Genomic DNA, 115343 nt, shown 5'->3' on the forward strand with positions numbered 1-115343 from the left:
GTCGTCGTCACCTGGCGCCAAGAACTGCCTGCGCTGCAACGCATACCGGGTCGCGATGTCGAGGGCGACGCGTGCCGCCGCGCCGGCGCTGCCGCCGACGGTCACGCGGCCGCGGATCAGCGTGCCCAGCATCGTGAAGAAGCGGCGGTTGACGTTCTCGATCGGTGAGGAGTAGGTGCCGTCCTCGGCGACGTCGGCGTACTTGTTGAGCAGGTTCTCGCGCGGGATGCGGACCTGGTCGAACTGGATGCGGCCGTTGTCCACACCGGGCAGGCCGCCCTTGTAATGACAGTCCGACGTGATCACACCCGGAAGGTCGTTGCCCTCCTCGTCACGGATCGGCACGATGAAGCAGTGCACGCCGTGGCCTTCGTCGTCGGCGGTGATGAGCTGTGCGAAAACCGCTGCAACGCGCGCGCTTTCGGCGGCACCGCCGATGTAATCCTTGCGCGAGGTGGGTGTCGGCGAGTGGATGACGAACTCTTGGGTGGCCGGGTCGTAGGTCGCGGTGGTCTCCAGCGACTGCACGTCGCTGCCGTGGCCCGTCTCGGTCATGGCGAAGCAGCCGAGCAGGTCGAGGTCGATGATCTTCTGGACGTAGGCCTCGTGGTGGCGCTCGGTGCCCAGGTTCTCGACAGCACCACCGAACAGCCCCCATTGCACGCCGGCCTTCACCATCAGCGACAGATCCGACATCGCCAGCATCTCGATCTGGGTGACCGCGGCGCCGACGTCTCCGTTGCCCCCGTGCTCCTTCTTGAACCCGTCCTCCGCCGCGCCGCGGTCGGCCATGATCCTCATCTGCTCGCCCACCTTCGTGCGTGCGATGACGGTGTTCGGCGTGTAGTGCGGCCGGAAGACCTCACTGGAGAGCTCTTTGCGCATCTTGTTCTTCACATCGCGCCACCGGCCGTCGAGTGCGTTGCGCAGATGGTCCGCGGTACTGGTCATGACTCGACGGTAACCCTCCGAAAGGATTCGCAAACTGTGATGTCACAAACCGCAAGCGTGACGTCACCAACCAAGGCGACCCTGGCTAGCCCGCGCCGTTCCCTTGGCGTTGAATCGCGGTATGCCCGAATCGGAGAACGCCCCGCTGTCGCCGACAGGTCTGCCGCACACCGTTCACCACCGGCACGCCGACGTGACCGGGGGCTGGCTGCGGGCCGCCACCTTCGGTGCGATGGACGGTCTGGTCAGCAACACCGCGCTGATCGCGGGCGTCGCGGCCGCCGCGGACGCGCGCACCGTGGTGCTCAGCGGCGTGGCCGGGCTGCTCGCAGGCGCCTTCTCGATGGCGCTCGGCGAGTACACCTCGGTGACCACCGCCAACGAGCAGATCGACTCCGAGGTGGGCGTCGAGCGGCGCGCGTTTCGCAAGCATCCCAACGCCGAGAAGGCTGAGCTGGTGCAAGTGCTGATGGAGATGGGGATGACGCAGGAGACCGCCGCCAGGGCCACCGAGGAGGTGCATCGCGACGAGAACCGCGCCATCAACTTCCATCTGGTGCAGGAGCTGGGCATCGACCCGCGCGAGAAGCCATCTGCGTGGGTCGCGGCGGGATCGTCGTTCGTGTTGTTCGCGATCGGCGCCATCATCCCGCTGATCCCGTACCTGCTCGGATTCGCCTCCCTGTGGGCGGGCCTGCTGTGCGGCGGGGCGGGGTTGCTCGTCGCAGGCGGGGTGGCCGCGCAGTTCACCCGTCGACCGGTCTGGCTGGCCTCGTCGCGCCAGTTGGCGTTCGGGGCCGTCGCGATCGCGGCCACCTATGTGGTAGGCACGCTGGTCGACAAGGTGCTGTAGTGCGGCGTTGCCTCGGCCTGCTGCTGTGCGCGGCGATGCTGTCGGCGTGCGGCGCCGCGGCCACCGCCCCCGCGCCGCTGACCTACCTGGGTCAGCTGCAGCTGCCCGGCAAGCAGTTCGACGGCACCGTCGTGGGCGGCTTGTCGGACATCGACTACGACCCCGCTACCCAGTTGTATTTCATCGCCAGCGACGACCGCTCGGAGCAGAACCCGGCACGCTTCTACACCGCACGGATCTCGTTGAGCGACAACGGCGTCGACAATGTCGAGTTCGTCTCGACGCATCCGTGGCTGAACCGGGACGGTCAGCCCTTCGCTGCTTCGGACACCGGTGCGCGACCGCCGAGCCTGCCGCCGGACCCGGAGGGTATCGCGTTCGACCCCCGCCGTCAACTGCTGTACTGGTCCTACGAGGGCACGCGGGTGCTCGACGCACCCAACGAGCCCGCGCTCAGTGATCCGCGAGTGCTGATCGCCACCCCGGACGGGCGATACGTCGGAGAGTTCGCGCTGCCGCCGGTGCTGCGCACGTCGACCGGCCAGACGGGGCCGCGCAACAACCTCGGCTTGGAGGGCCTGACGTTGGCGCCCGGCGGGCAGGTGCTCTGGGCGGCGATGGAGGGCCCCGGGTTCAACGACGGCGCCGTTCCCACCGAAGCCGCGGGCGCGCTCACCCGCGTCATGCGATTCAATGTCGAAACACGCCGCGCAACAGCGCAATACGCCTATCCGCTGGACCCGGTACCCACCGGCCCCGACGGTGACAACGGGTTGACCGCGTTGCTTGCCCTAAGCGACACCGACTTCCTGGCGGTCGAGCGTTCGTATGGCAGCCATGTGTCGGTGCGCGTCTACCGCGTCACCCTCGGCGACGCCGAGGACGTGTCGGATCGATCGTCGTTGACGTCGCCGCCGGTGCGGCCGATGAGCAAGACACTGCTGGCCGACCTGACGTCTGCTGTCGACCCGTTGGACAACGTCGAGGCGATCACGTTCGGCCCGGAACTGCCCGACGGCCGCCGATCGGTTCTGATGGTCAGCGACGACAACTTCTCCGACGACCAGATCACGCAGTTCCTGGCCTTCGCCCTTTAGGTGTCGCTGCCGACGGCGATCGCGGTCGGTCGGTCAGTGCGGGACGGCGTCGGGGGCGACCGCGTCGGCCAGCAGCCTGCGCAGCACGACCACGGCGTCGCCGAGGGTCTGCCGGTCGACTTCGGAGAGCCGCTCCAGATAGGGGTCGATCGCCGCGCCGCGATCCACCCTGACCTGCCGCAGGGTCGCGACGCCGGCCGGGGTGATCCGGATGAGTACCGCCCGCCCGTCAGCCGGGTCGACGGTGCGTGACACCAGTCCGGCCTCCTCGAGGCGGCGCACCTGTGTGGTCATCGTCGGCTGGGAACAGTGATCGAGCGCGGCCAGATCGGAGATCCGCGCGGCGCCCTGATCCTCGATGGTGGACAGCAGGCGCGCCTGCGCGAACCCGAACGGCAGGCGCGCACGCTGGGTGGCCAGTCGATTGATCCGTGCGACCACGGACAGCAGATCCGCTCCCAGGGTCTCGGTCATGCGGCCAGATTACATAGAACAGCTATGCGAATCAACCGGCCCGCCGATGCCTGCTCACAGCGCGGTGCAGGCTCGCGGATGCGCGGCTGGCAGAATCGTGCAATGACCGTGACCGGAGGCCAGACTCGACCATCCGGTCCCTTGCGTCCCGTCGAACTGGCGCAGGCCTCGGTCATGGCGGCGCTGTGCGCGGCCACCGCCATCATCGCGGTCGTGGTGCCGTTCGCGGCCGGGCTGTCGCTGCTGGGCACCGTGCCGATGGGCCTGCTGGCCTACCGCTACCGGTTGCGGGTGCTGCTCACCGCGACCATCGCGGGCGGCATCATCGCGTTCCTGATCGCCGGCATGGGCGGCTTCATGACCGTCGTCAACTGCGCCTACATCGGGGGGCTCACCGGAATCGTCAAGCGCCGGGGCCGGGGCACGGTGACGGTGCTGTTCGTCGCCATCGTCGCCGGAGCGGTGTTCGGCGCGGTCATCGTCGCGGCGTTGACCGTTCTGGTCCGGCTGCGAAACCTCATCTTCGCGGCGGTCACCGCCAACGTCGAGGGCACCGCGGCGATCATCGCCCGCTTCCCGGAGATGCAGGGCGTGGCCGACCGACTCAAGCGTGACTTCGCCACCGCACTGGACTACTGGCCGCTGCTGTTCTTCGGCGCCGGGGTGCTGTCCATCACGTTCGTCAGCCTGGTCGGCTGGTGGGCGCTCTCGCGGGTGATGGAACGACTGCTCGGCATCCCCGACGTCCACAAGCTCGAGTCGTCGACCGACGACGGCCCGATCGCCCCGGTGCCCGCCCGCCTGCGCGACGTCCGCTTCCGCTATCCGAAGGCCGACCACGACGCCCTCGGGCCGCTGTCGATGCACGTCGAGCCCGGCGAACACCTGGCGGTGACCGGAGCGAACGGATCGGGCAAGACGACGCTGATGCTGATGCTGGCCGGACGCGAACCGACCTCGGGCACCATCGAGCGCCCGGGGGCGATCGGGCTGGGCCGGCTCGGCGGAACCGCGGTGATCATGCAGCACCCCGAAAGCCAGGTCCTGGGCACCCGCGTGGCCGACGACGTGGTGTGGGGCCTGCCCCCCGGTACGGCCACCGACGTGCAGCGGCTGCTCGGCGAGGTCGGTCTCGACGGCTTGGGCGAGCGCGACACCGGCGGGTTGTCCGGGGGAGAGCTGCAGCGCCTCGCGGTGGCGGCCGCGCTCGCACGCGAGCCTTCACTGCTGATCGCCGACGAAGTCACCAGCATGGTCGACCAGCAGGGGCGCGACGGTCTGATGTCGGTGCTTTCCGAGCTGACGGGGCACCACCGGATGGCCCTGGTGCACATCACCCACTACAACGACGAGGCCGACGCCGCCGACCGGACCGTCGACCTCACCGACAGCAGCGGCGGCGACGACAACACCGACATGGTGGACACCGCGGCCGCTCCCAGCGCGACGGTGCCGGCGAGCCACCCCTCCGACACCCCGGTGCTCGAGTTGCACGGTGTCGGCCACGAGTACGGCAGCGGAACGCCGTGGGCCGCCACAGCGCTTCGCGACATCGACTTCACCGTCCACGAAGGCGACGGTGTTCTGATCCACGGCCTCAACGGCTCGGGCAAGTCGACGCTGGCCTGGATCATGGCCGGACTCACCGCGCCGACCTCGGGCAGCTGTCTGCTCGACGGCTCGCCCGCCTCAGAACAGGTTGGCGCGGTGGCTATTTCGTTTCAGGCGGCCCGGCTGCAACTGATGCGCAGCCGCGTCGACCTCGAAGTCGCCTCCGCCGCCGGCTTTTCGACCCGCGACCGCTCCCGCGTCGTCGATGCGCTGTCGAGCGTCGGTCTGGATCCCGCGCTGGCCAAACGGCGCATCGACCAGCTCAGCGGTGGGCAGATGCGCCGGGTGGTGCTGGCCGGATTGTTGGAGCGCTCACCACGCGCGCTGATCCTCGACGAACCGCTCGCCGGCCTGGACGCGGCCAGCGCACGCGGCCTGCTCCGGCTGCTGGTCGATCTGCGCCGCAACGCGGGGCTGACCGTGGTCGTCATCTCACACGACTTCTCCGGCCTCGAGGAGTTGTGCCCGCGCACACTGCATCTGGAGGCCGGCACGCTGGTTCCGGCGCCGACGGCGACGGGAGGGCGCTCATGACGTCACTGTCGACCGGCCGGCGGCAGCGTCGACCCGTGGTGCTGCTCCGGCCGGTGCCCGGTCCCAGCGTCATCCACGATCTGTGGGCCGGAACGAAACTCACCGTCGTCGCACTCATCGGCGTCCTGCTCACCTTCTACCCGGGCTGGGTGCCGATCGGTGCGGTCGCGGCGCTGGTGCTGCTGGCCGCGCGGCTGGCCAACGTTCCGCGCAGTGCGCTGCCATCGATTCCCGGTTGGCTGTGGTTCCTGGTGTTCCTCGGCGGGCTGACCGCCACCTTCGCCGGCGGCGACCCCGTCATCGGTGTCGGCTCGGTCGAGGTCGGTGTGGGCGGGTTGCTCAACTTCCTGCGGATCACCGCCCTGTCGATCGTCCTGCTGGGCCTCGGCGCCATGGTGTCGTTCACCACCAACGTCGCCGACGTCGCGCCCGCGGTGGCCACCTTGGGGCGGCCGCTGCGCCTGCTGCGAGTGCCGGTGCAGGACTGGGCGGTCGCGCTGGCGTTGGCCCTGCGGGCTTTTCCGATGCTCATCGACGAGTTCCGGGTGCTCTACGCGGCACGCAGATTGCGGCCCAAGGAGGCGCCCGTGCGCCGGCGGGCCCGGTTGCGCCGGTGGTGGCTGGAAGCCATCGACCTGCTGGCCGCAGCGATCACCGTCGCGCTCAGGCGCGCCGACGAGATGGGCGACGCCATCACCGCACGCGGCGGGGCCGGTCAGATCTCTGCGGCGCCGTCGCGGCCGAAAGCCGTCGACTGGTGGGCCTTCCTGATCGTGGCCGTGGTGTGCGGTGCGGCCCTGGCGCTGGAGCTGACGGTCGCCAGCACCAGCGCCGCTATCCGCTGATCCCCGACGGTCAGGACGCTTGCGCCTCACCGGTTCGCATGCCGTTCATGTACGCGGTCAGCTGCGCGCGGGAGCGTAGGGCGAGTTTACGATAGATGCGAGTCAGGTTGACCTCGACCGTCTTCGGGCTCAGGAACAGCCGCCCGGCGACCTCCCGGTTCGTCAACCCGACTGCGGTCAGCTCGGCCACGCGCTCTTCGGTGGGGGTGAGCACTGCGTTCGAGCGCCCGACGCCCGTACGGTCGAGTTCGGCGCGGACCCGCTGGGCCCACGACTCGACGCCGAGCGCCTCGAAGGCGGCCAGGGCGTCGGTCAACGCGGCCGCGGCCGTGGCCTTCTGGCGCTGACGCCGCAGCAGGAGCCCGAGCAGAAGTTGTGCGCGGGCCCGCTCGAACGGCATGACGGAGTCGCCGTGCAGCCTCAGCGCTTCGCGCGCCGCCGCCAGCGCAGCGTCCACCTGGCCGCTGTGGGCGAGGATCATCGCCCGGCACCGCTGGCAGATCGCCGGCAGCCATGTCCGCGTGCCGCCGGGGCGGTCCAGCGTGTCGACGAACCGCTGCGCCTCGTCCGGGCGGCCGAGGCCGAGCAGGCCTTCGACGGTGTCGGTGATCAAGCAGGCGACAACGGAATCCGCCATATCGCCGTCGCTGCGGCCGCACGCCTCGAGCACCACGCCGACCAACTCGGCACCCGGGGTGGCGGTGCGGCGGGGGGAGGTGTCGGGCACCGTGGCCATGTGCATTGCGGGCTCCTGTCGGCTCGTCTCACACGTACGGGCCGACCATAAGTTCGGCTCCGGCCCCGGCATGTGCGTAGTCGACTACTCCTCTTGCCCGGACGCGCCGGGACCCCGGCACTGGTCACGGCGCCTCGCCGTTAGGTTGGTGGCGTGACAGCAACCCGCCGAGTGGATGCCGACTTCCTCGGGCTGCCGCGACACGCCTTGGCCGACGCGGCGCTGTCGGCGGCGGTGGCCGCCGGCGCCGGATATGCCGACCTCCGCATCCACGCGATTACGACCGAATTTTTGCAACTGCGCGACGGCGAGTTGGAAAGCGCGGTCCTCGACCGGGAGATCGGCATGGCGGTGCGGGTGATCGTCGACGGCACGTGGGGATTCGCCTCGCATGCCGAGCTGAGCCCCGAGGTGGCCGCCGACACCGCCCGGCGCGCGGTCGCGGTGGCCACGACGCTGGCCCCGCTGAACGCCGAGCGCATCGAGTTGGCGGCCGAACCGGTGTACGCGGACGTGAGCTGGGTGTCGGACTACCGCATCGATCCGTTCGCCGTCGGGTTCGCCGAGAAGCTGGACGTCCTGGCGGAATACTCCGGTCGGTTGCTGGCTGCCGACGGCGTCGACCACGTCTCCGCGTTGCTCAACGCCGTCAAGGAGCAGACGTTCTACGCCGACACGTTCGGCTCGTCGATCACCCAGCAGCGGGTGCGGGTGCTGCCGTCGCTGGAAGCGGTCACGGTCGACGCCGCCGCCGGGACGTTCGACACGATGCGCACGCTGGCGCCGCCGACCGCCAGGGGCTGGGAAGCCGTCGCCTCGGACGAGGCGTGGGACTGGACCGGCGAGCTGGCTGCGCTGCCGTCGCTGCTTGCCGAGAAACTGAAGTCGCCGAGTGTCGCCGCGGGTCTGACCGATCTGGTGATCGACCCGTCCAACCTCTGGCTGACGATCCACGAATCGGTCGGCCACGCAACCGAATACGACCGTGCGATCGGCTACGAGGCGGCCTATGCGGGCACGTCGTTCGCGACGCCGGACAAGCTGGGCTCGATGCGCTACGGCTCGCCGGTGATGAACGTGACGGCGGACCGCACGGTCGACTACGGTCTGGCCACCGTCGGCTTCGACGACGAGGGGGTGCGGGCGCAGCAGTGGGATCTGGTGCGCGACGGCATCTTCGTGGGCTACCAGTTGGATCGGGTGTTCGCGCCGCGGCTCGGTGTGAGCCGGTCCAACGGCTGCGCCTACGCCGACTCGCCGCACCATGTGCCGATCCAGCGGATGCCCAACGTGTCGCTGGAACCCGCCGCTGAGGACATCAGCACCGAGGACCTCGTCGGCCGCGTGGCCGACGGCATCTACATCGTCGGGGACAAGAGCTGGTCGATTGACATGCAGCGCTACAACTTCCAGTTCACTGGCCAAAGGTTCTTCCGGATCCGGGACGGCCGCCTCGACGGTCAGGTGCGCGACGTGGCGTATCAGGCGACGACGACGGACTTCTGGGGGTCGCTGGACGCGGTCGGCGGGCCGTCCACCTGGCGCCTTGGCGGGGCGTTCAACTGCGGCAAGGCGCAACCGGGTCAAGTCGCACCGGTCAGCCACGGATGCCCGTCGGCGTTGTTCCGCGGGGTGAACGTGCTCAACACTCGGGCCGAGGGTGGACGGTAGGCCGTGATCGGTGCCCAGCAGGTCGTCGACATCGCGCTGGCCGAGGCCGTCAGGCTGGGCCGGGCCGACGAGACGATCGTCCTGGTGACGGACCGGTCCGACGCCGCGCTGCGGTGGGCGGGCAACTCGATGACCACCAACGGCGAGTCGTCGAGTCGGCAGACCACGGTGATCTCGATCATCCGCAACGGCGACGAAGCATACGTCGGTTCGGTGCGGTCCAGCGAGGTCGACCCGACGACGATCGCGGGTCTGGTCTCGTCGTCGCAGGAGGCGGCGCGCTCGGCGCCCGAGGCGCGGGACAGTGCCCCGCTCATTGCGGCCGGTGACCCGTCCGCGGACTGGGATGCGCCGCCGCCCGGCACCGGCGTGCAGGTGTTCAGGCCGGTCGCCGACGCTCTGGCCCGCCGGTTCCGCGGTGGTGACCAGTTGTACGGGTATGCCCGCCACATCCTGGAGACGACGTTCGTGGCCACCTCGGACGGGTTGCGGCGGCGCTTCACCCAGCCGACGGGCTCGGTGGAGATCAACGCCAAGCGTGACGGCGCCAGCGCGTGGGCCGGGTTCAGCACCGCCGACTTCGCCGATGTGCCAACCGATTCCATGCTCGAGCAGTTGTCGACGCGGCTGGGGTGGGCGAAGCGCTCCGTCGAGTTGCCTGCTGGACGGTATGAGACGCTGCTGCCGCCGTCCACCGTGGCGGACCTCCTGATCTACCTGACGTGGTCGATGGCCGGCCGCGGTGCGCAGGAGGGGAGAACGGCGCTGTCGGCGCCGGGTGGCGGCACGCGGGTGGGAGAGAAGCTCACCGAGTTGCCGCTGACGCTGTATTCCGATCCGTTCGCCGACGGGCTGGCCTGCACGCCGTTCGTGGCGACCTCGACGTCGTCGGAGCGGGTGTCGATGTTCGACAATGGCATGGACATCGAGCGGATGGACTGGATACGCGACGGCACGATCAACGCGCTGGCGTACCCCAGGGCGGCGGCCGCCGAGTTCGGTGAGCCGGCCGCGGTGCCTGCCGACAACCTGTTGATGACCGGCGGGTCGGCCGGCCTTGCGGAGATGATCGCCCGCACCGAGCGCGGCCTGCTGTTGAGCACGCTGTGGTACATCCGCACGGTCGACCCCGCGGTGCTGCTGCTGACGGGGCTGACCCGCGACGGGGTCTACCTGGTCGAAGACGGCGAGGTCACCGCTGCCGTCAACAACTTCCGTTTCAACGAGAGCCCGCTGGACCTGCTGCGCCGGGCGACCGAAGTGGGGGTCAGCGAGCGGACGTTGCCCCGCGAGTGGGGTGACTGGGCGACGCGGGCCGTGATGCCGACGCTGCGGATTCCCGACTTCCATATGTCTTCGGTCAGTCAGGCGCAATAATCCATGGATGGGCGATGACGGACTTGTCGATCGGATCGCGGCCCTGGTATCGATGTCTTCGGGCGATGCGCGCCTCGACACGGTCATCCGGCTGACGTGCGGCAGGGCGCTGTCGCTGCCGGCCCTGCCGGTGGAGGTCGACCTGATCGACGGGTCGTCGGAGACCGAGATGGTGGTGGCGGCGTTCACGGAGCAATTCGCCGTCGATGTGACGGGCATCAAGGCCAACCAGCGGTCTCGGTTCCTCAAGTCATTGGGCGACAGCGCGTTTCGGACCGCAGCGGCGATCTTCGTCGCCGACTTCGTCCCGCGGGTGTGGGCGGGCTGTGAAGCGCTGGGACTGCGAAGGCGAAGCAACGGCGCTGTCGCCTCGTGGGACCACGACAGTGATCCGGTCGACGCCCTGCTCAACGGTTTCGTGCCAGCGGTGGCGCGACTGCGTGAGCTCGATCCGGTGACGACGGAGATCGTGCGGCTGCGCGGTGCCACACAGCACAACTGCCGGCTGTGCAAGTCGCTGCGCGAGGGGAACGCGCTCGATGCCGGCGGGTCCGAGGACTTGTACTCGCAGATCGAGCGCTATGAGTCGGCTGATGGTCTGGGTGTGGCGCACAAGGCGGCGCTGCGGTACGTCGACGCGTTGATATGGACGCCGTCACGCATCGGCTCGGACGTCGCTGCGGGCGTGCGGAAGAACTTCACCGAGAAGCAGGCTTGGGAGTTGACGCTCGACGTGATGCGTAACGCGTGCAACAAGATCGCGGTGTCGCTGGGCGCGGATGCGCCCCGGGTCGCCGACGGCACCGAACGGTATTTGATCGACGCTGACGGGCAGACGGTTTACGCGGACACGGCGTAGGGCGCTCGCGTGCCGCCGACGGTGGCGGCTGGCTCGGGGGCTGCTCAGCGGTCAGGTCGACGCCGGCGGGATGCTCTGCTCGAATCGAAATACGTTGGCGGGGTCGTACTTTCTCTTGATGGAGCGCAGTCGGTCGACGTTGGCTCCCCAATAGGTGCTGGCCCAGTCGTCCGTGCCGGCGTTCGGCACGTTGACGTAGGCGCCGTTCACATAGGGCCGCATCGCCCGGCTGAACTCGGCAGTCCAAGCCAGGGCCCCGGCGGTCATCGGATCGACGGGTGCGGCGACCCCACCCCGGCTACCCCAGCCGGCGCCGATTTCGGCGTAGAAGAGCGCGTCGCGGTGCGCGAAGGCAGAGCCACCGGTGGGCTCGGTTTCCTTGACCGCCCCGCCGAAGGCGTTCGTGAAGTAATTGGACTCCCGTGAGGGGGCCTTGGCCATGTAGGAGCCGATCAGGCTGATCGCCTCATCCGGAAATGGCTCGGTAGTGAACTGCGAGAAGAACTTCCAGTTCGCGGGTTCGTCCTGCGGAGGCGTCTGGAATGATGCGAACGTGTCGGCCCAGGGCGCGCTCGTTGCCACGATCTCGGGCTTGCCGACCGACAGTATCGGCTCCAGCAGTCCCTTGGCTTCTGCTTGCGAGCCGTGCGAAAGCGCCCCGGACAGCAGGATCCTGTCAGGGTGGATCTCGAGCTGGCTGGTGAGGCGGTTGTCGGTGTTCGGCGCCGAGTGCTGCCACGCGTCGAACACCGATCCCAGGTCGTCGAGGTCCGGCCACGTCGCGGTCACGTAAGAGACCCGCGTCAGTGGATGAACCTTGTAGGTCAGTGACGTGACTATCCCGAAGTTGCCGTTGCCGGCCCCGCGCAGCGCCCACAGCAGATCCGCGTTGTTCGTTTCGTCGGCCGTGATCACCTGCGCCCCGTCGGCGCCCGCCGCCACGACGACCTCGGCCGCCATCAAGTTGTCGCAAGCCATCCCGATGCTGCGGGTGAGCAGGCCCAGTCCACCGCCGAGGGTGGCGCCGACCAGTCCGACGGTGCCCTCGGTGCCGGTCGGCGCCGCGAGCCCCTCCTTCCCCAGCGTGGTCACCGCTTCCATCTGGGTGAGTCCGGCGCCGACGGTTGCGGTGCAGGCCGCGGCATCGACCCGGGCCGCCTTCAGCCCACTGACGTCGATCACGATGCCGTTGTCCACATTCGACCAGCCTTCGAGGCAGTGACGGCCGCTGCGGACGCGAAGCGCGACGTCGTTTCGCCGTGCCCACGTCAGTGCGTTGATCACGTCCTGCGTCTCTCGTGCATAGACGATCGCGAGCGGATGGTGAGTGAAGAGTTCGTCCCAGCCGGTGCTCGCTGCCCGGTAGTCCGCATCGCCGGGACACACGACGCGGCCGGTCAGGCCCGCCGGACTCGTCATTGTCGGGACGTCACGCCGGCTGAGTTCCATCAGGCAGGCTAGCAGCGAGCCTGTCGGGGACGTCCTCGTTTCGCCGCGCGGACCAGCAGCTCTTACGGCGTCACCGCATTGACGGGGCGGTCGAAACCGTCGTGGGGTAAGACGAGGTCAGGCAGACTGACTGGATGACGACCGACCTTGTCAAGCTGATCACCACAACAGGAGCATGGACGAACGCACCGCGAAGAATCGCAGCATCGCCATGAGCTTCGCGACCGTGCTGAGTACCACTCTTGTGCCGTTCGCATCAGTGGTGTCAACGGCGACTGTAGCCATCTGGACCAAGCGCCTGGACAACAAGTCCAAGCGGGAAGAAAGAATGCACGCACTGACCCTCGACTACGAGAAGCGGGCGGGCGACGACAAGAAGGCCGCGTTGAAGAACCTCATTTCGGCGACCCTTCATCTCAAGCGGGGAGCGGAACCGCGCGCGGGGACTGAGGTCACGGTGGAGACCATCAGCCAGCGGCGTATCGATGCGCTGAGCGAGTTGTACGAATTCCGCGGACGGCTTGGACTCGACGACGGAATCGCCGAGCTGATGATCTACGCGTCAGGGCCGGTTCGCGAGCTCACCGAATTGGTGCTCGACCACTGGGACCACCAATTCCGCGAGCACGGTTACTCGTTGAGTCAGCTCGACGCCTGCAAGAGGCAACTGGTCAAGACTGCCTCCGACGCCCCGCCAGACGATCTGGCAATCCTCAGCGGTGAGGAGAAGTGGTGTGCCCTGAAGCAGGAAGAAAACCAGTGGCTCAGAAGGCTCGGCGATGAGTCGGACCTCGACGTCGACGCGCTGGTGGATCTGTGCAACCGGGTATTGAAAGCTGCCCACAAGGACTTGCGTGGCGGCTTCGGCCTAGCGACGGAATAGTGAATCGGCGGCTCGGCGCAACGAGCTGCTGATTGGCTTGACGCCTGTCAAGTATTGTCGGGTTCATGCTGTTGCAGGAGCTGTTGCCTGAGGTACCGAAGTCGGCCGAGGACGCGCTGGAACTCTTCGACGCCTCCGACGCCGTCGACCCGGACTTCATGATCGGCACCTGGCACGGCGCCGACCTCCCGACGAGCCACCCGATGGATGGACTACTGCAGGCCAGCGGTTGGTGGGGAAAGCAATTCGTCGACGCCGAGACCGTCCACCCGCTGTTGTTCCCCGCCCGCGACGGGGCGTCGCTGTGGGCGCTCAACCCGGTGCTCGCGTTCGGCGGGCTCGGACTCGCAACCAAGGTGCCCCTGCTGAAGAACCGGTCATTCGTCGAGCCGATCGCAGCGCTTCGGCCGGTGTTGCAGGCCCGTTCGGCCAAGGCGCGACTGCGCACCACTCGGTTCCGGGGCGTGGACAGCGCCACGATGATCTACGACCAGGTCCCGATCATGGATGTGTTCCGTCGGTTGTCCGACGAGGCGGTGATCGGGGCGATGGACTTGCGGGGTGTTCGGCAGCCGTACTTCTTCGTGCTGCGACGCGACGACTCGCTGCCGCTGGCATAACACTCGCCGATCGTCGCGCTGCTCGCGGTCGGCGGTGAGTTCCTCAAGAATGCACTCGAGCGCCGTCCGTGCCGCGAATCGCGTATGGGACCATTGTTGCCGCGCAGACGCGCCCGGGGGCGGTAGCTCAGTTGGTTAGAGCCGCGGACTCATAATCCGTAGGTCGCGGGTTCAAGTCCCGCCCGCCCCACATCGAAGGTGTATTAGGTCGGCTGATGCCTGCCATTTCTGTTTCGGTTGATGCCTGACAGTGTTTCGGCTGATTCTTGACACTCCCGGATGAGGGAGTTGAGCGTGGCCGAGCAGCGGGCGCCGGGACGAATCAGAATGCTGGCTCGTCGCACCACGCCGCTTCTCACGAGGGCGGTGCAAAGAACTCCAGCGGGAGGCCGTCGGGATCGCGGAAGCTCAGACCCGAGCCGTAGTGCGCGTCACGGATCCCGCCGTGTGCAATTCCCAACTCTTCGAGACGGGTGACCCACCTCTCGAGCTCCGCGCGATTCACACAGCCGAAGCTGACATGGTCCAGTCCTACACGGAACTCGCTGAACTGTTCTGCGTCGGCCCGCTGGTCATGCTGATGAATGCCGAACAGCGTGCCACCGTCGAGTAGCCATACCAGGTGCCGAAATCCAGCGTCAGTGTGCTCGTCGAGAACTGGTTCGCGTTGAAAAAGCGCCTCGTACCAAGGGCCGCTCGTTTCGATATCGCGGACGGTGAGTGCAACGTGGTTGAGTGTCGGCACTGCGCTCATGGGCGCTTCCCTTCGTTCTCTCTTGCGAGCGACGTTACGCGCATCGCAGTGGTTCGGGAGGGAATCCTTTGCCGCTGGACCGGCCGGCCAACACCGTGTTCTGCAGCGCGGCGGTGACCGGTACTCGGCTGCTCACGACCGGCGCGGGCGCTCGGGGGTTCCAGATCGTGGCGTGCGCAGCGATGTGTCAACGCGCGAATACATTGTCGCAACGTGATACCCGGTCGACAGCACGCGTGTGTGTGGTGGTCACAACCATGCCGAATCCGAACTGACAGTCTGTCGGCCCGGGTTCGATCATCGCCCGTCCCAATCGTTTTCGTCTATCGAAGGGGTGTTTCATGGCTGTCCGCGACCTGGTTCGGCGCGCGGGCAGCCTCTTCCGGAAACTGATGAAGCAAGCTGCCCAGGGGAGTGGATGATGTCCCGCTCTGCCGGTATCGCAAGAGAGGCCTCAGCGGGATTGGCTCCCTATCAGAGGAGCCCTGCGCGCGTCAGTTGTTGCTCGACGGTGGCGGGGGTTGGTAGGGGTCGTACCACCACCATTGGGCGCGTTCGCCTAGGGGTCCGGGGTATGGGGCACCATCGGTGGGGGTTGTGTGGGTGGGCGTGCCAGGGATCCGGGGTGCAGGGGCTCGCCGTCGTCGTCGAACACGGTGATCGCTGGTGCGGGTCCGAGGATGGTGATCAGGCCGCGGTGGTGCATGCGGTGGTGGTAGGGACAGACCAGCACCAGGTTGTCGAGTTCGGTCGCTCCGCCGTCTTCCCAGTGTTTGATGTGGTGGGCGTGCAGTCCGCGGGTGGCTCCGCAGCCGGGCACCGCGCAGGTGCGATGGCGGAACTCCAGTGCGCGGCGCAGCCGGCGGCTGATCTGGCGGGTGGTGCGCCCACAGCCCAGGGTGTGCCCGTCTTTTTGGAACCAGGTTTGGTAGGTGGCATCACAGGTCAGGTATCGGCGTTCGGCGTCGGTGAGCAGCGGACCCAGGTGCAGCGCCGCGGCGCGTTTGTCGACATCGAGGTGCACGATCACCGTGGTGTGCGCGTGGTGGGGGCGTCGGGCGGCTTCGGCGTCCCAGCCGGCCTCCACCAGCCGCATGAACCCGTCCCCGACGGTGGGAAACGGCGGCACCTGACCGCCGCCAGCACTGTGCTCGCCAGCACTGTGCTTGTCGTCGTTGTGGTCGCGTTTCCACTCACCGATGAGCGCCTCGTGGTGCGATTGCAGGGCGGCGTCGAACGTGGCCGCATCCGGGTGCGACAACCGGATCCGGTAACACGCCCCGTGGGCATCGGAGGTTTTGGTGATGGAGCGTTCGGGTCCGCGCCGCGGTGCGGGTTCAGGCTCGGGGCGCGGTTCGAGGCTGATGGCTTTGCGCAGCTGGCTGACGGTGGCCACGCCGGCCAACTCGACGTAGTGGGCATCAGAGCCCGCACCGGCTTTCTGGGCGATGACCCCGACCTGATCCAGTGACAACCGGCCCTCGGCAAGGGCTTGGGTGCAGCGGGGGAACTCCTCACAGCGGGCCGCGATCGCGGCCATGGTCTTGGCGTTGGCCTCGGTGCAGCCGGTCTTCCAGGCCACCAACCCCGCCAACGAGCGCACCCCGGTCATACCCCACAACCCGTCGCGGTCGATCTCGGCCACGATCTGCACCAGGCGCCCATCGATGGCGTTGCGCTGCCCACACAACTCGGCCACCTCCTCGAACAACACCGCCAACCGCTCCTTCGGCAACACCGAAGCAGCATCGGAAGTATCGGAGGCGACGGTCGAGGACATAACCCCATCATCGCAGCCGGGTACGACATTTCACTGTGGGCGCGGATCCGCAGCCACTCCAAGATGGACGCGCCTGCAGACAGTTTGGCAACAGCGAGAACACCAGTAGCCGGTCGCGAGGACGCCTTCCGAACCAGTCTGTGACTGTGCCCGAAGGCCTGCAGCGGTTTGCGATCAGAAGCCGCGCATTATCAGCGGCACGCGCCAACGATCCGGCCCGGGCGGCAACGGCTGGGGACTGGGCCGATTCGCACCCCACGATCCGGCCCCGGCGACAGGGGCTGCGGATTAAAACATGACGGCGGCGCCCAAGCCCGCCAGTGCCGCGCCGGCAGTCATCGCGACCACTAGGCCGACGCGGCGCACCGCGGGTGCGAGCTGAATGACATTGACGGACAAGATGTTCGCCCATCGTGTTCGCCGCTCCAGTTGAGCGGCGTTCACTGACGGGCTTTCGTCACCTCGGTGGTGGTATCAATGCCGGATCCGGATTCGGTGCAACGGTCTCCGTCGGAATCAGGCCGGAGTCGCCGAGCCCCGGCTGGGGCGGCGGCGCGCTGGGGGCCGGCGCCCTCGGGGCGGCGGTGAGCTGCGGTGCCGGCGCCGACGAATCGTCGGGGACGGCCGGTGGGGGCAGCCGGTACTGGCCGGGCAGGGGTGCCGGTGCGGGCAGAGGTGCCTGCGGCGATAGTGGCAACTGCGGGATGACGATGTTCGGCAGCGGTGGCCCTGGCGCCGCGGTGGCGGGCTGAGGAGCGATGGCATTGGGCTGCTGTGCCGGAATCGGTTGCGGGGGAGTGCCTGCGCTCGGAACGCGCTGTGCGGCAGACGGTGGCGGCGCAATAGCGGGGGAGCGCGCCGGCGCGGGTGCTCGCGACGCCGGTGCGTCCGGCGGAGCCATCCCCGGTGGAGCCACTGCCGGGGGAGGTCCAACCGGCGCGGGCACGCTCTGTGGAGCAACCGGTTGGGTTCCGCTGCTCGGGTCGACCGCGACTGTCGGCAGGTACGTCCACGAAATCGTCAGTGCCAGAACAGCTAGCGGGACGCCGGCAAATAGGCCTATCAGCAGTACGAATCTTTTCCTGGCGCGCTTCTCGTCCGCGTCCGTAGTGGCCTGATGTCCGTCGGCAACCGGCGGGCCGACCGGCGCGTCGTCTCTGCGCCAGTGGATCTGGGGACGTACCGGTTGAGTGGGCGCCACAGCGTTCATCATTCCGGTGCCCGCGCACGTCAGCTGTACCTCGCGGAGCGTGCGATCGCGCAGCCACGCGGGGGCCGGGATGAAGATCGGCGCGGCACCGAGCAGCGCGACGGGGTTGACCATCCGCCGACGTTCAGAATCGCAGGACGGGCACCCTTCGAGATGACGCGCGATGCGTTTGCGCATCAGCATGGTGAACTGCCCGTCCCAGCCCTTCAGGATGGCCGCCAACTCCGGGCAGGGTTCGGGCGCCGACTGGGTGCGCCGAGCGACAAGCAGTGCGCCGAGGCACTTTTCGATCGTCTCGCGTAGCCGGTAAACCATCGTGTTGGCGTTGGTTTGGGTGACCCCGAGCGCGTCGGCCAGCTCGGTGCCGTCCAGGCCGTGCCGATACGCCAGTTCGAGCACCGCGCGATCGCGGTCGGATAATCCGCCGGCGGCCTCGGAGATCAGGTTGGCCAGTTCGGTGCGCCCGGCCATCGTGTCGGGCCCGGCGTCGCCGGACGCGATGTCCGGCAGTTCATCCGACAGCTGTTCTCTGCGCCGGTCGCGGATCCGTCGCAGCGCCTGATGACGCGCGATCCCGTAGAGCCACGCGCGCAATCGGTCGGGTTCGCGAAGATCACCGAGACACGTGGCGGCGGTGCAAAAAGCGTCCTGCACACAGTCGGCGGCGGCGTCTCGATCGGCCAGCATTCCGGCGCAGAAGTCGTGCAGCCGGTTGGCGTAGCGGTCGTACATGACGGCGAAAGCTTGCCGGTCACCGGCGACTGCGGCGCGCACGAGGTCGGCGTCGGTGCTGCGGTGGCCGACGATGTTCCATTTCGGTACTGCTGCGGTCATGACACATCACCCCGATGTCGGACCGGTATTCCATCACGGTAGACCTGCGAGCCTGCGTCCGTGGCGGCAATGAATCGTTTCGAGAGGATGTCGCTGAAGATTCGACGAACCCAGGGCACAGGTCGTCCTGTGCCCTGGGTCGCAACCCGCACTAGCAGTTCTGCAGCGACTGGGGATCGACGCACGGATTCAGCGAGCTCGGCAGTTGAAGGGTCGAGGATCCGGCGTCCTGCTTCGATGTGCCGAAGTCACTGAGATCAGGCTGCGAGCCGCCTGCACCGCCGCCGGGCGTGCTGGGGTCCGCTGGAGGCGTCCCGCCGCCGGGCGTGCTGGGGTCCGCTGGAGGCGTCCCGCCACCGGGCGTGCTGGGGTCCGTTGGAGGCGTCCCGCCGCCGGGGGTGCCTCCGCTGGGCTCGGTCTTCTTGTCCTCATCCGGGCCGGCGGGCGGCTGGTCCGGCACGGGAATCGGAATCGGAATGCCCTCGATCCGGATCTGCGGTGCGGGCGCGGGAGCCGGAGCGGGTGCCGGGGGCGCAGGCACGGGTGCCGGCTGCGCCGCGGGACGAGGAGCCGGCACCGCCACCGGGACCGGGTTCCGATTGGCCGGCGGCACGATCACCGTCTGCGACGGCGCGCGGCCCGGCACGACAACCGTTGCCGGGGCGCTCACCGCGGGCGAAGCGGCGGCCGGTGCCGGAGCCGCGGCCGGTGTGCTGGTCTCGGGAACCATGTACACCGACGGGCTCGGCTGGGACGTCGAGTTGCTCAGGACGAACGTCCCGAGCAGGGCTCCGCCGACGACCGCGGCCAGCAGGCCGGCGACCATCGCGCCTTTGTGCATGGAACCGGAATTGGTCTGCGCAGCGGCGGGTGCCGGGGCGTCGTACCAGTTCGGCCGGGGGGCCGGCTGAGCGTAAGGCCGTCCGTACTGACGGTCTGCTTCCGACCATGCGTAGGTGGCGGACTCGGGGGTGTAGGTGGTGGTCATGGCGTGCTCCTTGGGTGTGGTCGCCGCCCGTTGTGGGCTGCTCTATGGGTTGGGGCCACCACCCGACCGAAGTCGCACACTTTTCCGGAAGTTTTTTTGAAAGTTTTTCGACCCAGCGCCTGCGGGCGGGTCAGGCCTGCTGCGGCTCCGGGCAGAAGTACAGCCGGGCGCCTGCCACGATGAAGTTCGACAGCATCTCGTCGTTGGTGGTGCGATCCATGGATTCGGCCACCTCTGTCACATCGACACCACGTTCGAGTTGAGCGCACGCGTCGCGAGCGAGGATGGCGAGCTCAGGACAGTCGTCGGTCACGCCGGCGGATGCCATGCTGCGGCAGAAGTCGTCCTCCGGTGCGGCGGCGGCGTCCGGCGCACCGGCGACAGAAAGAACCAATGCCGCGATGAGCCCGATGAGTCTCAAGAGGTGGGTCATCACGCGTCCTTCCTAGCGCTCAACTACCCGCTGCGCGGTCGCGGCACGCTGCACGCTACGCGGATCGAGACGCGAGCGTTACCGAGGCGGGCCACGTCGGCGATGTGGCGGCCCCGGCAATCAGTCGAATCAAGACGCCAAACGGAAATGGCTGCGGACGAGGTCCGCGCTCAGCGGGTAGTCGAATACTGCTGCTCTCATCAGCACAGCGAGCTCCTCTATCGCGGATCGCGACTCGACCCCGCGATGGTCGAGCAGGCGGGCCAACCACTCGGCGGTCTCCGACAGCGGCCGTGAATCACCGGTGAGCAATGCTGCCGATATGGCGTGCAGCGTCTGCGGCAGCGTGTCGCGGGCAAGAGCCCGCAACGCCGAGCTTGTGGGGCCGGTTTCCAGGTTCGCCGTGACCGACCACTCCCGCCGCAGCCGATCGACGATGCGCTGCTGGTCCATCTGCAGGGCAGCCTGTTCGTTGGCCGGCGCCTCAGGCAACGGTTCCGCCGGGGAGACGACGACCGGCAAACCGGCGACGGCGTCGACGGCCGACAGTGCGTCACCGGCCCAGGCCGTCGCGCCGAGCGCCTCTGCGCGCATGGCGTCGGGACCGAAGGCGGCGCCCCCGACGACCACCGGGACTCCGGCGGAGGTACAGGCCTCGATGAAACGCCGCGTGGTCGGCAATGCGCCGAGCACCGAGCAACTGACGGCGACGGCCTGCGGGCCGATGTCCTGGATGTAGCGGCTGATGCGAAGTGGCGAGATCGCGGGCACCAACAAGGTGGTCTGCCAGCCTCCGGCCCGCAGCGCGCAGCTGACGATTGCCGCGGGCAGCCAATGCCATTCGCGCTCGGCGCAGGTCACGATGACGTGGCCGCGGGGCACTTCGTGAGTGCCCAGCCTACGGGAGATCACTTCGGTCGCCGCCATGGCCATCGCCGTGGCCGCGTGCTCCTGCGCGACCGTCCACTCGCCGCGCTGCCAACGGTCGCCGATGCTGCGTTGGGCGGGAACGACCACTTCGGTCAGTACGCACAGCGGGTCGGTTCCCTCCGCTACCAGGCGATCGACCAGTGCCACGACGGCGGCTCTGTCGCCCTTCGACATGGCGTCGTCATAGCGCCGCAACGCGTCCTGTAGCTCTCCTACGGCATGCATGTTGCGGCCAGAAGAGCCATGTCGTCGTGGGGGCGGCCGTCAAGATGATCCATGACGTCGTATTCCACCGCCTCGCAGATCACCTCCGCCGGGGCGCCTGCGTATGCGGGGAGCAAGGCCTGCAGCCTCTCCAGGCCGTACTGGCCCGAGGCTCCCCACGCCTCATCGATCCCGTCGGTGAACATCAGCATGGTTTCGCCCTCTTCGAGGCGGCACGTCGTTGTCCCGTAATACATCTCGGTCACAACACCCGCCGCGGTGCCGAACACGTCCAACTGCTCGACCCGCCCGTCGTGCCGCAGGACCAGCGGTGGGTGATGCCCCGCCGTAGCCACCTCCACGATCGCGTAGGCGCCATCTCGTCGAGTGAGGAATCTCGCACACAGCACCGTCACGAACTGACTCGATGGCGACTCGTACAACAGCTCGCCGAGTACGGCATTCATTGCGCCGAGCACGGAGGCCGGGTGGTGATCGAAGTAGGCGGCAGTCCGCATGATCTGGCGTGCCTGTCCGGTCAGGGCTGCTGCCTCGATGCCCTTGCCGCATACGTCTCCCAGCGCGATCAGCCAGTCGCAGTCGCTGCCGGTGATCTCGTAGAAGTCGCCGCCGATGTCCAGGTGTTCGGCGGCCGGCCGATACCGTGCGGCCAAGCGTAGCCCGGGGATCTCGGGCAGCACCGGAGGCCGCAGGCTGTGCTGGAGCACTGCCGCGATGCGGGACCGTTCCTCGTGGAGCCTGGCGGAGTCCAGCGCCAAAGCGGCGCTGTCCGCGATACTTTCGGCGAAAGCGACGTCTTCGGCGCAGAAGCCGTCATTTGACCGCCTCAACATGATGAGTGCACCAAGAGTGGTGCCGCGCGCGGTGATACCGACACCGAGCGCCTCGGCAGGCTCCGTCTCGTTCGCAGACCCGAGGAAGGGTTCGATCGGCACGAGCCCGCGGATTTCGGTGACTTCGACGTGTTCGGTCTTGCCGCTCCACAGGATCCGCCCAAGCGGCATGCCTTCGACCTCGGCGCGACAGAAGACGACTCCGCTGGAAGCCCCGTCACCCACCATCATCAGTTCACCGGTCGTGATGTCGGGGATCACGATGACGGCCCAGTCGGCCAGTCGGGGCTTGATCAGGTCGATCAAACGCAGGGCGGTGCGCGTCATGCTCAGCGGATCACCGACCTCGAGTGCGACCTCCGCCGCGAGTCCGCTGCGAGTCCGCTGCAGCTTTCGGTCATCGATCTCGCCCTGAGCGTTCACAATCGTCCTTCTCCGCCCCCTGAAGAAGCGCGCTTCTTCCCTTCCGGCAACGGCCGTCGAGAGCCGTGGACGACTCGTGCAGGTTCTTCGTCCGAGGCTAACGACTCGGCGGTCCATTCGGCGTCGATCGCCAACACTGGGCCTGCTGGTTCGCAGCGGCCGGGGCCGTGCGGAGTGAGGTGGCGCAGCGGCGGATACCCGGCGGCGCTGACATAACATGGCGACGCGGTCCCGGCCACCTGGTGCGCGGACGCATCACGGCGAGGAGGCCGCAGTGGCTTGGGATTTCAGCACCGATCCGGAGTTCCAGCACAAGCTCGACTGGGTCAAGCAGTTCTGCGAGGAGAAGGTCGAACCGCTCGACCACGTCTTCCCCTATGCGGTGCGCTCACCCGACCCCGCGGTGAAGGCCTACGTGCGCGAACTCCAACAGGAGGTCAAGGACCAGGGGCTGTGGGCGATATTCCTCGACAAGGACCTCGGCGGCCCCGGGTTCGGACAGCTCAAGCTCGGTCTGCTCAACGAGATCATCGGCCGCTACCCGGGCGCGCCACACATGTTCGGCGCATCGGCACCCGACACCGGCAACATGGAGATGCTCGCCGCCTACGGCACCGAGGAACAGAAGAAGCGGTGGTTGGAGCCGTTGCTCAACCAGGACATGTTCTCGGCCTATTCGATGACCGAACCGCAGGGCGGAAGCGACCCGAACCTGTTCAACACCCACGCCGTCCGTGACGGCGACGAATGGGTGATCACCGGGGAGAAGTGGTTCACCTCGGCCGGCCGCGTTGCCGACATCCTCTTCGTCATGTGCACCAACGGCATGTTCGTGGTTCCGCGCAAGACGCCGGGTGTGGAGATCATGCCCGAGCCGCGCAACCACAACCACATCGTCTACCGCGACGTGCGCGTGCCGCTCGACCATCTCCTCGGCCCGGAGGACGGCGCGAAAACTCTGGCGCAGCGCCGACTCGGCGGCGGGCGCATCCACCATGCGATGCGCACCATCGCGCAGTGCAACCTGGCGTTCGACATGATGTGCGAGCGTGCGCTCAGCCGCCAGTCACACGGCAAGGTCATCGCAGAGCACCAGATGGTGCAGGAGAAGATCTCCGAGTCCTACGCGATGATCAGGATGCTGCGCCTGTTCGTGCTCGAGACGGCATGGAAGATCGACAACACCTCGACCCAGGAGGCCCGCACCGAGATCGCGGCGGTCAAGTTCACGATGGCCAAGGTGCTGCGCGAGGTGTCGTTCAACGCGCTGCACATCCTCGGCTCGCTGGGAACCACCGACCTGACGCCCATCCAGGCGATGTACGCGGCCGCTCCCACGATGGGCATCGCCGACGGCGTCGACGAGGTGCACAAGGCGACCGTCGCTCGACGGGTGCTGCGCGACTACCGGCCGCATGATGGGGATTTCCCGACCGAGTTTCTCCCGCACAAGCGCGAGGAAGCACGCGTGAAGATGCAGCCCCTGCTGGACTCCCGCCCAGAGCTGGCCGCTGCGGCCGCGGCCTACGAGAAGCACTTCTCACGTCGCCGCGCCGAGCGACCCGCCTAAGGTGATCAACATGCGGATTGCCATCGCCGTACTCGGTGTGATCGTCGCGTTGTTCGGACTGCTGTTCTTCCTGCAGGGCATCGGGGTGATGCCTGGAGAAAGCCCGATGAACAACACCACGACCTGGACGATTCTCGGCCCGATAATCGCGCTGATCGGCCTGGCATTGTCCGTCGGAGCGGTGCGCAGGCGCGGCTCCTGAGAACCCGAGCCGAGGTTCGGTATGCCGACCGATTGTCCTGGCAGCCGACCTGTAACACCTAGGTCAGCTCAGCGATGAAACTTCTGAGAACGAAGCGTCGGGGGTTCATATCGCCGGGTCGGGGGAGTGGCGGATCGACGCCACGCATGGAGAAGGGAGTCGCTGCACTATGGGTGCACCGCCAAATTCATCGCCAAATTCATTCGGCAAGCGAGGCGTCGCCGTGCTGGCGTCGGGAGTGGTCATCTCCCTGACCGCGTTGACGACGGGGCTATCGCCGGCCGTCGCGCAACCAGGTTCCGACGACGTTGTGACGACGACGGTGGTGCCGGAGCCGGAGTACACCGCGCCCGAACCCGAGGCGACGGCCGAGGAGACCGCCACGGTTCCCGAGGGCGAAGCGCCGGCGCAGTCCGCGGCGCCGTCGCAGCCCGCGCCGCAAACGCCGCAGACCCTGACCCAGGCGCCGGTCGTCACGGAGCCGGCGCCGGAACCGGCCGCCGAGCCCGAACCGCAGACGCAAGCGCCCAAGACCAGCACGGCGGTGCAGACCGCCGAGCCGTCGAGCCCCGCCACCGAGCCGTCGACGACGGCTCAGCGCTCGCCGGCGGCGACCACCGAGCCGGGCACCGCGACCTCGGCCCCGGCGACAAAGGCCTCCGAGCCGACCGCCGACGCTCCGGCCAGTTCGGCAGCGCTGACGCCCGCATCGGGCACCAGCGGCGCCCCCACCCCGGGCGGCACCGAGACCGCGACCGAGTCGCGGGAGTCGGAGACCGCCGAAGCGACGGCGGAGGCGACCGCCGAGCAGGGCCAGTCGGAGACACCAACCGTGTCGATCGAGCAGGCGGCCACGGAGATCGAGACGCTGGTCCCCGAGACGCTCGAGGCGCCGGCCGAGGACATCCAGCTGGCCAGGAACGCCAAGCCGATCATCGAGCAGGAGCCGGCGCCCGCGCCCGAGCAGGACCTCAGCGCGTTCAAGAGTTCGATCGAGACCTCGTTGAAGATTCCCGGCCTCGACATCGGCTACGGCGCCAACTCAGAGGTGGGCCTGGGCGGCAGCGATATCGAACTGGTCAGCAATGTGCGGCAGTGGCGGCCGGACTGGATCGAGTACGACGAGTTCTACCGGCCGGTGATCATGAACCCGTTCCGGGCGCCGGTCCGCCTCGTCTACATGTACGAGATGGCGCCCCGCATCGTGTTCATCCCGCCGCTGGCCCGCATCGTGCTCCAGGCGGCCCAGTTCGCGGCCTACAGCTTCACCGCGGCCGTGCTGAACCCGATCAACGCGGCGATCGACACGGTGCAGGCCCTGACCGAAATCGCCGTGGGCAGCTTCTTCGGTGGCGGCTACTTCCCGGGTGCCGGGCTGCCGCTGCCGGCGCCGCCGCCGGTGCTGCGCTACGACAACGTGCCGGTGTTGGTGAACTATCCGCAGGCCCGGTACGAGCCGTTCCGGGTGCGTCAGATCGTCGACGTCGGCGAGGACCGCGTCTACGGCGGACGCAAGGTCCTGCTGGACGGAGCGACCCCGGTGTGGGGCGAGTGGACCCAGACCGCCGCCGGCGAACGGCAGTTCGAGGTGCACAAGACCCAGCAGTTCCCCGGCCTCAGCGAGCCGGTCGAGGGTCCGCTGCCCGGTGACTACCGGCTGCGTCTGGCCGCCGACGAGGACTCCACCGGAGGCCTCACAGGACGGGACATCTTCCTGATGGTCGCGGCCGGGGTGATCGGCACGTTGGGCTTCGGCGCCATCGGCCTGGCCTTCTTCCTCGGGCGGCGCCGGCCCGAACACTGATTCGCCGCAACGGAAGTCGCCCCGCTGGAATTGCTCCGGCGGGGCGATTTCCGTGCTGGGGCAGCTGATTTTGGTCGCGGTCGTCAATTGAGTGGGGCATGATGGAAAGGTGCCTCAGGTTCGCGTTGGACCCCTGCTCCGTCATGTCGGCGAGAACGATGCGACCGTCTGGGTCGAGACCGACGGGCCCTGCCGCGTGGAGGTTCTCGGCGACAGCGCCAACACCTTCGAGGTCGAGGGTCACCACTTCGCGATCGTCTGCGTGACCGACCTGGACCCGGACTCCGAACATCCCTACGAGGTGCACCTCGACGGCGCCAAAGCCTGGCCGCCGGATGACTACGAGTTCCCGCAGCCCCGCATCCGACTGATGCCGCGCGACGGGTCCCTGCGGCTGCTGTTCGGGTCGTGCCGCGCCTCGGCTCCGCACCGCCCGCCCTACACCTTCCAGACCTGGTGGCATCCGAAGGGCAAGGGCATCGACGTGCTGCGCACCTACGGCATGCGGATGCTGCGGCAGCCGTCGGCGCTGTGGCCCGACGCGCTGCTGATGCTGGGCGACCAGCTCTACGCCGACCAGGTCAACGATTCGATCAAGGAACTCGTCGCCGACCGCGAGGTGCACGCCAACGGGCCGGTCGAGGTGCTCGAGGACTTCGAGGAGTACTGCATCGGCTACTGGGACGCCTGGAGCGAGCCGGTGGTGCGGTGGATGCTCTCGACGTTGCCCACGTCGATGATGTTCGACGACCACGAGATCAACGACAAGTGGAACACCTCGCAGGCCTGGCTGGAGGAGAAGCGCAAGACCGACTGGTACGAGACCAGGATCATCGGCGGGCTGATGGCCTACTGGATCTACCAGCATCTGGGCAACATGTCGCCGCAGGAGCTCGCCGAGGACGAAACGTTCCAGGAGACCATCGCCCGCCGGGACGGCACCGAGCCGATCCGGCTGCTGGCCAAGAACGCCGAAAGCGACGACGGCATGTCCCGATTCAGCATGAGCCGCGACCTCGGTCCGGCCCGGCTCATCATCGCCGACGCGCGCACCGGCCGTCAGCTGCGTCCCGGCCAACGGCGCATCATGACCGACGAGGAATGGGACTGGATCGCGGCCAAGGCCGACGGTCAGTACGACCACTTGCTGTTCGCCAGCTCGCTGCCGATCCTGTTGCCCTACGGGATGCACCACATCGAGGCGTGGACCGAGGCCGTCAGCGACGGCGCCTGGGGCCGACGGCTGACCGGGCTCGGCGAGAAGGTGCGCATCACCGCCAATTTGGACCACTGGGCGTGCTTCCAGGACAGCTTCCGCCGGTTCGAGGATCTGGTGGTCGACGTCGCCACGGGCCGGCGTGGTGACCCCCCGAAGTCGATGGTGCTGTTCGGCGGCGACGTCCATCACTGCTGGGTGTCGGAGATCGAGCTGCCGCAGGACGCCCCCAGCACTCGAACCAAACTCTGGCAGGTGGTGTGCTCGGGGCTGCGCAAGGAACCGTCGGCGGGGGAGCGAATCGTGCTGCGCCTGGGGCACACTCGGCTGGCCGAGCGGTTCGGCAAGTTGTTGGTGCGGACCACGGATGTGGGCCTGACCCGGCTGCGCTGGCGGCCGGTCACCATGCCGCACTTCCGCAACCAGGTCGGCACTTTGCAGATCGCGGGCGGTGAGATCGGCGTGCAAGTCGAGAAGGTGACCGGTGGGTGGCGCAAGCCGCACTTCACCACGGTCATCGAGCACAAACTGCTCTGAGCTAGCCGGCGCCCTTTCCGTTGTCCACCCGGTACACCGCGCCGTGGATCGCGGCGGCGTCGTCGCTGGCGAGGAACGCGACGGCCTTGGCGACGTCGACTGTCTCCATGAACCCGCGCGGTGAGGCGATGCGCATGATCAGGTCCCAGTCGGCGCCCTCGGGTGCGGCGAACTCCGTGGTCTGCGCGGTCGGCATCCCGCCCGGACAGACGGCGTTCACCCGGAGCTTCTCCTTGGTGTACTCCACCGCCAACGCACGGGTCAGCCCGACGAGGCCGTGCTTGGCCGCGCAGTATCCCGCCGAGTACACCTCACCCTCCACGCCGGCGATCGAGGCCACGTTGACGATGTTGCCGGCCGTCTCGAGCAGATGCGGCAGGGCGGCGCGGCAGAGGTAGAACGGCCCGTTGAGGTTCACCGCGAGGTCCCGGTCCCACTCCTCGTCGGTCATCGTCGTGGTGTGCCGCATCTGGTGGTAGCCGGCGACGTTGACCAACACGTCGAGCCGGCCGAACGCCTCGACGCACTCGGCGACCGCCTGACGGCACGCCCGCGGCGACGTCACGTCCACGGAGGTGTACCGCCCGCCGGGCACCTCATCGAAGACCGCGGCCATCCGTTCGGCGTCGCGGGCGATGCCGAACACCGTCGCGCCGCGCTCGGCGAACAATTGCACCACGGCGGCGCCGAGGCCGGCTGAGGCGCCCGTCACCAACGCGACCTTGCCCTCGAGTCGTGTCATGGCATCGACTTTTTCATGCCCGGACCTTCTCATGCCCGGACCTTCTCATGCCCGCAGGCTCATGCCCGCAGGCAGGGATACCGCACCTGTCCCTTGGGAACCCTCCGAGAATGGCATCCAAGAATCGCTGGTCTCGAGTGCGGGAAGGGTTCCGCACCCAGCTCTGGCCCGTGCCGCTGATCGGCGTGCTGCTCGCCATCACCCTCGGCGTGGTCATGCCGTCCATCGACGTGGCTCTGGCCGACGTGCTGCCCGCGGCGCTCACCAGTTACCTGTTCGGTGGCGGTCCCAGTCAAGCCAGCGAGATGTTGTCGACGATCGCGGGGTCACTGATCACCGTGACCTCGCTGACCTTCTCCCTGACGGTGGTGACGCTTCAGCTGGCGAGCGCCCAGTACTCACCGCGCCTGCTGCGGACGTTCGCCCGTGACCGGTTCGTCCAGCTGACGCTGGCGCTTTTCCTGTCCACGTTCGCCTACGCGCTGGTCGTGCTCCGGACGGTGCGGTTGAGCGGAAACGGTTCCGAGTCCTTCGTTCCGCGCGTCTCGGTCACGTTGGCGTATCTGCTCGCGCTGGCCAGTGTCATCGGGCTGGTCCTGTTTCTGGCGCACCTGGTGCGCGAGATCCGGGTCGAGACCATGATGACCACGGTGCGTGCCGACGCCTCGGTGGCCACCGCGCAGGTTTTCAAGGAGATGGACGACGCCGATGCGTCCCGACAGATTCCGTCGATCCCGGCGCATGCGGCACTGATCCACGCCCGCGCCGACGGATTCCTGGCAGGCCTCGACCAGCAGGGGCTGCTGTCGGCTGCCGAAGAGCAGGATGCCGTGGTGGTCATCGACCGGATGGCCGGCGACTGGGTCGTCAAGGACACCCCGGTCGCCTACGCCTGGTCCACCGACCCCGGCGTCCGCTTCGACGAGGACGAGCTCGGCAAGCTGGCCGACCAGGTGACCGCAGCCATTCACACCGCCGACGAGCGCACCCCCGTCCAGGACGTCGCATACGGCCTGCGCCAGCTGACCGACGTCGCGGTCAAGGCGTTGTCGCCGGGCATCAACGATCCGACCACCGCCGTGCACGCGCTCGGGCACATCTCGACCCTGCTGTGTCAGTTCGCCCAACGCCAACTCGGCGCTACGGTCCTGTGCTCCGACGACGACGTCGTGCGCCTGGTCATCCGCCGTCCCGACCTGCCGCAGCTGTTGGACGTCGCGATCGCCCAGCCACGGCTGTACGGCGCAGAAGACCCCCTCGTGCTCGAGCGGCTGTTCGCAGTGCTGCGCGACCTGGCGTGGCGGGCCGACCGGCCGGAGCACCAGGAGGCGATCCGCGATCAGCTGGAACGCCTGCGGCGCACCGTCACCGAGCAGAACTTCGAGCCGGCCAAGCGTGAGCGCCTCGCCAACGCCGGCCTTGCCGTCGAAGGTGCGCTGGCGAAGTCGTGGCTGCCGTCGATGTAGTCGCTCAGCCGGCCACCCGCGGACGTTCCGGGGGAACCGCCGCCAGGAGTGCGCGGGTGTAGTCGCTCTCCGGTGCGGCGAACAACTCGGCAGCCGGCCGGTATTCGACGGCCGCGCCTTCGCGCATCACCAGCACGTCGTGGCTGACCTGCTGCACGATCGCGAGGTCGTGTGCGATGAACAGGTAGGTCAGGCCGAGGTCACGCTGTAGCGACGCCAGCAGGTCGAGCACCCGGGACTGCACCGAGACATCCAGCGCCGCAGTCGCTTCGTCGAGGATCAGTAGATCCGGTTCACCCGCCAGCGCACGCGCGATGTTGACTCGCTGGCGTTCGCCACCGGAGAGTTCGTGCGGGTAGCGCGGAGCGAACGACGTTGGTAGACCGACCAATTCGAGCAACTCGGCGACCCTGACCGCACGGGCACGTCGCCCCGGCGCCAGGCGGTGCACCCGCAGTGGTTCCGCGATCGCGGCGCCGACCCGCGACCGCGGGTTCAGCGACGCGAACGGGTCCTGGAAGATCAGGCTGATCCGCCGGCGCAACGCCTTCTGCGCCGAACCGCGCACCGCGAGGATGTCCGTCGCGTCGAGGGTCGCGCTGCCTGCGTTCGGCCGCAGCAGTCCGGTGAGGGCTGCGGCCACCGTGGACTTGCCCGAACCGGATTCACCGACCAGGCCCAGCGTGGTGCCGCGGCGGATCCGGAATGACAGGTCGCGCACCGCGTGCACCGTTGACGGGCCGGTCGGGGTGTCGACGTCGAAGCGGACGTCGAGATCGCCGACTGCCAGCAGCACCGGCGCATCGGTCACCGGCGGCGGACCCGAACGGCCGATCAGCGGCCTGGCGGCCAGCAGTTCGCGGGTGTATGCGTGTGCGGGACGGTCGAAGACGTCGCCGATCGGGGCCTGCTCCACCGCCTCACCGTCGCGCAGCACCGCCACGTCGTCGGCCACCTGGCCGATGACTCCGAGGTCGTGGCTGATCCACACAACCGCGGTGCCGAAGTCGCGCTGCAGGTCGGCCACCAACTCGAGGATCTGCGCCTGCGTCGTGACATCGAGAGCGGTCGTCGGCTCGTCGGCGATGAGCAGCTGCGGATCGCACGCCATCGCGATCGCGATCATCACCCGTTGCTTCTGCCCGCCGGACAGCTGATGCGGGTAGGCATGCAGCCGGGCGGCCGCGTCCGGCAGACCGACCGCCTCGAGCAGTTCGACGGCGCGTGTGCGGGCCTGCTGACGCGTCATACGCCGGTGTGCCTCCAGCGATTCGGCGATCTGCCGCTCGAGTGTCAACAGGGGATTGAGTGAGGTGCCGGGGTCCTGGAAGACGAAACCGACCTGGCCGCCGTGCACACTGCGCAACACCCGGCTCGACGCGCCGACGAGCTGGGTCCGGCCCGAGGTGCTGGTCAGCGTGCTGCTTCCGGCGACTCTCGCCCCCGGCGCGTCGAGCAGGCCGGTCGCGGCCAGCACGGTCATCGACTTCCCGGAACCGGATTCGCCGACGATGCCGAGGGTCCGCCCACGCTCGACGTCGAACGAGACTCCACGCACGATCTCGCGTCTGCCGATTCGCACGCGCAGATCGCGCACCCGCAACACCGGATCGCTCACCGCTGCACCCCCTTCGCGCGGGCCTCGATCATGGTGCGCTGCTTGGGATCGAGCACATCGCGCAGTCCGTCGCCGAACAGGTTGAAGGCGAGCACCGTGACGAAGATGGCCGCCCCGGGGAACACCGCCATCCACCACGCCAGCGTCACGAAGCCCTGCGAGTCGAAGATCATCCGGCCCAGCGAGGGCTGCGGCGGCTGAATGCCGAGGCCGAGGAAGGACAGCGCCGCCTCCGACAGGATCGCGAAGGCCAGCGACAGCGACGTCTGCACGATCAACGGCCCGGCGATGTTGGGCAATATGTGCCTGCCGAGGATGTAGCGGTGGCCGGTGCCCATGCTGCGCGACACCGACACGAACGGTTCCACCCGCACGCTCATGGTGCTGGCGCGGGCGACGCGGGCGAAGATCGGCGTGTAGACGATCCCGATCGCCAGGATCGTGGTGCTTACCCCGGGACCGAGGATGGCCACCACCGCGAGCGCCAACAGAAGCACCGGGAACGCGAACATCACGTCCACCACGCGCATGAAGACGGTGTCCAGCCAGCCACCGCGATAGCCCGACACCACACCGACGGTCACGCCCACCACCACGGCGAACGCCACGCTGACCACCGCGACCCGCATCGACGCCTGGATCGCGACCAGCACCCGCGAGAAGACGTCGCGGCCCAGTTCGTCGGTGCCGAACCAGTGTTCACCGCTCGGCGGTTGCAGGGCGTTCGGCACGTCGACGTCGTTGACGCCGTACGGCGCAATCCAATTCGCCGTGAGCGCGACGAACCCGATCAACAGCAGCAGCGTTGCGCTCACCACCGTGACCGGGTTGCCCAGCAGCAGACGCACCGACGAGACTCGGGTGGCGTCCCCTGCAATGGGTGCGGGTGAGGTCATGACAGCCGGATCCTCGGGTCGACGACGGCGTAGAGCGCGTCGACGAGGAGGTTGACGAGCAGGAACAACGCCGCCACCAACAGGACCGTGCCCTGGATGAGCGGGTAGTCGCGGGCCGCGACGGCGTTGTAGACCAACCGCCCGAGGCCGGGCCAGGCGAACACCACCTCGACGACGATCACACCGCTCAGGATCGTCGCGAGCTGAATACCGGTGATGGTCAGCACCGGGATCAAGGCGTTACGCACGGTGTGACGCAGCGTGACGACCCGCGGCGCAAGGCCTTTCGAGCGGGCGGTGCGCACGTACCCCATCGCGGCGACCTCGAGCACCGCCGAGCGCACGTAGCGGGTCAGGATCGCACCGGCCACCAGACCGACTGTCAGGGCGGGCAGCACCAGGTGGCGAAGCCAGCCGGCCGGATCATCCAGCAGCGGCCGGTAACCCGAGGTGGGCAGCCAACCCAGCGTCGAGGCGAACAGCGCGATGAGCAGGATGCCCATCCAGAAGTCCGGGATGGACACCCCGAACTGGCTGCCCACCCGGATGAGCGCGTCGCTGACCTTGCCTTCGCGCAGCGCCGAGTAGATGCCCGCAGGCACGGCGATGAGCAGCGCGACGGCGATGCCCACGAACGCCAGCGACACGGTCGCGGGCAGCCGCTCGAGCAGGATCACCGTGACCGGGTCGCCGTTGCGGAAGCTCACGCCGAGATCACCGGTCACCGCGTTGCCCAGATACCCGAAGAACTGCTCGACGATCGGCTTGTCGAGCCCGCTCGCCGAGCGCAGCGCCGCATAGGCCTCCGGGGAGTAACGCGTGCCAAGCGCGATGCGCACGGGGTCGCCGGGCACGAGGTGCACCAGGGCGAACACGAGGACCAGCACGCCGAGCAACACCACAGCGGAGTACGCGAGTCTGCGCGCCAGAAAGCGGGCGATGGGGTGAGTCGCCAACCGGGTCACGCCGTTTCGTCCCCGTCCAGGCCGGCGTCCCGGAACCGGACCGCCCCGTCACGGCGTGCCTGGTATCCGGTCAGGTTGGGCACCCAGGCCTGGATGACCGACGGGTTGTAGAGGTAGATGTAGCTCACCCGGTCGGCGATGATGGTCGCGGCCTCGCGGTAATCCTGTTCGCGCGCACGACGATTCGTTTCCACCCGGCCGGCGTCGAGCAGTCGGTCAACGTCTGGGTTCGAGAACTTCTGCGCGTTGCTGGTGCCGTCCGTGTGGTGCTGGGCATAGTAGAAGTCGTCCGGGTCGATGTTGCCGAGCCAACCCATCATCAGCATGTCGAAGTTGCCGGAGTTCTGTTCGTCGAGCCAGGTCGCGAAGTCGACGGTACGGATGCGGACAGTGATGCCCAGCGGGGCGAGGTTGTCGGCGATCACCTGCGCGGCGGTCACCGTCTCGGGATACTCGTTGGTGACCAGCATGTCCATCTCGACATCGCCGACACCGGCTTCGTCGAGCAGGCGCTGCGCCGTCGCGATGTCGTAGCGGTAGCGGTCGTAGGGGGTGTACCAGGGGTTGCCCTCGGGGATCGCGAGTTGATTCGCGCTCGCGGTGCCGTAGCTGGTGACGGTGACGATCGCGTCGCGGTCGATGCCATAGGCGACCGCCTGGCGCACGCGCACGTCGTCCCAGGGGGCACGGGCGCCATTGAGCGCGAGATACCAGTAGTCGTTGCTCGGGGTGACCGCGAGGTGCACCGAGTCGTCGTCGCGCAGCTGCGCCACCCGCTGCGGCGGAATGGAATCGGTCCAGTCGATCTCACCGGCCTGCAGTGCCGACAGCGCGGTGGACGGCTCGGAGATGAAGCGGAAGGTCACACCGGGCACCTGCGGGGGCCCGTCCCAGTACGACGGGTTGGCCCGCAAGACGATCGAGTCGCCGCTTTTCTGCGACTGGAAGGCGAACGGCCCGGTGCCGACCGGGTGGGTCGCGATCCGGCCGCTTTCGACGTTGCCGCGCTGCACGATCGCCATGCCCTTGAATCCACCGATGTTGGTCAGCAGGTTCGGGGTCGGCTGCTTGACACGGATCACCACGGTCAGCCGATCAGCGGCGAAGACGTCGCTGACGGCGCTGAACTTGTCGACGTTGGCGAGTTGCTCGTCGATGATCCGCCGGTAGGAGAACACCACGTCGTCGGCGGACAGCGGGCTGCCGTCGTGAAAGGTGACTCCGGGACGCAGGCGGAACGTCCACGTCAGCTGGTCGTCGCTGACGTCCCACGTCTCCGCCAGCGCGGGACGCATCTGAAGGTCGGCGTCGGGTTCGACGAGGGTGTCGAAGACGTTCTCGAGCACCTCGAACGAGAAGTAGGCGGTCGTCTTGTGCGGGTCGAGCTGATCGGGCTCGCCGGCGATGGCGGCGATGAGATTGCCCGACGAGTCACCGAGATCGACGCGCTCGCCGACCGAGCAGCCCGTCACCGCGATGATGACGACCGCGACCACCGCCGCCAGTCGTTTCATAGCCACCGTTCCCAGCCTATCGAGCGTCGATCCCCGCGGGCGGCGGTCGGCCAAACCGGAGCGCGGCAAACCGGTGACGGGCCGGTGTGCACACTGGGATACTCAGCACACCGCCGACGCCGGAAAGGGACGACGTTGAGGACGACGATCACACGGACGACGATCACACGGACACTGTCCGCCGCCGCTCTGGTCGTCGGCGTGGTGCTCGGCGCCGCGGGCACCGCGCAGGGTCAGGGCGACGTGAAGTCCCCGGACACGCCCGAGGGCATCTACTCGGTCCGGATCGGCGATCAGGCCGAGACCACCTGGGAGATCTACCCCATCTGCGTCCCCACCGTCGGGGACCTGCGCGAACCGCTCATCCTTCCGGTCGCCTGCCGGCTGCGTGTCACGCCCGCAGGCCGCGGCGGTTCGGAGGCTGTGCAGGTCGGCGGTCGCTGGACCTTCCAGTCGAACACCTTCGACTCCGTGCGCAAGTGTCCGGACGGCACCGAGGCGAAGCAGAAGGAGGTCTACTCCTTCGACGGCGCCACGCTGGCCGGCGAACTGCAGGTGATCCAAGGTGCCATCTGCGGCGAGCAGCCCCGGATGACGAACATCCCGCTGACCCTGACGTTCAAGTCGCCGCTGGCGATTCCGGTCACCCCCTATCCGCTGATCTGCGAGCCCGGCGGGCTGCGGCGCTGCTTCTAGCCGTCCGAGGGCGCCGGTCCGCAGGTTCGGTCGACTCGCTGCGGTGGGTATGGTCGGCAACGATGGTCGACAAGCCTGCGACAACCTCCGACGAGCCACGGGTTCGACGCTGGGAACGACACACCGAGTGGCCGCTGGCCGCCGTGGCGGTTGTCTTCCTGATCGTCTATTCGGTGGAGGTGCTGCTCCGGCCGCCCCAGCACATCGCCCAGGTGCTGAGCGCCGTCAACGCGGCGTTGTACCTGGCCTTCGTCGTGGACTACGTCGCGCGGCTGGTGCTGGCCGAGAGACGGACCCGGTGGTTCCTCCGGCACTTGTTCGACCTCGCCATCGTCGCGCTGCCGTTCCTGCGCCCGTTGCGACTGTTGCGGCTGGTCATCCTGTTCAAGACGCTGCATCGAGCGGTCGGGGACGCGATCCGAGGCCGCGTGATCATGTACACCGTCTGCGCTTCGGTGCTGTTGATATACGTCGCCTCGCTGGCGGTGCTGGAGGCCGAGCGCTCGGACCCGAGGTCCGACATCACCAGCTTCGGACGGGCGCTGTGGTGGGCGATCACCACGGTGACCACCGTGGGCTACGGCGACCTGTCACCGGTCACGGTCACCGGACGGCTGGTGGCCGTACTCCTGATGATCGGCGGAATCAGCCTGGTCGGTGTGGTCACCGCGACGCTGGCGTCGTGGATCGTGCAGCGGGTCGCCGAGGAGGACGACGCCAACCGCGCCGCGACCGCGGCGCAGATCGAGGAGTTGCGCGCGGAGATCCGCCGGCTCGGCGGACATCTGCGCGAAGCGGGGTCCGTCGACGGGCAGAGCGAGCCTATGGTGAACTCGCGATCGACCGGCGAGTGAGGGGGATGCCGCGTGGCCATGGGTTCTGAGAAGCGGGTGGTCGTCTGGGGCACCGGTTTCGTCGGCAAGATGGTGATCCCCGAGATCGTCAGGCATCCGTTGTTCGAGTTGGTCGGCGTCGGGGTGAGCAGCCAGGACAAGGTCGGCCGGGACGTCGGCGAGATCTGCGGTCTGGACGCCGAAGTCGGCGTGACCGCCACCGACGACGTCGACGCCCTCATCGCGCTGAAGCCCGACGCGCTGGTGCACTACGGTCCGACCGCCAACCACGCCGAGGACAACATCGCGGTGATCACGCGGTTCCTGCGGGCGGGCATCGACGTCTGCTCGACGGCGATGACGCCGTGGATCTGGCCCACCATGCACCTGAACCCGCCGGACTGGATCGAACCGATCACGACGGCGTGCGAACTCGGGGAGTCCTCGTGTCTGACCACCGGCATCGACCCGGGCTTCGCCAACGACCTGTTCCCGATGACGCTGATGGGCCTGTGCTCGGAGGTCCGCAAAGTCCGCGCTTCCGAACTGCTGGACTACACCAACTACTCCGGTGACTACGACCGGGAGATGGGCATCGGCAAGCCGCCCGAATACCGGCCGTTGCTGGAGAACCAGGACATTCTCGTCTTCGCGTGGGGCGCGACGGTTCCGATGATCGCCCACGCCGCGGGCATCATGCTCGACGAGATCACCACCACCTGGGAGAAGTGGGTGACGCCCACCGAGCGCACGACCGCCAAGGGCGTCATCGCGCCCGGCAACGTCGCCGCGGTGCGGTTCACCATCAACGGCGTGTACCGGGGCGAGACCCGGATCCAGCTCGAGCACGTCAACAGGATCGGCAACGACGCCGCCCCCGAGTGGCAGTCGGGCAGCCAGAACGACGTCTACCGGGTGGAGATCGAGGGCACACCGAGCATCACTCAGGAGACGGCGTTCCGGTTCACCGACGGGTCGGGACGCGACGCTGCCGCCGCGGGTTGCCTGGCGACCGGCCTGCGGGCACTCAACGCGGTCCCGGCCGTCAACGATCTCTCGCCGGGATGGGTCACCGCGCTGGATCTACCTCTGATTCCGGGCGCTGGCACAATTCGCTGAGTAACGCGAGCGCCACCCGGTGAGATGCACTACGGGAAGGGCTCCCTTCGAGACGGGACGAGATGGCTGACGGGGTCGGGCTGTCGGTTGGTGCCACCAACCTGGCGGCCGTCGTGGTGGGTAGGACCGCGCTGATGCGGTCGCCGGTGCTGACGCGCTTCGCGCACCGGCCGCCCGAGGTCGGCGTGCCGAGCCAGAACCCCAACCTCAACGAGCGCGGGCTGATCCTGACCGACTTCGTCGACCGCGTCGGCGACCCCGTCGGCATCGTCGCCGCCGACGGGTCCACCCACCGCGCCGATGCGGTGCTCGCCGACGCGTTGCTGGCGATGCTCGTCGCGGTCGGCGGGGGGCGGCCACCAGCCGGGCCGGTGGCGGTCACCCACCCCGCGCACTGGCGCCCGGCCGCGATTGAGGCGTTGCGCGGCGCGCTGGCCGACAAGCCGGAGTTCGGGAGTGGCAAGGCCGTACCGGTCGTGTCGGACGCCACGGCGGCGTTGACCGCCCTGCAGGACGAACCCGGCCTGCCCACCCGCGGGATCGTCGCCCTGTGCGACTTCGGTGGCACCGGATCGGCCATCACCCTGGTCGATGCCGGCAACGGGTTCGCTGCCATCGCTCCGACCGTCCGGCACACCGATCTGTCCGGCGACCTGGTCGATCAGGCGCTGTTGACCCACGTCATCGAGGACCTGTCCGCGGCAGGCACGATCGATCTGTCCGGCACGTCGGCGATCGGGTCGCTGTCCCGGCTGCGTGCGCAGTGCCGCGGCGCCAAGGAACGGCTGTCCACCGCCGGGTTCACCACCCTGGTGGCCGACCTGCCCGGGCGCCGCAGCGACGTGCGGCTGACCCGGACCGAACTCGACGATGTCATCCGGCAACCGCTGGCCGACTTCGCCGATACGGTAGCGGACACGTTGCACCGCAACGGTATTCGCGGCGCCGACCTGAGCGCGGTCGCGTCGGTCGGTGGTGGGGCGCTGATCCCCATCATCACCACCACGCTGTCCGAGCGGTTCCGGGTGCCGGTGATCACCAACGGTCAACCGGATCTGGCCGCCGCGATCGGTGGCGGGCTGGCCGCCGTGCGCGGCACGGTCGAAGAGGGCATGACGGCGCTGTCGGCGGCGCCCGGTGTCGCGGCGGCCGCCGCTGCGGCTACCGCGATGGCGCCCGAGGTCCCCCCTCCCGACGAGGTGGCCCAGTCCGGCAGTTTCAACGCCCTGGCCTGGTCGGACGCCGACGACGTGCCCGACGTCGCGCCGACCGATCCGTACGACTACTCCGCGCCGGGGGCCGGCGGCGCGGCCGATGTCCGGCCGCAGATGCATTTCGGCGACGACTCGTGGCACGAAGTGCCGCCGCGCGCTGTCCCGTGGTATCGCAATCCGGCGGTGGCGATGGGCGCCGGGGTGCTCACGGTGCTGGTGGCGCTGATCGCCGCGGTGGTGTGGGTGATGAGCGACGACAGCCTTCCGGCGCCCGCGTCGACAACAGCGCCGCCGATCACCGCGACGCCACGGCCCGCGACCCCCGCGCAGTCACCGGACGTTCCGCCGCCCGCCACGCAGGCACCGCCGCCGCGCACCGTCTATCAGGCGCCCCCACCCGCGACGCAGACGAGGACCGCGCCCCCGTCGTCTCCCGAACCGCCACCTCCACCGCCCCCGTCGTCCGAGCCGCCCCCGCCGCCCCCGCCGCCCCCGACGTCGGAGCCGCCCCCGCCGCCTCCGACCTCCGAGCCGCCGCCCACCACGCAGCCGCCGCCGTGGAGTCCGACGGCGCCGTATCCGACGATCCCGGGGCTGCCGTGGGTGCCTGCGCCGCAGCTACCTGGTCAACCACCGGGTCCGTGAGGTCGACGCGGCCTACGCTGACGCCATGGCGCAGACCGACGGCTTGCTGTTCAACCCGAATACCTACGATCCGCAGCAGTTCGACGCGGTGACCCGCCGGTTGCTGCGGGCCACCATCGACTGGTTCGAGGGTCGGGGTAAGAAGCGTCTCCTCGACGACGACCTGACCGCGCAGTGGCCCGCCGACTTCCTCGAGTTCGTCAAGCGGGAGAAGCTGTTCGCCGCGTTCCTCACGCCATCGGAATTCGCCGGTGTGGAACCGGAAGACGGGCCGGCCAAGCGCTGGGACGCGGCGCGCAACGCCGCACTCTCCGAGATCCTCGGGTTCTACGGCCTGACGTACTGGTACATCGAGCAGGTCACTATCCTTGGCCTCGGCCCGATCTGGCAGAGCGACAACGAAGCGGCCAAGCGCAGGGCGGCCCGCGACCTCGAGGCCGGGCACGTGATGGCCTTCGGACTTTCTGAACGTGAGCACGGCGCCGACGTCTACAGCACCGACATGGTGCTCACCCCCGCGAGCGAGCAGGACCGCGCCGACGGCATCCTGTACCGCGCATCGGGGGAGAAGTACTACATCGGCAACGGAAACGTGGCCAGCATGGTGTCGACGTTCGGGCGCCGGGGCGACGTCGACGGCAGTTCAGAAAAAGAGAAGGCATACGTCTTCTTCGTCGCCGACAGCCAGCACCCCAACTACCAGTTGATCGACAACCTGGTGCACATGCAGATCTACGTCAGCACGTTTCGGCTGCAGGACTACCCGGTGCGTGAGCAGGACATCCTGCACACCGGCGAACAGGCCTTCGCCGCCGCGCTCAACACCGTCAACGTCGGCAAGTTCAACCTGTGCACCTGCACCATCGGCATGACGGAACATGCGTTCTACGAGGCCATAACGCATGCGCACAACCGCATTCTCTACGGTCGACCGGTCACCGACTTCGGCCATGTCCGTGCGAATTTCGTCGAAGCCTATGCCCGGCTCGTGGCGATGAAACTGTTCAGCCAGCGTGCCGTCGACTACTTCCGCAGCGCCGGTCTCGACGACCGCCGCTACCTGTTGTTCAACCCGATGACGAAGGCCAAGGTCACCATGGAGGGCGAAACGGTGGTGCGACTGCTGCATGACGTCATCGCCGCCAAGGGGTACGAGAAGGACACCATGTTCCGCGAGGTCGCCCAACTCATCGGCACCTTGCCGCGGCTGGAGGGCACGGTGCACGTGAACGTCGGCCTGATGCTGAAGTTCATGCCCAACTACATGTTCAACCCCAAGGCTTACCCGCCGGTGCCGACCCGCGACGACGCGGCCGACGACACGTTCTTCTGGCACCAGGGTCCCACCCGCGGCGCGGCCAAGGTGCAGTTCGCCGACTGGTCACCGGTCTACGAGACCTACGCCCACATCCCCAACGTCGCGCGCTTCTACGAGCAGGCGCAGGCGTTCCGCACCCTGCTCAGCGCCGCGGCGCCGGACGCGGCCCAGCAGAAGGATCTCGACTTCATGCTGGTGGTCGGCCACCTCTTCTCCTTGATCGTCTACGGTCAGCTGATCCTCGAGCAGGCCGAGCTGACGCTGCTGGGCTCCGAAGGCGGGCAGGACATCGTCGACGAGATATTCGACTTCCAGATCCGCGACTTCAACGCCTATGCCGTGGCGCTGCACGGCATGCCGAGTTCCACGATCGCCCAGCAGGAGTGGGCCCTCGAGGCGGTGTGCAAGCCGGTCTGCGATGTCGACCGGTTCGACCGGGTGTGGCAGCGGGTGCAGGCCTACGACGGCGCTTACGAGATGCGGCCCTGACGCCGCCTCCCGGTCACCGTCGAGGGCGACGTCAAGAACGCGCCTTGGGCCGCTTGACCAGCACGACGTGCGCCATCGGGATGTGCATCTGCTCCGGCGCCGCGGCCAGCCGGGCGGCCAGTCCGGCCTCGAGACGGTCGAAGAGTTCCGTCGTGCGGTGCCCGGTCTCGTCGCCGTCGAGCCCGGCGGCCAGCGCGGGGAACACCGACGCCCGGCAGAAGGTCGCCCACTGCCGGCCGAAAGCCGTTGCATCCCCGTCCTTCTGATAGCTGTTCCAGTAACGGTCCTCGGCGTCGAACACCTCGAGATGCTCGATCTCCAGCTGTTCGAACCGGCCCTTGGGTGCGAAGGGTGCGAGAAAGTCCGCCTTGCGCCGGCCCACCGTGGGGATGGACATCCGGTGCAACTCCTCGGCGGTCACCAGGCTTTGGGCCGCCAGTTCGTCGAGGGTCTCCGTCAACGCGCCCAGCAGCGGACGGAAGCCGGCCTCGCCGTCGTCGTCGACCGCCATCGTCATCACCACCATGCGGCCGTCCTTGCACAGTTCACGGCCGCGGTAGGCGACGAACTCGTGCCAGTCGTGAGCGGCCTGCCTGGCGTAGGCGGCGCGGGCGTTCTCGTCGGCGCTGTAGGCGACCTGCACATGGTCGGGCACCGGCTGGGGAACCTGGCTGAGCCAGTGGATGGCCCATGAGCTCCAGCCCAGGTGGACGCTGTTGGACGGCACGATCTGGTTGTAGAACGAGCGGCCAACCGCCGAGGCGAAGGCAGCCTGGTCTTTCTGCAGATAGCTGTCCGGGTCTTCGGTGAGGGTGTTGAACATCGCGGTGAAGTCGTTGTCGGGCACATCGGTGTGCACCACCAGCACCGAGTGGTCTGCACGAGTTCGCTTGCGCAGCACGGCGATAGCGGCACACACCGGCATCAGCGAATTGTGGCCGGTCGCCGCTCCGTAGTCGGCGATCACGATCGGCTGTGGTGGTGAGGGCAGCGGTACGACGGCCGCGGCCTGCTCGAACAGGGCGATCGCGGGTTGCAGACCGGCGGCCTGCAACCGCGTGCTGGCGGTGTACGACCCACTGTCCATCGGTTCGGGCCGCACGACGATGCTGGACTCTGGCATCGCGACCTCCGTGACGTGCGGGCAAACCAATCGGTCGTCTTCGACGGTAGTCCTCGCGCCGGCCGTGCGCTGCCGCAGGCGGGCCCCGGGGGACCGCGCATCCGCGGCAATGACGCGCCGACGGCTGTCCAGTCGTGACAAAATCCGGCGCATGAGCGGAAGGGTCGCCTCGCGCGTCGCCGTCGTCGCAGCCGTCCTGACTCTGGTCGTCGCGCTCGTCGGGTTCGTCGTCACACTGGTGCTCAACGCCTTCGTTCTCGACGAGTACGACGCCTACGGCGAGGTGCCCATCCCCGGAAGTGCCGACCTCGAACTGCCGGCGGGCGAGGTGACCGTCAGTTTCCACACCATGATCACAGGGCGGTCGAGCAGCGGGTTCCCGATCCCGTCGCTCAGCGTCAACATCGAGCCGCCCGCCGGGGCGGCCGATCCGGTGGTCACCGAAAGCCTCAGCGGCACAACGACTGTCAACAGCGATCTGCACGTGCGGGTATGGGTGGTCGAGATCGCGGAGGCGGGGTCGTATCGCGTCTCGACGGACGGGGAGGTGGGCGGCTACATCCAGCCGTCCCTGGCGTTCGGCCGCGACGGCTCCCGCGGCTGGCTGCCATGGTTGTTCGGCGGGTTGGCCGCGGTGGGCATTGTGGCGCTGGTGGGCGCGCTGATCTGGTCGGCGCGCGCCGGTAGGAAGGCCAGACCGCTGGCACCGCACGAGCTGCTGGCCGTCGACGGGCCGACCCTGCAGTCGGCGTCCACGGTCTCGGCCGGCGCCGTCCCGGACGACCAGGCGATCCGGCTCGAGCAGCTCAGGCGGTTGGCGGCGCTGCGGGATTCGGGTGCGCTCACCGCCGACGAATTCGAGGCCGAGAAGCGCCGCATCCTCAGGACGTAGGGCTCCGGGCAAGGATGGCTAGTGGCCGCGGGCGACCCAGTCGTCGTAGTTGACGATCTCGTCGCCGATTGTGGTCGAGTCGCCGTGGCCGGTGTAGACCACCGTGTCGCCGGGCAGCCTGCCGAGTCGGCCCGAGATCGACTCGAGGATGGTGGGGAAGTCCGAGTAGGACCGACCCGTCGCGCCGGGCCCACCCTGGAACAGCGTGTCGCCGCTGAACACCGCGTTGAGCTCGGGGGCATGCCAGCACACCGAGCCCGGCGAATGGCCCGGCGTGTGCAGCGCCCGCAATTCGGTCCCCGCCACGCGCAGCGTTTCTCCGTCGGAGACGGTGCGGAACTCCTTCTCGGGGTGCGTCATCCGCCAGAGCACGTCGTCGGCGGGATGCAACAGCACCGGTGCGTCGAGCGCGTCACCGAGCTCGGGTGCGACGGTGACGTGGTCGTTGTGGCCGTGCGTGCACACGACCGCGACGACGTGGCGTCCGCCGACCGCGTTGACGATCGGGCCCGCGTCGTGAGCGGCGTCGAACACCACCACTTCGGAGTCGTCGCCGACGATCCAGATGTTGTTGTCGACTTCCCAACTGCCGCCGTCGAGTTCGAATGTCCCGTGGGTGACGACGCGCTGAATGGGTCCACTCACAACAGCACCACCGATCGCAACACGTCACCGCCGTGCATCTTGTGGAACGCCTCCTCGACACCGTCGATGCCGATGCGCTCGGTCACGAACCGCTCCAGTGGCAGGCGGCCCTGCAGATACAGGTCGATGAGGGTGGGGAAGTCGCGTTCGGGCAGGCAGTCGCCGTACCACGACGACTTCAGCGACCCGCCCCTTGAAAAGAAGTCGATCAGCGGCATCTCCAGCGTCATATCCGGTGTCGGCACGCCCACCAGCACAACGGTGCCCGCCAGGTCGCGGGCGTAGAACGCCTGTTTCCAGGTCTCCGGGCGCCCGACGGCGTCGATGACCACGTCGACTCCGAAACCGTCGGTGAGGTCCTGAATCGTCTCCACCAATTCTTCCTCGGTGAGTCCGCCGCTGTTGACGGTGTGGGTGGCGCCGAAGTCGCAGGCCCAGTCGAGCTTGCGGTCGTCGGTGTCCACGGCGATGATGCGCCTGGCTCCGACCAGTCGTGCCCCGGCGATCGCGGCGTCGCCGACCCCGCCGCAGCCGATCACGGCGACCGTGTCGTCGCGCCCCACCACACCGGTGTTGACCGCGGCGCCCAAGCCTGCCATCACCCCGCAGCCCAGTAATCCGGCCACCGCCGCGTCGGCCGCCGAATCGACCAAGGTGGCTTGGCCCTCGTGCACCAGCGTCTTATCGGCGAATGCGCCGATGCCCAGCGCGGGCGTCAACTCCGTACCGTCGGTCAGAGTCATCTTCTGCGCCGCGTTGTGGGTGTCGAAGCACAGATGCGGGCGCCCCCGCTTGCACGCGCGGCACTGACCGCACACCGCGCGCCAGTTCAGGATCACGAAGTCGCCCGGTTCGACGCTGGTCACACCGGCACCGACGGACTCGACGGTGCCCGCGGCCTCGTGTCCGAGCAGGAACGGGAAGTCGTCGTTGATGCCCCCTTCCCGGTAGGTCAGATCGGTATGGCAGACGCCGCAGGCGGTCACGTCGACCACTACCTCGCCGGGACCGGGATCGGGGACGACGACGTCCACGACTTCGACGGGTTCGCCCTTCTTGCGTGAGATCACACCGCGCACCGTTTGGCTCATGCGTCCAACCTAATGGGTGAGCACTGAGTTGGAATAGTGTCCATACCGATGTCCGGAAGCCGTCGGGCCGACTTTCCGGCAAGCCTGGCCAACGCTGCGGTGAACCCGGCGACCCAGAGGTACCGTTGTTCCCAGTGACATGATCACTACACGGATCGACCCCCATACCGAGCTGCTGCTGGCGGCCCGCAACGCGCATGTGCGCCGCGACTGGCACGCCTCCTACGAGGCGTTCGCGCGCGCGGGCGAGGACACCGCGCTGAACCTCGACGACCTCGACGCCATGGCGGTGGCGGCCTGGCGCCTCGGGCACGGCAAGGAATCGCTGCGCGTCGCCGAGCGGGTGTTCACCCAGCTCGCACGCACCGACCCGCCGTCGGCGGCGATGAAGGCCGTCGACGTCGCGCTGGCTTGGCTGACCCGCGGCGACATGAACATCGGACAGGCCTGGATGAACCGTGCCCGCCGGCTGCTCGACGGCGCGCCGGAAGGCACGGCGCACGGCTATCTGGCCTATCTCGACGCAGCCGTGGCGGTGATGAACAGGGACACCGGTGAGCTCAACCAGCGGGTCGGCGACCTGCGCGAGATGTGCGGGCGGCTCGACTCGCCCGCGCTGACCGCGCTCTGCCACGTCGCGCAAGGACTCGAAGCACTGTTGGCGGGCCGGCTGACCGAGGCCTACGGCTTGATCGACGAGGCGATGCTGCCGGTGCTCGCCGACCAGGTGCCCCTCGAGTGGGCCGGGGACATCTATTGCACGGTGCTGCACCACTGCCACCGGCTGGCCGACCTGCCCCGCATGCGGGCGTGGACCCAGTCGATGGAGCGTTGGTGCGCCCAGTTCGCGGGCTCGGTGACCTATGGCGGCGTCTGCGACGTGCACCGGTTGCAGGTGCAGGCCGCCACCGATGACCTGCGGCTGCTCGAGGAGCGACTCGACACCGCCAGCCGGACACTGGAAGGCGTCAACACCTGGGCCGCGGGAGAGGGCTACTACCAACTCGGCGAGGTGCGCAGGCGGCGCGGTGACGTCGAGGGCGCGTTCGCCGCCTACACCAGGGCGCGGACTCTGGGCATCGAACCACAGCCCGGCGAGGCGCTGTTGCGCTGTCGCACCGGGGACAGCGACACCGCGTGGACCGACCTGCGGGTCGCGCTGGCCGGGCTCGACCGGCTTGACCGGATGTGGTTGCTCCGCGGCGCGGTCGAGGTGGCCCTGGCGCGAGGCGACGTCGACGAGGCCGAAGCCCACTGCCGCGAACTCGAATCCGGGGCAGAAGCGTTCGCCACCCCGGGATTTCGCGCCTGGGCGGCGCACGCCCGCGGTGCGGTGCTTGTGCACCGGGGCCGGCACGAGGAAGCGGTCGGCTGCCTGGAGACGGCGTTACGCGAGTACCGCACCCAGCAATCGCGGTACGACACCGCGCAGGTCTACGAATGGCTGGCCCAGGCGCACCGGGGCCTCGGTGACCAGCAGACCGCCGCGGCCGACGTCGCCACCGCCGAGAACATCTACGGTCAACTCGGCGTCGAACCCGTCGAACCGTGTGGCGCGACCGCTGCCGGCGGTCTCACCAAGCGGGAGATCGACGTGCTGCGGCGGATCGCGGGCGGTGCCACCAACAAACAGGTCGCCGAGCAGATGTGCCTCAGCGAGAAGACGGTCGGGCGCCACCTGGCCAACGTCTACGCCAAGCTCGGCGTGTCCTCGCGGACCGCCGCGCTGGCCTGGGCCCACGACAACAACCTGTTGCAGTAGCCCGTGTACATCGTTCGCACCACAACGGCACATATGAAAATGCATGATTTGCCCGATGTTTCGCCACACCCGGCGGCATACCGTTTCGTTCATGACGACACTGAGTGAGAACCCCGTGACCACAACAGAGACCACCGAAGACTTCGCCGGACGCATCGTCGGCGCCATCGACAGCGCCAGCGTGGCGATCCTGCTGTCGATCGGGCATCAGACCAAGTTGTTCGACACCATGGCGGCGTTGCCGCCGGCCAGCAGCGCGCAGATCGCCGACGCCGCCGGGCTCAACGAGCGCTACGTACGCGAGTGGCTCGGCGGGCTGGCCGCAGGCGGCATCGTCGACTACGACCCTGCGGCTCAGACGTATTCGTTGCCGCAGCACCGAGCCGCGGTTCTCACCCACGCCGCCGGTCCGGACAACCTCGCCCGCGTCGCTCAGTTCATTCCGCTGCTGGCCGAGGTCGAGCAGAAGGTCATCGAGTGCTTCCACCGCGGCGGGGGGCTCTCCTACAGCGAATATCCGCGCTTCCATACGCTGATGGCCCAGGAGAGCGGCGAGGTCTTCGACGCGGCGTTGATCGACGTGATCCTCCCGATGGCCGAGGATCTGCCCGACCGCCTGCGTGCCGGCGTCGACGTCGCCGACATCGGTTGCGGCAGCGGCCATGCCATCAACCTGATGGCGGCCGCCTTCCCGGCCAGCCGGTTCACCGGCATCGACTTCTCCGACGAGGGGCTGGCCACCGGGCGCGACGAGGCGGCGCGCCTCGGCCTCACCAACGCGACCTTCGTGGCCAAGGACGTCGCCCAGCTCGATGCGACCGAAACCTACGACGTGATCACCGCTTTCGATGCGATTCACGACCAGGCCCAGCCGGCCCGCGTGTTGGAGAACATCCAACGGGCGCTTCGGCCGGGCGGGGTGTTCCTGATGGTCGATATCAAGGCGTCCAGCAATGTCGAGGACAACGTCGGCGTTCCGTTCGCGTCCTACCTGTACACGGTGTCGACGATGCACTGCATGAGCGTGTCGCTGGCGTTCGACGGCGACGGGCTGGGCACCTGCTGGGGCAAGCAGCTCGCCACGTCGATGCTGGCCGACGCCGGGTTCGCCGATGTGCAGGTCCGCGAGATCGACACCGACCCGATCAACTTCTACTACGTCGCGCGCAAGTCCGGGGCGTGAGAGCGATGACCGGACTCGACACCGCCGAAGCGGGCCGCGGCGCACGTCTGCCCCAGCTGACGGGTGACGGACTGTTCGTCACCGACGGGGGCCTGGAGACCGAACTGGTATTCCACGACGGCGTCGACCTCCCGTGCTTTGCGGCGTTCCCGCTGCTCGACGACCCCGAGGGCAGAGTGCGCCTGCGCGAGTACTACGAGCCGTATCTCGACATCGCCCGCCGGCTGTCCGCAGGCTTCGTGGTGGAAACGCCGACCTGGCGCGCCAACCCGGACTGGGCCGCACAGCTCGGCTACTCGGCGACGCGACTCGACATGCTCAACCGCGAAGCGGTGGCCCTGGCCGAGGACGTCCGTAGCGCCGCGACCGCCGACGGCATCACCACGGTGGTCAGTGGATGTGTCGGGCCGCGTGGCGACGGGTACGACCCCGGCGAGGCGATGACCCCCGACGAGGCGCAGGAGTACCACTCGGCACAGATCGCTACGTTCGCCACCACGACAGCCGACCAGGTCACCGCCATCACGATGACCAACGCGGCAGAGGCGATCGGCATCGTGCGTGCCGCCGCGGCGGCGGGTATCCCGTCGGCCATCTCGTTCACGGTCGAGACCGACGGCCGGCTCCCGACCGGTCAGCCACTGCACGAGGCGATCGACGAGGTCGATTCGGAGACGGGCGCGCGCGCGGCGTATTTCATGGTCAACTGCGCACACCCGGCGCACTTCTCGGCCGCACTCGAACGCGATGGAGCGTGGCGGCGACGAGTAGTGGGCCTGCGCGCCAACGCGTCCACCAAGAGCCACGCCGAACTCGACGAGTCGACCGAACTCGACGAAGGGGATCCCGACGATCTCGCCAGGCGCCATGCCGATCTTCGAGCCGTGTTGCCCGCGGTCACCGTGCTCGGCGGGTGTTGCGGCACGGATGCGCGCCACGTGGCCGCGATCTGCTCGGCCTGGCGGGGGGACTAAGCTCCGGCGCGATGAGCGCGCTCGATGTCCTCGATGTCATAGCCGACTGGCCGGTCCCGACCGCCGCCGCTGCGGTGGTCGGGCCGTCCGGCGTGGTGGCCGAACACGGCGACGTCGCCCACCGGTTCCGGTTGGCCTCGGTGACCAAACTGCTGGTGGCCCGTGCCGCGCAGATCGCCGTCGAGGAGGGCGCCGTCGGCCTCGACACCGAGGCCGGCCCGCCGGGAGCCACGGTGCGTCACCTGCTCGCACACGCGGCCGGTTACTCGATGCACTCGTCGGAGACGATGGCCGAGCCGGGCAAGCGGCGGGTGTACTCCAACTACGGCTTCGGAGTGTTCGCCGAAACGCTCGAGAAGGCGTCGGGCATCGAATTCGGCCGGTACCTGTGCGAGGCGGTGTTCGAACCGCTCGGCATGACGGACAGTTCCCTGGACGGCGGCGCCGAGGCGGCCGGGTACGGCGCGACGTCGACGGTCGCCGATCTGGCGCGGTTCGCCGGTGACCTGTTGCGCCCGACGACGGTGTCGCCGCAGATGCACTCCGAGGCGACGCAGGTGCAGTTTCCCGGGCTCGACGGCGTACTCCCCGGCTTCGGTTCGCAGCGGCCCAACGACTGGGGCCTGGGTTTCGAGATTCGTGACGACAAGTCTCCGCACTGGACGGGAGCGGGGAACTCTGCACGGACTTTCGGGCATTTCGGCCAGTCAGGGACATTCTTGTGGGTCGATCCGCAGGCCGATCTGGCCCTGGTTGTGCTGACCGACCGCGATTTCGGGGAGTGGGCGTACAAGTCGTGGCCTGCGCTGTCTGACGAAGTCCTGAGAGAATTCGGCGCAGACTAGCGCAACACGTGCCTCACAGGGCACAATAGACACGCACGACACAGCTGTAATTTCGGCATCTGCCAGGCCGCTTGGGGAAGACGTCCCTCGTGGAGCCGAAGGAGCAGCAGATGCGTGCGTTGAACCAGTTCGCCGAAGCGACGACGGGCGTGGTCTACATCCATGCCTCACCCGCTGCGGTGTGCCCACATGTCGAGTGGGCGTTGTCGTCGACCCTGTCGGCGCGCGCGAACTTGAAGTGGACCCCTCAACCGGCCATGCCCGGGCAGCTGCGCGCCGTCACCAACTGGGTCGGTCCGGTGGGTACCGGCGGCCAGCTGGCCAGCGCGCTGCGGTCCTGGTCGGTGCTGCGCTTCGAGGTCACCGAGGACCCGAGCCCGGGCGTGGACGGCCACCGCTGGTGCCACACCCCGCAGCTCGGTCTGTGGAGCGGCCCGATGAGCGCAAACGGCGACGTGATGGTCGGCGAGATGCGGCTGCGCTCGCTGATGGCCGAGGGCGCCGACATGCTCGCCGCCGAACTCGACACGGTGCTGGGCACCGCATGGGACGAGGCGCTCGAGCCCTACCGTGACGGCGGCGACGCCGCGGAGGTCAGCTGGCTGAGCCGGGGAGTGGGTTAGTCGACTTTCATGCCGGGCGCAGGATCTTCAGTGCGCCGGGGACTGCCGACACCTCGACCGGCAACGGGCACACATACTCCCCGTCGGCGTACGCCGGAATCTCGGGCGAAGCTTGGCACTCGACGGTGATCGTGCGGGCCCGCTCGGTGTGCACCTCGTCGAGGTTCACATGGGTCCCCTTGAACACGGTGGGAAACAACCGGATCAGCTTCGTGCGCGACGCGGACCGCACCATCGTCACGTCCAGCAGGCCGTCGGTGGGGTCGGCGTCGGGACAGATCAGCATGCCGCCGCCGTAGCTGCGGGTATTGCCGATCTCGGCCATGGTCAGCTCGGTCACCAGTTCGCGGCCGTCGAACGTCAGCCGGAACGGCAGCAGCCGCAACTGTGACAACTCGGCGAGCATCGCCATGTTGTAGCGCATCCGGCCGCGCGGCCACGTCATCCTGTTGGTGCGGTCCGTGACGAGCGAGCCGAACCCGCTCGCCATCACGGTGCCGAACCACTTGTCGGTGCCGTCGGCGCCGGTGATGCGACCCAGGTCGACGGACTGCACGGCGCCGTCGACGACGACGTCGGCGGCGGCCACCGGGTCACGGGGCGGAATGCCGAATTCGCGTGCGTGGTCGTTGCCGGTGCCGGCCGGGACGATGCCCAGCGGTATCTCGGTCTGGGCGAGCACCTGCAGCGCGAGCGAGACGATGCCGTCGCCGCCGACGACCACCAGAGCGTCCATGCCCTGTTCGAGGGCTCCTTCGACGAGTCGCCGCGCGTGCGCGGCGTCGGTGCCCGCGATGGCCACGACGTCCACGCCACGCTTCTGCAACCGCGCGACGGCGCGTTCGGCGGCGTGCGGTGCGCTGCCGTGTCCCGACGCCGGGTTGGTCAGGACGGTGACCCGCTCGATTTTCATCGTGCTCCTCGCGTCCGCGCGCGCTTCATGCTCCTCGCGTCCGCGTCACGGAATCAGTTTGCCCGGGTTGAGGATTCCCGCCGGATCGAGGGCGGCCTTCACCGCACGCAGCATCGCGACGCCGACGTCGCCGACCTCGTCGCGCATCCACGGCCGGTGGTCGGCGCCGACGGCATGGTGATGGGTGATGGTGCCGCCGGCGCTCATCATCGCCTCCGACGCCGCGGATTTCGCCTTCTGCCACTGTTCGATCGGATTGCCGCGCTGCGCGGCGACGACGGTGAAGTACAGCGACGCCCCGGTCGGATAGACGTGCGAGATGTGGCACAGCACCAGCGCGGGCGTGCCCGACTCGCCCAGCGACTTCGTCAGCGCCTCGGTCACCGCCACTTTCAAAGCGGGCACATTCGACCAGTTCGTCGCGGTCTCCAGCGTCTCGCACAGGGCACCCGCCGACAGCAGCGAGTCCCGCAGGTAGGGCGCCCCGAACCGGCCGTGTTCCCACGCGCGGGCCGGAGCCTCGCCCAACGACGTGCCGCCCGCGGCTTGCAGCATCGCGCGTGTTTCGGCGTGCCTGCTGGCGACGTGCGCGTCGGTGCCCTCGAAGACCGTGATCCCCAGGCAGCCGCCGGTGATCTGCTGCTCGCCGATGTTGCCGGTCGTCGCGAGGTTGACGCCGGTCTCGGCCTCGTCGGACAGCCGGATCACGGTCGGCCCGGTGCCGGTCTGCACGACGGCACGCAACGCGTCGGCGCCCGTGGCGAAATCCGGGAAAGACCAGGCTTCGTAGCGGGTGGCCGTGGGAACCGGATGGACCCTGACCCGGACGCGGGTGATGATGCCGAACACGCCTTCCGAACCGATCAACACCTGGCGCAGGTCCGGGCCCGCCGCAGACTCCGGTGCCCGGCCGACGTCCACCACACCGACGGGCGTGACCGCACGCAGGCCCCGCACCATGTCGTTGAAGCGGCCGTAGCCCGCCGAGTCCTGCCCCGACGAGCGGGTCGCGGCGAAGCCGCCGATCGTGGCGAACTGGAAACTCTGCGGGAAGTGGCCCAGCGAGAAGCCGCGCTCGCCCAGTAGGCGTTCGGCGTCCGGGCCGGTCAGCCCGGCGCCGAGGTCGGCCTCGCCGGACACCTCGTCCAGCCCGTGCAGCCGGTCCAGTCGGCGCAGATCCAGCGACACGACGGCGGTGAAGTCGCCGCGGACCGGGTCCAGGCCACCGACGACGCTGGTGCCCCCGCCGAACGGAACCACGGCGATGCGGTGCTCAGAGCAATACCGCAGGATGTCGGCGATCTCCCCTTCGCTGCCCGGCAACAGCACCGCGTCGGGGGCGTCCTGCTCGTCGGTGTCCCGGCGGCGCAACAGGTCCAGCGTGGACTTCCCACCGGCGCGCAGCAGCCGGCCGCGGTCGTCGGTGTGGCAGTAGTCCGACCCGACGATGCCGGTCAGTGCCTCCCGATCGGTGTCGGGCAGCGCCGACGGACGCAACGGCACCTGATCGATCTGCAGCTCCGGGGTCGCGGCGTCGTCGACCTCGAGCGCCTGTTTCAGCAGCGCTCGAATGCCCTCGGAGAGCGGCTTGGCCGCCTCAGGATCGCCCCAGGCGTTCCACTTCATCGGAGGCAGGAGTGCTGTTGGTTGGGCGTCCGGACGCGTCATGCGTTACAGTATTACATATGTCGTCAATCCGTAACGCTGAGCCGAGCGTGGAAGACCGCGTCCTCGACGCTGCGGCGGCTTGCGTGCTGGCCGTCGGGGTCAAGCGGGTGACCCTGACCGATATCGCCCGGCGTGCCCGGATGAGCCGCCCGACCATCTACCGCCGCTGGTCGGACACCAACGGTGTGCTCGCGGCCCTGATGACCGCGCGCATCGCCGGCGTGCTCGACACGGTGCCGAACTACGGACCCGGCCGGCAGGCGCTGGTGGCCCGGGTGGTCGCGGTGGCTGAGCATCTGCGTAACGACGCCGTCGTCATGTCGGTGCTGCACGATGCTCCCGAGTTCGCGATGGTCTACATCGCCGAACGCCTCGGCACCAGCCAACTGATCCTCATCGACGCGCTCGCCGACGCGATCAAGCTCGCCCAGGACGACGGCAGTGTGCGCGCAGGCGATCCCCGCGAACTGAGCGTCATGTGTCTGCTCATCACGCAGTCGACGATCCAGTCGGCGCAGATGGTGCAGAAGCTGCTCGACCGCGAAGCCCTCAGCGTCGAGTTGGCACGCTCGTTGAACGGATATCTGCAACCGTGAACGGACAAACGGCGTTGAACGCGGCGCGGCGGGGAAGCGAACTCGCCAAGCTGGCCGACGGCAAGCGCCTGGACGTCATCGTGATCGGCGGCGGCATCACCGGGGCCGGCATCGCGCTGGATGCCGCTACGCGCGGGCTGAGCGTTGCGCTGGTGGAGAAGCACGACCTCGCGTTCGGCACCAGCCGATGGAGTTCGAAACTGGTCCACGGTGGCCTGCGCTACCTCGCTACAGGCAACCTGGGCATCGCCAGGCGCAGCGCCGTCGAACGCGGAATCCTGATGACCCGCAATGCCCCTCACCTGGTCACGGCGATGCCGCAGCTGGTTCCGTTGCTGCCGTCGATGAATGAAGCGTCGCGGGCGCTGGTGCGCGTCGGGTTTGCGGCGGGCGACGGACTGCGCAGGTTGGCCGGCACGTCGGCGACCACCCTGCCGCGGTCGCGGCGGATCGGCGCGGCCCGGGCGATCGAGCTCGCACCCACCGTGCGGCGCGACGGCCTCGACGGCGCCCTGCTGGCCTACGACGGCCAGTTGATCGACGACGCCCGCCTGGTCGTCGCCGTTGCACGCACCGCGGCGCAGCACGGCGCCCGGATCCTGACCCGCGTCGAGGCGTCGAAGGCGACCGCGACGTCGGTGACGCTGACCGACCGGATGTCGGGCGACTCGTTCGAGCTCACCGCTCGGGCGGTGGTGAACGCCACCGGTGTGTGGGCCGGCGAAGTGGATCCGTCGCTGAAGGTGCGGCCCAGCCGCGGCACGCATCTGGTGTTCGACGCGTCGGTCTTCGGTAATCCCGTTGCGGCGCTGACCGTTCCGGTTCCCGGCGAGATCAACCGCTTCGTGTTCGCGATGCCCGAACAGCTGGGCCGGGTCTACCTGGGCTTGACGGACGAGGATGCCCCCGGGCCGGTCCCCGACGTGCCCGAGCCCACGGCGGAGGAGACGAAGTTCCTCCTCGACACGGTGAACACCGCACTCGACGTCGCGCTGGGGCCGTCCGATGTGCTCGGCGCCTACGCGGGCTTGCGGCCGCTGATCGACACAGGTACAGGCCGAACCGCAGACGTGTCGCGCGAACACGCGGTGACGGAGTCACCGTCGGGTGTCATCAGCGTGGTCGGCGGCAAGCTGACCGAGTACCGCTACATGGCCGAGGACGTCCTCGACCGGGCGATCGCGTTGCGAGGACTGAATGCCGCCGACTGTCGCACGCGCAACATGCCGCTGGTCGGGGCGCCGTCGAATCCCGTTGCAACGCTACGCTCTCCGGTCGAGGTGCCTGGGTCGCTGGTGGCCCGCTTCGGTGCCGAGGCGCCCAGCGTGATCGCCGCCGCCAGTTGTGACCGGCCGACCGAGAAGGTGGCCGAAGGCATCGACGTCATCCGGGCGGAGTTCGAGTACGCGGTGACACACGAGGGCGCGCTAACGGTCGACGACATCGTCGACCGCCGCACCCGTATCGGCCTCGTCGAGGCCGACCGCGAACGCGTGCTGGCGGTCGCCGAAGAATTCGTCGCGATTGCCCGCTGATCGCCGAATAGACGCAGGGGCTATTGCGGCTGCTCGCGAAGAATACAGCGGAGTTTCATCGCCGGGGTGGCCGCCCGACTGTGCGTCGCTCGACATCCGCTGAAGCGGTTGCCTGTGCGGTGGACCAGTCAGGTCAATGCGGCGATACCGTCAGCCACCTCCGCGGCGGTAGCGGGACGCGCGTCGTCGGGGCCGATGCACCGTTGCACCAAGGCGGCTTCGGCCTTTCGGAGTTTGACTGAGACCCGCGCCTTTCCGGACACGACGGCCCGGATGGCCAGCATCGGTTGGTCGAGCGGCAGTTCTCCGTAGAGCCCTTCGCCGGACAGCGCGCGGTTGATCGTCGCGCCCAGCGAGAAGATGTCCGAGGCCCGGGACTGCGCTTCGCCCTGGAGCAGGTCGGGATCCGTGAACTCGACTGAAGCAGTGGGAGCGAAGCTGGTGACGTTGCCCTGTGCCTCTTCGAATACGCGGGCAAGCCCGAGATCTGAGAGCCTACCCCCGTCGGCGGCGACCATGACATTCGCGGGTTTCACGTCACCGTGCACAAGGCCGTGCTCGTGGAGCTCGTGCACCGCTCGCGCCGCATCTTCGAGCGCCCGCAGCGTTTCGGTTCGGGACAGCTCACGGGCAGGTAATGCCAGAGAGCCGAGGGGAAAATACTCCATCGCGTAGAAGAAGTTCTCCTCAAGGACCACATCGTAGATTTCTACGAGCCTGGGCGAACGCACCGCAGCGAAGGCCCGCAGTTCACGAACGCCGCGACGGTACGCGTCCGCGTCGACGGCCGCGTGAAAGACCTTCAACGCCACTCGGTCGGCCGCCAAGCCGAGCCGATCAGGCGGTTCAGCGAGGTAGAACCGCCCGTGGTTACCCTGACCGATCATCCCGAGGATCCGGTAGTCAGCAATCGCCGCCGGGATGGAAGTTGCATCGACGGGCATCTTTGCGTCCTTGGGTCGGGCAAGTGCTCGCATGCGGCGGGCATATGCGGCGGATGAGTGTCGCGGCACTGCGATTATGGTGCACTATTCGCCGTGGCACACACGTTCGCATACGTCATGCTCGACATCGCGGTGATCATCGTGGTCGCGCGAGTGTTCGGACGAGTCGCGCGAAGGCTGCGCCAACCTGCGGTGGTCGGCGAGATAGTCGCCGGTATCGCACTGGGGCCGAGCCTGCTCGGCTGGCTGCCCGGGAACCTCGACACAATTCTTTTCCCGCCTGAGGTGTTGCCCTACCTCAAGATTCTCGCTCAGCTCGGCCTGGTCCTGTTCATGTTCATCGTCGGGCTCGACCTCGACCTCTCGCTGATCCGCGGACGGCATAAACGGGCGGGCGCGATCTCGCTGCTTTCGATCATGGTGCCCTTCGGCCTCGGCGTCGCATTGACCATGGTGCTTCACCCGCTGCATGACCAGGTCGACGGCGAGAGCGTTCCGTTGGTCGGTCTGATGCTGTTCATGGGTGTGGCGATGTCGATCACCGCCTTCCCCGTGTTGGCCCGGATCTTGACCGAGCGCAGGATGAACCGGACCGCAGTGGGGGTGGTGTCACTGGCCGCAGCGGCAATCGACGACATCGCGGCGTGGACCTTGCTAGCCGTGGTGTACGCGGTCGTGACAGGCGGCAGCCTGCTCTCGGTGCTTCGGATTGTCGCGATGTCGGCCGTTTTCGTCGCGGCTATGTTCCTCCTAGTCAAACCGGCATTGGCCCGATTGCTTGACTGGTACGGGCGCGCCGGGCGAGTCACGCCGGACATGTTGGCCGTCATCCTGGTCGGCATTCTCTTGTCGTCGTTGATCACCGAAAGAATCGGCATCCACGAAATCTTCGGCGCCTTCCTGTTCGGCACAATCATGCCTCGAGCCGGCGCGCAGCACTTCACCCGTGACATCCTCGAACGGATCGAACAGATCAGCGTCCTGTTGCTGTTGCCGATCTTCTTCGTCGTCGCCGGGTTCGGCGTGAACGTTCGCGCCTTCGCAGATGCCAGCCTACTGTGGCAGCTCGCGTTGATACTGCTGTCCGCCATCGGCGGTAAATTCCTCGGCGCGTTCCTCGGTGCCCGGTCCCAGCGGATGACGGTTCAACACAGCAGCGCGATCGGGGTGTTGATGAACACCCGGGGATTGACCGAGTTGGTCATTCTTCTGATCGGAGTCCAACTGGCGGTTCTCGACACCGCGATGTTCACGATGATGGTCATCATGGCCTTGGTCACCACAGCGATGACCGAGCCGTTACTTCGCTTCGTCTATCCCGAAAAGGCTGTCCAGCGCGATATTGAGGCGGCCGCGAAGGCCGCTCTGGGACCTGACCAGAGGAGCCGGGTGCTCGTCGTCGTGGACTCGACGCCCAATGCGTTCACCGAGCGGATGGTGCAGTTGGCCGACGCGGTGCTTCCCGAGCGTACGCACGGTGAGATTCTGTTGACTCGCTTCCTGACCGCGGATGAGGACTCCCACCCCTTTGAATTGGGAGCCGGCCCGATGGCCGACTTGGCCGGCATGGCCGAGGCGGTGGAGGCGCTGAATCGGTTCGCCGCAGGAACTACGGCGACCACTGCCCGGCTTCAGGTGTGGTGCCGGTTCAGCTCGGTACCGGAACAGGATGTGCTTCGACAGGTGGCCACATCGGCAGCGGATTATCTGATCATCAGCGAAACATGGATGCGCCGATATCCGGAGGCATTCGAGGCGCTCGATGCCGTCACCGTGCTGGTAGTACCGGCCGAGCTTCCTGCGGCGTGGATGGCGGCTGGGGGGGACGCGGCGTTGGCGCTCTCCACCGACGTGGTGTATCTCCGAGATGACGGCGAGGCCGACGGTGCCCGCGCCGCGTTGGTCGCCGCGCGGGCCGCTCGGCAACTCGGCCGTCGTCTGACGGCTGTGGTGCCTGGCGATAGGGCACGCCGGCGATTGCAATTAGCGTTCGAGCCCTTGCGCGACATGGACATCCGCATCGTGCCAAGCGGCGAGCCGGAGCGGCTCTGGGACGGTGAGGTGACCGCGGCCGCCCGCGTGCTGGACCGGACCGGCGGGTCACAGCTCAATCTGCGGGACGCGGTCGCGGACCTCGGATAGGTCGCCTGCGTGCACCGGTTCGTTCAAATGTGGGCGGCCGGGGACTCGAAAGTGATTCGACGTCCGCCTATCTGCACCTCGGCCCCAGGCTTCAGCAGGTGGGGGCGTTGCGGCGCAATGCGCCGCCACAAGTCCTCGTTCGCCTGCTTGACTCGAGTGCCGTTGGTGGAATTAAGGTCGACGACCGAGACGTCCCAGTCGATCAGGCGAATCGCGATATGAGCGCGCGACAACTCCCCGGCGGGATCGACCAGTTGAATCGGCGTCGCGCTCGAACCGGCCGGTGACGATATGTTGGGATCGCGACCGATGACCAGGTCGCTGTTCAGCACGATGGTCGTCCCGTCGTCGAGAACCAGGAAGCCCAATGGCGGGCGTTCGCCGAAGATGATCTCCTTGGTCTGGTTCATCCGCAGCCCGCATAGGCGGCAGAAGCTTACCCGGGGATCATTAAAATGCCTTCGTGCGCATATGATTCCGCCGACACCCCGCTCACGGGTGCGCGGCGGGGGCTGTCGTTTAGCTTCGGCGCGCCGCCGGACCGGCAACGGGGCGCGCCGTGGTGGTGGCTGGTCGTCGGGTTTGAAGGTTTCGAAGACCTTGGGTGGCACCAAGTCGACCGGATGCCGGCTGTCCGGAACTGCCGGTGGGATGGGTTCGGCAGGCGAGGCGACCGGAAAGCGGACCTCCTCCGGCCATACCACCGCTCCCGAACCCTGCGCCACCCCCTCGACCAGTGAACCGATCCCTCGCTCGGTCGGCACCGTTGCAGTCGACCCGTCCTGCTCCACGACGTAGAGCGCCACACGGCGGGTCACCGGTCGCACGACACGCCGCGGCGGTGCCGGGGGTGTCGCTCCATGCAAGATTTCCGGCGCGTCGGCGTCATAGACGGTCACTGCCACCGCGCCCCTCAAGATCACCGCGTACCCGTCTGATGCCGGCGCCAAAATCCCGAACTCGACGTCGGCACCCTGCGCTGACGCCCACGAAGCCACGGATCCGGCCAACGCATCACCGAGCTTGTCGCCCGGGGCGGTATCGGCGGCGACGACGAGCGCATATAGCGCAGACCAGACGTTGAGCGCGTCCGAGTCAACGTTCACCGGCTTCGAGTCGCGATGCGCGACAACGCACGTCGCGCCCCGTGCACAAGCAACGAGGTGACCGCCGGCAAGAACCTCCACTTGGCTCCCGGTCACAAAAACCGCCCCCCCTTGAACCGCCAGCGGTGGAACACCGCCCGCATTGGGCCGTTGACAACTAACCAGAACACCAACCACGTCACGATGAACTGGATGAGGAAGGCGGCCACCGACGGTCGCATTGACTCGGGCACCACGGTGGTGGTGTAGCGCAGGAGCAGCCAGATCAGCAGTCCCTCGTTGATCGCGGTGAGCAGCCCGAAGAGGGTCGGCCAGTCCTTCTCCCAGCGAAACTGCTGCAAGAAATGGTAGAGCAGCTCCCAAAGCACCCCGACAAGCACAACCGCCAGCAGGACCGAAAACGTCACCCCGTAGCTCTCCGGTAGTGACAGCCGTCCCGTCGGCAGTACCGGCGTGAGGACGAGAGCGACGACGGCTCCGATGATGCCGAGACCCAGCACACGGGTCTGGATGCGGCCGTTCAGCGTTGGGAGCATGACCTTCTCAGATCCTGCTGTTGCGTGCCCATGACACCCACTGACTCATCGATCGTAGCGGGCCCATCCGAGGACAGAAGCCGTTGGCGGCAAGATCGTCGGCGATCTCCTGCGCCGCGATCTGAAGTCCGAGGAAGGTGTCAACGCCGGGAAAGTAGCCACCCAGAGTCGCGGTCCCCGAAGCGTACATCCGACCCTCGCCGCTGCGGGTGCCGATGAGCTCGAACGTCGTGTCGACGTCGAGGCGGCCCTTCGGATTGCGGCCGGCGCCAGAATGGTCGAGGAGGTCGGCCAGGACCCGGTGCTCACGGATATCCGCCTCAAGACCCGTACAGTCGATGACGAAGTTCACCGTCACGTCGAATGGATGTGTTGGTGATCGAAATGGAAGCGGCTGACGATGGTCGGGGACGATCGTCGCGGTCAGGCCTTGGTGATCGTGCGTCGGCCGCAGGTTGCGGGCGCTGCCCGCCATCACCTGATACCAGCCCTGACTGCGGCCCCGGTGTAACTGATTCTGCCAACTCTTGCGTACCGGGGTGTTGGTGCCGCCCATCTCGTCGTAGGCTCGCGCACGCGCCTCGCCTTCGAGTTTGCGCATCTTCGCCTTGAGTTGACCGCCCCACACCGACTTCGGATAGTTGAAGCCCTGGTGTGCCCACCCGTGGGCACCCTTGCGGCGCATGAAGATGCCGGATCCGTGCGACGACGCCACATACGTGCGGAAGAGGTGCAGGATCGTGGTCTGCAGCCCATAGCGGTCACGGTCGTCGATCAGCCGCTGCAAGACCCGTGATGCGACGATGCCACTACCGCGAATCATCACTGTGCCCGGACGGCGCTGAAGTGACTGGTAGACGTGCTCGTGCGGTTCATAGGCGATGACGACCTTCGACGGATCCTGGTATCTGACCCTGAATTCTTGAAGTTCGGGCAGCATCTGCAGTCCCGGGTAGCCGATGGCGATGTGGACATACATACTGCGGAACGCGACGCGCTTGGTCGGCGACGATCCCGGCGGCGGTGTCAGGATTGTGAAATAGCCGCCACCGTTGCGCCGCCGGGTCATCCTCACGTCGCCGAGGTGGACCGACTGCGCATATCCGACCCGGTTGTACTCCCGTTCGAGTGACTCGAATACCTGGCCGGCGGTGGGCGTGTAGTAGTTGGCGAAGATGGGCTCGACGAGCACACCCCACAGTGGTGTGAGGAAGCCTGATAAGGACTTGGCGGAGAAGGCTTCGCGAACCGCATAAGAGGGGAAACCCCAGATATTGTCGGGCGTCGACGAGGAATCGGAGCGTATTCGCTCGTTGCGTGGTATCTGGGACACCCTGGTGAGGTACTCATAGCTGGCCCACGGAATGGCTTCCGGACCGAGTACGGCGATCGCCGAGGCGGGCACACCGTATATGCGCAACGTGTCGAAAGTGACGAACGACCCGATGCCGCCGCCCACGGTCACGAACGGTACGTCGACGATCGGGATTCCGGCTGCTGCGACCATATCGTCGGCCCAAACGTCGGTATTGATCAGTTGCGGAGTGAGATCACCGGGCATGCACGCTCTCCAGGGTGAGTCTGCAGGGTCGGGCGAACCTTGATGACTGTGCCATCTTCGTCGAAGACGGGGTGCGTGCGGTCACCTCCGCATTTAACGGCGGTTAGCCACCCATCGCACGGTGTTTCGCGGAAAGCGGCCGACAGGTGCCACTCGGCGCAGGGAACTCACAGCGGGATGTTCTTGTGCCTGCCGCGGCGGGCGGGCGCCTCGGCCAGCGCCTGGGTCAGCTTGCTGCGGGTGTGTGACGGGTCGATCTTCTCGTCGACCACGCCGATGTCGATCGCCGAATCCACGCCGCCGGCGAGCTTCTCGTGCTCGGCGGCCAGCTCCTCGTGCAATGCCTCGCGCTCGTCCGCGGGCGCAGCCGCGAGCTTCTTCTTGTGCAGGATGCCGACCGCGGCCTTGGCGCCCATGACGGCGACCTCGGCGTCGGGCCATGCGTACACCTTCGTCGCACCCAGCGACCGCGAGTTCATCGCGATGTAGGCGCCGCCGTAGATCTTGCGGGTGACGAGCGTGACCCGTGGCACTGAGCACTCGCCGAAGGCGTGCAGCAGCTTGGCGCCACGCCGCACGACGCCGCCCCACTCCTGGTCCACCCCGGGCAGGTAGCCGGGCACGTCGACGATGTTGACGATCGGAATGCCGAACGCGTCGCACAGCCGCACGAAACGTGCTGCCTTCTCGGCACTTTCGGAATTCAGGCAGCCGCCCAGCCGCAGCGGGTTGTTGGCGATCACGCCGACGGTGCGGCCGGCCAGCCGGCCCAGGCCGATCACGATCGACGGCGCCCACTTGCCCTGGAACTCTTCGAAGGGCTCCGCGCCGTCCGCGCGCGAATCCAGAAGAGCCTCGACGATCGGGTGCACGTCGTAGGCGCGCCGCGCCGACTCGGGCAGCAGCGCATGCAGGTCGGTGTCACCGGCCTCGGCCTTGGCCCGGTCGAAATGGCCCTGCTGGCAGAACAACCCGACCAGCCGGCGGCCGCGTTCGTAGGCGTCGAGCTCGTCGTCGGCCACGATGTGGCACACGCCCGACTTCTTGTGGTGGGTGTCGGGGCCGCCGAGGGACGCCATGTCGACGTCCTCACCGGTGACGCTGCGGACCACGTCGGGGCCGGTGACGAACACCCGGCTCTCCGGCGCCATCACGATGACGTCGGTCAGTGCGGGTCCGTAGGCGGCGCCGCCCGCGGCGAAGCCGACGACGACGGAGATCTGCGGGATGTAGCCCGAGGCGCGGATCATGGCCTCGAACACCAGGCCGACGGCGTGCAGAGCCTTGACGCCCTCGGCGAGCCGGGCGCCGCCGGAGTGCCAGATGCCGACGATCGGGCTCTGCTCCTCGATCGCCTGGTCGTAGGCGTTGACGATGTGGGCACACCCCTCGACGCCCATCGCGCCACCCATGACGGTGCCGTCGGTGCAGAACGCGACGGTGCGCACGCCGTTGACGGTGCCCGCCGCGGCGAGCACGCCGGAACGGTCGCGCTCATGCAGCAGTTCGACGCTGTCGTCGTCGAAGAAGGTGCTCAGGCGCAGCAGCGGATCGCGCGGGTCCAGTGATTCGCTGACGGTCTCGGGCGCGGTAATCGTCATGAAGATCTCCTAAAGATCAGTACTTGCCGAAGGCGAGTGCGACGTTGTGCCCGCCGAATCCGAACGAGTTGTTGATCGCGTATTGGTAGTTGCCCTGCCGCGGCTCGCCGGCGACCACGTCCAGATCGATCTCCGGATCCAGGTTGCGCAGGTTCAGCGTCGGCGGGATGACTCCGTCCCGCAAGGCCAGCACGGTCAGGATGGACTCGACCGCGCCGACTGCGCCGACCGAGTGGCCGAGCGCGGCCTTGGGTGCGTACACGGCCGGATAGTGGCCGCCCATCGCGTTGTTGATCGCCTTGCCCTCGGCCACGTCGCCGACGCTGGTGCCGGTGGCGTGCGCGTTGACGTGGTCGATATCGGTGGGCTGCAGCCCGGCGAGCTGGATGGCCCGAGACATCGCGTGCCCGGCCTGCTCACCGTTGGGATCGGGCGCCACGATGTGGTAGCCGTCCGAGGTGATGCTGGCGCCCATGATGCGCGCCAGGATGTTGGCGCCACGGGCCTTCGCGTGTTCCTCCGTCTCGATGACCATCAGGGCGCCGGCCTCACCGAACACGAAGCCGTTGCGGTCCTTGTCGAACGGGCGGCACGCACCGGCGGGGTTGTCGTTGGTGGTGGACAACACGATTCGCATCTGGGCGAAGCCGGCGATCGGGACCGCCTCGATCTTGGTCTCGACGCCGCCGCAGATGGCGACGTCGGCTTCGCCGAGCACGATGTTGCGCCACGCGTGTGCGATGCCCTCAGAACCCGATGCGCAGGCCGACACCGGGGTGACGACTCCGGCACGGGCCTTGCGCTCGAGCCCCACGGCGGCGGCGGCCGCGTTGGGCATGTACATCTGCACGGCCAGGGGTGAAACGGCCTTGAGGCCCTTGGCACGCATGCCGTCGTAGCTGAACACCAGCTCCTCGGTGGAGCCCATGCCGGTGCCGATCGACACCATCAGGCGCTTGGGGTCCACCTCGGGCGAGCCCGCGTTTTCCCACACCCGCCTCGACAGCACCGTCGACATCTTCTGCAGGTACGACAGCCGGCGCAGTTCGACCCGCGTCAGCTCGTGGTCGAACCCCTCGAGGAGATGGCCGCCGATCCGCACCGGTAGGTCATACTCCTCGACGAACGGGTCCTCGAGCTTGCGGATCCCGCTCTGGCCGTCGAGCAGCTTCTTCCAGGTCTCGTCGGCGCTGGTCGCCGCGGCAGTCGTCATCGCGATGCCGGTGACGACCACGTTGGGAAAACCGTTCCCCGTCGAAAGGGGAACCAACCCTGCCATTACTGCTCGAAACCCTTTCCCGCTCAGTAGCGCCCGAAGGCTAGGGCGACATTGTGTCCACCGAACCCGAACGAGTTGTTGATGGCGTACTGGTAGTCGCCGTATCGAGGCTCGCCCGCAACAACATCGAGATCGATCTCCGGATCGGGGGTCTCGAAGTTGAGGGTCGGCGGGATCACGCCGTCGCGCAGCGCGAGCACGGTGAGCGCCGATTCCAGCGCACCCACCGCACCGATGGAGTGGCCGAGCGCCGACTTGGGCGCGTACACCGCAGCGTGCTCGACACCTGCCACCCGGATCGCGTTGGCCTCGGCGACGTCACCGATCGAGGTGGCCGTCGCGTGCGCATTGACGTGGTGAATGTCGCTGGGCGACAACCCCGCCGTCTCCATCGCACGCTTCATCGCCTGGCCGGCACGCAGGCCGTCGCTCGCCGGCGCGACCATGTGGAACGCGTCCGACGTGATGCCTGCGCCCATGAGGCGGGCCAGCGGCTTGGCGCCGCGGGCCTTGGCGTGCTCCTCGGTTTCGATGACCATGAGCGCGCCGGCCTCGCCAAAGACGAACCCGTCGCGGTTCTTGTCGAACGGCCGCGACGCGCCCGCCGGATCGTCGTTGTTGGTCGACATCGCGCGCATCATCGAGAACGCCGCGATCGGCAGCGCCTCGATACCGCCCTCGACACCGCCGACGACGGCGATGTCGGCGTCACCCATCACGATCTGACGCCAGCCGTGCGCGATGGCCTCCGAACCCGACGAACAGGCAGACACCGGGGTGATGACCCCGGCCCTGGCGCCCAGTTGCAGGCCGATTACCGCGGCCGCACCGTTCGGCATGATCATCTGCACCGCGAGCGGCGACACCTTGCGGGGGCCGCCCTCGTTCATCGCGTCGTAGGTCTCGACGATTTTCTCGCCGCCACCCAGACCGGTGCCGACGACCACGGCGAAGCGATCCGGGTCGACCTCGGGGGTACCCGCGGTCTCCCAGAGCTGGCCACCGAGATGCTTGGCCATGCGCTGGACATACGACATGCGTCGCATGTCCAGTCGCGTCATGTGGTCGTCGATCGAGTCGACGAGGTGGCCACCGATGCGGACCGGCAGGTCCCACTTGGTGACGAACTCGTCCTCGAGGACGCGGATGCCGCTCTCGCCGGCCAGCAGCCCCTTCCACGTGCTCTCGATGTCCGCCGCGACCGACGTGGTCGCCGTGACGGCGGTCACGACGACGTTGGGGAAACCGCCGTTAGCAGTGGAAGGTTTACTCATGCCCGATCGGCTTCGATCTGCGCGCGGATGGCCGCGGCCGCTTCGGGGTTCTCTTCCTCGAGCTTCTGGATGTAGGAGACGACGTCACCGACGGTGCGCAGGCCGGCGAGGTCCTCGTCCGGGATCTTCACTCCGTACTTGTCCTCGGTCTGCACGGCGATCTCCACCATCGAAAGCGAGTCGATGTCCAGGTCGTCGACGAACGACTTCTCCGGGGTGACCTCTGACGGCTCGATACCGGTGACCTCTTCGATGATCTCGGCGAGACCGGCGATGATTTCATCCTGACTGGCGGGCACAGTGGCTCCTTCTAATTGGTTGTTACTTCGGTGATTTGACGCTTTATGCGGTTGTACTGGCTAAAGCTCTGCGAGCCCGTCCAGATCAGCGGGGGACTTGACGGCGTGCGTCGGCACCCCCCGAAGTTCACGTTTTGCGATGCCCGTCAACGCCCCCGCGGGCGGGAACTCGACGATCGCCGTCGCCTCTGCTTCTTGGAAGCGCTGGCGCATGCTCTCGGTGCACAGGTCCCAGCGCACCGGCCTGGTCATCTGCGCGACCAGCTTGCTCATCGCGTCGGCCGCCGACGCCACCGGCTGACCGTCGGCGTTCGACAGTAGCGTCGTGGTCGGCTCATTGGTCGTTACACCGGCGGCGGCGGCGGCATAGCCGTCCAGTGCCGAGGCCATGTAGTGCGTGTGGAAGGCGCCGGCGGTGGCCAGCTTGCGCACCCGCGCCTTCTCCGGCGGATCCTCGACCAGCTTGTCCAGCGCTGCCACCGCACCAGCGGCGACGATCTGACCGGCGGCGTTGCGGTTGGCCGGCACCAGGTCGAGCGCCTCGAGCCGCGCCAGCACGTCGGCTTCCTCACCGCCGAGTACGGCGGCCATGCCGGTCGGCTCAACCGCGCACGCCTTGGCCATCTCGCGGCCGCGGGTGGCGGCCAGCTTGACGGCGTCGTCGGCGGAGATGACACCGGTCATCGCGTAAGCGGCGATCTCACCGACCGAATGGCCCGCCACCACGGTGTCGTGGCCGGCGATGACGCCGCGACGGGTCAGCTCCTCGTGGGCCAGCAGCGTGGCCGCCACCACCAGGGGCTGGGTGACCGCGGTGTCGGTGATCTCCTCGGCGGTCGCGGTGGTGCCCAGGGTGAGCAGGTCGAGCCCGCTGATCTCGGACCACGCGGCGAGCCGATCGGTCGCACCGGGCAGCTCGAGCCACGCGTTGAGCATGCCGGGGGTCTGAGAACCCTGTCCGGGCGCAAGGAGCGCGAGCGCAGTCTTCTGAGGCACGTCTCTAAGAGAACATTGTGAAGACGGTTTTGCGCCGTGTAAGAGATTATGAACATCGTCTTATGTTTTTGTGGGACCTCCACAAAACAGCATGTGATGCGACGCTACCGAGACCGCTCCGCTATCTGGACTTCGCTTACTGGACCGCGAATGTGGAGGAACGAAGGGCCGGACGGGCCGTGGCCACGGTGTTTGCCGAGCCTGTGTGGTATGGCTGGCGGCCCAGCCGGTTGACGGTGGCCGCCACCCGCAGGACATAGGCGTCGCGCGGCAGCGTCGGATCGCGGCCCGTGAAGTCAGCTATTCGTTTGAGCCGGTAGCGGACCGTGTTTGGATGAACGAACAATTTGCGGGCGCATGCTTCGATGGCGCCGCCGGAGTCCAGATAAGCGTCGAGGGTGTCGGTCAGCGCCGGGCCGGCGTCCGCCAGCGGTCGCATCACCTCTGTCTCGAGTGCCGTGATAGCCGACACATCGCCGAGCAGCGCCCGCTCGGGTAGCAGTTCGCGCGCCGACACCGGCCGCGGCGCTCCGGTCCAACCCGCCACGGCGTTCATTCCCGCGATGGCCTCGGTGGCGCTGCGATGCGCGGTTGCCAGGGTGGGCGCCGTCGGCCCGAACACGACGGGGCCGTCGGCGAACACGGTGAGGATCTCGGTGAGGAACCGATCGGTCGGCGACAGCCCGCCCGACACGATGGCCACCAGCCAGGTGCCGTGCACGTCGGACAGCGCCGAACGGCCGTGGCGGGCGACCACATCGTGAACGTCGTCGCTGGCCAGGTCGATGCGGTCGGGTGGCGGCAGCCCCACGATCACTGTGGCGGGGGCGGTCGCGTCCCAGTTCAGCGCGGCGGCCTGCGACTGCAGGTCGGGTCCGGTGTCGCCGCGCACCACCGCGTCGACGACGTTGGCCTCCATCCGGGTGTCCCAGGCGCCGCGCGCCTCGGCCTGATCGGCGTAGGCCGACGCCGCGGCGAACGCGAGATCGCGGCTGTACCGCAGGATACCCGCGGTCAACGCGGTCAACTGTTCCTCGGTGCGGGCCAGCAGCGGCACCACCTCCTCGAAGAACTCCATGGTGACGCGCACCATCTCGACCGACTGACGCAGCGCGATGCGCCGCCGTAGATCCTGCGGCACCACTTCGAAAGCCTGTGCGGTGTAGCTGACGTCGCTCCGCGGGTCGCGCATCCATTCGACGAAGTTGACCACTGCGGTCTGCACAACCAGTTGCACGCTGGCCCGCTGGGAGGCCTCGAGTTCGGCGAAGAACGGCAGCCGGTCCTCCATCGCCCGCACCGCTTCGGTGGACAGCCGGCCGGAGTACTGCTGCAGGCGCCGCAGCACGGAGTCGGGCACCGTCTCGAGCACCTCGACCGTCGACTTCGGCGGGACGAACCGGTTGTCAGGCATGCATAAAGGCTACGCCATCGCTATGGAGGAATCCTCCAACACGCCAGCGCGGAAGCGGGAGCGGGCAGTTAGGCCACGCCCGGGTCGGATGTCTGCTCCGGCGCGGCCATCACGTCGTCGATCTCGTAGCGCTGCGCGGCCTCCACCGCGACGGACTGGTCGATGTTCCCATCACGCGCCAGCCCCTCGAGCACGGCGACGGCGATCGACTCGCCGTCGGTGTTGTAGTAGCGCCGCGCGGCGGGCCTGGTGTCGGAGAAGCCGAACCCGTCGGTGCCCAGCGTGATGTAGGTGCCGGGCACCCAGGCCCGGATCTGTTCGGGCACCGCACGCATCCAGTCGGAGACCGCCACCACAGGGCCGGCCGCGTCGCCGAGCACCTTGGTGATGTACGGCGTGCCCGCGGGCCGGTCCGGGTGGCGCAGCGCGTTCTTCTCGATCTCGACGCCGTCGCGGTTGAGCTCATTCCAGCTGGTCACCGACCACACGTCGGCGGCCACGTCCCACTCCTCGGCAAGTAGCTCGGCCGCCTTGAGCGCGGACGGCATGGCCACCCCGGAGACCAGGATCTGCGCGACGTTGGACCGCTTTTCCGGCGCCGCCTGGTAGCGGTAGATGCCCCGCAACAATCCTTCGACGTCCAGGTTCTCCGGCTCGGCGGGCTGCACGTAGGGCTCGTTGTAGATGGTCAGGTAGAAGTACACGTTCTCGGGGTTCTCGCCGTACATGCGATGCAGGCCGGACTCGACGATGTAGGCGATCTCATAGGCGAACGCCGGGTCGTAGGCCACCACGGCCGGGTTCGTCGAGGCCAGCAGCAACGAGTGCCCGTCGGCGTGCTGCAGCCCCTCGCCGACCAGCGTGGTGCGCCCGGCCGTTGCCCCCAGCACGAAACCGCGGGCCATCTGGTCGGCGGCGGCCCAGAGGAAGTCGCCGGTGCGCTGGAAGCCGAACATCGAATAGAAGATGTAGACCGGGATCATCGGCTCGTTGTGGGTGGAGTATGAGGTGCCCGCGGCGGTGAACGTCGCCGTCGAACCGGCCTCGTTGATGCCCTCGTGCAGGATCTGGCCGGTTTCGCTCTCCTTGTACGCCAGCATCAGGTCCGCATCGACGGACGTGTAGAGCTGACCGTTGCGGTTGTAGATCTTGAGGCTGGGGAACCACGAGTCCATGCCGAAGGTGCGGGCCTCGTCGGGAATGATCGGCACGATCCGCTGACCGATGCCGGTCTTGTCCCGATCGCGCAGTATCTCCTTGAACGTCCGGACCGTCGCCATGGTGGTGGCGACCTCCTGCTTGCCCGAGCCTTTCTTCAGCGCCTTGTAGGTGTCGTGGCCGGGCAGCGTCAGCGCTCGCGACTTGGTGCGGCGTTCGGGCAGGAATCCGCCGAGCGCCCGACGCCGGTCGAGCATGTAGCGGATCTCGGGTGCCTCCGGACCGGGGTGGTAGTAGGGCGGCAGGTAGGGGTTCTCCTCGAGCTGGGCGTCGCTGATCGGGACGCGCTGCGCGTCGCGGAAGTACTTGAGGTCCTCCAGTGCCAGCTTCTTCATCTGGTGGGTGGCGTTGCGGCCCTGGAAGTGAGCGCCCAGCGAGTATCCCTTGATGGTCTTGGCGAGGATGACCGTCGGCTGGCCCTTGTGCTCGACGGCCGCACGGTAGGCGGCGTAGACCTTGCGGTAGTCGTGGCCCCCGCGCTTGAGGTTCCAGATCTCGGTGTCCGACATCTTCTCGACGAGCGCCTTGGTGCGGGGGTCGCGCCCGAAGAAGTGGTCGCGCACGTAGGCGCCGTCGTTGGCCTTGTATGTCTGATAGTCCCCGTCGGGGGTGCTGTTCATCAGGTTGACCAGCGCGCCGTCGCGGTCGGCGTGCAACAGCGCGTCCCACTCGCGGCCCCACACCACCTTGATGACGTTCCAGCCCGCACCGCGGAAGAACGACTCCAACTCCTGGATGATCTTGCCGTTGCCGCGAACCGGTCCGTCGAGGCGCTGCAGGTTGCAGTTGACGACGAAGGTGAGGTTGTCCAGCCCTTCCATCGCGGCCACGTGGGCGCAGCCGCGGCTCTCCGGTTCGTCCATCTCGCCGTCGCCGAGGAACGCCCAGACGTGCTGGTCGGAGGTGTCCTTGATGCCGCGGTCGTGCATGTAGTGGTTGAAGCGGGCCTGGTAAATGGCGTTCAGCGGGCCGATGCCCATCGACACCGTGGGGAACTCCCAGAAGTCCGGCATCAGGCGGGGGTGGGGATAGGACGGCAGTCCGCCGCCGGGGTGGCTGTGCTCCTGGCGGAAGCCGTCGAGTTGGTCGGCGGTCAGCCTGCCCTCGAGGTAGGCGCGCGCGTAGATGCCCGGCGAGGCGTGGCCCTGGATGAAGACGTGGTCTCCGCCGCCCGGGTGGGACTTGCCGCGGAAGAAGTGGTTGAAGCCCACTTCGTAGAGTGCGGCCGACGACGCGTAGGTCGAAATGTGGCCGCCCACACCGACTCCGGGCCGTTGCGCACGGTGCACCATGATGGCGGCGTTCCACCGGATCCAGGTCCGGTAGCGACGCTCGACGTCCTCGTCGCCGGGAAACCAGGGCTCCAGTTCGGTAGGGATGGTGTTGACGTAGTCCGTCGATGTCAGCGCCGGGATGGCCACGCGCTGTTCGCCGGAACGCTCCAGCAGGCGTAACAGCATGTAGCGCGCGCGGGCCGCGCCGGACCGGTCGAGCAGTTCGTCGAACGATTCGAGCCATTCGCCGGTCTCTTCGGGGTCGATGTCGGGCAGATACGAGGCGACGCCTTCGCGAATGACGCGGACACGATCGGGTTCGGCTGCGGTAGTGGAGTTTTGGGCCTGGTCCTGGCGCGCGAACTCGGTGGTCAACTTCCGCTCCTTGGTAGGCGGTAATGATGCTGACGTGATCGGCGCAGATGTTCGCTGCGCCCCTCACGTGCGCGGTGGGTGCCGTGCGCTCGTGTGCCCGGCCACTCCATCCTTCTCCCATCCTGCCGCACGCGCACCGTTAGGGGTGGCGACTGGAATGAACCTACGAGCGTCGGAGCGAACCGGTAACGTCTGCAGACCGTGGTGATCGGGGCGCGGTCCAGCGTGCGGCTGCGAATCGCGGCGCTGGCCGTGGGCAGTGTGGCCGCCGCAGGCATGGTCGTCGTCGGCTGCAGCAGCGTCACGGAGGGCTCCCCGAGCGTCGACAGCGCCGACGCGCCGGCCTACCGGGCGTCGGTCTCGGCGTCCATCGAGGAGTCGGCCGCGCGTTCCAGCGCCCGGGAGTCCGAGCGGCAGGCGTCGTTGACCACCGAGGCGATCCACTCGTCGTGTGAGGCGCTCAGCTCCAGCAGCGTCGACGCGATCACCGCCGTCAACGCCTACGTCGACGCCTTCAACGCCAGCGCCGCAGATGCGACCGCCAAGGCAGGACCGGCGATCGACGCCCTGAACCAGAGCGCTGACCTGGTGGCCAGCAGCGTGACCGATCCGCTGACCCCCGAGCTGCGCGACGCCCTCAACGGCTGGATCGACGCCGCCAGGGGAGTGGCCACCGCGATCGAGGGCAACTACGGACCCGACGAATTCAACGTGGCCATCACCCGGCTCAACGACACGAAGACCACCGCGCTGAACCTCTGTGACGCCTCATATTGACCAAACTATCGACCAACCTTGCCGCCAGGCATCTGCTCGCGCGCGTCGGCGTGCGACGATAGGGCTTGACTCTCTGCGCGTCGTGCGCTTGAGCCGGCTGAAGGAGGACCGACGGTGGTCGCGGCGGATGACGCCCCGAACTACGCCCGCAGACTGGGCATCCAAAAAGATCAGGTTGTGCAGGAGTTGGGCTGGGACGACGACGTCGACGATGACATCCGGGCCGACATCGAAGAAGCGTGCGGCAGCGAGCTGCTCGACGAGGACGCCGACGAGGTCATCGACGTGGTGCTGTTGTGGTGGCGCGACGACGACGGTGACCTCGTGGATGCGCTGATGGACGCCATCACCCCGCTCGCCGACGACGGTGTGATCTGGGTGGTGACGCCGAAGACCGGTCAGCCGGGCCATGTGCAGCCCGCCGACATCGCCGAGTCGGCTCCCACCGCGGGGCTGATGCAGACGTCGTCGGCCAACCTCGGCGATTGGATCGCCAGTCGGCTGGTGCAGCCGAAGTCAAAGGCCGCGGGGCGGCACTGATGTGGGGGCACCGCCCGCGCGGAGCGCAGGGGGACGCTTGCGCGAAGAAGAGAACAGGTCTGATGAGCGCTTGCGCGAAGAAGAGACAGGCTCGATGAAGAAGAGACATTCTGATGATTGAGGTGGGAACCGAGGCGCCGGACTTCACGCTCAAGGATCAGAACGGCCAGCCCGTCACGTTGAGCAGCTATCGCGGGGACAAGAACGTGCTGCTGGTGTTCTTTCCGCTCGCCTTCACCGGCATCTGCCAGGGCGAGCTCGACGAGGTTCGGGACAAGCTGCCCGAGTACGAGAACGACGACACCGCGACGTTGGCGATCTCGGTCGGTCCGCCGCCGACGCACAAGGTGTGGGCGACCCAGAGCGGCTTTACGTTTCCCGTGCTGTCGGACTTCTGGCCGCATGGAGCGGTCGCGGCGGCCTACGGCGTGTTCAACGAGTCCGCCGGCATCGCCAACCGAGGCACGTTCGTCGTCGACCGTGACGGCATCGTGCGGTTCGCCGAGATGAAGGGCCCCGGCGAGGCCCGTGATCAGGCGCTGTGGACGGACGCGCTGAAGGCGCTGAAGTCCGGCTGAGGTGATTTCTCCTCGCTGGTCGGGGGCGTGTAGCTTGCCCTGCAGGGGCGCGTAGCTCAGTGGTAGAGCTCTGGTTTTACACACCAGCGGTCGGCGGTTCGATACCGTCCGCGCCCACTCATCCCGGCGGAGCGAAGAACTCGAGCGCGATGCCGTCGGGTCGAGGCCCTGCGACGTTGCCCAGTGCAGGGAAGGCCATGATTACTCCTCGCTTGTCGTGAGTACGGTCATTCGCCGCTGGGGGCCAGGGCGGGTTTACACCGCAAACCGGCAAGGCAGTCGCCCCAGTTTGAGACGCCCCGGGTTGTGCGTCGGCGTACTCGCGGCGCGGCCTTCTGGAGCGCGCCGGCGACACCTTCGCGCCACTGGTCGCACCCGCCGATGGAGCGCCGCATCGACAGTTGGTCGCTCGGTTTGCCGCGCCGAGAGGAAGTGGCCGAGAGGAAGAAAAGGTCGCGTTCAACAATATTCCGGTTGATCAAATTGATCTAGATTGATTATCCGGCCGAGTTTATGTCTCAAAATGTGCGTGGGGCCTTGACGAAAGGCAAGAACACAGCGAAGATCTCCTCAAGGGGTGTCAGATGCGGCAGCTAATTCGTCCAAAGGTTGGATACCGCGATGTTTGCGCCGCGTGCGTTTGTGTATAGGTCAATCTAGACCAGTTGTCGGCAGAAGGTCGATCAAGATGCCCGTCATCAGACCAGCAAATAAAGTCGGCGTTTCGCCGCTACTCTCGCAATCGCCTAACGAAAAAGTCCCGCCGAGAAACTCGGCAAAAATTAGATATGCAAAGTACGTCGGCCGGACAGGCGCGTTGGCGCTCGTGCTGGGCATAGGTACGGCGGTAGCTGTTCCAGGTCTGGCGAATGCGGTGCCCGGGTCGGAAACTGACTCGGGCACGACCTCTACGGCTGCGGATCAGGCGCCTACTGAGACCGAGAGCCCTACGACAACAGCGGCGACCGGGGAAACTTCCGTCGGCGCGACGGGCTCCACCGCGACACCGCCAGACCTGAGTCCGTCGCCAGCGACAGTCGCCGAGACCAGCATCACGAATCGAACCTTGACGGTAGGTTCTGCGGACTCGCCGCCAGTAGTTGTAAGCAGCTCCGGCGGTTCACTTCAGTCGGCGTCCACTGAAGATCAGTCGGCGTCCACTGAAGATCAGTCGGCGTCCACTGAAGATCAGTCGGCGTCCACTGAAGTTCAGTCGGCGCCCACCGAAGTTCAGTCGGCACCGTCTCCGGCTGCTGCCACCCCCGGCACAGCGGTTAGGCCGACCCTGCCGGACACGTCGGCGGCTGACTCCCGACAACAGCGGGCGCCGGCCTCGCACGGCACCGGGCGTGCGTCGATACCAAGCGCTCGCACCACGGCCGATCTTCAAGCGCGGCCGCCGAAGGATACGGCGCAACCCAGCGCCAGCAAAGTAGTAAAAGTTGGCCTACCCTCGCCGACATCGGCACCCGTGCAGGACCCGTTGAATCCGTCGGCGTCAGTTGTCCGATCGCTTCCGGTAACCGCGCCGACAACGGTCTCAGAGGGGCCTACGACACTGGACGTGGCGGTGAACGCCCTGTCGCGGGTGCTGTCAGTGATGGGGTTCGGCGCCCCCGCCGACGACCTTCCCAACGCCCCTGCAGACGCCCTCTTGTTGGGGCTGTTGGGTTGGGTCCGCAAGCAGGATCGCGATCGCCTCGTGGAGCAGCCGATCGGGTCGTCCGTGACCGCCGCCTCAACCGGCGACGCCGGAGACACCTCGATGATCGTGGCTTCACGTGAGACGGCCGTTTCCGCTGCGGACACAAGCGGGTTCACGGCGAATGAGTTCCACAGCCAAGATGCCGCGGTGACGGAATCGGTGTTGTCGGCGCTCAGCCCGAATCAGGCACCGGTAGTGGCAACGACGACTCTCAGCGCGCCGGACCAGGCCACGGGTGTGGTCACCGGTGCGGTGACGGCCACCGACGCCAATGGTGATGCGTTGACCTATTCGTTGTCGGGTGGGCAGCCTGCCGCCGGCACGGTGACGGTCAATGCCGACGGGACGTTCACCTTCACCCCGACGCAGGCGGCGAGGTTGGCCGCCGGGCAGAGCAGTGGTGCTGATTACGCCGGTTTCACCGTGGCGGTCAGCGATGGTCAGAACAGCACCACCACCACGGTCAGTGTGGCGGTGTTGCCGGCCAACCTGACACTGTCGGGCACTTCGGCGCCCACCGGGGCCACTCCGCAGGGTGCGGTGGTGGTGGGCAACCGGGCCTATGTGGCCAACCAGGGCGCCCACACCGTGTCGGTCATCGACGTCACCACCAACAGCGTGGTCAAGACCATCGCGGTGGGTTATGCCCCGACCGGGATGGCCGCCAGCCCCGACAAGACCAGGGTCTATGTCACCAACGGCTGGTCCAACACCGTCTCGGTCATCGACACCGCCACCAACACCGTGTCGGGCACCATCGGGGTGGGTCAGGGCCCGGTCGCGGCGGCGGTCAGCCCCGACGGCACCCGGCTGTATGTCACCAACCTCATCGGCAACAGCGTGTCGGTCATCAACACCACCACCCGCACCGTGGTGGCCACCGTGGCCGTGGGCGCCTACCCCAACGGGGTCGCCGTGAGCCCCGACGGCACCCGCGCCTACATCACCAACCAGTACTGGAACGCGGTGTCGGTGATCAACACCGCCACCAACACCGTGGTCGCCACCGTGGCCGTGGGCACCAACCCGTCCGCGGTCGCCGTGAGCGCCACCCGCGCGCTGGTGACCAACCAGGGCGCCAACTCGGTGTCGGTGCTCAACACCACCACCGCCACCCCCACCGTGATCGCCACCATTGCCTTGGGCGCCGGCACCGCGCCGACCTCAGTCGTGCTCAGCAAAGACGGCACCCTGGCCTACATCGCCAACACCAACGACACCGTCTCCATCATCGACATGACCACCACCACCCCCACCCTGCTGCGCACCGTGGCCGCCGACACCACCCCCGAAACCGGCCACCACATCCTCACGCTGAGCCCCGAGGGCACCCGCCTCTACGTCGTCGACACCGCCGACAACGCCCTACGCTCACTGACATTGACGCGCGGCAACACCGCCCCGGTGGCCGGCACGCCCTCGCAGACCAGCCTCAACACCGACACCGGCGTGGTCACCGGCCGGCTCAATGTCACTGACCCCGATGGTGATTCGCTGACCTACACGGTCACCCCCTCACCCAGCGGGAGCATCACGGTCAGCCCGACCGGGGTGTATACGTTCACCCCCACCCAGGCCGCCCGCGATGCGGCCGCCGCGGGCACCGGACCGACCTCGGTGAGCTTCACCGTGACCGCCAGCGACGGCACCGCCACCCCGGTCTCGGTGCCGGTGAGCGCACCCATCACCGCCTCCCAGCCCGTCGCTAACCGTGCGCCGGTGGCGGGCACCCCCTCGGCGCCCACTGTCAATCAGGCCACCGGTGTGGTCACCGGTTCGCTGAATTTCACTGACCCTGATGGCAATACGTTGACCTACACGGTGCCCAGCCAGCCCAGTGCGGGCACGGTGACGGTCAGCCCGACCGGGGTGTATACCTTCACCCCGACCCAGGCCGCCCGGGATGGGGCCGCTGCGGGCACCGGACCTTCCACGGCGAGCTTCACCGTGACGGCTTCCGACGGTGAGTTCTCCACCTCCTCGGCGCCGATCACGGTCACCATCGTGCCCAGTAATCGTGCGCCGGTGGCCGGCACCCCGTCGGCGCCCACTGTCAATCAGGGCACCGGTGTGGTCACCGGTTCGCTGAATTTCACTGACCCTGATGGCAATACGTTGACCTACACGGTGCCCAGCCAGCCCAGTGCGGGCACGGTGACGGTCAGCCCGACCGGGGTGTATACCTTCACCCCGACCCAGGCCGCGCGGGATGGGGCCGCCGCGGGCACCGGACCTTCCACGGCGAGCTTCACCGTGACCGCCTCCGACGGTCAATACAGCACCTCCTCGGCGCCGATCACCGTCACCATCGTGCCCAGTAATCGTGCGCCGGTGGCCGGCGCGCCGTCGGCGCCCACTGTCAATCAGGCCACCGGTGTGGTCACCGGTTCGGTGAATTTCACTGACCCTGATGGCAATACGTTGACCTACACGGTGCCCAGCCAGCCCAGTGCGGGCACGGTGACGGTCGGCCCGACCGGGGTTTATACGTTCACCCCGACGCAGGCGGCGAGGTTGGCCGCCGGGCAGAGCAGTGGTGCTGATTACGCCGGTTTCACCGTGGCGGTCAGCGATGGTCAGAACAGCACCACCACCACGGTCAGTGTGGCGGTGTTGCCGGCCAACCTGACACTGTCGGGCACTTCGGCGCCCACCGGGGCCACTCCGCAGGGTGCGGTGGTGGTGGGCAACCGGGCCTATGTGGCCAACCAGGGCGCCCACACCGTGTCGGTCATCGACGTCACCACCAACAGCGTGGTCAAGACCATCGCGGTGGGTTATGCCCCGACCGGGATGGCCGCCAGCCCCGACAAGACCAGGGTCTATGTCACCAACGGCTGGTCCAACACCGTCTCGGTCATCGACACCGCCACCAACACCGTGTCGGGCACCATCGGGGTGGGTCAGGGCCCGGTCGCGGCGGCGGTCAGCCCCGACGGCACCCGGCTGTATGTCACCAACCTCATCGGCAACAGCGTGTCGGTCATCAACACCACCACCCGCACCGTGGTGGCCACCGTGGCCGTGGGCGCCTACCCCAACGGGGTCGCCGTGAGCCCCGACGGCACCCGCGCCTACATCACCAACCAGTACTGGAACGCGGTGTCGGTGATCAACACCGCCACCAACACCGTGGTCGCCACCGTGGCCGTGGGCACCAACCCGTCCGCGGTCGCCGTGAGCGCCACCCGCGCGGTGGTGACCAACCAGGGCGCCAACTCGGTGTCGGTGCTCAACACCACCACCGCCACCCCCACCGTGATCGCCACCATTGCCTTGGGCGCCGGCACCGCGCCGACCTCGGTGGTGCTCAGCAAAGACGGCACCCTGGCCTACGTCGCCAACAGCAACGACACCGTCTCCATCATCGACATGACCACCACCACCCCCACCCTGCTGCGCACCGTGGCCGCCGACACCACCCCCGAAACCGGCGCCCACATCCTCACGCTGAGCCCCGACGGCACCCGCCTCTACCTGACTGACGCAGCCGACAAGGCACTGCGATCGATGTCGTTAGTGCGTGGCAACACCCCGCCGGTGGCCGGCACACCGTCGCAGACCGACGTGGATGCGGCCGGTGTGGTAACGGGCCAACTGAATTACACCGACGCCGACGGGGATTCGCTGTCTTACACCGTGCCCACTGCGCCCACCACGGGCACAGTCACAGTAGACCCCGCTACCGGTAGGTACACGTTCAGGCCGACGGAAGCCGCCCGAGACGCGGCCGCGGCGACACCGAACGAGGATTCGGCGACGTTCATCGTAGTCGCGAACGACGGCACCGCCGCCCCTGTTCCGGTATCGGTGACCGTACCGATCGTGCCCTTGCAACCGGGTGACAACCGCGCGCCGATCGCCGGCATGCCGACGATCAACTCGCAAGATCCGGACACCGGTGTGATCACGGGTTCGTTGAACTTCACTGACCCGAACGAGGATTCGCTTACCTACACAGTGCCCAACCAACCGTCTAGCGGCACAGTCGAAGTGGACGACGCCACCGGAACTTATACGTTCACCCCCACGCAGACCGCCCGGGACGCGGCCGCGACGACCCTGGGTGCGGATTCGGTGACGTTCCTCGTGTTCGCCAGCGACGGCACGGCGCCACCGGTATCAACCTCAGTGACCGTCCTGGTTCTGCCGGACCCTGACGCCAATCAACCTCCCGAGGCCGACACGCCCTCGACGACATCGCAGGATTGGCTCACCGGTGCGGTCACAGGCGCATTCAACTTCGTTGATCCGAACGAGGACTCCTTGACCTATCTCGTCCACACTCAACCGAACAAGGGCGCACTCGAGCTGGACGACGTCACCGGCGTGTACACATATACACCCACTGTGGCGGCGCGGTTGGCGGCGGCGCAGACCGTGGGGACCGATACCGATTCGTTCACGGTGGCGGTCAGTGACGGCACCCTGACCACGACTACGACAGTGACAGTGACGGTGTTGCCGGTCAATCTCGGCTCGGCGATCGCGTCGACGAGCACGGGCGCCGGCCCGACAGGGGTTGCGGTAGTCGGCAACCGCGCCTATGTGGTCAACCAGGGTGCCAACGCCGTGTCGGTTATCGACACCGCCACCAACGCCGTGGTCAAAACGATTGCCGTGGGCGCTCGGCCGACCGGGGTGGCGGTGAGCCCCGATCAGACCACACTCTATGTGGCCAACAATTGGTCGAACACCGTGTCGGTCATCGACACCGCCACCAACACGGTCACCGCCACCATCGGGGTGGGGTCGGGCCCGGCCGCGGTGGCGGTCAGCCCCGACGGCTCGCGGCTGTATGTCACCAACCTGACGGGCTACACCGTATCGGTGGTCAACACCACCACACGCACCGTGATGGCCACCGTGGCCGTGGGCGCCTACCCCAACGGGGTCGCGGTCAGTCCCGACGGCACCCGGGTTTATGTCACCAACCAGTACTCCTACTCGGTGTCGGTGATCAACGCCGCCACCAATACGGTGGTAGCGACGGTGCCGGTCGGGTATACGCCGTCCTCGGTGGCGGTGGGTGCCACGCGCGCGGTGGTGACCAATCAGGGCAGCAACTCGGTGACGGTGTTCAACACCACCACCGCCACGCCGACGATCGTTGCCACAATCGCCTTACCTGCGGCACCGACATCGGTGGTGATGAGCACGGACGGCACGGTGGCCTATGTGGCCGGTAGCTACGACACCGTCTCGGTGATCGACCTGACGAGAGCCACCCCGGTCGTGGTGCGCACCGTCACGACGGATACCACAGTCGAATACGGCGCCCACACCCTCACGCTGAGCCCCGACGGCACCCGGCTCTTCCTGACTGACGCAGCCGACAATGCACTGCGATCGATGTCGCTGACGTCGACAGTCACGATCGCCCATGCGCCCCTTTCCATCCCGGGCGGCAACGGATATACGGTGAACGCCACGTGGTACTTCCCGAATCAAGCGGAACCGCCCGTCGGGCTGATCTACCTGCAGCATGGTTTCACCCGCTCCAGCGCAAATGCGACTGCGTTGGCCCTGGACCTCGCCGAACGAACCAACAGCATCGTGGTGGCACCGAATCTTTCCTCGTCACCGAGCGATCCCTTCTACATCTGGAACAGCCCGATAGCCCGCGCGGTTGCCACGATGTTCGAAGGCGACCGCGCAGAACTCACCGCAAGCGCAAGCGCGGCGGCCGGGCAGTCGATCGTGCTTCCTCAACAGTTCGTGCTGGGTGGAGGTTCTGCCGGCGGCAACCTGGTGGCGGAGGCCGCCGAGTACCTCGCGGACGACGGCGCGACCAGCGACCTGAAGGCCCTCATCCTCTTCGACACCACCAACCTCGCCCACGTGAACACCGGTCTGGTCAAAGTGAACGGCGTACCGGTCATGCTTCTGGCCGCGCCGCCCTGTTCCTGCAACGCCTTCGGCGGTCAAACGCAGAGCGTCCTCACCTACGCTCCCGACCGGTTCACCGCGGTGATGCTGGACAACGGGAGTCACCTCGACGCAGAAGGCACCACCACGGATGCAGCAGTCGTGCAGATATGCGGGGGGCCAATCCTTCCGCAGAACGCGACGGCAGTGCAGGTGATCACCGCGGGATGGATCAACGACGTCTTCACCGGTTCCCGCAATGGCATCTATGGTCCGTACGGGACAGTGACCTCGGTCGGCAGCGCGACCGCCCGGGTGATCGGGGTGGGTGACCTCCCGATATGACCATCGCCTTGTTGTGATCTCCCCGCCGCCATGTGAGACGCTGCCCGGGTGGCTGCGCCGGTGTATTCGGGCCGCGTCGCGGGGATCGCGGCCGGCTTCCTGGCCGATCTTGTGTTCGGTGACCCGCGGCGCGGGCATCCGGTGGCGCTCTTCGGTCGCGCCGCGGGCTCTATGGAGCGCGCGGGCTATGCCGACACCCGCTGGGCCGGGATCCGGCACTGTGGTGTGTTGCTCGGCGCGTTGGCGGTCTTGGGCGTCGCGGCAGAGCGCGCCGCCGTGCGGTCCGGCGCCGTCGCCGCCGCCACACTGACCGCGGCGAGCCTTTTCGTGTCGCTGGGCGGCGCGTCACTGGCACAGACCGGCGAGGACATGGCCCGCCGCTTGCGCAACGGTGACACCGCCGCGGCACGCCGACTGCTTCCCTCGCTGTGCGGGCGCGATCCCGCCGTTCTCGACGACGCCGGCCTGACCCGCGCGGCGCTCGAGTCCGTCGCGGAGAACACATCCGATGCCGCGGTGGCGCCGCTGCTGTGGGCCGCCGTCGGGGGCGTGCCCGCTGTGCTGGTCTACCGCGGCGCGAACACACTGGACGCGATGATCGGTCACCGCTCAACGCGGTATCGCCGATTCGGTTGGGCGGCAGCGCGGTTGGACGATCTGGTGAATCTCGCCGCGGCGCGGGTGACCGCGGTTCTGGTGGCTCTGTGCGCCCCTGTGGTGGGGGGATCGCCCGTGGCCGCGCTGCGGGCGTGGCGGCGCGACGCGGCCCGTCACCCCAGCCCGAACGCCGGAGTGGTGGAAGCCGCGTTCGCCGGCGCGCTGGCGGTGCGGTTGGGCGGGCCGACCCAGTACGCGCATGAACTCGAGATCCGCCCGACCCTCGGTGACGGCCGGCCCCCTCGGGTCGAGGAACTCGCCAGGGCGGTGCGGTTGTCCCGCGTCGTGCAGGCCGCCGCGGTCGGCATGGCGATTGCCCTCAGCGCCGCCGGCCGTAGCGGTCGGCAAGCTTGTCCTGGGGTGTGACGGGAACTTCGGCGCTCACCGCATCCTGTGCGGCCTTCTCCCGTCGGCGCTGCCGGATCTCGGCGTACACGAAGTAGCCAAGCCCGATCGGCGCGATGATGCCGAACGCGATCCACTGAATCCCGTAGGACAGGAACGGTCCGGCGTCGAGCGCGGGCAGGCTGATCTCGCCGAGTCCGCCGGGCTGGTCGCCGATCAGCTGGAGGTACGGACCGGCCAGCGCAACGCCGGTGAGTGCGGCGATCTGCTCGGTGTTGATCGAGTAAACCTGTTGCGTGCCGTCCTCGCGGAACGGTTCCCTGCCCTGCGCCACCGCCTCGGAGTCGCGCAGCCGCGCCACGATCGTCACCGGTCCGTCGGGCACCGGCGCGATGTCGGGAACCCGGGACCCGTCCACGGGCCGGACGTATCCCCGGTCGACGAGCACGGTGGGACCCCCGTCCACGGCGAACGGCACCAGCACCTCGAAGGCCGGTTCGCCTTCGATCACTCGCAGCCGGGCCAGCACCTGAGCCTGCGGGAGGTAGCGTCCGGTGGCCGTCACCCGCCGCCACTGCGCCTCGGGGGCCGACGAGTCCTGGTTCGGCACAAGCGATGTCAAGGGCACGGGATCGGCGCGCAGCGACTCGGCGATCTGCGCGTTCTCCCGTGAGGTCTCGGCGTTCTTGCCCAACTGCCACGGCGCGAGCACGGTGAAACACAGGTAGGCGAACGCGAGCACCACGACGAACAGCGCCAGCCAGGCGGGCTTGAACAAGAACGTGAACCGCCGCATCAGCTGGCCACACCGCGCCGGGCCAGTTGCTGGTCCACCCACTCGTGCAGGCCGGGCAGGGCCGCCTCGATGACGCGGTAGACGTCCTCGAAGTCGGACTGATCGCCGTAATAGGGGTCCTCCACGTCGAGCGGATGCGCACCAGATCGGGGGTCGAACGACCGCAACATCCGGATGCGGTCGGCCGGCACCCCGAGGTCGGTCAGCATGCGGAGGTGGTTGCGCCCCAAGGCGACGACCAGGTCGGCGGACATGTGGTCGTCATCCACCTGCGCGGCGCGGTGCGCCGTCGGGTAGCCGTGCGCGCGCAGCACGTGGCTGGCCCGACGGTCGGCGGGCTCACCGGCGTGCCATCCTCCTGTTCCGGCACTGGTCACCCGGACCGCATCGGCGAGCCCACGTTCGTCGATCTGGTGAGCGAACATCTTCTCCGCGATCGGGGAACGGCAGATGTTGCCCGAGCAGACGAAGGTCACGTGCAGCTGTTCAGACACCCAGCACCTCGCGCAGCGCGGCGACGGTCGGAACGTGCGCCAAGGCGGTCGGCGCATCCGGACCGGCGAAATCATCTCGGCCGTAACCCCATTGGACCACCACGGTATCGATGCCGTGCACCGCTGCGCCTTCGACGTCGTGAGCGCGGTCGCCGACCATCAGCACCCGCTCGGGCAGACCGCCCAGCTGAGCCAGCGCATGGGCGACGACGTCGGCCTTCTCGGCGCGGGAGCCGTCGAGGGTGGCGCCTGCGATCACCTCGAAGTGGTCGTCCAATCCGAAGTGGGCGAGGATGCGCTGCGCGGTGGGCTCGGCCTTGGAGGTGGCCACGGCGAGCCGCACGCCTGCGCTGCGGAGGTCGGCGAGAAGTGCGGGGATGCCGTCGAACAGCCGGTTGAGTGCCCACCCGCGGGTGGTGTAGTCGGCGCGGTAGGCGGCGATGGCTTCGTCGGTGCGCTCACCCAGACCGAGCCCGCGCAGCGTGTGATTCATCGGCGGGCCGACGACCATGGTGGCCAGGTCACCGTCGGGTACCGCGGCGCCGACCGAGCCGAGTGCATGGCGGAAGCTCGAGACGATGCCCTGCGCCGAGTCGGTCAGGGTGCCGTCGAGGTCGAAGACCACCAGTTGCGGGCGGGTTGCCGCGACGGTGGAGGCCAGCAAGTCGGTCACCCCCTCATTCTCCCCGATCGCCGGACGGGGACCAGCGGCGCACTACTGTCGTGATGTGGCGAGTCCTTTCCCTGCGGCCGCGCGCTACCACGGCGATCAGGCCGCGGTCCCCGGCATGCTGGACTTCGCTGTCAACGTCCGCGGTGATGGCCCCCCGTTGTGGCTGGTCGACCGGCTGACGGCCCGTCTGGTCGACCTCGGTCGGTATCCCAGCGCCGCCGACGAGCAGCGCGCCGTCGCGGCAGTCGCCGCCCGGCACGCACGCCCGGTCGACCAGGTCGCCCTGCTGGCGGGGGGCGCCGAAGGGTTCGCCCTGCTGGCGAATCTGCGACCGCGGCGGGCCGCGCTGATCGCGCCGTCGTTCACCGAGCCCGAAGCGGTCCTGTCGGCCGCCGGTGTGCCGTTCGACCATGTGGTGCTGGACCCGCCGTACCGCCTGACCGGTGGGCTGGTGCCCGATGCCGCCGACCTCGTCGTCCTCGGCAACCCGACGAACCCGACGGCCGTGCTGCACACCCGCGAGCAACTGCTGGCGCTGCGCCGCCCCGGCCGCATCGTGGTGGTCGACGAGGCGTTCGCCGACGCCGTCCCCGGTGAACCGGTGTCGCTGGCCGCCGATCCGCTGCCCGATGTGGTGGTGCTGCGCAGCCTCACCAAGACGTGGGCACTGGCCGGCCTTCGGGTGGGCTACGCGCTGGGCCCGGCCGAGGTGCTGACGCGGATGACGGCGCGGCGCCCGCACTGGCCGCTGGGGATCCTGCAGCTGGAGGCCATCACGGCGTGCACGACACCGGAAGCGGTGCACGAGGCCGACCGCGCCGCCCGCCGCCTGGCTGAGCTGCGCGCCGAGATGGTGGCGGCGCTGACTAGTATCGGCGTGCATGTCGTCGACGGCCGCGCCCCGTTCGTGCTGTTCTCCGTCCCGGATGCCGAGCTGATGCGAAAGCATCTCGAGCACAGGGGCATTGCGGTGCGGCGCTGCGACACCTTCGTCGGCCTGGACGGCGGGTTCCTGCGCGCCGCGGTGCGCCCGGAATGGCCGGTGCTGGTCGAGGCGATGGCCGAGGTGCTCCCATGAACGTGCCACTGTCCGAGATCATCGATGTGCTTGATGCCGCCTATCCGCAGGCACTGGCGCAGTCGTGGGACTCCGTCGGCCTGGTGTGCGGGGACCCGGCGGAGCCCGTCGACTCGGTCACCGTGGCGGTCGATGCGACGGCGGACGTCGTCGCCGAAGTGCCCGAGCGGGGCTTGCTGGTCGCGCACCACCCGTTGCTGCTGCGTGGCGTCGACACCGTGGCCGCAAGCACCGGCAAGGGCGCGCTGGTGCACCAGATGATCCGGACGGGCCGGGCGTTGTTCACCGCGCACACCAACGCCGACTCGGCGAATCCCGGAGTGTCCGACGCGCTGGCGCAGGCATTGGGGTTGACCGTCGAGGAGGTACTGGAACCGGTCAGCGCCGGACCCGACCTGGACAAGTGGGTGGTGTTCGTGCCCGCGGAGAACGCCGACGCGGTGCGGCGGGCCGTGTTCGCCGCCGGCGCGGGCCGCATCGGCGACTACTCGCACTGCAGTTGGAGCGCCACCGGCATCGGCCAGTTCCTTCCGCACGACGGCGCTTCGCCGGCCATCGGCACCGTCGGAACGGTGGAACGCGTCGCCGAGGAGCGGGTGGAAGTCATCGCGCCGGCCCGGTTGCGCGCCAAGGTGCTCGCGGCCATGCGTCAGGCCCACCCCTACGAGGAACCCGCGTTCGACGTCTTTGCGCTGGCCTCGATTCCCGGCGAGGTCGGGCTGGGCCGGGTGGGCGTCCTCCAGCGGCCGGAACCGCTGTCGGCCTTCGTTTCCCGTGTGAACGATGCACTGCCCGCGACGTCGTGGGGGGTGCGCGCCGCGGGTGATTCCGAAGCCGAGGTATCCCGGGTCGCGGTGTGCGGAGGGGCGGGCGACTCCCTGCTCGACGCCGTCGCGCGCGCAGGTGTCCAGGCCTATGTCACGTCGGACCTGCGCCACCATCCCGCCGATGAGCACCGCCGGACCTCCGGCGTGGTGCTGGTCGATGTGGCCCACTGGGCCAGTGAGTACCCGTGGTGCACGCAGGCCGCGGACGTGCTGCGTCGCCACTTCGGCGATGCGCTGCCCGTGCGCGTGTCGGCGGTACGCACGGATCCGTGGAATGTCGAAAGATGAGGCATGAAAGCTGAAGTAGTCCATCAACGCTCGTTGCTCGAGTTAGCCCAACTCGACGCCGAGCTGAGCCGCAACGACCACCGTGCCAAGAATCTGGCCGAGCAGCGGCGCGTCGAGGAGATCCAGGGCACGCACCGTGCGGCAAACGACCGCCTGGCCGCGCTGCAGATCGCCATAGAAGACCTCGACGCCCAGGTCGCCAAGTTCGAATCCGAGATCGACGGTGTGCGCCAGCGCGAGGACCGCGACCGGAGAATGCTGGCCGACGGGTCCGTCGACGCCAAGCAGCTCACCGACCTGCAGCACGAACTCGCGACGCTCGAGCGCAGGCAGTCCGCGCTGGAGGACTCGCTGTTGGAGGTGATGGAGCGGCGCGAGGAACTGCAGCGCGACCAGGGCAGCGAGCTGACCACGATCGACGAGCTGCAGAACGAGCTGGGCCTCGCGCAGACCGCCTGTGAGGCGGTGCGCACCGAACTGGACGAGGTGCGCAGGCAGAGCCTGTCCCGCCGGGAGGAACTGATCTCGGCCCTCGACGCCGACCTGGTAGCGCTCTATGAGCGGCAGCGCGCCCGCGGCGGTGCGGGTGCCGGCCAGCTCATGGGTCGACGCTGCGGCGCCTGCCGGATCGAGATCGACAAGGGTGAGCTCGCGCGAATCTCGGCGGCGCCCGACGACGAGGTGCTGCGCTGCCCAGAGTGCGGCGCAATCCTGCTGCGGGTCAAGGGCACCGGGTGAAGGTCATCGTGGAGGCCGACGGGGGGTCACGCGGCAACCCGGGGCCGGCGGGTTACGGCTCGGTGGTGTGGTCGGCCGACCGCAGTACGGTGCTGGCCGAGAGCAAGGAGGCGATCGGTCACGCCACCAACAACGTCGCCGAATACCGCGGCCTGCTCGCCGGTCTGACCGAGGCCGCCAGCCTGGGCGCCGACGAGGTCGACGTCTTCATGGACTCCAAGCTCATCGTCGAGCAGATGTCAGGACGCTGGAAGGTCAAGCATCCCGACCTGGCGCCGCTGCATCAGCAGGCCCGCTCGATCGCGGCCCGATTCGACCGCATTGCTTACAGCTGGATTCCGAGAGAGCAGAACAGCCACGCCGACCGGCTGGCGAACGAGGCGATGGATGCCGCTGCCGAACTCGCCGCCGCCGCGGTGCAACCCGTTGGGCAGCAGACGTCGAGTCCCGCCGGCTGGACCGGTGCACGCGGCGCGCCGACTCGGCTTCTGCTGCTGCGGCACGGTCAGACCGAACTGTCGGTCAACCGGCGATACTCGGGCCGCGGCAATCCTGCGCTCACCGACCTCGGCCGACGCCAAGCCGAAGCCGCCGCACGGTATCTCGGCGACAAGGGCGGCGTGGCCGCGGTCATCACCTCGCCGTTGCAGCGGGCCTACGACACCGCCGCCGCGGCGGCCAAGGCGCTGGGGCTCGACGTCTCCGTCGACGACGATCTGATCGAGACCGACTTCGGCGACTGGGAGGGATTGACGTTCTCCGAAGCAGCCGAACGGGATCCGCAGCTGCATCGGAAATGGTTGCGTGACACCAGCGTATCTCCACCGCAAGGCGAGAGCTTCGACGCCGCCGCCGAACGCGTGGATAGGGCGAGGGCACGCATCATCGCCGAGCACACCGGTGAGACGGTGTTGGTCGTGTCGCACGTGACCCCGATCAAGACGCTGCTGCGCACGGCCCTCGACGCAGGGGCGGGCATCCTCTATCGGTTGCACCTGGACCTGGCGTCGCTGTCCATCGCCGAGTTCTACCCCGACGGTGCGGCGTCGGTGCGGCTGGTCAACCAGACGGTGTATCTCGATCAGTTGTGAAGGTGCAGGCGTTCGCCGTGCGGCCCGAAGATGGTGATCGCCTCGGCCGGGCCGTCGACGAAGCCGAACCAGTGCGGTGTCCAGGTTGAGAACTCAACGGCCTCACCAGGTTTCACCGTGAAGTCCCGCTCGCCGAGGATCAGCCGGAGCTGACCGGACAACACATACATCCAGTCCCATCCCTCGTGCACCGGCAGCTCGGCGGGAGGGGTGCGGCGGCGGGCGCTGATGCGCACCTTGAACGCGTGCAGACCGCCGCCTGCCTGGCGGGTGAGCGGCCAGTAGGTGATGCCGTGGGCGGTGTGCGAACCGCTGCGCACCCGCGGGTCCACAGCTTCGGGAATGCGCAGCAGGTCGTCCGTGCTGACCGACAACGCGGCGGCCAGCCGGGGTAGATGGTCCAGGGCGAGTCGGCGCTTACCGGATTCCAGTCGGCTCAGTGTCGACACATCGATGTTCGACCGGCCCGCCACCTCTTCGAGCGTGAGACCGCGTTGCTGGCGCAGTTGGCGCAGCCGACGCCGGACCTGTGCGTCGACACCGTCGTCTTTTGCCTCCATGGCAAGAAAGCTTGGCAGGACGCCTCGACGGTTGCAAGGTGGTGACATGGGAAATGAGCGCGACTGCATCGTCGGTGACGGCGCGGAAGGGAGAGATCGTGTCAACGCCTGATACCAAGCAGCACTGGGAGGACCACTACTCCGAACGCAAGCGGGTGTGGAGCGGTCGCGCGAACGTCCGTCTCGTCGAGGTCGCGTCGACCTTGGCGCCCGGCGCGGCACTGGATCTCGGCTGCGGAGAAGGTGGCGACGCCATGTGGCTCGCTGAACACGGTTGGCGCGTGGTGGCGGTCGACATCTCCGACACCGCGCTGGCCCGCGCCGCCGAGGACGCCGAGCAACGAGGGGTGCGCGACCGGATCGACTTCCAGCAACACGATCTGTCGGCGACCTTTCCCGTCGGCGAGTTCGACCTCGTGTCGGCGCAGTTCTTCCACTCGATGCTGCCGCTCGACCGGACGGCGATCTTCGGCAAGGCGGCCGCAGTGGTGCGGCGGGGCGGTGTGGTGATGATCGTCGACCACTGTGGTCCACCACCCTGGGCGTCGAAGCTCGACCATGACCACCACCACACGTTCGTGGCCCCCGAGGAACTGCTCTCGTCCCTGGCGTTGCCCGAGGCCGACTGGGAGACGGCGCGGGTGGACACGGTGGAACGCGAGATCACCGATCCCGAGGGACGGCCGACCACGTGGATCGACAACGTGATCGCGCTGCGGCGGCGCTAGTCACGTCGCGTCGTGGAAGATCAGGCCGAGGGTGTAGCGCTCGCCGGACCGGTGGCGGCCCATGTCGACGGTCGTGCGGAACAAATCGTCGGCGGCGTAGAGGCCGCGGATCTCGCGTGCTTCCGGCTTGGTGAGTAGCCGGGGGAGCAGCGCGCCGCCGACCTCGTCGAGTTGGGCGGCGATTGCGTCCCAGTCGCCGGAATCCACCCGGGTGTGCCACTTCGTCTGCGCCATCTCCACCACCATGCATGGTCGAGTGCCTCGCCGCGCCATGGGCCCGTATTAGGTGGCGCGTGGCGTCATCCCCGGTTCCGCCGCCAGAAGCCGCCGAATCTTCGCCCGGTTCTCTCCACCTCGGCGCTGCGTTCCCACCGCCACGTGTGGCCGTTCTCCGCGGCCACAGCGTCGCACAACCTGGATAGCTCGCGGGCATCGTGCGGTGACAGAAGGCTGACGAACAGTGGGCCATCGCGGCTCAAGCGGGTGATCACCTCCTGCAGCAGCGGCAACGACTCGCCTTCCAGGGGGTCCGGGTTGTCGTGGACCCACATGAGCTTCCTTCCGAGGTAGGTGTAGATGTAGTCGTCCATCCGATCTAGCTACCCCGCCGACGTGCTGGCCAAGCCGACAATGAGTTCTGCGCCGGCTACGGCGCAGATCCACCGCCGTTCTGACTGCGGTACTACGAGTCCGTCAACTGGGTCAGCCGCACGCTGTTGCCGGACGGATCGCGGAAGCCGGAGTCGATTCCGTACGGCATCTGATTCGGCGGCTCGGTGAATTCGACTCCGCGGGCGGTCATTTCCTTGTACGCCGTCTCGATGTCGTCGGTCGTGAGGAACACCGTTCCGGCGAAACCCTTCGCGGTGAGGTCGAGCACCTGCTTGCGTGTCGCCTCGTCCATCATCGGCCCACCGGGTACCGCCATCAGAACCAGGTTGACGTCATCCTGTCCGGGCGGGCCGACGGTGAGCCACCGGAAGTCGCCCATCTCCTCGGGGAACGAGACGTCCTCGCGCAATTCCATTCCGACCTTCTCGGTCCAGAACCTCAAAGCGACTTCCTGATCGTGAACCCATAAGTGGGCGCTGCCGATTCTCATCATGGCGCCGACGCTACGGCCGACCGGCGCCGCCCGTCTTCTCCCCGTGTGCTGTCTTGCGGACCCTGCTGCCGGCCCGCGGACGGGTGTCGCGTTTGAGGATGCAACTCGGGATCCGGGCGTGCGTCGCCGCGGGCGGTAGGCCTGCCCGGTACGCGGCGGGCGGCTTGCCGTAGACGCGGGCGAACGTGGTGGTGAACGACCCGACGCTGTGCAGGCCCACCATCACGCAGATGTCGGCGACTGACCGATCCGTGTGGCGAAGCAGCGCGGCAGCCCGCTCGAGCCGCCGGGATTGCAAGTAGGCCCGCGGCGATTCACCGAACGTCCGGGTGAACATCCGGCTGAAGTGGGCCCGGGACAGGCCGGCCGCGGCGGCGAGGTCGTCGACGGTGATCGCCTCGGCGTACCGGGCGTCGACCAGATCTTTCGCGCGCAACAGATAGCGGGCCGGAGGTACCTGCGCCATGGCCACAAGTATGTCTCGCTCGCGGAACAGCGACCACACGCAGTACGTTGTTAGCGCGGATGAGTTGGCCGGGCGGCCGCGGAATCGAGGTTCACCTGGGTTTCGAGGAAAGTCCGGACTTCACAGAGCAGGGTGATTGCTAACGGCAATCCGAGGTGACTCGCGGGAAAGTGCCACAGAAAACAGACCGCCACCGGCGACGGTGGTAAGGGTGAAACGGTGCGGTAAGAGCGCACCAGCACTCCGGGTGACCGGAGTGGCTAGGCAAACCCCACCCGAAGCAAGGCCAAGAAGGCCGCAACCTGGTTGCGGCCGCGCAAGCGTCCGAGGGTTGCTCGCCCGAGCTTGCGGGTAGGCCGCTCGAGGCACCCGGCAACGGTGTGTCCAGATGGATGGTCGCCGCTTCGCCGCCGTGGTCAATGCGGCGGCGAGGGACAGAATCCGGCTTACAGGCCAACTCATCCGCCCCCGCCGGGAACTCAGCGTTCCTTGCGCACCGCCTTGTCGAGCTTGCGCAGGGCATCGTCCAGTTGGTCGCGGGAGCGCTGTGCCAGATCGTCCTCCATCTGGTACAGCAGGCCGTAGGTGAAGGTGTCCTCGCCCGCGGCGTGCGCTACCTCCGCCTGCTGGCTCAGATGCGTGCGGCTGACGACGCTGTCTTGGTGGTCACCGAGCAGCGACTGGATGGTCTTGGCTCGTTCCGACACCTTGGCCTTGCCGGTTGCCGCCGCGGTGTAGCGAAGCCGTTTGGCCCCCTTGCGGATTCGGTGCAGGGCCTCGTCCTTGTCGTCGTCGGCGCCGGCCGCGGCCGCGGCCTTGGCGGCCTTGCGGACACGCTTGTACGCCGAATCGATGCCGGCCGGCGCCCGCTCCTCCTCGCCGGGTTGGGTCGGCGCCGGCTCGGCTGCGACAAGACCTTCCAGTGCGTCCAGCAGCCGGAAGTAGCGCTCCGACCGCATCGCGATCAGCGAGCGCCTCAGGCCGGAGGCATACCGGCGTTTCGCGCCGTCGACCAGTCGCTCGCGCACGGGTCCACGGATCAGCTCTGCGGGCAATCCCTCGAGTGCGCGTTCGTAGCGTTCGGCGAGCACTTCCGCGTCGCGGGCCACACCGAGGATTGCCGCGAGTTGCCGTAGCTCGTCGAGGATCCAGGCATCGCCGGAGATGCCGAAAGTGTCGCGCGCCGACTGCAGCAGGCTGCGGATCTTGCGCGTCGTCACCCGCATCTGGTGCACCGAATCCCACACGTCGGCCCGCACCGCGCGATCCCACTCGATCAGCGCATCGACCTGCTCGGCCACCGCGCGGTGGATGGGATCAAGCGGCTCGGGGGCCTCGTCCGGTACCGGCGTGTCGCCCAGTACCCGGGCCAGCTTCGATCCACTGGAGGCCGGGACGGCGCCGGCATCCAGCAGCCGGTTCGACAGCCGGTCCAGGAGATCGGGGTCCACGCCCTCGGTCAACTCGAGTTCCCACTCGCGCCACGTCTGCTCGGAACTCTGCGCGTCGGCCCGGGCCGTCACCTGGTCGTCACAGAACTCGGCGATGGCAGTGCCCTCGGCGCCGCAGAGCATCTCGACGGTCCGGTCGGTCACGATGCGCGCGACGGGCGACAGCGGGCGATCGCGCACGATGGCCAGCACGATGTCGCGCAAGTCGTCGGGCACCTCGCCACCCTCGCCGAGCGGCAGTCGCACTTCGGTGCGCGCGTCGGGTTCTGCGGGCAGCTTGAGATGCCAGCCCTCGTCGGGCCCTCCGGTACGACGGCGCAGCGTGATCCGGTGGGCGGCCAGGTCGTGCTCGGGGGTGTCGAAGTACACCGCCTCGAGTCGGTAGGACGGGGACCGCTCGACCCGCGACACCGACGACAGACCCTCGAACGACGGCGACACGGTCGATTCCACGACGTCGAACTTGCGCTCGACCTCCAGGTGACGTGACTTCTGATCATTCGGTTTGCCCATGATGCGAGATAGATTGCCACATGCAGGTGAACACGATGGAGTGCGGCGACGTTAGAGTCCACGTGTGACCGATTACCAAACGCTGACGTTCGAGCAGTCCGGCCCCATCGCCCGCATCACGCTCAACCGGCCCGACGCGGCAAACGGCATGAATGACACCATGACCCGCGAACTGGCCGCCGCCGCCAAGCGTTGCGACACCGATGCCACCAAGGTGGTCGTGCTCACCGGCGCCGGTCGCTTCTTCTGCGCCGGAGGCGATCTCAAGTCCTTCGCGTCGGCACCCGACCGAGGCGCCCACATCAAAGGCGTCGCCGACGATCTGCACCGGGCGATCTCGACCTTCGCCCGGATGAACGCGGTCGTGGTCACCGCCGTCAACGGCACCGCCGCCGGAGCCGGTTTCTCGCTCGCGGTGACCGGCGATCTGGTGCTCGCCGCCGAGTCCGCGTCGTTCACGATGGCCTACACCCGCGTGGGGCTGAGCCCCGACGGCAGTTCCTCGTACTACCTGCCGCGGCTGATCGGCATCGCCAAGACCAAGGAACTGATGCTGACCAACCGCACGCTGTCGGCGCAGGAGGCCTCACAGTGGGGACTGGTCACCGAGGTGGTGCCCGACACCGAACTGGCCGAGCGCGCCGGTGCGCTGGCCGACCAAATGGCCGCCACCGCAGCAGGTTCCAACGGCGGGGTGAAGAACCTGCTGCTCGCGACGTTCAACAACGGCCTCGAGGAACAGCTCGAGCTGGAGGGCCGGCTCATCGCCGAACGCGCCCGGTCCGCCGACGGCCGCGAGGGTGTGGACGCCTTCATGGCCAAACGCAGGCCGCAGTTCGCGTAGCACGATCCCTAGAACGAGTGCTCGTCGGCGGGGAACGTGCCGCTGGCCACTTCGTCGGCGTATTGCACGGCGGCACGGCGCAGCTCGTCACCGACAGCGCCGAACCGCTTGACGAACTTGGCGGTCTTGCCACTGGTCATGCCCGCCATGTCCTGCCACACCAGCACCTGCGCGTCGCAGTTGGGGCCCGCGCCGATCCCGACGGTGGGAATCGTCAGCTTCCCGGTGATCTGGGTGGCCAGCTCGGCGGGCACCATCTCCATCACGACGGCGAATGCGCCCGCCTCGGCGACAGCGATGGCGTCGTGGATGGTCTGCTCGGCCCCGTCGCCGCGGCCCTGGACGCGGAAGCCGCCGAGCCCGTTGACGCTCTGCGGGGTGAACCCGATGTGCGCCATGACCGGGATGCCTGCGGCCGACAGCGTGGCGATCTGCTCGGCCACCCGCTCGCCGCCCTCGAGCTTCACCGCGTGCGCACCGGTCTCCTTCAGGAACCGGGTTGCGCTGGCGAGCGCCTGCTGCGGACCGGCCTCGTAGCTGCCGAACGGCATGTCGGCTACCACCAGCGCATGCGGCGCGCCGCGGACCACGCCGCGCACGAGCGGGATGAGCTCGTCGACGGTGACCGGCACGGTGGTGTCGTAGCCGTAGACGACGTTGGCCGCCGAGTCGCCGACCAGGAGGACGGGAATGCCTGCGTCGTCGAAGACGCGGGCGGTGGAGTAGTCGTAGGCCGTCAACATGGCCCACTTGTGGCCCTCGGCCTTCCACTTCTGCAGATGAAGGGTGCGTGTTCGGATGCGCGGTTTGACCTCGGCAGCACCGTAGACGGTCTGCTCAGACATCGCTGTCTCCCACAGGGGTGAGTCGGGTCGAATCCTCGAGGCCGTCGAAGGTCCCCGGGTTTCGTCTGACGTTGTCCAGTCTGCCACTGCAGGCCGAGGAAGTGGAAAGCCGTGTTGAGTGGATTTGCTCACACCCGTGTCGGGCAGGCATAGCATCGCGGCATGCAACGGCTCAGCGGACTCGACGCCAGCTTCCTGTACCTCGAAACCGCACAGCAGCCGTTGCACGTGTGCTCGATCCTCGAACTCGACACGTCCACCATGCCGGGGGGCTACACCTTCGACCGGTTCCGCGACGCGCTCGACCAGCGGATCAAGGCGATGCCGGAGTTCCGCGAGAAGCTCGCCGACAACCGCTTCAACCTCGACCATCCGGTCTGGGTGGACGACAAGGACTTCGACCTCGACCGCCATCTGCACCGCATCGGGCTGCCCACCCCGGGCGGCCGCAAGGAACTCGCCGAGATTTGCGGGCACATCGCGTCGCTGCCGCTGGACCGGACCCGCCCGCTGTGGGAGAAGTGGGTGATCGAGAACGTGTCGGGCACCGACCCGAAGGACGGCGGCTGCATCGTGGTGATGACCAAGGTGCACCACGCCGGTGTCGACGGGGTGACAGGCGCCAGCATGATGTCGCAGCTGTGCAGCACCGAACCCGACGCGCCGCCGCCGGATCCGGTCGACGGGGTGGGCGAGGCGAACGCGCTCGAGATCGCGGTGACGGGCGCGGTCAGGTTCGCGACCCGGCCGCTCAAGCTCGTCAACGCGCTGCCGGTGACGCTGTCCTCGGTGGTCGACACCGTGCGCCGCGCGCGCAGCGGGCTGGCGATGACACCGCCGTTCGCGGCGCCCAAGACGGCGTTCAACGCCAACGTCACCGCGCACCGCAACGTCGCGTTCGCCCAGCTCGACCTCGAGGACGTCAAGACCGTCAAAAACCACTTCGGAGTCAAGGTCAACGACGTCGTCCTGGCCCTGGTGGCCGGCGTGTTGCGCAAGTTTCTCGACGACCGGGGAGAACTGCCGAAGAATTCCCTGGTCGCGATGGTGCCGGTGTCGGTGCACGACAGGTCCGACCGGCCGGGCCGCAACCAGGTGTCGGGCATGTTCGCCCGCCTCGAGACGCACATCAAGGACCCGGCGCAGCGCCTGAAGTCCATCGCCGAAACCAATTCGGTTGCCAAACAACACAGTTCGGCCATCGGCGCGACACTGCTGCAGGACTGGACGCAGTTCGCGGCGCCCGCGGTCTTCGGGGTGGCGATGCGCGTCTACGCCGCGAGCAACTTGAGCGGCGCCCGTCCCGTGCACAACCTCGTCGTCTCGAACGTGCCCGGCCCGCAGATGCCGTTGTACTACGTAGGCTGCGAGACCAAGGCGATGTACCCGCTGGGCCCGATCTTCCACGGCTCGGGACTCAACATCACCGTCATGTCGCTGAACGGCAAGCTCGACGTCGGCATCGTTTCTTGCCCGGAGTTGGTGCCCGACCTGTGGGACATGGCAGACGACTTCGCGGTGGCCCTCGACGAGCTGCTGGCCGCCACGCGATAGCCGCCTAGCCAGCACCGATGCCTGTTCATGGCAGCATGTGGAGCCATGAACCGCATGATCGGCGTCCTGGCGCCCACGGTGCTTGTTCTCGTCGCCGGTTGCAGCAACCTGGTGGAGGGGCGCGCCATGGTCGCGGTGCCTCCGCCGGGCACTCCGATCGAGTGGAGCGAGTGCCAGACCGAGCCGAGCGACGAGGCCCGCGTCCCGGCCGGCGCCGAGTGCGGCATGCTGTCGGTGCCCGTCGACTACGACGACCCCGACGGTGAGGTCGCCCGGCTCGCGATGATCCGCTTTCCGGCCGCCGGCGACAAGATCGGCTCGTTGGTGATCAACCCCGGGGGGCCGGGTGAGTCCGGCGTGGAGGCCGCCGCCAGCCTCGTCAGTTCGCTGCCCGAGTCGGTGCGCCAGCGCTTCGACCTCGTGGGGTTCGACCCGCGCGGGGTCGCCAACTCCACGCCCGCGCTGTGGTGCAATTCCGACGCCGACAACGACCGGCTGCGCGCGCTGCCTCAGGTGGACTACTCACCCGAGGGCGTCGCCGAGATCGAGGAGGAGACCAAGGCCTTCGTCCAGCGCTGCGAGGACAAGATGGGCGAGGAGTTCCTTGCCAACATCGGCACCGAGAACGTGGCCCGCGATCTCGACACCATTCGCGAGTCGCTCGGCGACGACAAGCTGACCTACCTCGGTTATTCGTACGGCACGCGGATCGGCGCCGTCTACGCCGAGCAGTTCCCGGACAAGGTGCGCGCGATGGTGCTCGACGGCGCCGTCGACCCCAACGCCGATCCGACGGAGGCCAACGTCCGGCAGGCCGCCGCGTTCCAGACCGCGTTCAACGACTATGCCGCCGACTGCGCGAAGGACCCGTCGTGTCCGCTGGGCACCGATCCCGCGAAGGCCACCGAGGTCTACCACGATCTGGTCGACCCTCTGGTGGAGGAGCCGCTGGAGACGCAGGACCCGCGCGGGCTCAGCTACTCCGACGCGCTCGTCGGCACGATCCTGCCGCTGTACTCGCCCAACCTGTGGCGTCATCTCACCCAGGCGCTCAACGAGATGCAGGCCGGCAGGGGTGACACCATGCTGGCGCTGGCCGACCTCTACATGGGTCGTGATGAGCAGGGCCACTACAACAACTCCACCGACGCCAGGGTGGCGATCAACTGTGTCGACAAACCGGCGGTGACCGACCGGGCGGAAGCCGTCGAGGAGGACCGCCGGGTACGCGAAGCCGCACCGTTCATGAGCTACGGCGAATTCACCGGGCACGCGCCGCTGAGCACCTGCGCCTTCTGGCCGGTACCACCGACCAGCGAGCCGCACGAAATCCAGGTGAATGGACTGCCGCCGGTGCTCGTGGTGTCGACGACGAACGACCCGGCCACACCCTATGAGGCCGGCGTGGAACTGGCCAAGCAGCTCGGCGGCGTGCTGGTGACCTACGACGGGACTCAGCACACCGTGGTGTTCCAAGGCGACCAGTGCGTCGACGACATCGCCGCGCGTTACCTCGTCGACCTGACGCTCCCGCCGCCGGATAGCCGCTGTACGTGACCTGATCACAGCCTGGTCACCGTTGGATCCCGGCTACAGACGCCGGCGCGTCGGCGTGCAACCATGGCTGCCATGTGGCGGGTGGGCAGTATCGTCGCGCTCGCGATCCTCGTAGCGTCGACGGTCGCGGGCCCGGCTGCGTCGGCGACGCCGGAGTGGGGTGATTGCGAGCGGTTCCTCGACACCGCCGATATCCCCACCGCGCAGTGCGGGATGGTGGCGGTACCGGTCGACTACACCAAACCCGAAGGCGCACAAGCGCAATTGGCTGTGATTCGAATCCCTGCGAGCGGCAACCGGATCGGTGTGCTCATGGTCAACCCCGGCGGACCCGGCGCGTCGGCGGTCGAGACCGTCGCGGGCATGGGCGCGGCACTGGCCGACACCGAAATCGGCCGCAGCTTCGACCTCGTCGGCGTGGATCCGCGCGGCGTCGGGCATTCGACGCCCGAACTGCGGTGCCGCACCGACGCGGAGTTCGACGTATTCCGCCGCGAACCGCTGGCCGACTACAGCCCCGCCGGGGTCGCCCACATCGAGCGGCTGTACGGAGAATTCGTGCAGGCGTGCGTCGACCGGGTCGGCACCGAATTCCTGGCCGGCGTCGGCACCGCGACCGCGGTGCAGGACATGGACGTGGTGCGCGCCGCGCTGGGCGAGCACCGGATCAGCTACCTCGGGTTCTCCTACGGCTCCGAACTCGGCGCTGCCTACGCCGCACGGTATCCGGACCGGGTGCGCGCCATGGTCTTCGACGGCGCGATCGATCCGCGCCTCGACCCGATCGCCAGCCGGATCCGCCAGATGAGCGGCTTCCAGGCGGCGTTCGACGACTACGCCGCCGACTGCGCCCAGTCGCCGGGATGCCCGCTGGGCACCGACCCTTCGCAGTTCGTCGCCCGCTTCCACCAGTTGGTCAACCCGTTGGTGCAGCGGCCCGGCTACACGTCCGATCCGCGTGGGCTCAGCTATCAGGACGCCATCACCGGAACGGTGAACGGCCTGTACTCACAGCGCTATTGGACGTATCTGACCAGCGGTCTGCTCGGCCTGCAGCGGGGCACCGACGCCGGCGACCTGTTGCTGCTGGCCGACGAGTACCAGGGCCGCAACGAGACGGGTCACTACACCAACCAGCAGGACGCGTTCACCGCGATCGGATGCGTCGACGCGCCGTTCCCCACCGACTCGGCCACCTGGGTCGAGGCCGATCGGCGGGTACGCGAAGTGGCGCCGTTCCTGTCCTATGGCGGATTCACCGGCTTCGCGCCGCGCGACGTGTGCGCGATGTGGCCTGTCCCGCCGACTTCGGAACCGGGCCCGGCGTCGTCGCCGGGCCCCGGCAAGGTGATCGTGGTGTCTACCACCGGGGACCCGGCCACGCCGTACCAAGCCGGTGTCGACCTGGCCCGGCAGATGTCTGCGCCGCTGATCACCTTCGAAGGCACCCAGCACACCGTCGTCTTCAACGGTGACGCCTGCGTGGACACCGCGGTGGTGAATTACCTCGTCGACTCGGTGGTCCCGCCCGACGGCCTGCGGTGCTGAAGCGTCACGTTTCTACGGGATGTCCCAGTGCCCCGCCGTCCCTTCGAAGAACGGGTTCTCGAAGCCCTGGACCGTCGGCAGCTTCCTGAGCTCGTCGGGCGCGATCCCGAAGAACGGGTTGGGAACTCCGTTGATCACTTCCTCGGTCGTCAGCTGCTCAGGCCGTAGTTGCTCGGACGGCAGGCCGAAGAAATCGTCGACCTCCGGCAGGCCGGGCCACGCGTCAGGCACGCCCCACTCCGGGATCTCCCAGTGGCCGGGCGCCTCGTCGAAGAACGGGTTCTCGAAGCCCTGGACGGTGCGCATCTTCATGAGCTGCCCGGGCGGGATGCCGTAGAAGGGGTTCGGGATCCCGTTGATGAAGGCCGCGTTCTTCAGCTGCCCGGGCGGGATCTTCGCGCCGCCCAGCTTGAAGTAGTCGTCGACCTCCGGCACGTCCGGCAGGAGGTCCGGCAAGTCGATCTCCAGTGGCGGCGGCACCTGCCCCGGCGGCACGTTGCCGAGCGGTCCGGGCGGCACGTTCGCGGGCGGTCCGGGTGGAACGTTCGCGGGCGGTCCGGGTGGAACGTTGGCCGGCGGTCCCGGTGGCACGTTCGCGGGCGGTCCCGGTGGCACGTTCGCGGGCGGTCCGGGTGGCACCTGCCCCGGGGGCAGCTTGAGGTCCGGCCCACGCGGTACGTCGACCTTCGGGGCCTCGGCATTCGGCCCCGGGGGCCCCGGAACCGGAGGCACGGGCGGGGTGGGGAACTTCGGGTCGGCCTGCACGGCGCCGGCTCCGAGGCCGAGCGCGGTGGCGCCACTCAGCGCCCCGGCCACACCTGCTGCGACTGCCGCTTTCTTCAAATTCATGAATCGCTCCTTGCCTCGCGTCGTCCGGCCCGCGATCTCGTCGTGCGCGCTTCAGACGTGTGGGTTCTGGTCGGCCCGAGCGTCCTGAGGACGGCCCCGGCCGCAAGCGACCCCCCGATTGAGGCGATAGATACCCCGCGGGGCCGACACACCAAACCTCATCCGGCGGAAATCGCGGCCATGCGTAACTCCGCGCGCTGAACTATGGCGACGCACGTAACACAGATTTAACAGCCGCTGCCTACGCTGCGGATATGGACCGGCAGAAGGAATTCGTGCTGCGCACGCTGGAGGAACGCGACATCCGCTTCGTCCGGCTGTGGTTCACCGATGTGCTCGGATACCTGAAATCGGTCGCCATCGCGCCCGCCGAACTCGAGGGTGCGTTCGAGGAGGGCATCGGTTTCGACGGCTCCTCGATCGAGGGTTTCGCCCGCGTGTCGGAGGCCGACATGGTGGCCCGCCCCGACCCGTCGACGTTCCAGGTGCTGCCGTGGGCCGACGGCTCCGGCAAGCACCATTCGGCGCGGATGTTCTGCGACATCACCATGCCCGACGGCTCGCCGTCGTGGGCGGACTCTCGCCACGTGCTGCGCAGACAGCTGGCCAAGGCCAGCGATCTGGGCTTCTCCTGCTACGTGCACCCCGAGATCGAGTTCTTCCTGCTCAAGCCCGGCGAGGACGACGGGACCCCGCCGACTCCAGCTGATAATGGCGGCTACTTCGACCAGGCCGTGCACGATTCGGCGCCGAACTTCCGCCGCCACGCCATCGACGCGCTCGAGCAGATGGGCATCTCGGTGGAGTTCAGCCACCACGAGGGGGCGCCGGGGCAGCAGGAGATCGACCTGCGCTATGCCGACGCGCTGTCGATGGCCGACAACGTGATGACCTTCCGCTACGTCGTCAAGGAGGTCGCCCTCGGTGACGGCGTGCGGGCGTCGTTCATGCCCAAGCCATTCGCCGAACATCCGGGCTCGGCGATGCACACCCACATGAGCCTGTTCGAGGGTGAGACCAACGCCTTCCACAGCCCCGACGACGTGCTGCAGCTGTCTGACGTCGCCAAGTCGTTCATCGCCGGAATCCTCGAGCACGCCAAGGAGATCAGCGCCGTCACCAACCAGTGGGTGAACTCCTACAAGCGGTTGGTGCACGGCGGTGAGGCGCCGACGGCCGCGTCCTGGGGTGCGGCGAATCGCTCGGCGCTGGTTAGGGTTCCGATGTACACGCCACGCAAGGCGTCGTCTCGGCGCATCGAGGTGCGCAGCCCCGACTCGGCCTGCAACCCGTACCTGACGTTCGCGGTGCTTCTCGCCGCCGGACTGCGCGGCATCGAGAAGAACTATGTGCTCGGACCGCAGGCCGAGGACAACGTTTGGAACCTCACCCCGGAAGAGCGCAACGCGATGGGCTACAAGGAGCTGCCGGGCAGCCTGGGCGTCGCGCTCGAGCAGATGGAGAACTCCGAACTGGTGGCCGAGGCGTTGGGCGAGCACGTCTTCGATTACTTCCTGCGCAACAAGCGCGCGGAGTGGGAGAACTACCGGAGCCACGTGACGCCGTTCGAGCTGAAGGCCTACCTGTCGCTGTAGCACCACGGATCGTGCTACCTGCGATACCGGCTGCGCTACCTTTCAGGGGTGGCCAAACCCGCGACGCAGCGCCCGAAGCTGCCCAGCGTCGGGCGTTTGGGGCTGGTCGAACCGACCGCGCAGGCGGACCTCGACCGACTCGGGTGGAACACCGACGCCTGTGTCGAGCTGCTGTGGTCACTGTCGCGGGCGCCCGACGCCGACGGCGCGCTGCGCACGATGGTCCGACTGGCCGAAGCGTTGGGCTCCGGCTGGGACGAGCTCAACAATGCCGTGCAACAGGACCGCGGCCTGCGGGGCAGGCTCTTCGGCGTCCTGGGCTCCTCGATGGCACTCGGCGACCACCTTGTCGCCCATCCGGGCAACTGGCGCCTGCTTGCCGGTGATGTGGTGTTGCCGTCGGTCGAAACGTTGCGCGACACGTTCGTCGCTGCGGCCGAGGAGGCCGGTGAGCCCGCCGCTGCAGTGCAGCCGATGCGCGCGCTCTACCGCGACCGGCTGCTGGTGCTGGCAGCCCTGGACCTGGCCTCGGTGGTGGAGAACGAGGCGGTGCTGCCCTTCACCACGGTGGCCGCCCACCTATCCGATCTCGCCGACGTCGCGCTGGAGTCCGCGCTGCACATCGCGATGCGCTCGGCGGGCGGTGAGAACCCGCCCCGGCTGGCGGTGATCGCGATGGGCAAATGCGGTGCCAGGGAACTGAATTACGTCAGCGACGTCGACGTCATCTTTGTGGCCGAGAACGCCGACGCGGTCACCACCCGAGTGGCGGGTGAACTCATGCGCTTCGCCGCCGACGCGTTCTTCGAAGTCGATGCCGCGCTGCGCCCCGAGGGCAAGCACGGCCAGCTGGTCCGGTCGCTGGACTCGCATGTGGCCTACTACCAACGGTGGGCCAAGACCTGGGAGTTCCAGGCGCTGATGAAGGCGCGGCCCGCGGCCGGTGACTCCGAACTGGGCCGGGCCTACGTCGAGGCGCTGATGCCGATGGTCTGGACCGCTTGCGAGCGTGAGCATTTCGTCTCCGAAGTGCAGTCGATGCGACGACGCGTCGAGGAGCTGATCCCTGCCGAGCGGCGGGCGCGCGAGATCAAGCTGGGCACCGGCGGACTGCGCGACGTCGAGTTCGCCGTGCAGCTGCTGCAGCTGGTGCACGGCCGCAACGACGAAGCACTGCATGTGGCCTCGACGGTGGATGCGCTGGGCGCCCTGGGCGAGCGTGGATACATCGGCCGCGACGACGCCGCCAACCTCACCGCCTCCTACGAGTTCCTGCGGCTGCTCGAGCACCGGCTGCAGCTGCAGCGGCTGGTGCGTACCCACCTGCTGCCCGACGAGGACGACGACGAGTCGCTGCGGTGGCTGGCCCGTGCCGCACACATGCGCCCCGATGGCAGGCACGACGCCCTGGGTGTCCTGCGCGAGGAGCTCAAGCGTCAGACGCTGCGGGTGTCGCGGCTACACGAGAAGCTGTTCTACCAGCCGCTGTTGGAATCGGTCGGCCAACCGGCGCTGGGCATCAGCGGGGTGTCGGGGGTCTCGGAGGGGATGAGCACCGAGGCCGCGCAGCGCCAGCTCGCCGCGCTGGGCTACGAGGGCCCGCAGAGCGCACTGACCCATCTGGCCGCGTTGACCGGCGGGAGCGGGCGTCGCGGCCGGGTACAGCAGGTGCTGCTGCCGACGCTGCTGGACTGGCTGTCCGACACCCCCGACCCCGATGCGGGGCTGCTGTCGTACCGGCGCATCAGCGACGAGCTCGCCGAGCAGCGGTGGTATCTGTCTACGCTGCGCGATGAGGGTGCGGTGGCCAAGCGGCTGATGCAGGTGCTCGGTACGTCTGCCTACGTGCCCGAACTGCTGATGAGGGCTCCCGAGGTGATCCAGTCGTACGCCGACGGACCCAACGGGCCGAAGCTGCTCGAGGTCGAACCGGACGGGGTGGCGCGCGCGCTGGTCGCCTCGGCCGCGCGGCATCCCGATCCGCAGCGGGCCATCGCCGCGGCGCGCACCCTGCGCAGGCGCGAGCTGGCCCGCATCGCATCGGCCGACCTGCTGGGGATGCTCGAGGTGACCGACGTGTGCTGCGCGCTGACCACCGTGTGGGTCGCGGTCCTGCAGGCCGCACTGGAAGCGGTGATCCGGGCCAACAGCACCGACGGCGGTCCGCTCGCCCGCATCGCCGTCATCGGCATGGGCCGGCTGGGCGGCGGGGAACTGGGCTACGGGTCGGACGCCGACGTGATGTTCGTCTGCGAACCCGAAGGCGGCGTTGAGGAGTCGGCCGCGGTGAAGTGGGCCGTCAACGTCGCTGAGAAGGTGCGCACGCTGCTGGGCACACCGAGCGCGGACCCGCCCCTGGAGGTCGACGCGAACCTGCGGCCGGAGGGGCGCAGCGGTCCGCTGGTGCGCACGCTGGGCTCCTACGAGGCGTACTACACGAAATACGCTCAGGTCTGGGAAGTTCAAGCGCTGCTGCGGGCGCACCGGGTCGCGGGCGATCTCGAACTCGGTGAGCGCTTTCTGCTGATGGTCGACAAGATCCGCTACCCGCCGGACGGGTTGTCGCCGCAAGCCGTGCGCGAGATCCGGCGGATCAAGGCACGCGTGGACGCCGAGCGGCTACCGCGCGGCGCAGACCCCAACACCCACACCAAGCTCGGCCGCGGCGGCCTGGCCGACATCGAGTGGACCGTGCAGCTGCTGCAGCTGCGCCATGCGCACGAAGTGTCTGCCCTGCACAACACCTCGACACTGCAGGCGCTCGACGCGATCGGCGCCGCGGAGCTGATCGCCGAGGGCGACGTCGAGCTGCTGCGGCAGGCCTGGCTCACCGCTACAAGCGCGCGCAACGCGCTGGTGCTCGTGCGCGGAAAGGCGACCGACCAGCTGCCCGGTCCCGGCCGGCAACTCAACGCGGTCGCGGTGGCCGCCGGCTGGGACAGCGACGACGGCGGCGAGTTCCTCGACAACTATCTGCGGGTGACACGGCGGGCAAAAGCCGTGGTACGAAAGGTTTTCGGGGAATGAGGCCCAGCGAATGAGGCGTAACGTATGAGCATGGATTTCGGGTTCGACGTGATCACCGAGGACGAGTATCAGCGTCAGCGAGCGCTGTACGGGCCGCTGACCGAGGCGGTGCGCCGCCTCGTCGATGCGAGCCTGCACACCGAACTCGACGAGGTGGCGGTCCGCGACGCGCAGGCGCAGGTCGAGGCGGTGGCCGAACTGCTGGAGAGCAAGCAGCGCGCGGTGACGTCGACCCTGCGGCATGAGAGCACCGGTCGCCCCCTGGCCTGGGCCAATCCCGCGGTGGGACTGCGTAATGCCATCGCCCCGCCGATGGTCATCCACCATGAGAACGACGGCCGGTGCTGGAGCGAGTTCACCCTCAGCGGGGCATACGAGGGACCGCCGGGATGGGTGCACGGCGGCATCTGCGCGCTGGTGCTCGACCACCTGCTGGGCGAGGCGGCCAGCGAGGGGTTAACCCAGCCGAAGTTCACCGGCACCATCTCGCTGCGTTATCTACGCGGCACTCCGTTGGGGCCGCTGCGCGCCGAGGCCTTCGTCGAAAGGTCCGAGGGCGTCAAGACCTTCGCCCGCGGCGAACTGATGGACGCCGACGGCGCCACAGTGGAGGCCGAGGGTGTGTTCATCCGGCCGGTGTGGGCGCGCGACGCCGGATGAGATTCTATGTCAGCCTCGCGTTCCTGGACACCGGTGAGGTGGTCGAGATCGCCAAGGCCGCAGACGATCTCGGTTACGACGGGCTGGGCATCCCCGACCACGTCGTGAATCTGGAGACCCTGCAGACACCGTATCCGTACACCAAGGACGGGCGACGACGGTGGGAGGCCTTCACGGACTGGCCGGACCCCTGGGTGCTGATCGGCGCGTTGGCCACGGTCACCGCGCGTATCCGGTTCGTCACCACGGTCTACCTGCCCGCGATGCGCGATCCGTACTCGGCGGCGAAATCGATCGGCACAGCGGCGGTTCTGGCTGGCGGCCGGCTGGAGCTCGGCATCGGCGTCGGTTGGTGCTCCGAGGAGTTCGCGCTGATGGGCCAGCAGTTCGCGCGCCGCGGCAAGCGCACCGACGAGATGCTCGCGTTGATGAAGGAGCTGTGGAAGCCGGGATGGACGGAGTTCGAGGGCGAGTTCTACTCGACGCCGCGGCTAGAGATGGAGCCCACGCCGCCGCCGATCCCCGTGTACGTCGGTGGGCTCTCCGATGTCGCGCTGCGCCGGGCAGCGCGTCACGACGGCTGGATCGGTGACCTCATCACCACCGAGCATGCGCTCGAGCGCGTCGCCAAGCTCCGTGAGTTGCGCGCCGAGAACGGGTTGTCCATGGACGATTTCACCGTCATCACACCGCTGACCGACGCGTTCACCTCCGAGCAATACGACCGTGCCGAGGCTGGCGGAATCCAGGGCATCGTCACCATGCCGTGGATGTTCTATGCGGGCCCGCAAGCAACGCTGGCGGAGAAGATCGACGGGATGAAGCGGTTTCGCAAGGACCTCGGGCTGGACTGACGTCGCGGCGTCGGGCATGGCACGGGTGCCGCAAGTGGCGACCCCTCGCGTGGTCTCTTGCCACTGAATGTGCCGAAGCGATCGGTGTCGAGGTTCGGCGGTGTCACGAGATTCGCGCCCAGATGAGCGGTGAACGACGGTGCCAGCTGCTCACCGTTCCCATGGCGCGCGCCCACGGCGACCTGACGACTGCGATAGTGACGAATGCGCGTCATATGAGAATCGTAATTCACGAAGCTTGACAGATGTAATTAAAAATACGTAATCTACTTCGTGTGTTGGAATCGGCCGTCTCAGTCGAAGTCCTCCAGGGTGTGTTGATCGCCGTCCTGGCGGCGCCCGCAGTGGTGACGGCGTTGGCCTGCGCGGCAGGTAGGCGGCGGCCGCGGTGGACCGCACGCATCGCCACCCTCTCGGCCGGCCTCGGCTTCCTCGGCGCCGCGGTACTCGCGACGAACGTCACCGTCGGTGACGCGGTATCGGTGACCGCCGGCGGCGGGGTCGTCGCGGTCTCGGCCGACCGGCTCAGCGTGGTCCTGCTGTGTCTGGTCTTCGGGATCAGCGCGTTAGTCCAGAGTTTCGGGATCCGGTACCTCGCCGGTGACCCGAAAGCGGCCCGTTTCACGGCCGGGGCGAACCTGGTGACCGCCGCGTCGGCCGGACTGGTCGCCTCTGCGACCCTGTTCACGCTGGCTGTGTTCTGGACCGCCGCCGGGATCGCGCTGTGTCTGCTGCTGGCCATGTATCCCGACCTGCCGGCCGCCCGCGACGGTGTCGTCCGCACGGCGAAGGCGTTCTTCGTCGGTGACCTCGCTCTGTGGACGGCCGTCGCGCTCATCACGGCGCGGTGGGGCAGCGTCGACCTGCGCACCCTGGCTGAGCGCGGCATCGACGGCACCGCGGCCGCGACGGCGGCGGTCCTGATCGTCGTCGCCGCACTGTCGCGGTCGGCCCAGCTGCCGTTCGTGCGCTGGCTGCCCGCGACGCTGGCGGCGCCGACGCCGGTCTCGGCCCTGTTGCACGCCGGCGTGGTCAACGCAGGCGGGGTGCTGCTGGTCAAGCTGTCGCCGCTGCTGGCGGGCGCGGATATCGCACGGGCGCTGACCATCCTCGCGGCGGCGGGGACCGTGGTCTACGGCGCGATGGTGATGCTGGTGAAGCCGGACGTCAAGGGTGCGCTCGCGCACTCGACGATCGCGCAGATGGGATTCATGGTGCTGGCCTGCGGGCTCGGCCTGTCGATCGCGGCGGTCCTGCACCTGGTCGCGCACGGCTTCTACAAGGCGCGACTGTTCCTGGCCTCCGGGTCGGCGGTGGCCGAGCACCGCGGCCGATCAGCGCTACCCCCAGCGCCCGTGTTGACGCGGCGCCGGCACGCCACGATCGCCGTCACCGCGGCGATGCTGTCGGGCAGTGTGCTGGTCATCGCGCTGCTCGTGACGCCGCTGCCCAAGGGTGCGGACGAGGCCATGCTGATGGTCTTTGCGTGGGCGACGGCGGCCGCCGCGACCCTGGGATGGCTGCGGCGGCGTCCCACGCTGGCCGGGACGGCGGCGGCGGCGGCCTTCCTGGCACCGGCCACCTTCGGCTACCTGCTCCTGGTCAGTTCGCTGAGCCGGTTCCTCACTCCCGCGGTACCGGAAGTGCCCGCGCCGACGCCGACCGTCTGGGCACTTCTCGCGGTGATCGTCGCCCTCGCCGGTCTTGCCGTGCTGCGCACGACGGCCCGGCGTGGTGGGTCCGCCCGGCTGCAGCGCGTGCTCTACGCCCACGCGCTGAGCGCCGGCCACGTCGCGGCCCCCAGTGCACATCGCCCACCCGCAATGACAGGAGCGTCGTCATGACCGTCGAAGTCCTTCGCGCCCAACTGCGCGCCGACATCGCACTGGCCGCCAAGGTGGTGCCGACGCACTACCCGCTCGGAACCTTCATCGCCGTCAACCCCCTGGCCGGACTCGAGGCCGTGCCGTTCGAGCAGGCCGTGCACCGGGCCGGTGACTTGTACGGCACCCCGGGCACGCTGCCTGAGGAGGCGTTTCGCGCGCTCTATCAGGCCGGGCGCATCACCGATGCGAACCTCGACGACGCGCTGGGCCGGCGCTATCCAGGGGTAGTCGCCCAGCCTGCGCTGCAACTGGGCGGCCGGGAGGTGTCGCCGTCGGAACTACTTCGCCAGGACATGCTGCACGGTCGTCCGGCGCCGAAGCCGATGCGCCGCTTCCTGAGTCGGGCTGAGGAGACGCGACCGCAGGTCGCCGACACCGTGGACGCGCTCGCGGGCAAGTGGTGTGCGGCGTTCTTCGGTTCGGCCCCGTGGCCGATGCCTGGGCGAGAGGACGGATTCTTCCGCGCCTGGCGCGCTCTGGCGCCCGCGGACCGAACCCTGCCGCGCCGGACCCGCAAGGCGCTGCGCGCTCTCCCGGCGCGGGCCGACGACGCCGCCCTGCACGCGTTGAGCGCTCTCGACGTCGGCGCCGACGCCCGCACCGGCTACCTGCAGGCCCACCTCACCCGCCTGCCGGGATGGGCCGCCCACGTGCAGTGGTGCACTGGCCGGGATCAGGGCATCGATCTGCTCGACTACCTCGCCATGCGGCTCTCCTACGAGGCGGCCCTCCTCGATGCTGCCCGGCCGACGCTCCCGCGTAGCGACCTGGGGCAGCGGGTGCCCTCGGCGCGCCAACGGGCTGCTCACCTGGCCGCACGGTGGGGGCTCGAAGCCGCCCCCACTGAACTCACCGCGGCAGCCAGGGTGCTGTCCGCGGTCCCCGTCAGTATCCGAGAGGCACTGTGGCAGCAGGCGTTTGAATCGAACTACCGCGATCGACTGCTCGCCGACCTCTCCACGCACCGCGGTACCGGCACGAGGTCGCCCGCGGCCGCCCAAGTGGTGTGCTGCATCGATGCGCGCTCGGAAGGGCTGCGCCGGCACCTCGAAAGTCGCGGCGGCTACGAGACCTTCGGCTTCGCGGGCTTCTTCGCGGTCGCTATCCGCTACACCGATCTGGCGGGCGGGGCGGCAGCGGACCTGTGCCCGGTCCTGATCAACCCGAACCACGACATCCGGGAGGTGGCGGCCGACGGTGCGCAGGGTGCGGCGGCGCGCCGGCTCTCGGGCACCACCGCGATGGCGGGTGCCGATTCGGCCTTCCACGCCGCCAAGGACGCGTTCCTCGCGCCGTTCACCCTGGCCGAAGCCGCCGGGTGGGTGGCGGCGCCCATGGCCACCGTGAAGACGTTGCTGCCCACGGCCAGCGCGAGCGCCCGCCGGGGGCTGCACCGCCTGGCCGCGCCGCCCGCACCGACGGTCGTCGACGTCGACGGCGTCGACCTCGAGCAGCGGGCGTTGTTCGCTCGCGTCGCGTTGACCACGATGGGGCTCACGGATTGTTTCGCCAGGCTGGTAGTGCTCTGCGCCCACGGCAGCAGCACCGAGAACAACCCCTACCAGGCAGCGCTGGACTGCGGGGCGTGCGGCGGGCAGCCGGGCGGCCCCAACGCGCGTACCGCCGCGGCCATCCTGAACCAGCCCGCGGTCCGCAGCCGGCTGAGCGAAGCCGGCATCCGAATTCCCGCCGACACCTATTTCCTTGCGGCGCAACACGACACCACCACCGACCGCGTCCGTGTCTTCGACCACCACCTCGTGCCGGCCAGTCACCGCGCAGACCTGCAGCGGCTCGTCGGAGACCTGGCCCACGCCGGCGAGGCACTGGCGGCCGAGCGCTCCGCGATGCTGCCCGGCGCGCCGAAGCGGCGGTCCACCGGCCGGGCGGCACGCCATGTCGCGACGCGGTCCGCGGACTGGGGCCAGGTGTACCCGGAATGGGGACTTGCCGGCAACGCCGCCTTCGTCGTCGCACCGCGAGCGGTCACCGAAGGCCTCGATCTCAAACGGCGGGTATTCCTGCACTCCTACGAGGCCGATGTCGACGCCGACGGCACAGCACTGGAGACCATCCTCACGGCGCCGCTGGTGGTGGCCCAGTGGATCAACTGTCAGTACTACTTCTCCAGCGTGGCCCCCGACGTCTTCGGTGCGGGCACCAAGGTCATCCACAACGTAGTCGGGACGGCGGGCGTGCTCTCCGGGCACACCGGTGACCTGAGGCTGGGACTGCCGTGGCAGTCGGTGGCCGGCGAAGACGGTCTGGTGCACGAGCCGCTCCGGCTACTGGCGGTGGTCCAGGCGCCGCTTGCTCGCATCGACACGATCGTCGCCCGAAATCCGATTCTGCAGCGGCTGTTCGGCAACGACTGGGTCGGCCTGGCCGCGCGGGACCACCCGGGGCAGAGCTGGCAGCGCTGGACCCGCTGCGGGTGGCAGGACTGGAACCAGACACCGATACCGGTACCACTCATGGACGAGGAGATCACGCGATGACATCGACCGGACTGACCAAGATGACCAAGATCGAGGTGGTCGTCAGCGGTGACGACGCCGCGGCGGTGCACGACCTGATCCGCAGCGTCGGCGGCACCGGCTACACCAGCGTGTCCGGTGTCTCCGGCCTCGGACATCACGGCTACCGAGAGGGCAGACTGCTGTTCAACCAGCAGGCGGCCTTGGAACTGCTGATCACCGTGGTGCCCGACGCGAAAGTGGAAGCGCTGCTGGCCGGTCTGCGACCACTGCTGGGCGCTTCCTCGGGCGTCATGTTCGTCTCCGAGACCTATGTCAGCCGGGCCGAGTACTTCACCTGACCCGGAAATCACCACCACGAAAGGATGTCCGATGTCCGAACCCAACGCCGCCTGGCAGAAGTTGAGCGCAGGCAATCAACGATTCTTCGTTCCGCTGGTCTCCGGACGGACGGAGCCCGCGGAAAGCCGGCCGGCCGCCGCGGTCTTGCAGTGTGCGGACGACGGGGTCTGCGCCGAAATGGTCTTCGGCCAGGCGTGGGGCGCGCTGGTCAACGCCCGCAGCTGGGGTCATGTGATCGACACCGGCATCATCGCGACGATGGAGTATGCCGTCGGCACTCGACAGGCGCCGCTGATCGTGGTTCTCGGTCACCGCGAATGTGCGGCCGTGGCAACCGCATTGCGGGCGTGGGATGAGGCGGTCATGCCCGAGGGTGCGCTGCGCGCGGTCGTCGAGCAGGTCAGCTCGTCGATCATCCGGCGCGGCGCGGGGACCGCGGAGCCGACCCACGCGGCCATCGCCCATGTCATCGAGACCGGAGTGGCTCTGCTGCAGCGTTCGCCGCTGATCGCGCAGCGAGTCGATGCCGGGCAGTGCGCAATAGTCTGCGCTGTACCGAGTTCGGACGGCCACGTCGAAGCGATCGCCACGATCGGCGACGTCGACGCTCCCGAAGACCGCTTGCTGGAGTGCGTTTGACGGCCGGCTAGCGCCGGAAACGGCTCAGCAGTCCGCTGCGGCGACGGGGCGCCGCCCTGCCGCCGGGCGCCGCGGTACCGCCGGGCGCCGCGGTGCCGCTCACCACCCGGCCCGGTGCGCTACCGCCGACGCGCGTGCCGCGGCGGGCGTCGACCGACCAGGCGCCCGCGCCCAGCGCGGCGATCGCCAGGAAGCCGAAGCAGAACAACAACACGACTTCGCCGCCGTTCTCCGAAGGCCAGAAGCTCGCGGGCGGGCCGTCCAGCGGCGGCCAGTGCTTCCAGAAATACGCCACCGCCATTTCCCCGGAAGCGATGAAAGCTGCTATGCGCGTGAACAATCCGATGGCGATCAACAGCCCGGCGACGAGTTCGATCAGCCCTGCCCACCAGATCGGCCAGGTGCCGACCGGCACGGCCTCCCCGTACGGCCAGCCGAAGAGCTTCGAGGTGCCGTGCAGCGCGAACAGTAGTCCCGCGACGATACGGAACAGGCTCAGAAACGGTGACGAGTAACTGGCGAGACGGTTGTCGAAGGTCGTCATGGACAAGACCCTACGCTCGCCGTCCGGGAAGTTCACCGCTTCGTGTGAGGCGGAAACACACTTCGGGCCGGGGGAGTGAACTCCGCCCGGCCCGAAGGGGAACTGTCGGTTACCTGCCTCGGTCAGACGTCGAAATAGAGCGCCACCTCGTACGGGTGCGGGCGGATCTGCACCGGCAGGATCTCGTTCTCGCGCTTGTACGAGATCCACGTCTCGATCAGGTCCTCGGTGAAAACGCCGCCCTCGGTGAGGTAGTCGTGATCCTGCTCGAGCTTGTCGATCACCGCCGACAGGGAGGTGGGCGCCTGCGGGATGGCGGCGGCCTCCTCCGGCGGCAGCTCGTAGAGATCCTTGTCGACCGGGGTCTGCGGCTCGATCTTCTTCTTGATGCCGTCGATGCCTGCCATCAGCATCGCCGCGAACGCCAGGTACGGGTTGCCCGAGCTGTCCGGGCAACGGAACTCGAGGCGCTTGGCCTTCGGGTTGTTGCCGGTGATCGGGATACGCACACACGCCGAACGGTTGCGCTGGCTGTACACCAGGTTGATCGGCGCCTCGTAGCCCGGCACCAAACGCTTGTAGGAGTTCACCGTCGGGTTGGTGAACGCCAGCAGCGACGGCGCGTGGTGCAGGATGCCGCCGATGTAGTGGCGGGCCAGATCCGACAGGCCCGCGTAGCCGGCCTCGTCGTGGAACAGCGGCTGGCCGTCCTTCCACAGCGACTGGTGGCAGTGCATGCCGGAGCCGTTGTCACCGAACAACGGCTTGGGCATGAACGTGACGGTCTTGCCGGCCTGCCAGGCGGTGTTCTTGATGATGTACTTGAACAGCAGCACATCGTCGGCCGCATGCAGCATGGTGTTGAACTTGTAGTTGATCTCGGCCTGGCCGGCGGTGCCGACCTCGTGGTGGCCCCGCTCGAGCACGAAGCCTGCGTTGATCAGGTTGGTGGCCATCTGGTCGCGCAGGTCGACGTAGTGGTCGTACGGCGCGACGGGGAAGTAGCCGCCCTTCGGCCGCACCTTGTAGCCGCGGTTGGCGCTGCCGTCGGCCTCGACCGGCTCGCCGGTGTTCCACCAGCCTGAAATGGAGTCGACCTCGTAGAAGGTGCCGTTGATCTTCGAGTCGAAGGCCACCGAGTCGAAGATGTAGAACTCGGCCTCGGCGCCGAAGAAGGCGGTGTCGGCGATGCCGGTGCTGGCCAGATAGTTCTCCGCCTTGCGGGCGACGTTGCGGGGATCGCGGGAGTACGCCTCGCGGGTGAACGGATCGTGCACGAAGAAGTTCATGTTCAGCGTTTTGGCGGCGCGGAACGGATCGATGCGCGCGGTCTCGGGGTCCGGCAGCAGCATCATGTCGGACTCGTGAATCGACTGGAAGCCGCGCACCGACGACCCGTCGAAGGCGAGGCCGTCCTCGAAGACGTCCTGCGTGAATGCCGAAGCCGGGACCGAGAAGTGCTGAACGACGCCGGGCAGATCACAGAACCGGATGTCGACGTATTCGACGTCCTCGTCCTTGATCAGCTTGAGAATGTCGTCGGCGGTCTTTTCTGCCACTTGAGGTCTCTCCTTTATCTGGTAACCCGCGGGTTGACGCTAAGGACACGATGTTGCGCGGTCGTCAACCGCATGTTGCGCCGAAGTTACGCAATCGGTGGTCAGCGTCTGCCGCCGGCGGCCGACTGAATAGCGTCGAGACCCGCATATCCTGACAGTATGGCCCGAACAATGGGGTCTTGGCTGTCGGGTCCCGATCCGCGCAGCGAGACCGGACCCAACGACTACCCCGGTCAGCGCCTCGGCCTGCCCGAGAGCGGACCCGGATCCATCGCCCGGTTCGGCAGGCGCATCGGCGCGCTGCTGATCGACTGGTTCATCGCCTACGGGTTGGCCGCCCTCGCGATGTCGCTGGGCCTACTGTCGCTGAACATGCTGTCCACCGCGGTGCTGGTCGTTTGGCTCGTGCTGGGTGTGGTGTCGGTGCGGCTCTTCGGGTTCACACCCGGCCAACTGGTGCTCGGGTTGCGGGTGGCCTCCATCGACAACCGCATGCATGTCGGCATCGGTCGCGCCACCGTGCGCGGGCTGTTGATCGCGCTCGTCATCCCGGCGCTGTTCACCGACGCCGACTTCCGCGGCTATCAGGACCGCTTCACCAACACGGCGGTCGTGCGGCGCTGATCTTCCGCCGCGAATCTGAGCGTTTGCTCGAAATCTGAGCGGATTTTCGATCATTAGCTCAGTTTCGAAATCAGACGTCGGTGCAGAGGGCGCGGAATTACCTGCGGCGGACCGTGCGCTGCACTCCGCGCATCTTGGCCTGCGTCGGCAGCGGGCCTTTCGGCATCGCGGCGGGGCCGACCTTGGTGCCGAGCGCGGCCAGCCGCGACTCCAGCGAATCCATCTGCTTGACCGTGATGTTGGCGGGCAGCTTGTTGAGGTGACGCTGCAACTTGCTCAACGGCACTTCGCCGTCGCCGTTGCCGATGATGAAGTCGTAGATCGGCACGTCACCGACGATTCGGGCGGTGCGCTTCTTCTCCTGCGCCAGCAGCGGCTTGACCCGGTTCGCCGCACCCTCTCCGACGAAGATGACACCGGGCCGCCCGATCACCCGGTGGACGGCGTCGAAGTGGCCGGTCGCCGCCACCCCCGGCGTCACGCGCCACTTGCCCTGCAGCTGGTCCAGCGCCCAGGCCGCGGCGCCGGTCTGGCCCTCGGCCTTGCGGTACACCGACTTCTGCGCGCGCCTGCCGAAGATGATGAACGCCACCAGCGCACCCAGCACGACGCCGAGGGGGATCATCATGTAGGTGGTGAATCCGCCGGCGAAGAGGCCCAGCGCCACAGACGCGCCGACGATCAGCACGAACGCGGCGATCATGTACGGCAGCAGCCGCTTGTCCTCTTTGCGCTGAATCTGGAACGCCTGCCACAGCTGGGTGCGTCGCTGCTTGGAGGCCGCCTTGCGGGCCGCCTTGGCCTCTGCTTTCGCCGCCTTGGTGGCGGCCGGATTGCGGGATTTCGCCATTGGTTCAGGATACGGAGTCAGATGCCGCTGCCGTGGCTGCTCCTGCCGGCCGCGACGCGACCGCCTGCGCATACAGCCGGCCGGCCCGGTACGACGAGCGCACCAGCGGGCCCGCCAGCACCCCGGCGAAGCCGAGCTCCTGCGCGAAGCGCTCGTGCTCGACGAATTCCTCGGGGTGGACCCACCGCTCCACCGGATGGTGTCGCGCCGACGGGCGCAGGTACTGGGTGATGGTCACCAGGTCGCAGCCGGCCCGGTGCAGGTCGACCAGGGCGGCGCGGACCTCCTCGGGTGTCTCGCCCATGCCCAGGATCAGGTTCGACTTGGTGACCAGCCCGTAGTCACGGGCCGCGGTCAGCACCGCCAGGCTGCGGTCGTAGCGG

At 68.1% G+C, this 115343-nt stretch carries 96 protein-coding genes, 2 tRNA genes, 1 other RNA gene and 2 pseudogenes (2 of these 101 only partly in view); 54 read left to right on the plus strand and 47 right to left on the minus strand.

Annotated features, from left to right (window positions below):
* A protein-coding gene (locus tag K3G64_RS17750) for an acyl-CoA dehydrogenase family protein (protein ID WP_238886180.1) crosses the window boundary here: on the minus strand, window positions 1–951 show its 5' portion. The gene continues 1035 nt to the left of window position 1, outside the view; only the first 951 of its 1986 coding nucleotides appear in the window; it begins with the start codon at window positions 949–951; its stop codon lies off the left edge, out of view.
* Between the two features lie 121 nt (window positions 952–1072).
* Here K3G64_RS17750 and K3G64_RS17755 point away from each other — a divergent pair, with 121 nt between their 5' ends.
* Both K3G64_RS17755 and K3G64_RS17760 read left to right on the plus strand, forming a co-directional pair.
* On the plus strand, window positions 1073–1804 hold the full coding sequence (locus K3G64_RS17755) for a VIT1/CCC1 transporter family protein (RefSeq protein ID WP_238886181.1): 732 nt from the start codon (window positions 1073–1075) through the stop codon (window positions 1802–1804).
* Window positions 1804–2901 (plus strand): esterase-like activity of phytase family protein, encoded by a 1098-nt coding sequence (locus K3G64_RS17760; protein ID WP_238886182.1) that lies wholly within the window; start codon window positions 1804–1806, stop codon window positions 2899–2901. The genes K3G64_RS17755 and K3G64_RS17760 overlap by 1 nt, the downstream gene beginning before the upstream one ends.
* A gap of 33 nt (window positions 2902–2934) precedes the next feature.
* Here K3G64_RS17760 and K3G64_RS17765 read toward each other — a convergent pair whose 3' ends face one another.
* A complete protein-coding gene (locus K3G64_RS17765; RefSeq protein ID WP_238886184.1) occupies window positions 2935–3375 on the minus strand; it encodes a MarR family winged helix-turn-helix transcriptional regulator in 441 nt (146 codons plus the stop codon).
* A 102-nt stretch (window positions 3376–3477) separates the two neighbouring features.
* On the opposite strand from K3G64_RS17765, the gene K3G64_RS17770 reads away from it, so the two are divergent.
* Together K3G64_RS17770 and K3G64_RS17775 are read left to right on the plus strand one after the other, a co-directional pair.
* Complete coding sequence (locus K3G64_RS17770) at window positions 3478–5520, plus strand: ATP-binding cassette domain-containing protein (RefSeq protein ID WP_238886186.1); 2043 nt, start codon at window positions 3478–3480, stop codon at window positions 5518–5520.
* Window positions 5517–6365, plus strand: coding sequence for an energy-coupling factor transporter transmembrane component T family protein (locus tag K3G64_RS17775; protein ID WP_238886187.1), 849 nt, complete (start codon window positions 5517–5519; stop codon window positions 6363–6365). Before K3G64_RS17770 ends, K3G64_RS17775 begins: the two co-directional genes overlap by 4 nt.
* Before the next feature lie 10 nt (window positions 6366–6375).
* Here K3G64_RS17775 and K3G64_RS17780 read toward each other — a convergent pair whose 3' ends face one another.
* Window positions 6376–7107, minus strand: coding sequence for a helix-turn-helix transcriptional regulator (locus tag K3G64_RS17780; protein ID WP_238886189.1), 732 nt, complete (start codon window positions 7105–7107; stop codon window positions 6376–6378).
* A gap of 147 nt (window positions 7108–7254) precedes the next feature.
* On the opposite strand from K3G64_RS17780, the gene K3G64_RS17785 reads away from it, so the two are divergent.
* The 3 genes from K3G64_RS17785 to K3G64_RS17795 are packed head-to-tail and all read left to right on the plus strand — an operon-like array spanning window position 7255 to window position 11008.
* Complete coding sequence (locus K3G64_RS17785; RefSeq protein ID WP_238886190.1) at window positions 7255–8772, plus strand: TldD/PmbA family protein; 1518 nt, start codon at window positions 7255–7257, stop codon at window positions 8770–8772.
* Window positions 8773–8775: 3 nt separating this feature from the next.
* Window positions 8776–10149, plus strand: a complete 1374-nt coding sequence (locus tag K3G64_RS17790) for a TldD/PmbA family protein (RefSeq protein ID WP_238886191.1) — start codon at window positions 8776–8778, stop codon at window positions 10147–10149.
* Between the two features lie 7 nt (window positions 10150–10156).
* Window positions 10157–11008, plus strand: a complete 852-nt coding sequence (locus K3G64_RS17795; RefSeq protein ID WP_238886192.1) for a carboxymuconolactone decarboxylase family protein — start codon at window positions 10157–10159, stop codon at window positions 11006–11008.
* Window positions 11009–11059: 51 nt separating this feature from the next.
* Here K3G64_RS17795 and K3G64_RS17800 read toward each other — a convergent pair whose 3' ends face one another.
* A complete protein-coding gene (locus K3G64_RS17800) occupies window positions 11060–12427 on the minus strand; it encodes an FAD-binding oxidoreductase (protein WP_238886193.1) in 1368 nt (455 codons plus the stop codon).
* A 205-nt stretch (window positions 12428–12632) separates the two neighbouring features.
* Between K3G64_RS17800 and K3G64_RS17805 the strand changes: the two genes are divergently transcribed.
* The 3 genes from K3G64_RS17805 (at window position 12633) to K3G64_RS17815 (ending at window position 14150) form a co-directional block, all read left to right on the plus strand.
* Entirely contained in the window at window positions 12633–13340 is a 708-nt protein-coding gene (locus K3G64_RS17805; RefSeq protein ID WP_238886194.1) for a hypothetical protein, read from the plus strand.
* A gap of 65 nt (window positions 13341–13405) precedes the next feature.
* A complete protein-coding gene (locus K3G64_RS17810; RefSeq protein WP_238886196.1) occupies window positions 13406–13960 on the plus strand; it encodes a DUF4334 domain-containing protein in 555 nt (184 codons plus the stop codon).
* A 116-nt stretch (window positions 13961–14076) separates the two neighbouring features.
* A tRNA-Ile gene (locus tag K3G64_RS17815) sits at window positions 14077–14150 on the plus strand.
* Between the two features lie 165 nt (window positions 14151–14315).
* Here the strand turns inward: K3G64_RS17815 and K3G64_RS17820 are convergent.
* From K3G64_RS17820 to K3G64_RS17850, 7 genes and pseudogenes are all read right to left on the minus strand, one after another.
* Complete coding sequence (locus tag K3G64_RS17820; RefSeq protein ID WP_238886198.1) at window positions 14316–14714, minus strand: VOC family protein; 399 nt, start codon at window positions 14712–14714, stop codon at window positions 14316–14318.
* A 494-nt stretch (window positions 14715–15208) separates the two neighbouring features.
* Window positions 15209–16494: pseudogene (locus tag K3G64_RS17825) on the minus strand (HNH endonuclease signature motif containing protein).
* Between the two features lie 457 nt (window positions 16495–16951).
* The gene (locus tag K3G64_RS17830; RefSeq protein WP_238886200.1) at window positions 16952–18538 is read right to left on the minus strand and encodes an RNA polymerase sigma factor; all 1587 of its coding nucleotides are present in this window, start codon (window positions 18536–18538) and stop codon (window positions 16952–16954) included.
* Window positions 18539–18689: 151 nt separating this feature from the next.
* On the minus strand, window positions 18690–19526 hold the full coding sequence (locus K3G64_RS17835) for a hypothetical protein (protein ID WP_238886201.1): 837 nt from the start codon (window positions 19524–19526) through the stop codon (window positions 18690–18692).
* 130 nt (window positions 19527–19656) lie between these two features.
* Entirely contained in the window at window positions 19657–19959 is a 303-nt protein-coding gene (locus K3G64_RS17840) for a DUF732 domain-containing protein (protein ID WP_238950777.1), read from the minus strand.
* A gap of 129 nt (window positions 19960–20088) precedes the next feature.
* Window positions 20089–21063 carry a cobalamin B12-binding domain-containing protein gene (locus tag K3G64_RS17845; RefSeq protein WP_238886202.1) on the minus strand — a complete coding sequence of 325 codons (975 nt, stop codon included), beginning with the start codon at window positions 21061–21063 and terminating at the stop codon, window positions 20089–20091.
* A 38-nt stretch (window positions 21064–21101) separates the two neighbouring features.
* On the minus strand, window positions 21102–22370 hold the full coding sequence (locus K3G64_RS17850; protein ID WP_238886203.1) for a PP2C family protein-serine/threonine phosphatase: 1269 nt from the start codon (window positions 22368–22370) through the stop codon (window positions 21102–21104).
* A gap of 274 nt (window positions 22371–22644) precedes the next feature.
* Here K3G64_RS17850 and K3G64_RS17855 point away from each other — a divergent pair, with 274 nt between their 5' ends.
* The 4 genes from K3G64_RS17855 (at window position 22645) to K3G64_RS17870 (ending at window position 27699) form a co-directional block, all read left to right on the plus strand.
* Window positions 22645–23940, plus strand: a complete 1296-nt coding sequence (locus tag K3G64_RS17855) for an acyl-CoA dehydrogenase family protein (protein ID WP_238886204.1) — start codon at window positions 22645–22647, stop codon at window positions 23938–23940.
* Between the two features lie 10 nt (window positions 23941–23950).
* A complete protein-coding gene (locus tag K3G64_RS17860) occupies window positions 23951–24142 on the plus strand; it encodes a hypothetical protein (protein ID WP_238886205.1) in 192 nt (63 codons plus the stop codon).
* A 223-nt stretch (window positions 24143–24365) separates the two neighbouring features.
* Window positions 24366–25946 (plus strand): hypothetical protein, encoded by a 1581-nt coding sequence (locus K3G64_RS17865; RefSeq protein WP_238886206.1) that lies wholly within the window; start codon window positions 24366–24368, stop codon window positions 25944–25946.
* Between the two features lie 109 nt (window positions 25947–26055).
* Window positions 26056–27699: a DUF7800 domain-containing protein gene (locus tag K3G64_RS17870; protein WP_238886207.1), complete on the plus strand. Its 1644-nt coding sequence runs from the start codon at window positions 26056–26058 to the stop codon at window positions 27697–27699.
* 1 nt (window position 27700) lies between these two features.
* Here the strand turns inward: K3G64_RS17870 and K3G64_RS17875 are convergent, their stop codons facing one another.
* Window positions 27701–28441 (minus strand): SDR family NAD(P)-dependent oxidoreductase, encoded by a 741-nt coding sequence (locus K3G64_RS17875; RefSeq protein WP_238886208.1) that lies wholly within the window; start codon window positions 28439–28441, stop codon window positions 27701–27703.
* Between the two features lie 110 nt (window positions 28442–28551).
* Here K3G64_RS17875 and K3G64_RS17880 point away from each other — a divergent pair, with 110 nt between their 5' ends.
* Complete coding sequence (locus K3G64_RS17880; protein ID WP_238886209.1) at window positions 28552–29907, plus strand: DUF2254 domain-containing protein; 1356 nt, start codon at window positions 28552–28554, stop codon at window positions 29905–29907.
* A 4-nt stretch (window positions 29908–29911) separates the two neighbouring features.
* Here the strand turns inward: K3G64_RS17880 and K3G64_RS17885 are convergent, their stop codons facing one another.
* Genes K3G64_RS17885 through K3G64_RS17900 form a run of 4 tightly spaced genes read right to left on the minus strand, consistent with a single transcriptional unit; the run spans window position 29912 to window position 34900 of the window.
* Window positions 29912–31525, minus strand: a complete 1614-nt coding sequence (locus K3G64_RS17885) for a dipeptide ABC transporter ATP-binding protein (RefSeq protein ID WP_238886210.1) — start codon at window positions 31523–31525, stop codon at window positions 29912–29914.
* Entirely contained in the window at window positions 31522–32421 is a 900-nt protein-coding gene (locus K3G64_RS17890; protein WP_238886212.1) for an ABC transporter permease, read from the minus strand. The genes K3G64_RS17885 and K3G64_RS17890 overlap by 4 nt, the downstream gene beginning before the upstream one ends.
* On the minus strand, window positions 32418–33386 hold the full coding sequence (locus K3G64_RS17895; protein ID WP_238886213.1) for an ABC transporter permease: 969 nt from the start codon (window positions 33384–33386) through the stop codon (window positions 32418–32420). The genes K3G64_RS17890 and K3G64_RS17895 overlap by 4 nt, the downstream gene beginning before the upstream one ends.
* The gene (locus K3G64_RS17900; protein WP_238950779.1) at window positions 33383–34900 is read right to left on the minus strand and encodes an ABC transporter substrate-binding protein; all 1518 of its coding nucleotides are present in this window, start codon (window positions 34898–34900) and stop codon (window positions 33383–33385) included. Before K3G64_RS17900 ends, K3G64_RS17895 begins: the two co-directional genes overlap by 4 nt.
* A 135-nt stretch (window positions 34901–35035) precedes the next feature.
* Between K3G64_RS17900 and K3G64_RS17905 the strand changes: the two genes are divergently transcribed.
* The 5 genes from K3G64_RS17905 to K3G64_RS17925 all read left to right on the plus strand — a co-directional run bounded on the left by K3G64_RS17905 (window position 35036) and on the right by K3G64_RS17925 (window position 41214).
* Complete coding sequence (locus K3G64_RS17905; RefSeq protein WP_238886215.1) at window positions 35036–35596, plus strand: hypothetical protein; 561 nt, start codon at window positions 35036–35038, stop codon at window positions 35594–35596.
* Window positions 35597–35658: 62 nt separating this feature from the next.
* Window positions 35659–36450: a potassium channel family protein gene (locus K3G64_RS17910; protein ID WP_238886217.1), complete on the plus strand. Its 792-nt coding sequence runs from the start codon at window positions 35659–35661 to the stop codon at window positions 36448–36450.
* An 18-nt stretch (window positions 36451–36468) separates the two neighbouring features.
* A complete protein-coding gene (locus K3G64_RS17915) occupies window positions 36469–37548 on the plus strand; it encodes an NAD(P)H-dependent amine dehydrogenase family protein (RefSeq protein ID WP_238950781.1) in 1080 nt (359 codons plus the stop codon).
* Between the two features lie 62 nt (window positions 37549–37610).
* Complete coding sequence (locus K3G64_RS17920; protein WP_238886218.1) at window positions 37611–39407, plus strand: Hsp70 family protein; 1797 nt, start codon at window positions 37611–37613, stop codon at window positions 39405–39407.
* Between the two features lie 25 nt (window positions 39408–39432).
* Complete coding sequence (locus K3G64_RS17925; protein ID WP_238886220.1) at window positions 39433–41214, plus strand: acyl-CoA dehydrogenase family protein; 1782 nt, start codon at window positions 39433–39435, stop codon at window positions 41212–41214.
* Between the two features lie 31 nt (window positions 41215–41245).
* On the opposite strand, the gene K3G64_RS17930 is transcribed toward K3G64_RS17925, so the two are convergent.
* Window positions 41246–42337 (minus strand): class I SAM-dependent methyltransferase, encoded by a 1092-nt coding sequence (locus K3G64_RS17930; protein WP_238886222.1) that lies wholly within the window; start codon window positions 42335–42337, stop codon window positions 41246–41248.
* Between the two features lie 151 nt (window positions 42338–42488).
* On the opposite strand from K3G64_RS17930, the gene K3G64_RS17935 reads away from it, so the two are divergent.
* On the plus strand, window positions 42489–43229 hold the full coding sequence (locus K3G64_RS17935) for an SHOCT domain-containing protein (RefSeq protein WP_238886224.1): 741 nt from the start codon (window positions 42489–42491) through the stop codon (window positions 43227–43229).
* Window positions 43230–43247: 18 nt separating this feature from the next.
* On the opposite strand, the gene K3G64_RS17940 is transcribed toward K3G64_RS17935, so the two are convergent.
* On the minus strand, window positions 43248–43874 hold the full coding sequence (locus K3G64_RS17940) for an MBL fold metallo-hydrolase (protein WP_238886226.1): 627 nt from the start codon (window positions 43872–43874) through the stop codon (window positions 43248–43250).
* Entirely contained in the window at window positions 43871–44965 is a 1095-nt protein-coding gene (locus K3G64_RS17945; RefSeq protein ID WP_238886227.1) for an S-(hydroxymethyl)mycothiol dehydrogenase, read from the minus strand. Before K3G64_RS17945 ends, K3G64_RS17940 begins: the two co-directional genes overlap by 4 nt.
* Window positions 44966–45104: 139 nt before the next feature.
* Between K3G64_RS17945 and K3G64_RS17950 the strand changes: the two genes are divergently transcribed.
* The 5 genes from K3G64_RS17950 (at window position 45105) to K3G64_RS17970 (ending at window position 50352) form a co-directional block, all read left to right on the plus strand.
* Window positions 45105–46727: a helix-turn-helix transcriptional regulator gene (locus K3G64_RS17950; protein ID WP_238886228.1), complete on the plus strand. Its 1623-nt coding sequence runs from the start codon at window positions 45105–45107 to the stop codon at window positions 46725–46727.
* 91 nt (window positions 46728–46818) lie between these two features.
* Window positions 46819–47910, plus strand: coding sequence for a class I SAM-dependent methyltransferase (locus K3G64_RS17955; RefSeq protein ID WP_238886229.1), 1092 nt, complete (start codon window positions 46819–46821; stop codon window positions 47908–47910).
* Window positions 47911–47915: 5 nt separating this feature from the next.
* Window positions 47916–48884, plus strand: a complete 969-nt coding sequence (locus tag K3G64_RS17960; RefSeq protein ID WP_238886230.1) for a homocysteine S-methyltransferase family protein — start codon at window positions 47916–47918, stop codon at window positions 48882–48884.
* An 11-nt stretch (window positions 48885–48895) separates the two neighbouring features.
* Entirely contained in the window at window positions 48896–49729 is an 834-nt protein-coding gene (locus K3G64_RS17965; RefSeq protein ID WP_238886231.1) for a serine hydrolase domain-containing protein, read from the plus strand.
* 110 nt (window positions 49730–49839) lie between these two features.
* Window positions 49840–50352, plus strand: a complete 513-nt coding sequence (locus K3G64_RS17970) for a DUF3145 domain-containing protein (protein WP_238886232.1) — start codon at window positions 49840–49842, stop codon at window positions 50350–50352.
* 7 nt (window positions 50353–50359) lie between these two features.
* Here K3G64_RS17970 and K3G64_RS17975 read toward each other — a convergent pair whose 3' ends face one another.
* Together K3G64_RS17975 and K3G64_RS17980 are read right to left on the minus strand one after the other, a co-directional pair.
* Window positions 50360–51265, minus strand: coding sequence for a diacylglycerol kinase (locus K3G64_RS17975; RefSeq protein WP_238886233.1), 906 nt, complete (start codon window positions 51263–51265; stop codon window positions 50360–50362).
* A 45-nt stretch (window positions 51266–51310) separates the two neighbouring features.
* On the minus strand, window positions 51311–52891 hold the full coding sequence (locus K3G64_RS17980) for an FAD-binding oxidoreductase (protein ID WP_238950783.1): 1581 nt from the start codon (window positions 52889–52891) through the stop codon (window positions 51311–51313).
* 59 nt (window positions 52892–52950) lie between these two features.
* On the opposite strand from K3G64_RS17980, the gene K3G64_RS17985 reads away from it, so the two are divergent.
* Both K3G64_RS17985 and K3G64_RS17990 read left to right on the plus strand, forming a co-directional pair.
* Window positions 52951–53529 carry a TetR/AcrR family transcriptional regulator gene (locus K3G64_RS17985; protein ID WP_238886234.1) on the plus strand — a complete coding sequence of 193 codons (579 nt, stop codon included), beginning with the start codon at window positions 52951–52953 and terminating at the stop codon, window positions 53527–53529.
* Window positions 53526–55064, plus strand: a complete 1539-nt coding sequence (locus K3G64_RS17990) for a glycerol-3-phosphate dehydrogenase/oxidase (protein ID WP_238886235.1) — start codon at window positions 53526–53528, stop codon at window positions 55062–55064. The genes K3G64_RS17985 and K3G64_RS17990 overlap by 4 nt, the downstream gene beginning before the upstream one ends.
* 128 nt (window positions 55065–55192) lie before the next feature.
* Here the strand turns inward: K3G64_RS17990 and K3G64_RS17995 are convergent, their stop codons facing one another.
* Window positions 55193–56008: a serine/threonine-protein kinase gene (locus K3G64_RS17995; RefSeq protein WP_238886236.1), complete on the minus strand. Its 816-nt coding sequence runs from the start codon at window positions 56006–56008 to the stop codon at window positions 55193–55195.
* Window positions 56009–56101: 93 nt separating this feature from the next.
* On the opposite strand from K3G64_RS17995, the gene K3G64_RS18000 reads away from it, so the two are divergent.
* Entirely contained in the window at window positions 56102–58150 is a 2049-nt protein-coding gene (locus tag K3G64_RS18000) for a cation:proton antiporter (RefSeq protein WP_238886237.1), read from the plus strand.
* Window positions 58151–58173: 23 nt separating this feature from the next.
* Here the strand turns inward: K3G64_RS18000 and K3G64_RS18005 are convergent, their stop codons facing one another.
* The 10 genes from K3G64_RS18005 to aceE form a co-directional block, all read right to left on the minus strand.
* The gene (locus K3G64_RS18005) at window positions 58174–59256 is read right to left on the minus strand and encodes an FHA domain-containing protein (RefSeq protein WP_238886238.1); all 1083 of its coding nucleotides are present in this window, start codon (window positions 59254–59256) and stop codon (window positions 58174–58176) included.
* Between the two features lie 92 nt (window positions 59257–59348).
* On the minus strand, window positions 59349–59792 hold the full coding sequence (locus K3G64_RS18010) for a hypothetical protein (protein WP_238886239.1): 444 nt from the start codon (window positions 59790–59792) through the stop codon (window positions 59349–59351).
* A 7-nt stretch (window positions 59793–59799) separates the two neighbouring features.
* Window positions 59800–61353 carry a hypothetical protein gene (locus K3G64_RS18015; RefSeq protein ID WP_238886240.1) on the minus strand — a complete coding sequence of 518 codons (1554 nt, stop codon included), beginning with the start codon at window positions 61351–61353 and terminating at the stop codon, window positions 59800–59802.
* Between the two features lie 167 nt (window positions 61354–61520).
* Entirely contained in the window at window positions 61521–62954 is a 1434-nt protein-coding gene (locus tag K3G64_RS18020; protein ID WP_238886241.1) for an acyl-CoA carboxylase subunit beta, read from the minus strand.
* A 16-nt stretch (window positions 62955–62970) separates the two neighbouring features.
* Entirely contained in the window at window positions 62971–64233 is a 1263-nt protein-coding gene (gene kasB / locus K3G64_RS18025) for a 3-oxoacyl-ACP synthase KasB (RefSeq protein WP_305071262.1), read from the minus strand.
* A 23-nt stretch (window positions 64234–64256) separates the two neighbouring features.
* Window positions 64257–65507: a 3-oxoacyl-ACP synthase KasA gene (gene kasA / locus K3G64_RS18030; RefSeq protein ID WP_238886242.1), complete on the minus strand. Its 1251-nt coding sequence runs from the start codon at window positions 65505–65507 to the stop codon at window positions 64257–64259.
* Window positions 65504–65806, minus strand: coding sequence for a meromycolate extension acyl carrier protein AcpM (gene acpM, locus K3G64_RS18035; protein ID WP_238886243.1), 303 nt, complete (start codon window positions 65804–65806; stop codon window positions 65504–65506). The genes kasA and acpM overlap by 4 nt, the downstream gene beginning before the upstream one ends.
* A gap of 60 nt (window positions 65807–65866) precedes the next feature.
* Window positions 65867–66742 (minus strand): ACP S-malonyltransferase, encoded by an 876-nt coding sequence (locus tag K3G64_RS18040; protein ID WP_238950786.1) that lies wholly within the window; start codon window positions 66740–66742, stop codon window positions 65867–65869.
* Window positions 66743–66938: 196 nt separating this feature from the next.
* Window positions 66939–68216, minus strand: coding sequence for a PucR family transcriptional regulator (locus tag K3G64_RS18045; protein WP_238886244.1), 1278 nt, complete (start codon window positions 68214–68216; stop codon window positions 66939–66941).
* 68 nt (window positions 68217–68284) lie between these two features.
* Window positions 68285–71083 (minus strand): pyruvate dehydrogenase (acetyl-transferring), homodimeric type, encoded by a 2799-nt coding sequence (gene aceE / locus K3G64_RS18050; protein WP_238886245.1) that lies wholly within the window; start codon window positions 71081–71083, stop codon window positions 68285–68287.
* Between the two features lie 201 nt (window positions 71084–71284).
* Here aceE and K3G64_RS18055 point away from each other — a divergent pair, with 201 nt between their 5' ends.
* From K3G64_RS18055 to K3G64_RS18080, 6 genes are all read left to right on the plus strand, one after another.
* Window positions 71285–71860, plus strand: a complete 576-nt coding sequence (locus tag K3G64_RS18055; protein ID WP_370646982.1) for a hypothetical protein — start codon at window positions 71285–71287, stop codon at window positions 71858–71860.
* Between the two features lie 114 nt (window positions 71861–71974).
* Window positions 71975–72400 (plus strand): DUF3052 domain-containing protein, encoded by a 426-nt coding sequence (locus tag K3G64_RS18060; RefSeq protein ID WP_238886247.1) that lies wholly within the window; start codon window positions 71975–71977, stop codon window positions 72398–72400.
* Between the two features lie 113 nt (window positions 72401–72513).
* On the plus strand, window positions 72514–72978 hold the full coding sequence (locus tag K3G64_RS18065) for a peroxiredoxin (protein WP_238886249.1): 465 nt from the start codon (window positions 72514–72516) through the stop codon (window positions 72976–72978).
* 45 nt (window positions 72979–73023) lie between these two features.
* Window positions 73024–73095, plus strand: a tRNA-Val gene (locus K3G64_RS18070).
* A 1447-nt stretch (window positions 73096–74542) separates the two neighbouring features.
* A complete protein-coding gene (locus tag K3G64_RS18075) occupies window positions 74543–80896 on the plus strand; it encodes a tandem-95 repeat protein (protein WP_238886251.1) in 6354 nt (2117 codons plus the stop codon).
* Between the two features lie 48 nt (window positions 80897–80944).
* The gene (locus K3G64_RS18080; protein WP_238886253.1) at window positions 80945–81919 is read left to right on the plus strand and encodes a cobalamin biosynthesis protein; all 975 of its coding nucleotides are present in this window, start codon (window positions 80945–80947) and stop codon (window positions 81917–81919) included.
* Here K3G64_RS18080 and K3G64_RS18085 read toward each other — a convergent pair.
* The 3 genes from K3G64_RS18085 to K3G64_RS18095 are packed head-to-tail and all read right to left on the minus strand — an operon-like array spanning window position 81873 to window position 83861.
* The gene (locus K3G64_RS18085) at window positions 81873–82694 is read right to left on the minus strand and encodes an SURF1 family cytochrome oxidase biogenesis protein (RefSeq protein ID WP_238886255.1); all 822 of its coding nucleotides are present in this window, start codon (window positions 82692–82694) and stop codon (window positions 81873–81875) included. The two genes, K3G64_RS18080 and K3G64_RS18085, sit on opposite strands and share 47 nt — an antisense overlap.
* Window positions 82694–83188: a low molecular weight protein-tyrosine-phosphatase gene (locus tag K3G64_RS18090; RefSeq protein WP_238886256.1), complete on the minus strand. Its 495-nt coding sequence runs from the start codon at window positions 83186–83188 to the stop codon at window positions 82694–82696. Before K3G64_RS18090 ends, K3G64_RS18085 begins: the two co-directional genes overlap by 1 nt.
* Window positions 83181–83861 (minus strand): HAD-IA family hydrolase, encoded by a 681-nt coding sequence (locus K3G64_RS18095; protein ID WP_238886258.1) that lies wholly within the window; start codon window positions 83859–83861, stop codon window positions 83181–83183. The genes K3G64_RS18090 and K3G64_RS18095 overlap by 8 nt, the downstream gene beginning before the upstream one ends.
* A gap of 55 nt (window positions 83862–83916) precedes the next feature.
* Here K3G64_RS18095 and cobC point away from each other — a divergent pair, with 55 nt between their 5' ends.
* Genes cobC through K3G64_RS18115 form a run of 4 tightly spaced genes read left to right on the plus strand, consistent with a single transcriptional unit; the run spans window position 83917 to window position 87883 of the window.
* Entirely contained in the window at window positions 83917–84939 is a 1023-nt protein-coding gene (gene cobC, locus K3G64_RS18100; protein ID WP_238886260.1) for an Rv2231c family pyridoxal phosphate-dependent protein CobC, read from the plus strand.
* The gene (locus K3G64_RS18105; RefSeq protein ID WP_238886262.1) at window positions 84936–86054 is read left to right on the plus strand and encodes a Nif3-like dinuclear metal center hexameric protein; all 1119 of its coding nucleotides are present in this window, start codon (window positions 84936–84938) and stop codon (window positions 86052–86054) included. Before cobC ends, K3G64_RS18105 begins: the two co-directional genes overlap by 4 nt.
* Window positions 86055–86057: 3 nt before the next feature.
* Complete coding sequence (locus K3G64_RS18110; protein WP_238886264.1) at window positions 86058–86792, plus strand: zinc ribbon domain-containing protein; 735 nt, start codon at window positions 86058–86060, stop codon at window positions 86790–86792.
* Window positions 86789–87883 carry a bifunctional RNase H/acid phosphatase gene (locus K3G64_RS18115; RefSeq protein WP_238886266.1) on the plus strand — a complete coding sequence of 365 codons (1095 nt, stop codon included), beginning with the start codon at window positions 86789–86791 and terminating at the stop codon, window positions 87881–87883. Before K3G64_RS18110 ends, K3G64_RS18115 begins: the two co-directional genes overlap by 4 nt.
* Here the strand turns inward: K3G64_RS18115 and K3G64_RS18120 are convergent.
* The gene (locus tag K3G64_RS18120) at window positions 87874–88443 is read right to left on the minus strand and encodes a helix-turn-helix domain-containing protein (protein ID WP_238886267.1); all 570 of its coding nucleotides are present in this window, start codon (window positions 88441–88443) and stop codon (window positions 87874–87876) included. The genes K3G64_RS18115 and K3G64_RS18120 overlap by 10 nt on opposite strands.
* Before the next feature lie 98 nt (window positions 88444–88541).
* On the opposite strand from K3G64_RS18120, the gene K3G64_RS18125 reads away from it, so the two are divergent.
* Entirely contained in the window at window positions 88542–89171 is a 630-nt protein-coding gene (locus K3G64_RS18125) for an SAM-dependent methyltransferase (RefSeq protein ID WP_238886268.1), read from the plus strand.
* Between the two features lie 42 nt (window positions 89172–89213).
* On the opposite strand, the pseudogene K3G64_RS18130 reads toward K3G64_RS18125, so the two are convergent.
* The 4 genes and pseudogenes from K3G64_RS18130 to K3G64_RS18145 form a co-directional block, all read right to left on the minus strand.
* A pseudogene (locus K3G64_RS18130) lies at window positions 89214–89405 on the minus strand (2OG-Fe(II) oxygenase); the annotation flags it as partial.
* 65 nt (window positions 89406–89470) lie between these two features.
* A complete protein-coding gene (locus K3G64_RS18135) occupies window positions 89471–89761 on the minus strand; it encodes a hypothetical protein (protein WP_238886269.1) in 291 nt (96 codons plus the stop codon).
* A gap of 92 nt (window positions 89762–89853) precedes the next feature.
* Window positions 89854–90276, minus strand: coding sequence for a VOC family protein (locus K3G64_RS18140; protein WP_238886270.1), 423 nt, complete (start codon window positions 90274–90276; stop codon window positions 89854–89856).
* Between the two features lie 10 nt (window positions 90277–90286).
* Window positions 90287–90742, minus strand: coding sequence for a helix-turn-helix transcriptional regulator (locus K3G64_RS18145; protein WP_238886271.1), 456 nt, complete (start codon window positions 90740–90742; stop codon window positions 90287–90289).
* Window positions 90743–90802: 60 nt separating this feature from the next.
* Here K3G64_RS18145 and rnpB point away from each other — a divergent pair.
* An RNA gene (gene rnpB / locus K3G64_RS18150) (RNase P RNA component class A) lies at window positions 90803–91207 on the plus strand.
* 14 nt (window positions 91208–91221) lie between these two features.
* On the opposite strand, the gene K3G64_RS18155 is transcribed toward rnpB, so the two are convergent.
* A complete protein-coding gene (locus tag K3G64_RS18155) occupies window positions 91222–92706 on the minus strand; it encodes a CYTH and CHAD domain-containing protein (protein ID WP_238886272.1) in 1485 nt (494 codons plus the stop codon).
* A 64-nt stretch (window positions 92707–92770) separates the two neighbouring features.
* Here K3G64_RS18155 and K3G64_RS18160 point away from each other — a divergent pair, with 64 nt between their 5' ends.
* Window positions 92771–93550: an enoyl-CoA hydratase/isomerase family protein gene (locus K3G64_RS18160; protein ID WP_238886273.1), complete on the plus strand. Its 780-nt coding sequence runs from the start codon at window positions 92771–92773 to the stop codon at window positions 93548–93550.
* 8 nt (window positions 93551–93558) lie between these two features.
* Here the strand turns inward: K3G64_RS18160 and panB are convergent, their stop codons facing one another.
* Window positions 93559–94395, minus strand: a complete 837-nt coding sequence (panB, locus tag K3G64_RS18165) for a 3-methyl-2-oxobutanoate hydroxymethyltransferase (protein ID WP_238886274.1) — start codon at window positions 94393–94395, stop codon at window positions 93559–93561.
* A 162-nt stretch (window positions 94396–94557) separates the two neighbouring features.
* Between panB and K3G64_RS18170 the strand changes: the two genes are divergently transcribed.
* The 3 genes from K3G64_RS18170 to K3G64_RS18180 all read left to right on the plus strand — a co-directional run bounded on the left by K3G64_RS18170 (window position 94558) and on the right by K3G64_RS18180 (window position 99054).
* Complete coding sequence (locus K3G64_RS18170; RefSeq protein ID WP_238886276.1) at window positions 94558–95949, plus strand: WS/DGAT/MGAT family O-acyltransferase; 1392 nt, start codon at window positions 94558–94560, stop codon at window positions 95947–95949.
* Between the two features lie 45 nt (window positions 95950–95994).
* Complete coding sequence (locus K3G64_RS18175) at window positions 95995–97506, plus strand: alpha/beta hydrolase (RefSeq protein ID WP_238886277.1); 1512 nt, start codon at window positions 95995–95997, stop codon at window positions 97504–97506.
* 63 nt (window positions 97507–97569) lie between these two features.
* Window positions 97570–99054: an alpha/beta hydrolase gene (locus K3G64_RS18180; protein WP_238886279.1), complete on the plus strand. Its 1485-nt coding sequence runs from the start codon at window positions 97570–97572 to the stop codon at window positions 99052–99054.
* 12 nt (window positions 99055–99066) lie between these two features.
* On the opposite strand, the gene K3G64_RS18185 is transcribed toward K3G64_RS18180, so the two are convergent.
* On the minus strand, window positions 99067–99903 hold the full coding sequence (locus K3G64_RS18185; RefSeq protein ID WP_238886281.1) for a hypothetical protein: 837 nt from the start codon (window positions 99901–99903) through the stop codon (window positions 99067–99069).
* Window positions 99904–100157: 254 nt separating this feature from the next.
* Here K3G64_RS18185 and glnA (K3G64_RS18190) point away from each other — a divergent pair, with 254 nt between their 5' ends.
* The 8 genes from glnA (K3G64_RS18190) (at window position 100158) to K3G64_RS18225 (ending at window position 111383) form a co-directional block, all read left to right on the plus strand.
* On the plus strand, window positions 100158–101498 hold the full coding sequence (glnA, locus tag K3G64_RS18190; protein ID WP_238886283.1) for a type I glutamate--ammonia ligase: 1341 nt from the start codon (window positions 100158–100160) through the stop codon (window positions 101496–101498).
* A gap of 48 nt (window positions 101499–101546) precedes the next feature.
* On the plus strand, window positions 101547–104525 hold the full coding sequence (locus tag K3G64_RS18195; protein ID WP_238886285.1) for a bifunctional [glutamine synthetase] adenylyltransferase/[glutamine synthetase]-adenylyl-L-tyrosine phosphorylase: 2979 nt from the start codon (window positions 101547–101549) through the stop codon (window positions 104523–104525).
* Window positions 104526–104549: 24 nt separating this feature from the next.
* Window positions 104550–105185: a PaaI family thioesterase gene (locus K3G64_RS18200; protein ID WP_238886286.1), complete on the plus strand. Its 636-nt coding sequence runs from the start codon at window positions 104550–104552 to the stop codon at window positions 105183–105185.
* Window positions 105182–106039: a TIGR03619 family F420-dependent LLM class oxidoreductase gene (locus K3G64_RS18205; protein WP_238886287.1), complete on the plus strand. Its 858-nt coding sequence runs from the start codon at window positions 105182–105184 to the stop codon at window positions 106037–106039. The genes K3G64_RS18200 and K3G64_RS18205 overlap by 4 nt, the downstream gene beginning before the upstream one ends.
* Before the next feature lie 275 nt (window positions 106040–106314).
* Complete coding sequence (locus K3G64_RS18210; protein ID WP_238886288.1) at window positions 106315–107883, plus strand: proton-conducting transporter transmembrane domain-containing protein; 1569 nt, start codon at window positions 106315–106317, stop codon at window positions 107881–107883.
* Window positions 107880–110423: a DUF2309 domain-containing protein gene (locus K3G64_RS18215; protein WP_238886289.1), complete on the plus strand. Its 2544-nt coding sequence runs from the start codon at window positions 107880–107882 to the stop codon at window positions 110421–110423. Before K3G64_RS18210 ends, K3G64_RS18215 begins: the two co-directional genes overlap by 4 nt.
* Window positions 110420–110743, plus strand: a complete 324-nt coding sequence (locus K3G64_RS18220; protein ID WP_238886290.1) for a P-II family nitrogen regulator — start codon at window positions 110420–110422, stop codon at window positions 110741–110743. The genes K3G64_RS18215 and K3G64_RS18220 overlap by 4 nt, the downstream gene beginning before the upstream one ends.
* Window positions 110744–110774: 31 nt before the next feature.
* Entirely contained in the window at window positions 110775–111383 is a 609-nt protein-coding gene (locus tag K3G64_RS18225) for a carbonic anhydrase (protein WP_238886292.1), read from the plus strand.
* A 7-nt stretch (window positions 111384–111390) separates the two neighbouring features.
* On the opposite strand, the gene K3G64_RS18230 is transcribed toward K3G64_RS18225, so the two are convergent.
* Window positions 111391–111927, minus strand: coding sequence for a DoxX family protein (locus tag K3G64_RS18230; protein ID WP_238886294.1), 537 nt, complete (start codon window positions 111925–111927; stop codon window positions 111391–111393).
* A 122-nt stretch (window positions 111928–112049) separates the two neighbouring features.
* Entirely contained in the window at window positions 112050–113486 is a 1437-nt protein-coding gene (glnA, locus tag K3G64_RS18235; protein WP_238886295.1) for a type I glutamate--ammonia ligase, read from the minus strand.
* A 159-nt stretch (window positions 113487–113645) separates the two neighbouring features.
* Between glnA (K3G64_RS18235) and K3G64_RS18240 the strand changes: the two genes are divergently transcribed.
* A complete protein-coding gene (locus K3G64_RS18240) occupies window positions 113646–114110 on the plus strand; it encodes an RDD family protein (RefSeq protein WP_238886296.1) in 465 nt (154 codons plus the stop codon).
* A 97-nt stretch (window positions 114111–114207) separates the two neighbouring features.
* Here K3G64_RS18240 and K3G64_RS18245 read toward each other — a convergent pair whose 3' ends face one another.
* On the minus strand, window positions 114208–114960 hold the full coding sequence (locus K3G64_RS18245) for a DUF4191 domain-containing protein (RefSeq protein ID WP_238886297.1): 753 nt from the start codon (window positions 114958–114960) through the stop codon (window positions 114208–114210).
* Window positions 114961–114964: 4 nt separating this feature from the next.
* Window positions 114965–115343, minus strand: partial view of a lipoyl synthase gene (gene lipA / locus K3G64_RS18250; RefSeq protein ID WP_238886298.1) — the 3' portion only. 584 nt of this gene lie beyond the right edge of the window; the window shows 379 of its 963 coding nt (coding positions 585–963); its start codon lies beyond the right edge, outside the window — the gene reads right to left on this strand; it ends in the stop codon at window positions 114965–114967.

Origin of the sequence: Mycobacterium sp. IDR2000157661, assembly GCF_022317005.1 — a bacterium.
Lineage (GTDB): Bacteria > Actinomycetota > Actinomycetes > Mycobacteriales > Mycobacteriaceae > Mycobacterium.

Bases quoted from the DNA above. Each gene is read 5' to 3' on its own strand.
- K3G64_RS18230 (WP_238886294.1), bottom strand. From the start codon at position 111,927: ATGACGACCTTCGACAACCGTCTCGCCAGTTACTCGTCACCGTTTCTG.
- K3G64_RS17890 (WP_238886212.1), bottom strand. From the start codon at position 32,421: ATGACCTCACCCGCACCCATTGCAGGGGACGCCACCCGAGTCTCGTCG.
- K3G64_RS17995 (WP_238886236.1), bottom strand. From the start codon at position 56,008: ATGCCCGTCGATGCAACTTCCATCCCGGCGGCGATTGCTGACTACCGG.
- K3G64_RS17945 (WP_238886227.1), bottom strand. From the start codon at position 44,965: ATGAGCCAAACGGTGCGCGGTGTGATCTCACGCAAGAAGGGCGAACCC.
- K3G64_RS17770 (WP_238886186.1), top strand. From the start codon at position 3,478: ATGACCGTGACCGGAGGCCAGACTCGACCATCCGGTCCCTTGCGTCCC.
- K3G64_RS17830 (WP_238886200.1), bottom strand. From the start codon at position 18,538: ATGACCGCAGCAGTACCGAAATGGAACATCGTCGGCCACCGCAGCACC.
- K3G64_RS18170 (WP_238886276.1), top strand. From the start codon at position 94,558: ATGCAACGGCTCAGCGGACTCGACGCCAGCTTCCTGTACCTCGAAACC.
- K3G64_RS18045 (WP_238886244.1), bottom strand. From the start codon at position 68,216: ATGCCTGACAACCGGTTCGTCCCGCCGAAGTCGACGGTCGAGGTGCTC.
- K3G64_RS18135 (WP_238886269.1), bottom strand. From the start codon at position 89,761: ATGGACGACTACATCTACACCTACCTCGGAAGGAAGCTCATGTGGGTC.
- K3G64_RS17805 (WP_238886194.1), top strand. From the start codon at position 12,633: ATGGACGAACGCACCGCGAAGAATCGCAGCATCGCCATGAGCTTCGCG.
- K3G64_RS18140 (WP_238886270.1), bottom strand. From the start codon at position 90,276: ATGATGAGAATCGGCAGCGCCCACTTATGGGTTCACGATCAGGAAGTC.
- K3G64_RS18110 (WP_238886264.1), top strand. From the start codon at position 86,058: ATGAAAGCTGAAGTAGTCCATCAACGCTCGTTGCTCGAGTTAGCCCAA.
- K3G64_RS17780 (WP_238886189.1), bottom strand. From the start codon at position 7,107: ATGCACATGGCCACGGTGCCCGACACCTCCCCCCGCCGCACCGCCACC.
- K3G64_RS17975 (WP_238886233.1), bottom strand. From the start codon at position 51,265: ATGAAAATCGAGCGGGTCACCGTCCTGACCAACCCGGCGTCGGGACAC.
- K3G64_RS17985 (WP_238886234.1), top strand. From the start codon at position 52,951: ATGTCGTCAATCCGTAACGCTGAGCCGAGCGTGGAAGACCGCGTCCTC.
- K3G64_RS18240 (WP_238886296.1), top strand. From the start codon at position 113,646: ATGGCCCGAACAATGGGGTCTTGGCTGTCGGGTCCCGATCCGCGCAGC.
- K3G64_RS17920 (WP_238886218.1), top strand. From the start codon at position 37,611: ATGGCTGACGGGGTCGGGCTGTCGGTTGGTGCCACCAACCTGGCGGCC.
- K3G64_RS17925 (WP_238886220.1), top strand. From the start codon at position 39,433: ATGGCGCAGACCGACGGCTTGCTGTTCAACCCGAATACCTACGATCCG.
- K3G64_RS17900 (WP_238950779.1), bottom strand. From the start codon at position 34,900: ATGAAACGACTGGCGGCGGTGGTCGCGGTCGTCATCATCGCGGTGACG.
- K3G64_RS17860 (WP_238886205.1), top strand. From the start codon at position 23,951: ATGCGGATTGCCATCGCCGTACTCGGTGTGATCGTCGCGTTGTTCGGA.
- panB (WP_238886274.1), bottom strand. From the start codon at position 94,395: ATGTCTGAGCAGACCGTCTACGGTGCTGCCGAGGTCAAACCGCGCATC.
- K3G64_RS18175 (WP_238886277.1), top strand. From the start codon at position 95,995: ATGAACCGCATGATCGGCGTCCTGGCGCCCACGGTGCTTGTTCTCGTC.
- K3G64_RS17875 (WP_238886208.1), bottom strand. From the start codon at position 28,441: ATGACACGACTCGAGGGCAAGGTCGCGTTGGTGACGGGCGCCTCAGCC.
- K3G64_RS17955 (WP_238886229.1), top strand. From the start codon at position 46,819: ATGACGACACTGAGTGAGAACCCCGTGACCACAACAGAGACCACCGAA.
- K3G64_RS17800 (WP_238886193.1), bottom strand. From the start codon at position 12,427: ATGACGAGTCCGGCGGGCCTGACCGGCCGCGTCGTGTGTCCCGGCGAT.
- K3G64_RS18020 (WP_238886241.1), bottom strand. From the start codon at position 62,954: ATGACGATTACCGCGCCCGAGACCGTCAGCGAATCACTGGACCCGCGC.
- K3G64_RS18155 (WP_238886272.1), bottom strand. From the start codon at position 92,706: ATGGGCAAACCGAATGATCAGAAGTCACGTCACCTGGAGGTCGAGCGC.
- K3G64_RS17765 (WP_238886184.1), bottom strand. From the start codon at position 3,375: ATGACCGAGACCCTGGGAGCGGATCTGCTGTCCGTGGTCGCACGGATC.
- K3G64_RS18200 (WP_238886286.1), top strand. From the start codon at position 104,550: ATGAGCATGGATTTCGGGTTCGACGTGATCACCGAGGACGAGTATCAG.
- K3G64_RS17935 (WP_238886224.1), top strand. From the start codon at position 42,489: ATGAGCGGAAGGGTCGCCTCGCGCGTCGCCGTCGTCGCAGCCGTCCTG.
- K3G64_RS18225 (WP_238886292.1), top strand. From the start codon at position 110,775: ATGTCCGAACCCAACGCCGCCTGGCAGAAGTTGAGCGCAGGCAATCAA.
- K3G64_RS17775 (WP_238886187.1), top strand. From the start codon at position 5,517: ATGACGTCACTGTCGACCGGCCGGCGGCAGCGTCGACCCGTGGTGCTG.
- K3G64_RS18010 (WP_238886239.1), bottom strand. From the start codon at position 59,792: ATGCTCCCAACGCTGAACGGCCGCATCCAGACCCGTGTGCTGGGTCTC.
- K3G64_RS18065 (WP_238886249.1), top strand. From the start codon at position 72,514: ATGATTGAGGTGGGAACCGAGGCGCCGGACTTCACGCTCAAGGATCAG.
- K3G64_RS17880 (WP_238886209.1), top strand. From the start codon at position 28,552: ATGGCATCCAAGAATCGCTGGTCTCGAGTGCGGGAAGGGTTCCGCACC.
- glnA (WP_238886283.1), top strand. From the start codon at position 100,158: ATGGACCGGCAGAAGGAATTCGTGCTGCGCACGCTGGAGGAACGCGAC.
- K3G64_RS18220 (WP_238886290.1), top strand. From the start codon at position 110,420: ATGACATCGACCGGACTGACCAAGATGACCAAGATCGAGGTGGTCGTC.
- K3G64_RS18185 (WP_238886281.1), bottom strand. From the start codon at position 99,903: ATGAATTTGAAGAAAGCGGCAGTCGCAGCAGGTGTGGCCGGGGCGCTG.
- K3G64_RS17965 (WP_238886231.1), top strand. From the start codon at position 48,896: ATGAGCGCGCTCGATGTCCTCGATGTCATAGCCGACTGGCCGGTCCCG.
- K3G64_RS18085 (WP_238886255.1), bottom strand. From the start codon at position 82,694: ATGCGGCGGTTCACGTTCTTGTTCAAGCCCGCCTGGCTGGCGCTGTTC.
- K3G64_RS17755 (WP_238886181.1), top strand. From the start codon at position 1,073: ATGCCCGAATCGGAGAACGCCCCGCTGTCGCCGACAGGTCTGCCGCAC.
- K3G64_RS17835 (WP_238886201.1), bottom strand. From the start codon at position 19,526: ATGACCACCACCTACACCCCCGAGTCCGCCACCTACGCATGGTCGGAA.
- K3G64_RS17820 (WP_238886198.1), bottom strand. From the start codon at position 14,714: ATGAGCGCAGTGCCGACACTCAACCACGTTGCACTCACCGTCCGCGAT.
- K3G64_RS17845 (WP_238886202.1), bottom strand. From the start codon at position 21,063: ATGTCGAAGGGCGACAGAGCCGCCGTCGTGGCACTGGTCGATCGCCTG.
- K3G64_RS18245 (WP_238886297.1), bottom strand. From the start codon at position 114,960: ATGGCGAAATCCCGCAATCCGGCCGCCACCAAGGCGGCGAAAGCAGAG.
- K3G64_RS18145 (WP_238886271.1), bottom strand. From the start codon at position 90,742: ATGGCGCAGGTACCTCCGGCCCGCTATCTGTTGCGCGCGAAAGATCTG.
- kasB (WP_305071262.1), bottom strand. From the start codon at position 64,233: ATGGCAGGGTTGGTTCCCCTTTCGACGGGGAACGGTTTTCCCAACGTG.
- K3G64_RS18215 (WP_238886289.1), top strand. From the start codon at position 107,880: ATGACCGTCGAAGTCCTTCGCGCCCAACTGCGCGCCGACATCGCACTG.
- K3G64_RS17810 (WP_238886196.1), top strand. From the start codon at position 13,406: ATGCTGTTGCAGGAGCTGTTGCCTGAGGTACCGAAGTCGGCCGAGGAC.
- K3G64_RS18180 (WP_238886279.1), top strand. From the start codon at position 97,570: ATGGCTGCCATGTGGCGGGTGGGCAGTATCGTCGCGCTCGCGATCCTC.
- kasA (WP_238886242.1), bottom strand. From the start codon at position 65,507: ATGAGTAAACCTTCCACTGCTAACGGCGGTTTCCCCAACGTCGTCGTG.
- K3G64_RS18040 (WP_238950786.1), bottom strand. From the start codon at position 66,742: ATGCTCAACGCGTGGCTCGAGCTGCCCGGTGCGACCGATCGGCTCGCC.
- K3G64_RS18015 (WP_238886240.1), bottom strand. From the start codon at position 61,353: ATGCCCGGTGATCTCACTCCGCAACTGATCAATACCGACGTTTGGGCC.
- K3G64_RS18120 (WP_238886267.1), bottom strand. From the start codon at position 88,443: ATGGAGGCAAAAGACGACGGTGTCGACGCACAGGTCCGGCGTCGGCTG.
- K3G64_RS17950 (WP_238886228.1), top strand. From the start codon at position 45,105: ATGATCACTACACGGATCGACCCCCATACCGAGCTGCTGCTGGCGGCC.
- K3G64_RS18205 (WP_238886287.1), top strand. From the start codon at position 105,182: ATGAGATTCTATGTCAGCCTCGCGTTCCTGGACACCGGTGAGGTGGTC.
- K3G64_RS17930 (WP_238886222.1), bottom strand. From the start codon at position 42,337: ATGCCAGAGTCCAGCATCGTCGTGCGGCCCGAACCGATGGACAGTGGG.
- K3G64_RS17795 (WP_238886192.1), top strand. From the start codon at position 10,157: ATGGGCGATGACGGACTTGTCGATCGGATCGCGGCCCTGGTATCGATG.
- K3G64_RS17915 (WP_238950781.1), top strand. From the start codon at position 36,469: ATGGGTTCTGAGAAGCGGGTGGTCGTCTGGGGCACCGGTTTCGTCGGC.
- K3G64_RS17910 (WP_238886217.1), top strand. From the start codon at position 35,659: ATGGTCGACAAGCCTGCGACAACCTCCGACGAGCCACGGGTTCGACGC.
- K3G64_RS17980 (WP_238950783.1), bottom strand. From the start codon at position 52,891: ATGAAGTGGAACGCCTGGGGCGATCCTGAGGCGGCCAAGCCGCTCTCC.
- K3G64_RS17840 (WP_238950777.1), bottom strand. From the start codon at position 19,959: ATGACCCACCTCTTGAGACTCATCGGGCTCATCGCGGCATTGGTTCTT.
- K3G64_RS17960 (WP_238886230.1), top strand. From the start codon at position 47,916: ATGACCGGACTCGACACCGCCGAAGCGGGCCGCGGCGCACGTCTGCCC.
- K3G64_RS17970 (WP_238886232.1), top strand. From the start codon at position 49,840: ATGCGTGCGTTGAACCAGTTCGCCGAAGCGACGACGGGCGTGGTCTAC.
- K3G64_RS18105 (WP_238886262.1), top strand. From the start codon at position 84,936: ATGAACGTGCCACTGTCCGAGATCATCGATGTGCTTGATGCCGCCTAT.